Below are 115,343 nucleotides of genomic sequence, written 5' to 3' on the forward strand. Positions count from 1 at the left end.
GCCTGCCGAACAAGTTGGCAGCTACAAAAACCTAAATAAGGCAGCATACTGGCTGAGGTTCATAAGTAATCAGGAAGGATTAAAGACTAGCGCCGCGCGCAAAGGGGGAGGTCTTGAGTTTTATATTATCTCGTCCGCTTCACCCTTCACCCTTCACCCTTCACCCTTCACCCTTCACCCTTCACCCTTCACCCTTCACCCTTCTCACTCATCCCTCATAACCCGTATCATCATGAATGGCATCGGTTTCGGCCGCCACGCGAGCTAACACATCACAGCGTTCGTTTTCAGGATGACCTGAATGGCCTTTTACCCAATGCCAGCTCACCTCATGGCGTTGGCTAAGCTCATCGAGCCGTTTCCATAAATCCACGTTTTTAACCGGCTTTCTGGCAGCGGTTTGCCAGTTTTTTTGCTTCCAACCGTTAATCCACTGAGTGATGCCTTGGCGTACATATTGGCTATCTGTGGTTAAGTCCACCACGCAGCGATCGCTCAAGGCCGCTAACCCTTCAATGGCCGCCATCAGCTCCATGCGGTTATTGGTCGTTAATTTATAACCACCGCTCAGCTCTTTGCGGTGCGCCTTATAAATTAATACCGCGCCATATCCACCTGGACCCGGATTGCCTAAACAAGAGCCGTCAGTATAGAGTTCAATTTTTTTCATCATGCTTAACTTACGCTTTTATTATCAATACCGAAGAGGGCGGCAGTCTGCCACAGCAATCATTAAAAAACAGCCCACATCCGACACACAAAAATCGCCGCTTGGTAGCATAGCCGAGGGCAGTTACTTATACTGGCTCCCGTCTGGGTAAAGGAGACCACATCAATGGATCAGCAAACGCACTCGCGCCAAATTATATTAGATACCGAAACCACGGGTCTTAACATGGACTCAGGCCCTCATTACATGGGCCACAAAGTCATTGAAATTGGTGCGGTGGAAGTGGTGAACCGTCGCTTAACCGGACGTCATTATCATGTGTATCTCAAACCCAATCGCAAGATTGATGAAGAAGCCATTAAAGTTCACGGTATTACCGATGATTTCTTGGCCGATAAGCCGGTGTTTTCTACACAAGTGGATGAATTTTTGGACTTTATTCGCGGTGCTGAATTCGTAGCCCATAATGCGCCCTTTGACGTGGGCTTTTTAGATTACGAATTAAGCCTGATTGGTCGCAAAGAGCGCATTGCCGATCTGTGCAAGGTGACAGATACCTTAGCGTTGGCCCGTAAACTCTATCCGGGAAAACGAAATAACCTAGACGTACTTTGTACCCGCTATGGCATAGATAACAGCCACCGTACTTTGCACGGCGCGCTTTTGGATGCGGAGATCTTGGCCGACGTCTACCTGTTAATGACCGGCGGCCAAACCAAATTAAATTTACAAAGTGATAGCCAGCAGCAAGACGACAAAGGCGGCATCCGTCGTTTATCTGGCGAACGTGAGCCATTAAAAATTATCCGCGCCCAACCCCAAGAGCTACTCGATCATGAAGCGCGCTTAGACTTGGTCATGAACAAAGGAGGCAGTTGCGTATGGCGCGGCTAAGAAAGCGTAATCTACTGCAAGGTTATCATTTAGTCAGTCGTTGTGCAGTTAGCCTGTGCTTGCTCATCACAGCGCTGGGCACTCAGGCGTCTGAGCAGAGCGCGCGTTGGTTAAGTAACACTTTTCGCATCGATCCTTCTATTTCCTCGTTGACCTTGTTGATTGAGCGCGAGCCTAATAGCGCTCCGGTCGTGCTTATTCGCCCCGATGGCACCAAATATTATCAACAAGATCATCCTGAGCACATTAGTTGGGTTAATACCCCAGAACGCGATGTAATCACCCTCTGGCAGCCCGAACCCGGGCCTTGGCAGGCAACCGGAAAAGTTACCCCAAAGCGTGGCATCACCTTGGTCAGTGAATTTGAGCTGGCGTTGGGCCCTATGGCCGATCGTCTCTATCAGCAAGAAGTATTAAAACTGAATGCGGAGCTGCGCCACGGCGATACTCGGCTGGATGCTAACTATTATTTACAAGATTTAACCTTGCAGGCGCAGTTGATTAATTTACGCAAGGATCCCGAGGCCCAATTTGCCCCCGCACCGGTAATGGTTGGCGAATTTAAAGACGACGGTGTGGGGCTGGATGCTATTCCTAATGATGGCAAGCTCACAGCCGAAGTTATCTTGGATATTTTGCCCGGCGAGTACCTGTTTCAGACCCAAATTAGCAATCAAGTGCTGGCGCGCACCCAAGAACAAGAGGTAATGATATATCCCATGCCGCTGAAATTGAGCTTTTCTAAGCCCGATGCAGAAGGCAAATGGTATATGACGATAACCGCCGATCATGAATTGATTACTAACACTATTGTTATCTCGGGTGAGCTAGTGACCCCGTCGCAACAACGCATTCCCATTACCGGTACCGGCACGCACATTCAATTACCGGATGCCATAGAGCCAGGTAACTATTACTGGCAAGGGCGAGCCTTTGCCACGAACAAAAGTACCAGAGAAGTGCAGCTGGATTTGGTGGAGCAAGTGATCCGCGTTAGTCCTCCTATTGTGGTTGGAGAAGAGCCAGCCGCCGTTGAGAGTGGTAAGCCGCTGATTTATGGCATTGCCGGCATTATCTTGCTGTTATTGTTGGTATTAGTTGTTTGGATTTTAAGAAAACGCGTCGCTAAAAACCGAATAAAAGGCGAATGAAAAATAACTTAATTGTTTATTTTTACCATTGATGGCTAAAATTTAATCGAGTATCCCAAACTGGCATGTTTTGTGGTTGACCTATTATTCTCGTCGGTCTAGTATGGCACCCGTCTGCAGCACACTGCTGACGAGGAGTGGTAGTTCAGTTGGTTAGAATACCGGCCTGTCACGCCGGGGGTCGCGGGTTCGAGTCCCGTCCACTCCGCCATCATTCAAAAGGCCTGCTTTTATGAGCAGGCCTTTTATCATTCTGGCTCCGTGGACTTACTGTATGTGGTCGCTACGCTCTAACCTTCAAATGCTACGCATTTGCCACCCCGCCATTTTTAAAGAAGCCCTTAGCTATTGATAGCTAGGGCTGTTTGCTTTTCCATCCCCGCTAAAGCTCTTCATACCTACTTTGTAAAAACCTCCCCGTGACCAAACCGTGACCATTTGGTGACCAGGCACCTGTTTTGACCGGTATTCAACATTGCCTGTATCGCTAAGCTACGAATACGTTTGGCTCTCACTATGCCACTACAGATATCACTCTAGCTCAACTCAAATTATATTCTTAGTACTCGCGCACGGTTTAAGAGCGATGTTAGATGCTGCTCTTTGCCAAATAACGGCTAATCATGGGGCACACCATGGGGTTAGTGATGGTATCGTCTGCCTAATGAGACAAATTATGGGTAAACTGTTTCCTTTAGGCTGAATACTTTATTTATAGGGAAGATCTGTGATCACTCTACTTAGCGATGTAAATCTTAACGATATTCGGGGGGTGATCTTCGATCTCGATGGTACCTTAGCGCACTCAAATCCTGATTTTGTGGGGCTGCGGGCTGAGCTTGGTATGGCGCCGGGTGAAGATATTCTTGCGTACGTGGACAGCCTAGATGACGAAGCTGCGCGCAGTATCGCCACTGATATAGTGCACGACTATGAAATTCGCAGCTCGCGCACCGCCACTTGGGTGGACGGGGCGCAGGAGCTGATTGCCTGTTTACGCGCTAAGTCGCTGCCGTTAGCTATTTTAACGCGCAATATCCCCGAAGCGGCGCAAATGACCATTGATAGGCTGGGTATCGATATAGATCTGGTGTTAACCCGCCACGATGCCCAGCCTAAACCGCACCCCGAAGGCATACAGCTGATTTGTCAGCAGTGGCAGTTAGCACCCGCCGATATTTTATATGTAGGCGATTATCTGTTTGACTTACAAACCGCCCAAAATGCCGGCAGCCGCTGCGCGCTCTATTTCCCCGACGCGATTCCTGATTATGCCCAAGACGCAGATCTGCTAGTGAGCTGTTACCATAGCTTTATTCATGCTTGGCGTTAGAGTGAGTGACTATTTTTAATGGCCAAGGGTGAAGCATAAAAGTGAAGAGGGCAATCCACACTAAGGTTCTGTATGCGAGTGCCCCGTCTTTATGTAGGCAAACTCGTTTATTACCTGCGTCTGAGAGCTGCGTTTGTGACACAGATTGTGTGAGAAGAATTTACGAGGAAAACTGGCTGCGCTTTTTCGATAAATAGTAATCTAGACTCCATACTCCGCCATCAGCCAAACCGTGGAACCCATGTTAAGTTGTGATCGACTTCCCTCTAAAAATGAAAAGCACTTGTGCCGCATTAGGGTGATGGCACTATGGCTGCCAGCATGGCGTGCATCCTCTATTTTTCGCTGATTTAGATAAGTAGGTGAGGTTCAATGGCAAAATTTAGCGTTGATAAACTGAAAGCCTTTATCAATCCCAGTAAAAATCCTGATCTCACGTCGGCACAGGCTTTTCAGCGGCAAAATTTACCCACACTTTGGCTGCTGGGTAAAACCGGTGCCGGCAAGTCTTCTTTGCTGCAAGCCATCACAGGTAATTCTGCCATTGAAATTGGCAACGGTTTTCAGCCCTGCACCTTAACGGCCATGAGTTATGCCTTTCCTGAGGATTTACCCTTAATTCGTTTTCTCGATACTCGCGGTTTAGGCGAGGCGGATTATGATCCGAGCGCCGATTTAGCAGAGCTAGCCAAGGCCGGCCACGGCCTTGTGGTGATCATGAAAGTGGACGAACAAGAACAATCTGCGGTGGTCGCGGCATTAAAAAAGATCCGTAAAAAATCCCACATTAAACACTTGCTGCTTATTCATACCGCCGTATTAAGCCTTGAGGGTACAGAGCGCGAGCACGCCATTAACGCCAATCACCATAAAGTCGCCGAGAGTTGGGGAGAGGATTTTGCCTCGGTTTGCGTCGATTTTTTCGATGCCGACGGCGCCATTTATCAGTACGAACAGCTGTTATCGGCATTGGCTCGCTTGCTGCCTATGATTGGCTTAATCGCCGAAAGTAAGGGCCACGCCACGGTAGAAGAGCGCAATTTTCAGCGGGTAGAAAAGGAGGTGCTTTGGTATGCGGGCACGGCCTCGGCCAGTGATCTTATTCCTGTGATGGGCTTAATTTCGGTGCCAATGGTGCAAGCTAAAATGCTGCACAGCTTGGCCAATCAGTACGGTGTGGACTGGAATAAGAAAACCCTTAGCGAAATGCTTGGCACCTTAGGCAGCAGTTTTGCCCTGCAATATTCACTTAAATTAGCCAGCCGACAGGTCATAAAAATTATTCCCGGCTACGGCCAAACCGTGGGTGCGGTGGCGGCCGCCGCCATGAGCTTTGGCACTACCTATGGCTTAGGCCGCGCCGCCAGCTATTATTTTTATCGCAAGAGTAAAGGTGAGCCGGTGTCGGCTGAGAATATGCAGGCACTGTATAAAGAAGCATTAATGAAGGGCAAGCAGGCGACCGGTTATGATAAAGCTTAAAAATATATATCAGATGCTAGCTCGATTGTCGGGTGATCGCTGGACTGCCGTGGTGCTAGTGAGCATATTGCCGATGCTGATCCTGATGGGGTTTGGCATTGTGCTGGCCATTAAATATGGCTATTTGTTGGCCTTGTCGTTAGCCATTACCCTGAGTGTGACTGTGGTGTATGTCATCATCTCTGTCGCTCGAGTCTTGGCTGAAAAAACAAAAAAACAGCGTGTGCAGCAGCTTAATCGCTTAGATGACTCAGTGGATGATTCAGTGCATGGCTTGGCGGATGATTTAGTCTCGGCGTCGGCTGCTTGGTCTAAGCGTGAATTAGAAATCTGGCAGCAAGCGAAAGCTTATTCGAGAGCGTTACTGGTAAGCGACAGTGATTGGTCCGAGATGGATAAAAAGGTATTACTGGTTTTTGACTTGGTGGCAAAAGCCTATAACAAGCAGTCACTGGATTTTTCGATTAGCGAGGGATTAAAACTGATTGAAGAGATCAGTCGTCGTTATCGCTTGGTGTTAAAAGAGCATATTCCGGTAGTGGAGTTCTTAAACGTCTCGCGCCTTAAATCGGGTTATGAGCTTTATGATAAATATGGCGACTTTGGGCCGGTATTATTTAATGTATTAAAGGCATTAAATTATGCCAAAGACATAGTTATCAACCCCGCCAAAGCCGTGTCTGATTTTATTAAGCAGCAGTTTTCAGCAAATATGACCCAAGGCATAGTCGATGAGATGCAACTCAAGGCCAAAGCCGCGCTATTAGATGAAGTGGCTGCCGTGGCCATTAATCTTTACAGCAAACGCTTCAGTATTGAAGATGAAGATGTTAAAGCCTCGCAAACTATGGCCACGGATAGCGCGCATCTGGCACTTGAGTTGGAGCCAATCCGCATGGCCATTATCGGCCAAATAGGCGCCGGTAAGTCGTCTCTTACCAACCTATTAAAGGGTGAATTTGCGGTAGAGGTAGGTGCGCTTGCGACTACCTCGGGTATGACTGTGTGTGAAGCCCTGTTGGGTGATGTGGCGGTGAAGATTGTTGACCTGCCCGGCTTAGATGGTAATGAGGCGAGCGAGGCGTTAATGCTCGCCGAGTATGTAACCTCAGATCTAGTGCTGTGGTTGGTGAGGGCGAATCAGCCGGCCCGCGAGTTAGATAATAAATTTAAGCAAAAAATTAACCAGCATTATGCGAAAACTGCCAATATCTCCCGTAAGGAGCCGACGGTAATTTGTATCGTGAATCAGGTGGATAGGCTAGCACCGGCGAATGATTGGCAGCCGCCTTATGATGTCACTGATATGAGCAACCAAAAATCAAAAACCATTAGCCAAGCAATGGCGTATAACAAAGGCATATTAACGCCAGATTTTACGGTGGCGTTATCCATTAGCGATACTAAGCCGCACTTTGGGGTGGAAGATTTAAAGTTGTTGCTCAGCGAGCAATTATTAAACGCCTACAATGTGCAGCTTAATCGCCGCAACAAAGAAGCGGTGGACAGGGGCGTGGGGCTCGCCAAGCAAGTGCGGCGTGTGGGTAAATCAGGCAAAGCCATGGCGCTGGGGCTGTTTAAGTATGTAAAAACCAAATACAGCAATCCTCCGCAATAAGCCGCCGCACAGATCCTAAGCTGTTGAGGGCCGCGTTAACTTGCCATGCGCCTAGCTTAATGGGATCAAGCTAGGCGCATGGCGAAAACGACTCGTGCTCGTTATTCCTCCAGTGCGGTTAAGCCGCTGGCACGCTCCACTTGGCTTTGCAGCGCTTGGCTTAATACGGCGTCTTTACTGTGCACTAAGGTGAACTTTTCCTTAGAGCGGGTGATGCCGGTATAGATTAATTCCTTGGTTAATACCGGATTGCCGTAGTCGGGCAGCACTAGGGCGGTGTGGGTAAACTCAGAGCCTTGTGATTTATGCACCGTCATGGCAAATACCGTTTCTACGCCCTGCAAGCGGCTCGGTAATACCCAGCGAATACCTTGCTCGCCATCAGGAAATGCCACTCTTAGCCCCTGTCCTGGCCAGTGTAAACAGATGCCAATGTCACCATTCATCAGCTTTAGGCTGTAGTCATTACGGGTGACCAGCAAAGGGCGACCGGCATACCAGACCGGCTCGCCGTCGGTGAGTAACTTTTTCTTCTGTAAAGCCTTAAACACTAATTGGTTAAGATTTTCTACACCAAAGGTGCCTTGGCGCACCGCGGTCAGCAGTTGAAATTGATTATGGGCGGCAAACACAGCTAACGCCCAAGCACTGAGCTCCTCGGCGCTGGCCCCCACGCTTGGTTGCAGCTCGTTAAGGGTGATTAAGTAACCTTGATAGCCCGCCACCGCCAGCTTGGCCAAAGGAATGAGATCGGTAAAGTACTGATCTGGCGCGCTGCGTAGCGTTAGGCTCTGTAAGCTTTGCGGGTGTCGCGCAAAGATGGCCTTTAGGCTGCTTGGGGTGGCAAGGCCTGAGTTAACTTGGCTTGCCAGCTCGCCTATGCCCGGATGGGCGCTAAAGCGATAACTGTGGCGTAGCATACAGGTGGCTTGTTGTAAGGCGCGGCCTTGAGGGTAGATAAAAGCATCGGCCAAGGTTTCTTGGCTGAGTTGTTTAATCCACGCCTGCGTCTCGGGAGTATAGTGAGCGGCGTCGGCGGTTTGGCATAGGTCGCCCAAGATGGATCCGGCTTCAACTGAGGCGAGCTGGTCTTTATCGCCCAATAAAATAAGCCGAGCGTGACTGGGTAATGCCTCCAGTAGCCGCGCCATCATTTCCACGTCCATCATGGAAGCTTCATCTACCACTACTAAATCTGTGGGCAGCGGATTGGCGGCGTGATGGCGAAAGTTGCGGGTATTAGGCAAGCTACCGAGTAGGCGATGCAGGGTAGTCACCTCTTTAGGAATGCAACGTCTGAGTGGCTCGGCCAAGTCTTGGGGCAGCGGCAATTGTGCCACGCTGCCGGCTATGGACTCACTGAGCCGAGCGGCCGCCTTGCCGGTGGGGGCGGCGAGGTGAATTTGCAGCGGCGGCTCTTGGTTGGTTAAGCGCAGGCCCTGTAATAAGGCCAGCAGCTTTACCACTGTGGTGGTTTTGCCGGTGCCCGGGCCGCCGGTAATAATGGCAAAGTGGCTGCGGGCGGCCAATAAACAGGCCACCTTTTGCCAGTCGGTGCTTGAGGTCGAGCCCGAGCCCGCATTGACTGATGCCTGAGTGATTGGAAATAGGGTCGCTAATAAGCGTTGCGTGGCGACTTCTGGCAGGGGTTGTTGCACGCTCAAACGTTGACTCAGCGCGGCCTTAATTTTTTGCTCATACAGCCAATAGCGGCGTAAATACAATAAAGGGCGGGCTGGGCTACCGGCTAACACCAGTGGTGAGTTACCGCGCTCAAGGTCTTGGCTGGCGTGTAGATGAAGGCGGTTTTCAACCACGCTGCTGGCGCTCAGTTTTTCTAGCCAAGTGGTTAAGCTAAGTTGGCTTAAGCGTTCCGCCAATTGCTCGCGCGCCGGGTGTTCACTGCTGGCCTCGGGCTGCTGTTTTACGGCCGGTTTAACTGCAGATTGGTGTTTAACTGCAGAGAGCTTAACTGCAGAGAGCAATAATTTGGGTGCCGCCAAGGCGGCGCTTAAGTCCAGGCACACATGGCCATGACCATTGCGCTCACTGACTAATGCCACCGCCAGTAACGCCAATTCATCGGTGTCTGGCACCTGTTGTTGTATAAAGCGGGTGAGCGCCAAATCCAGACTGCGCAGCGCCCCCAGCTCTACCCAAGTGGCTAATTGACTCAGAAGTGAGGGGAGAGTGGTGGCCATAACGGGCGTGCTTGATGAGGTGTGGGAGATAGTCACAGGCTGACTCCTTCAATGGCGTGGCTAAAGAGCGTATCAAGCGCTTCAATTAAGGCCTTGGGTGGCTTGTGGTGAAATAAACCTTGGGTCTCGGCTTGCCAGCCCCGTAAAAACACATACAGGGCGCCGCCCACATGCAGATCGTAATCATAACCGGGTAAGCGCGCCGTGAGTTGGCGGTGCAGGGCCAAGATATAGAGCACGTATTGCAGATCATACCTGTGTTCATTAATGGCGGCTTGCATGCTGGCTTGGCTGTAATCTGCATCACTGGCACCCAGATAATTCGACTTCCAGTCAATGACGTAATAGCGACCGTCTTTTTCTGCCACCAAGTCGATAAAGCCTTTGAGCATGCCATTCAAGACGTTGTTCTTAGCTTGGGGCGCGGGTGTGTCTTGTAAGGTGTAGGGGCGCACTAAGCCGTCTAAGTCGAGGGCCCTCACCTGATGCACCTCAATTAAAAACTCTAACTCCACGGCGATATTGGCCGGTGTTAGATCTGTAAGGGCAAAGCCGGTGGTTTGCCAAGGTTGTTGAATAAAGTCGGTAAGCCAGAGGCTTAACGGCTCGACCAAGTGCTCGATGTTGCGCAGCTTGCAGCGACTGGCGAGCATGGCGTTACGGCCCGCCTCATCTTGAGCGGCGGCCATAAAGCCGCGTAAATGGCGGGTTTCGGGCGTACTGCCGCGGGCAACGGCGGCCCATTCCAGCAGACCATGGAGAAAGGTGCCCCACTTAGGGCCGCGAGGAAACAGATGCATAACGTCGTTGCTGGCGGGCAACAAGGTCACCGCGCGTTCCTGAGGGCTATAGGTCGCCAGACTGGCGGTGCTTGCCTCCTCAAGCTGTGTCTTACTCAGCTCCAGCAGCTGATCTTCTTGGGCGCTGGTGGGTTCATTGGGCTGAGGGCTGTGCCGTGTATCTGAGCCACCAAATTGCGCTTGGTTGCCAAACTGCAGGGCCGAATAGCTGGCTATCCACCAGTTGCTTAAATTGCCCAACTGAGGGGCAGGGCGCGCGGCTTCGAGGGCGGTTTCAGCCAGTTTAGGCGCTTGCACATCGTTGGCCTCGGGCGCGCTCACTAAGGTGATGCAGGGGTGTTGCGCCAAGGCCTCGGCGGCCTGCCACACGTCACCGGCATCTTTAAAAACCTTGCCGCCATTTAATACATAACCCAGCGCCGACTTTTCCAATTGGGGTTTATTGGCTCTGCCCGAGGCCAAAGGGGCGATGCCGAGCCAGAGCGCATGACTGGCGCGTGTGATGGCCACATACAAGAGGCGCAAGTCTTCTTTAATGCGCTCCTCATTGGCGGCGTGCCAAGCGGGTGGGAAAACTTTATCGCCCGCCACTTCGGTATAGGTACCGGCATCTAGCTGGTAGGACACCTGTTTTTGTCTGCCATTAATGTCGCGCCAGCCGCTGATAAAGGGCAGTAACACTAACGGAAACTCCAAGCCTTTAGACTTGTGAATGGTAATAATCTTCACTCGGCGGGCGTCACTTTCTAGGCGCAACAAATGTTGCTGATCGTCTTGGCCGAGGTGTTGGTGAAGGTGGCGGATCAAGGCTTGCTCACCGTCTATGTGGCTGGCACTTTGTTGTAACCATTCGCCAAGATGCAAGAGGTTGGTGAGGCTACGCTCGCCTTTAGCTTGAGCTAACAGCCGCGCCGGTAGCTGATAGTGGGCCATCAAGCGTTGCAACATTACTAAGATGCCTTGCTTGCGCCAAATAAAATGCAGTCGGCTAAATTGCTGCATCTCGGCTTCCCACGCCAGCTCATTTTCTTGCCACTTAGCCAATTGCGTTAACGCCAAGCCTAAGGTGCAGGTGCCTAAGGCCGCCTTTACCAAACGCTCATCACTGGGCTCGGCACAGGCTCGTAACCAATGCAGCAAGTCGGCGGCTTCTGGGCTGGCTAATAAGGCTTCCCGGTCTGATAAAAATACGCTGGGCACGCCGCGAGCACTAAGCGTATCGGCCATCAGACCGGCTTCTTTGCTGGTTCTGACCAAGATGGCAATGTCTGCCGGTTGTAAGGCCTGCTCCACATCGTTTTTACCAAAACCGGCAAGGCCTGCAGAGGCGGCGGTTAGCCATTCACTAATTTGGCTGGCGGCCACGGCCGCTGCCTGCTCACGAAATGCGCCCATGCTCAGGGGTTTCGCCGGTTCGTTGCCGGCAAAATACCAGAGCGTCATGGGATCCACGGCTTGGTTATGGAGATAAAGCTGTTCATCGCGCCCTTGGGCATCGACCGCAATAAAGGGAATGGGATTGTCTGGGCTCTCAGGTGCCTGGTAGCGAAAGGCCGCTTCGGGCTGTTGCTCCGCATAGGCAAAAAAGGCGTTGCAGGCATCCACCACCCCTTGGGTGGATCGGAAATTTTTCTTCAGGGTGTAGTGGCGGTCTTGGGTGGCGTTGCGCACCGCCAAATAGGTATGAATGTCGGCACCGCGAAAACTGTAGATCGACTGTTTAGGGTCGCCGATCATAAAAATACCCTGCTCTGGGCTATTTTCTGCCACCCGATAAATACGGTCGAAAATAGAAAATTGGATGGGGTCCGTGTCTTGAAACTCATCAATCATGGCGATGGGGAAATTGCGCCTTAAGGTGGCGGCCAAAGACTGGGCATGCTCAAAGGCGTGATCGGGATCCAATGCTTGTGCGAGTTGTACTAACAGATCGTCAAAGCCCATTTGCGCATGTTGTTGCATGCGTTTTTGAAACTCGGTTTTTACCCACAGCGCGGCCTCAGCCAACACGGCGGCATAAATGGGCAGGGCGGGTTGCTGATCTTCTGCGGTTAAGTCGTTGAGCTCTTTAACCAGCGCAAAGGCCTTTAACGGCAGTTCGGTCTTGATGGCGGCGGTTTTATTGATCTTAAAAGAGCCGGCGGCAAAGCGGCGTAGCTTATCGGGCTCGGGCCCCTCGCCGTTCAGCCAAGCGGCAATCTCATCCAGTAAAAGCGGAAATTTATCCGCAGGAAAGCTGGTTTTATTCAAGCCCGGTTGCAGCGCTAACAAGTGATCTTTTATCTCCTGCCAGTTATCCGCCCATTCGGTACGCACCTCCGCTCGTTTTTTATCGACTTGTGCCTGATAAGCGGCCCACTCGGCCAAGCCCTCGGTGAGCATATTAGGCGCTGCCACCAAGGGCTGGCCTATAAAGCTAATGCCTTCGCTGGTGGGCTTTATGACGTCACGCAATGCCGCCTCTAATTCGCCGGGAGATGCAAACGCACCGAGCACCTTGCTGGCTTCTGCCGTGCTGAGGCGGTAAAAATGTACCCGCCAATAATCTTGTACCACTTCACTTAATAGGTCACGGGTGTCGGTCACCAGCTCTCGGCTAAACAGGCCTCGGGTGTCGAAGGTGTGCTCTACCAACATGCGATTACACCAGCTATGAATGGTCGACACACTGGCTTCATCCATGCTTTCGGCGGCCATTTGTAAGCGCCAAGCACAGCGCGGCCATTCGTCAGCTGGGTAATCTTGGCGCAGCGTCACTAACAAACCATCATCGGCTTGAGTGGGGTCTTTAAAGTAGTCGGCCACTTCCACTAAGCGGGCGCGAATACGGTCACGCAGCTCGCCGGCGGCCAGCTCGGTAAAGGTCACCACTAAAATTTCTTTCGGTGTCAGCGGGCGTTGAAAGCCGCACCCATTAAGGCCTTGGCCTAAAATCAGCCGCACATATAATAAGGCCAAGGTAAAGGTTTTGCCGGTGCCGGCACTGGCTTCAATGAGGCGGCTGCCAAATAAGGGAAAGGTAAGCGGATCAAGCTGGGTGACTTGTGTTTTTGGCATAGGGGGCTGTGTTTGTACTGAGCTCATTGGGTCGCCTCCACTAAGGGCTGATAGAGTAAGGTGGCAAATTGCATAAAGCGGGCGTCTTGGGTGAGGCGGTCATAAGTGGGCCAAAACTGCTGTAAGGCCGGTAGCTCCGCCAGCTCCCCCTTGTTTTCATAGGCACCCACGCTATAGCCGCCTTCATAGGCTTCTTGGGCTTTGCCCGCGGCCGTTAGGGCGGAAAACGCCGTTTTACAGGGCAGGGGCAACAGCTGATCCATGCCTGCTTGATAGGCGGTGAGCATGTCTAACAGCCTTACTTTGGCCTCGTCGGCGGCCATGGCCGGCAATATAAGATGGGTGGCAGGGCCCAGTAGATGAGTGGCGGTGGGCTGGCGCAGTTGGGCAAGTAAGTGCCTCGGCCATTGGCGCACCACGTTATAATATTTGATGCTGTCACCGGAATGCAGATTGCTGGCTTGCACTATTACCCGCACATAATCGCCGCGCCCGTTATAGCGAATATCTGCTAAGCCGTCTTCTAGTCGCAGGCCTTCATTTTGCTGCAACCCTTCATCTAGCCGCAACTCTTCATCTAGCGCCAAGTGCTGTACCTCAATGGGCAGCAGTTGCGGATAAGCCGCCAACAGCTGCTGATATTCGGACAAGGGGGTTTCTAGCTCGGCGGCGAGCTTTTCTTGCACTAAGGTGGCAAACGGCGCCATGGGCAAGCTGCCTGCGCGCTGCAAACTGTCCAGCCCTTGGCTGATGCTGTCGCTCACGGACAGCTGCAGCTGCTGGGTAAGCTGCTGAGTCACCCGCTGGATCAGTTGATTACGCAGGCTCCAGCTGTCTAAGCCATTGAGATTAAAGGGCTCTATATCTGCCAGCTCTTGGTCCGCATCAAACCACTGTACCCCTAAGCGCTGCTGATAAAAATACTGCGCTGGATTGCGTAAAAAACGGCCTAAGTCGGCCAAGGTGATGGCCGCGCCGGGCTGCCAAGGCGCGAGTTGCTGGGTCTTGGCGTGAGCATCTTGTTCGGCATGCGTGGTGTCATGCAAATCTCGCCACTCGCTGGCATAGGTGAATAAGCGCGGGTCTCGGCCCACGGCAAAATAGCGCTGACTAAAAGGCTGCAAGGGATGCTCTGTGGTGAGCGCGCTCAATAAGTCTTGGTTGGGAGCGGTGGCGGCTTCGGGGGCGAGTTGCCAACCGGCGTTGAGGTGATCGCGCAATTGGCTGACGATTACCGACGGCGGACGCTCGGTATTATCGCGAATATCACGGCCTATCCAGCTCACCACTAAGCGCTGGCGTGTCGAGAGCAGGGCTTCTAAAAATAAGTAGCGGTCATCTTCGCGGCGCGAACGGTCGCCGGGGCGATAATCGAGGGCCATTAAATCAAAGTCGGCGGGGCGCACGTTGCGCGGGTAGTCGCCATCGTTCATGCCCAGCAGCCATAACTGCTGAAACGGAATGGCGCGCATCGGCATTAAGGTGGCGAAATTAATGGCACCGCCCAAAAATTTCTGGGTGAGGGTGGGTTGATCCAGACCCGCCAATAGCTCTTCGCGTACCACTTCAATGGGTAATAACTCCTCACTTAAGCCGCCGGCTTGCCACGCGGCTTGCAGGCTTTCTAGCTGCAGCTCTAAGTTAGTGAGTGCCCAGCTGTCGGGGGCACTGGTTTCCACAAAAAAGTCCGCCAATAAGCCTTCTATTATGCTCAGCCAGCTGGCTGGAGTGTGCGCGTGCAGCAGGTGTTGCTGAGCGCTTTGTAGGCTGTCTAACAACAAGGCCAAAGGCCCGATTAGCGCGGCCTCTAAGCCAGCCACTTCTTCATAGGGCTCTATGCCTTGCCAGCTGGCGTGATTGCCCACCGCAAAACCGAGTAACATGCGTTGCAAGCCAAACAGCCAAGTATTTTGTTCCAAGGCGGGCAGGTGCAACTGTTGACGTTGCGCACCATTTAAGCCCCAACGAATATTGGCGCCGTGGATCCACTGGCGCAAGGTGGGTAAGTCCGCCTCATTAATGCCAAAGCGCTCGCGCAGGGCCGGCGTGTCTAATAAGTCAGACAGCTCGCTCACGGTAAAGCGCGATTGAGGCAAGTGCAGTAATTTTTCTAGGGCAATGAGCAGCGTATTTTGGCTGCGCTGACTTTGGTCTGAAATATGAAACGGCAGATAGCGTTTATCTCGTGGCGAGTCTTTACTGTCGTCGCTCGACATATAACGACCAAACACCGCCTGAATATGCGGGGCATAGACGTTGATGTCGGGCACCATCACTAAAATATCGCGCGGATTTAACGGCGTGCCTTGGCGTTTGGCCTCGGCAAAGCTGGCCAAGAGTTGGTCGTGTAATATTTCTACTTCTCGCTGCGGGCTGTGGGCCACCATAAACTGCACGCTGTTGTCTGGTGCCGGATTAATGGTGCTGCCTTTGGCTTGACGCTCGGCCAGCGGGCTTAAATTCAGAATATCGGACTGCAATTGGTGTAACAGGCAGCCGTCACCGGGCTCGCTAAATAAGTCGATTTTTTGCTGATTAAACAACTGGCGATAATCATCGGGCTGGTCGTGCTCATCGAGCAGATGCAAAAAGTCTCGGCCTTGTTTACCCCAAGACGCTAGCAGCGGATGGCCATAGGCGTGCAAGTCTTCCAGATTTAAGTTAGCGGGGGTTTTGCGCTCGGCAATGCGCTTATATTCGCGCTTAAGCAGCGCCTTACCTTCAATTAAATCTCCCCAATAATGTTGACTGGGGTTAGTGGCAAAAATCATCACTTGAGTAAACTTGGCCAGCGCCTGTAAAAATTCCAGCGTTTGCCGAGGTAAAGAGGAAATACTGAATACGATCACGCGCCGCGGCAAGTCGGCAGGGCGCTGCTCTGGCGTGTATTGCTGGCACTCTTTAATGAATTGCTGATGCACGGCGGCGCGGCTGGCGGTGGCCCAAGCCGTGTCAGCCAAATGCGTAGCCGCGGTTAACTGCGCAGCATCGCTGTGAATATCCGCACTTAATGCTCGCCACAAGCAGGCTTGCCAGCGCTGCTCTGGCGGCAAAGGCTCAGCTTGGCCATTGGCTTTAATAATCAGGTCTTGGTTTGCCTCCCAAGCCGCTAACCAATCGGCACGGTACAGCTGATATTGGTCGTAGAGATCCGACAAATTGGCTGCCAGCTGATAACGCCGGCGCGGGTCTTGGTCTGCGGTTAAAAAGCCCGCTAATGGGCCCAGCGCCTCTGCTTGACTCCCAAGGCTTTCTTGCAGGCGCGGCCAGTCACCGAGCAGGCGATAAATACGCCAAGTGAGCGGCGTTTTATCAAACGGAGAGCTAGTGGGCAGGTCGGGAAACACCGAGCGATACGCCTGCCAAATAAAACGGCCCGGCAATTGCACATTAATCGCCGCCGCTATGCCTGTGCCCTGTGCATTGCTGGCTAAGGCCATTTTTAACCACTGGGCCATGCCATTGCTTTGCACCAAGATGCATTCATCTTCTAAGGGCCCCAGCGGATGCTGCGCCAGCCAATGCACGGCCACTTCACGCAAGTCTTCTAAGCGGTTGCCCTGCAGCACCATAAAGCCGGGAGATAAAGGCGCAAGCATAACGGATTCCTTTTTGGTTTTGTCAAAGCGGGGCTTTGTCAACGTGCGGATTGGGTTAATTTACGACCTAACAATATAGGTCTAAAAAATACTAATTTTTCTGTGGTTTAGCTCGCCAAGGCGTTATTGAGCGCCAAAACCCGGCGCCAGCACCATGGAGTCGAGGTCGACTAATTCATGGCGATTGGCCAGATACAGTTGGTGCTCTAACGGCGAGAGCGTGGCGTTAGCCGAGGCGTCCACCCGCAGCGAGCTCAGCAAGAAACCCACCAAGGCCTTACGCACCCTTAGGTTACACACCCGTTTATCGACTAAGCCTAAGTCGAGTTTTAGCGCCGCGGGATTAGGGTGTTTAGGGTGCGGCATTAAGGTCACGATAACCTGCTCTTGCCAATCGCTGTCGATAGGCACCGCTCTTTGTATTTTACTCTGCACTTCTTCAGCCTGTGCCGTGCGGGTTTGGCTCACGCTCAGCACTCTGCTAAAGCGAAATATCCGAAATTGCTCTTTATTAAAATCGTAGCCGCGAAAATACCATGCCTTGGCCGTTTCAAAGATGGCCAAGGGTTGCACCAACCGTTGTGCGCGCTGTGAACTCGCCGAATAGTAATCAAAGGTGATGGGCCTATTCAGGGCAAGGGCCATGGTGATGTGGCGAACGAGTGGCACGGACAAGCTGGCCGATAGCGTCGGCAAACGGGATAAGTCCGCCTCGGCCGCCTCACCTATAAAACGCTCGATTTTGCCATGGGCGATAAAATTTAATGCCTCTTGCGCTTGATGGGCGAAGGCCGGCTTAAAATCATCCGCCGCAAAATAAGTCTTCATGCTGGCATCATAATTCACGCGGTCGGGAAAGCGCTCTCGGTATTCAGACAGCGCCCGCGAGGTGGTGGCCACGCTGATTTCGCAGTGAGTCATTAAGTCTACGCGCTGCAGTCGGCCAAAAAAAGCCAGATGAAAGTCAATGATCTTCAGATGTTTTAAGTGGGTGCTGCTCAAGGGGCGCTGCTCTTCGTTATGCTGTGCAATTTGGCTAATCTAACATTAGTCGCGGGCAGCAATATATATCTAAAGATGCGTTTAATATTATCATTTACGCATCAAAAGATACTTGTCTCCAGTCACACGGTTAATAAAGCAAGAATACTTAAATATCAGATTCGCGCTTAAGTTCCCCTGCCTTGCTTGGTAATATGTTGTTTATCATCAGCTTGGTAGCGACTCAGCTTCTGTAGTTGAATATAATTGAACGACCTCATCACCAAGCCAACAGAGTATTGAAAGACTATGCAAGGCAAAATTTGTCAGTGGAAAGACGATAAGGGTTTTGGTTTTATTCAGCCTAATGATGGCTCTGAGCAGCTGTTTTTTCATATATCGAGTGTTAAAAACGCTTCGCAAAGGCCTACAGTGGGTGAGCCCGTTTTCTATGAGGCTAGCCGCGATGCACAGCATAGATTAAGAGCGACCAATGTTATTGTGGGTGAGCTGCAAAATGCGGCGGTCGCCACGACGCCGGGAGTGATTAAGACTGAGCCGCCACAAAAAAGCGCGCTTGATTATTTGTTAATACTCATGACTCTGGTCTCACTTGGGGTTGTCGGTTATCAATATTATCTTACGCAAGATATTGTCAGTATCTGGTATTTTGGTCTGCCAGCCGTCGTGGCTGTCTTGCTCTTGAATAGGCAGAAAAAACCGAAAGAACGACATTTTAATTGTCGGGGATGTCGAGCCGTGGCCGAGTATGATGCCAGAACGCTGGCGGCCTGGAAGTCAGGTTTTACACAGCTTTACTGCAAGGCTTGCCATAGTCAATGGTTGAGAAACAAGCCCAAAAGCGCCACCCAGCCAGAATCTAATAGTTCCATTAGTAAGACAAGTAATGGCTCTGGTTGTTTAGGTTTGCTGCTGGTACTGGTCTTTATGCCCATAGCTAGCAGTGTGGGCTTATACCACTGGCTTACCTAATCTGCCTTTAGCATTGGCACAAATAAGTACATTGTGCGCTGGTAAGCCAAGTGCCACTAAACTAAGCCTAAGCTGTGACAGTCTGTGGTAATACTGTGTGAGGTAAATGATGACTAAGTGGTTGAGGGTATGCGGCTTGTTGTGGTTGAGCGTGCTTGCCGTTCCTGCCCATGCACAAGCGGGAGTGAGCTGTCGAACGGATTCTTTGGGCGTGACGCGTTGCAGTGATGACTCTGTGTTTCGCACCGATTCTTTAGGCGTGACCCGAGATAATCAGGGTAACAGTTGGCGCACCGACTCGTTAGGGGTAACGCGGGGCAGCGATGGCTCTGTGTATCGCACAGACTCCTTAGGCGTAACCCGAGATAATAAGGGGAATAGCTGGCGCACCGACTCGTTAGGGGTAACACGAGGCAGTGATGGCAGTCGTTGTCAAACCGATGCCTTGGGTGTTAAGCGCTGTAAGTAAGATATTGAAAATATTGCGGCAAGCATATAGCCAGTCTACATAAGCTCCGTCACTGAGCGCTTACCTTGTAGTTTGATAATTGCGTGGCAAGATGGCTTAAATGTTATTTTTAACGCATATACAGGAGCAAGTATGAGCCACGAGTATTTACCACCTAAGGTCTGGCAATTACCCCCAGCGGATGAGGGAAAGTGGTCACAAATCAATAGACCCGTGTCCGGTGCGACCCACGAAAAAGTGCTACCTAAAGGCGAGCATCCACTGCAGCTTTATTCTCTGGGTACGCCTAATGGCCAAAAAGTCACCATAATGTTGGAAGAGCTGTTGGCATTAGGCGAGCGCGGTGCCGAGTACGACGCCCACTTGATCAATATTGGTGAGGGTGACCAATTCTCCAGCGGCTTTGTGGCCGTTAACCCTAACTCGAAAATTCCGGCGCTGCTGGACTGCTCACATGATGCGCCGCAGCGGATATTTGAGTCCGGTCATATTTTGCTTTACTTGGCGGAAAAATTTGGTCGACTCTTGCCTAAAGAGATAGCAGCGCGCACCGAAGTCTTAAATTGGCTGTTTTGGCTGCAGGGCTCGGCGCCGTATTTGGGTGGCGGCTTTGGTCATTTTTATGCTTATGCGCCGGTAAAAATAGAGTACGCCATTAATCGCTTCACCATGGAAGCCAAGCGTCAGCTTGATGTGCTGGATAAGCAGTTGGCTCAACATGCCTATATCGGCGGCAACGAATACAGCATCGCCGATATCGCCATTTGGCCTTGGTATGGCTGTTTGGTGTTGGGTGAAACCTATGATGCAGCTGAATTTCTTGATACAGACAGTTATGTGCATGTGCAGCGCTGGGCCAAAGACATAGCCGCACGCCCGGCTGTGCAAAGAGGGCGCATCGTTAATCGCACCTCGGCGCAGGCGGGGCTGGGTGTGAGTGAGCGCCACAGTGCGGCAGATATAGATGCGGTGCTTAACGGCAAAGGGTGATGGATAAAGGGGCTAGCAAATGCGAGGTTGCAGTTTTGTTGTAGCCGTATCCCGGATGCGCAGCAAGGTCTTGGTTTAGGCGGTTATCTCTTGCTGGCAGATTAAGCCGATAGCGAGTCTGGTCGTATTGAAGGAGGCAGAGCATGAACACTCAGCTAACGGCATATGTCACCACAGACCATATACGTGACCTGTTTTCCAGTGCCATGTCCGCCATGTATCAAGCGGAAGTGCCACAATACGCCACCTTGCTAAAGCTGGTGGCTGAGGTGAATCAGGCCACGCTTGCCAAGCAGCCCGCGTTGGCCGAGCAACTCAAGATGAATGGTGAATTGGCGCGCCTTAATGTGGAGCGCCATGGCGCTATTCGGCTGGGCACGGCGGCGGAGCTAGGTATGATGCGTCGCTTGTTTGCGGTGTTGGGCATGCAGGCGGTGGGTTATTACGACTTGGCGGTGGCGGGCGTACCTGTGCACTCCACGGCCTTTCGCCCGACAGAACCCTCGGCACTGGCACGTAATCCCTTTCGTATCTTTACCTCGCTGCTGCGCTTAGAGCTGATTGAAAACCTGGCTTTGCGTGAGCAAGCGGCCGCAAACTTAGCCAAGCGCGATATTTTTACCCCCAGATTGCGGGCGCTTATCCGTGATTTTGACCGCCAAGGCGGTTTAACTGAGCCACAAGCCCGCGAGTTTGTCATTGAAGCCCTAGAAACCTTTCGCTGGCATGCCACGGCTACTGTGGATTTAGCTACTTATCAGGAATTACACCAAGCTCATCCGTTAATCGCGGATGTGGTGTGTTTTAACGGCCCGCACATTAATCACTTAACGCCGCGTACCTTAGATATTGATGAGGCGCAATTGCGTATGCCACAAATGGGCATGGTTGCTAAAGCGCTGATCGAAGGGCCACCCCAGCGCCATTGCCCTATTTTATTACGCCAGACCAGCTTTAAGGCGCAAGTTGAGTCGATAGTGTTTGCCGATGGGCAAGTGGGCGCGCACAGCGCACGCTTTGGTGAAATTGAGCAACGTGGAGCGGCACTCACCGCTAAAGGCAGAGCGCTTTACGATGCGCTTCTGACCAAGGCAGATGAGTCTAAGGCCGAGCTTGATAATGTGGCGCGTCAGCGCCAATTGGCTGCCATTTTTAGTGCTTTTACGGATGATGAAGCCACACTGCGCCGCCAAGGGCTGGCTTTTTTTCATTATCAATTAACGTCTGCTGGGGAGGCGGCGCGTGGTCGTTATTTGGCCGAGACCTTGCCGGATAAAGAACAGCTGCTCGAACAAGGGCTATTGAGTGCTGCGCCACTGACCTATGAGGACTTTTTGCCGGTGAGTGCGGCGGGGATCTTTCAGTCTAATTTAGGTGCAAATAAACCTTCAGTGCCAACCGCAAAAGCAGATATTGCGCAAATTATGCCCTTCAATGGCCAAGAGGAGCCATCAAATAGCCAAATTCAGTTTGAACAAGCGCTTGGGTGTGCCGTCATCGATCCTTTTACCCTGTATGCACAGCAAGAGCGGCAGTCTTATGCACAAGCGATGCAGCTCTTACTAAAGGCTTAGGCGATGGCAGATAAGGCATATATTGGGTGATGCTAAATTTACATCCCAATGAGGCACTTAGACTATTCTAAGTACAGCAATCAGACTAATCAAAGTCGCTTTCTTGTTATGATCAGCTCTGCTTGAAAAGCAGTTACTAAATTTTTATGTGATTTTTTATGCTACATTAGAGCCAAATGTCGCTATTAAATGTGTAGCGACAACCAGAGTATTTTAAGCGCACAAGAGGTCTGACATGACAGATAAAGACAATAAAGATGTGATTGCACCGCAAGGTAAAGTGAATCCCATCGATACCGACTATCAGGTTGGACAAGATAATATAGCGCTACAGATAGGGCCGTTTGGGCTAGATATTCATAACCGAGTTTTTATGATCTCCGGTTTGGCGATTGTGGCTTTTGTGTTTCTTACCTTGGCTTTTCAGAACCAAGTTTCGCCTTTGTTTGTGGAGTTACGTGGCTGGCTAACGGCTAATCTAGATTGGTTCTTTTTAAGCGTGGGTAATATTTTTGTGTTGGTGTGCTTAGGGCTGATTGTTTCGCCCTTGGGCCGAGTACGCATTGGTGGCACTAAAGCGACGCCAGATTTTACCTATGTCGGTTGGTTTTCTATGTTGTTTGCCGCCGGTATGGGCATAGGCCTGATGTATTATGGGGTGTCTGAGCCGCTCTCTCATTTTGGTACCTCGTTTGCCGGCATTACAGTGGAAAACGGTGTGCGCACCGACTGGGCACCTTTAGGTGGCGCGGTAGGGGATATAGCAGCGTCCACCGACTTAGGCATGGCAGCCACTATTTTTCACTGGGGACTGCATCCGTGGGCTATTTATGCTGTGTTAGCACTGGGATTGGCGATATTTTCCTTTAACAAGGGATTGCCACTGACCATGCGTTCGGTGTTTTATCCGCTGCTGGGTGAGCGAGTGTGGGGCTGGCCTGGACATTTAATTGATACGCTGGCGGTTATTGCCACCATGTTTGGCCTAGCAACCTCACTGGGCTTTGGTGCGTCACAAGCCAGTGCGGGCTTGAATTACTTGTTCGATATTCCGTTGGGCACCACTACCGAAATTATATTGGTTATCTTGATCACCGGTATCGCGACTATTTCTGTGATGGCGGGGCTAGATGCCGGTGTCAAGCGCTTGTCTGAAATCAACATGGCGTTAGCGGCCTTATTGCTAATATTTGTGATCATTGTGGGCCCGACACTGCTGATATTGAGCGGCTTCTTCACTAATTTAGTGTCTTATTTTGAGCACCTACCGGCGCTTGCCATGCCCTTTGACCGCGAAGACGCCAACTTCACACAAGGGTGGACCGCCTTTTATTGGGCGTGGTGGATTTCTTGGTCCCCCTTTGTCGGCATGTTTATTGCGCGAGTATCCCGTGGCCGTACTGTGCGTGAATTCTTGGTGTCGGTACTGTTAGTGCCCTCTACTGCTTGTATCTTGTGGATGACGGCTTTTGGTAGCACAGCGATTAACCAGCTGGTGAATGAGGGTTATCAGGCGGCAGCGGATGCGGCTATGCCATTACAGTTATTTACTATGTTGGATGCCTTGCCATTGGCACAGATTACTTCCTTCATCGGTATTATTTTGGTGGTGGTGTTCTTTGTGACTTCATCTGATTCAGGCTCCTTGGTGATCGATACTATCGCCTCTGGCGGTAAGGTGAATTCACCTAAGCCACAGCGGGTATTCTGGTGTGGTTTTGAAGGCTTAGTGGCCATTGCACTTATGCTGGGGGGCGGCTTGGCTGCGCTACAAGCCATGGCGGTTTCAACCGGATTTCCGTTTGCCATAGTGTTAGTGGTGTCGTGTATTTCCTTGATTAAAGGGCTTATGTCAGAACCCAGATAAAGCGGACTGAATAAGAAAGGTAAAGGGTGAAGCGTAACGTGTGCAGGGTTAACCCTAACACCCTGCGCTTTGCCCTTTTTTGTCGAACTAGCGCCAGCGCTGTTTTTTGCCACGGAAAAAGTTCGGAACTCACGGACATAGTTCAGGTGCGACGAGCGACAAGTGATTTATAGGGTAAGGGCTCCCCTCGTTCAGGCTGGGGTGTTTGGCTCTTACCCATAAGATCACTTTCAGATTTGATCACTATTTTTCCGTGTTCTTCCGTGCGGTCCGTGGCAAAAATAGGGTTAGTGTCGTTCACTTCGCTCTTTCCCCTTCACTCTTTCTACCTTCAACAAGTGAGCAGTGCTATGCAGGCTGAACAGCTGGAAATATTAGGGTTTATTCGTCGTTTCCCACCTTTTAATTCTTTAGCAGATGAGGTGTTGGCGTCGATTGCTCAGCAGGTAGAGATTGCCTATTACCGAGCTGGCACAGTTATCTTAAATTACGGTGACTTAGTGCATGATTTGTACTTGATCCGCAGCGGTGCCGTGGAGATGCACAGGCGCAGTGGCGAGTTACATAATCGCTTGAGTGAGGGCAGTTTGTTCGGCCAAATGGGCCTGTTGATGAACAACAAGGTGCGCATGTCGGCCACAGCGCTCGAAGACACCTTGGTCTATTGCCTACCAGAAGCGGTGTTTAATGCGCTCTATGAAGGCCATGAGTCATTTGCCGATTATGTGGAAGTAGAAGACAAGGCCCGATTACGCCAAGCGGTCTCGCGCCAAGAGGGCGGTGATGAGCTATTAACCTCAACGGTGCGCGAGCTAATTTCGCGGGAACCCGTGACCATTGCCTTGTCGGCCACTGTGTTAGAGGCGGCGCAAAAAATGACTGCTGAGGGGGTGTCGTCTATTTTAGTGCTGTCGGACCCTGAGCAAAATGACAGCCTAGCGGGTATTTTAACGGATCGGGATTTACGGGCTCGAGTATTGGCTGTGGGTTTGTCTGCCGATACGGGGGTGGCCGAGGTGATGTCTGCAGATGTGCTGGCGCTAGAAAGTGGCCAGTTCGTGTTTGAGGCCATGCTGATGATGTTACGCTACAACCTGCATCATTTGCCGATTTTACATAAAGGTAAACCCCTGGGGGTGATTGCGCTGTCGGATGTGATGCGCCATGAGTCGCGCAATAATCTTTTTGTAGTACGCCATATTTTTAAGGCACAAAATACCGAGGAGCTGGCGGCCATCGCCGACGATGTTAAAGCCTGCTTCGTGCGTATGGTGAATGAAGATGCTAACTCTCAGATGATTGGCACCGCCATGGCGGGCATTGGTCGCAGCTTTAAGCAACGGCTGCTCGAGCTGGCCGAGCAAGAATTAGGGCCGCCACCTGTGCCTTATTGTTTCTTGGCACTGGGCTCTATGGCCCGTGACGAGCAGTTAATTGTGACCGATCAGGATAACGCTATTATTCTCGATAACCGTTATGACGCTGCCGCCCATGGCGCTTATTTTGCCGACTTGTCGAAGCGGGTGTGCGATGGCTTGGCGCTATGTGGTTATAGCTATTGCACCGGCGGCATTATGGCCACTAATGTGCAATGGCAAAAAACACGCAGCCAATGGGAGCAGTGTTTTAGCGATTGGATTGCCAACCCTAATCCTCAGTCGTTACTGAATAGCTCCATCTTTTTCGACCTCGATGGCGTCTATGGTGAAACCCAATGGGCCGATCAGCTTAATGCACTTATTTCACGCCAAGCACAGCGTAGCCCGCGATTTTTAGCCTGCATGGCGCGCAATGCTTTGGGCCGCACGCCGCCGCTGGGCTTTTTTAAAGAGTTTGTGATGGAGCAAGACGGCAAACACAATAACTCCATTAATCTGAAACGCCGTGGCACCGCTCCCTTGGCGGATCTTATTCGAGTGCATGCGCTAGCGGTGGGCTCTAAGGCACATAACTCATTCGATCGTTTAAATGATGTGATTGAGTCAAATATTTTACCCAAAGGCCGGGGGCCGGATTTACGCGATGCCATGGAATTTATTGCCACAGTGCGGATTCGCCATCAGGCGTTTGATCTAGAGGCGGGTAACGAGCCAGATAATAATATTGAGCCAGAAAACTTGTCAGACTTTGAACGGCGCAATCTGAAAGATGCCTTTCAAATTTTAAGTCATGCACAAAAGTTCATGAAGTTTCGTTATCAGCCCAATCGGAGCTAATCGCACCATGTTTTATCTGCGTCCCCAAGACATAGAGCGTCAAGACGAGCTGCCAGCATGGCCCGAGCTGTTTAACGAGCGCGCACGACAAGCGCGAGATTACCGGCTGGAGCGTTTTTATCGTGCCGGTACTATTAGCGCCAATACGCCACTGTCACAGGTACCCTTTGTGGCCATGGATTTTGAAACCACCGGCCTTAATTCGAAAAAAGATGCCATCGTGAGCATTGGTTTAGTACCCTTTGATGTGCAGCGAGTGCGCTGTAAAGACGCCAAACATTGGATTGTCAATCCGCATAAGCCGATGTCTGATGACGCGGTAGTGATCCACGGTATTACGCATTCCGAAGTGCAAACCGCACCGGATTTATTACTAGTACTGGATGAGTTATTGGCGGCATTAGCAGGCAGCGTGGTGGTGGTACATCATAAGGCGATAGAGCGCGGATTTTTAGCGGCGGCACTGCAGGCAAGATTAAACGAAGGTATTGTATTTCCGGTGGTCGATACCATGGAGCTAGAAGCTCGCCTGCACCGAAATAAGCCGCTAGGTCTGTTTGGGCTATTGAAACAGCTCGCACATTTTCGCCGGGCACAGCCTGCCTCTATACGCTTAGCCGACAGCCGAGACCGCTATCATCTGCCATTTTATCAGCCTCACCATGCGCTAACGGATGCCTTGGCCACCGCCGAGTTGCTGCAAGCGCAAATCGCCCATCATTATCAGCCAGACACGCAAATCAGTGAAATTTGGGGATAAATAAAAGATAAGCTAATGTTTATCGCTCCCCAAGCTCCGCTTAATCGTTAGCGGATAGTTTTATGACTGGCTCTTTGTCATCTTGTTCAAGCACACTGTTGTCGTCGATGACGCTGATCACCGGCTCTACGCGGCTAGACGCTGTCTTGTTGAGCACAGATGAATTGGCGGGAGCAGGGGCCTTGCAGGCCGTTAAAATATCTGCGCGCAAGGTGCTGACACTCGGCAAGGCTTTTGGTGATATTTCAACCATGGGCAAGCCTGCAGCTTGCAGCGCTTGCCACAATTGTTGCTGTTTGCGCAGCTCTTTTTTGCGCATGCTGTCGTCGCTTAACACAATGACAACGCGAATTTTCAAGTCTTGTGGAGAGCACAATATAAAATCCACGGTTTCACCGTATAACTGATGCAAGGCTTGCTCGCGTTGGGATTTTTGCAGCGACGGATTTAGCATCATAAACTCCGCTAAGCTGACGTTGGCGAACACGCGTAATTGGCTACCTACGGCCTCATCGATTAAGCGCAAGCCCTGGATGGCTTCTCGGCTAAATAAGAGTTTTTGTTGATAAAGGGGCTTAAGTGGTCCACGCCAGATGCGTTTTAATGCCGCTATGAGTATCAGAAATGAAACAGCGGCGACCACAATAACAATCAGCCAGTCGAGCATGGAAACGGGAGGGATCTTGATCATGGGAAGCCTGAATAAAAAAGAGGGATATAACGGCATTAGTGTAACAGAGACCGAGCGTAAAAATGAACTGCTAGCACTATGAGTACCGCCGTTAATTACGCGCTTTAGGGCGCGGATGCTGGCTTGTAGTGGCCTTGGCACTTATAATCGCGCCCAGTATTTGCGCCAAAGGGCGTAGGCTAAGACCAGAGGGCAGTTAACATCCTCAAGGCGAGCATAGGTTTGTGGTGATGAGTCAGGTATTAATTAATGGCGCTAATGACGCGCCAAATCGAGTGTTGTTCGCTCATGGCGCCGGTGCAGGCATGGATAATGCGGTGATGGCAAGCCTTGCGGTCGGGTTAGCCGACGCGCATATTCAGGTGATCCGCTTTGAATTTCCCTTTATGCAAAAGACGCGAGCTGATGGTCGACGTCGCCCTCCCGATCGCGCGCCGGCGTTAATCGCCTGTTGGCAAGAAATGATGCATGAGTTTGCCCATCCGCGCTTATTTTTAGCCGGTAAATCTCTGGGTGGACGCATGGCCTCCTTAGTCGTTAACGAGCGAGAGAATGAGCTGGAAACTGATGCCTTGAGTCCTGCGGGACTGATCATGCTGGGCTTTCCGTTTACGCCGCCGAATAAGCCGCAGCAATATAGGGGCGAACACTTAGCAACCTTAACCACGCCTAGTTTGCTGGTACAAGGAGAGCGAGATGCGTTTGGTAATAAAGAAACGGTATTAGGTTATGCGCTGTCACCCAAGATACAAACGATGTGGGTGACAGATGGCGATCACAGCTTTAGTCCACGCAAGGCGTCCGGCACCTCGCTGGATAATAATATTGCCGCCATAGTGGCCACCATAAGGAGTTTTATTCTTGCTCACTAAATTTGGCTTTTATGCGTCCGCCTTTTTCGGTCTCACCGCCACCGTTTTGGGCGCGTACGGTGCTCATGGTTTGGCGGCCACAGGTGTGGCGCCGACCTTAGTCGCGTCTTTTAATACCGGTGTGCAGTATCAATTTTTTCATGCCTTGGCACTGCTATTTTTAGTGCTGGCACTGCGGGTGAACCCCGTAAAAGCTCTGCAATGGGCGGTAATTTTCTTTACACTGGGCACGCTGTTATTTAGCGGCAGTATTTATGCTTTGGTGCTGTTGGGCACCAAGGGGATAGGTTTTATGACACCACTGGGTGGTGTTTGTTTTATGGCGGGATGGTTGAGCCTGTTGCTGGCCGGTCGCACTTGGTTGAGGTCTTGATGAAACAGTTATTAATATATTGTCGCCCTGGGTTTGAGAAAGAGGCGGCAGCGGAAATTCAGGACAAGGCAGGCGAGTTTGGCTGCCCCGGCTTTGCCCGTACCAAGGACGACAGTGGCTTTGTAATTTACGAATGCTTTGGCGAGGACGATGCGGACTTAATGGCACGTAAGCTGTCGTATCGTGAGCTGATTTTTGCCCGTCAAATGCTGGTGGTGCATGCCGAAGTCAAAGACTTGCCGTTGGACGATCGCATCTCGCCGTTGCTGGACGCGGCCGAAGGCATGGAGCTGTGCGGTGATATTCGCGTCGAAACCCCAGATACGAATGACGGTAAAGAGCTGTCTAAATTTTGCCGTAAATTTACCGTGCCGATGCGCCAAGCCCTACGCGGAAAAGGCTTGTTGACCCGTAACGAGATGACCAATAGACCGGTATTGCACCTGTTTTTTCTGGCCAATAACCATGCGCTGTTAGGCTATTCCTATTCGTTTAATAACTCGCCGTTTCACATGGGCATACCGCGCTTACGCTTTGCCTCGGACTCACCGAGTCGCTCCAGCTTAAAATTGGAAGAAGCCTTTCATGTGTTTATTCCGCGCCATGAGTGGGAGCTGCGCTTAACCTCTGGCATGCGCGCCGTGGACTTGTGTGCCGCTCCTGGCGGTTGGACCCATCAGTTAGTCTCTAGAGATATGATGGTGACCGCCATCGACAATAATCCCATGGATGCCAAACTGATGGATACGGGGCAGGTGAAGCATTATAAAGATGATGCGTTTAGCTGGCGCCCGGCGCGCCAAAATACCTATTGGTTGGTATCGGATATGGTGGAAAAGCCAGCGCGGGTGGTGTCCATCATGGCTGAGTGGTTGCTGGAAGAAAACTGCCAAGAGGCGATTTTTAACCTTAAATTGCCGATGAAAAAACGCTATGCCGAAGCCATACATAACCTGCAGCAGCTGCGAGCTAAGTTAGAAGCGCTAGGTGGCTTTCATATTCAAGCCAAGCAGCTATATCATGACCGTGAAGAAATTACCGTGCACGTGTATCGTCCCTATAAAGTGGCGAAATTAGTGCCAAAAGAATAGAAGATGTGCAGGGTGAGGCGTCAAGGGTGAAGTGTAAAATCCAGTTCTAACAGCCCAAAGCCAAGCTAAACTAAACATAAAAGCACCGAGTCGGTAATAGGCTCGGTGTTTTTTTATGGGGCTTATAGTTAGTTTGTGGTTATATTTTCCTCACGCCTCACGCCTCACGCCTCACGCCTCACGCCTCAAGCACCTCAATACCGATAGGTCAAATCCAACCGTGACTCGTCATCGGTGATTTTAACGTCTATCTCGAGTTGATTGCTGATGGCTGTGGGCCGAAAATTGAGTTTAATGCCATCACCGCGAAACTTCAGCTCGGTTTGCAGGCCGGGACGGTCGAACTTTAAGCGAGGGCTTAAGTTCTTGAGTGACAGTCCTAATGAGCTTTGGGGTGACAGCTGAAAGTTGGAGTAGGCACTGAGTCTGGGATTGCCGCTATTAGCGGGGCCGCTAGGAGTCAGTTCGATATGTATTTGATAACGGCTGGGCAGTAACGCAAATAAATCTGAGCGGTTTAATAACATTTGCTGGGGTGTGAATGATAGCGTATTCAGCCCAGTTAAACTGACGGGCGAGGCGAGAAACGATGCTGGGGCGGGCACTGATTCGGGTGTTGCTAGTTGGGTTACTGGCTTACTGGCCGGGAGTGGCGCTGGATTGGCATTAGCAGGGCCACTTAATCGCGATTGAAGCGCAAACTTGGTGAGGGGCGGCGCTTTGGTACGCGGAGCCTGTTCGTTATAGGCGAGGCAAGGCACCATGAACAACAGAAATAGTAGACAAAAAACGAGCGGCTGCGGTGCGAGTCGACTATCCATAGTCCTACCTCTCTTATGCAATTAACTCTTATGCAATTAACAATCTCCTACTCGTAACTAAGCATAGCCGTCGGGGGTTGCTATACGCGGATATTTATGAAATTTTTTTTAAGCAATAAAAAAAGGGCCGTTTGGCCCTTTTAATACATGATGGCGATGTTAACTTGGTGCGACACTTAGCGCCAATTACAAATTGCTAATAATAGCGTCGGTAAATTCGGTGGTGCTGGCGGAGCCGCCTAAATCACGAGTCAGGGTGTGGCCCTGTTTAATGGTGTTGCGCATGGCGTTGCGAATACGTTCGGCCTTCTCTTGCATGCTGTTATCTTGACCACTGAGGTGCTCTAGCATTTGAATGGACGCTAAAATTACCGAGCAAGGATTGGCAATATTTTGGCCTGCGATATCGGGCGCCGAGCCGTGTACCGCTTCAAAAATGGCCACATCTTTACCAATATTGGCGCCCGGTGCCATGCCTAAACCGCCCACTAAGCCGGCGCACAGATCTGAGATAATATCGCCAAATAAGTTGGTGGTCACTATTACATCGAAGCGCTCAGGGTACATGACCAAGTTCATGCATACCGCATCCACTATCATCTCGTTGGTTTCTATTTGCGGGTAGCGCTGTGCTACTTCGCGCGCCACGTCTAAAAATAAGCCGGAGGTGGATTTTAAGATGTTGGCCTTGTGTACTATGGTGACTTTTTTTCGACCTTCTTTAACCGCCAGTTGATAGGCAAATTCGCTAATGTGCTCGGCGCCGGCGCGGGTAATGACGCTAGTGGCTTCGCCACTGTTGTTATCACTGGCGCGGGTTTGGCCTATGCCCGAATACATGCCCTCGGTATTTTCGCGAATGGTAATAATGTCGATATTTTCATAACGGCTATGGGTGCCCTCAAACGACACTACGGGGCGTAAGTTGGCGTAAAGATTAAAGTATTTGCGCAGTGCTACATTGACCGAGCTAAAGCCGCCGCCAATGGGGGTGGTGAGCGGGCCTTTGAGGGCGATTTTGTTGTGGGCTATTGAGTCTAAAGTACCTTGAGGCAGCAGCTCGCCGTGTTTTTCTAGCGCCACCAAACCGGCGTCGGCGTAGTCATAACTAAAATTACAGCCTGCTGCGTCTAAAATACGGATGGCGGCCGCCACTATGCTGGGGCCAATACCGTCACCTGGGATCACGGTAATACTGCGTTGCGTCATGGGTTGGGTTCCGTCTGTGGAGAGTAACAATAAGCCGTTATAGCAGCTTAGCAAGGCACCAGCTATCCGCCCTTAGTCGAACTGTGATAGCGCAGTTGGCTAAGATTAAAACCCAGCTCGATATCATCAACTAGCTTGACTAATTGCCGAGCCAGCAGCGCTTGCTCTCTATGGGTGAGCACGGCGTTATCTTCTTTGGATAGCTCGTCGTCTGGCATATTTTGCGCCTCAGTCAGCAAGTTGTCTAGGTTATGCCAACGCGCAAGTAAGGCATGAGCGCGTTTTGGGCCTATGCCCGGCACACCTTTGATGCTGCTACCCGAGACGCCGGTGAGCGCCCAATAATCCACCAGTTGATGGATGCCTAACTGAAATTTTTGCTCGGCACCCGCTTGGGTAACGGCGGCTTGCTTGAAGTGATCCCACAGCTGAATATGCGGGTTAAGCAGTTGGCAGAAACCTTGATCGGTAGAGACGATGACACTGGATTTACCGTGGCGGCTGAGGGTGCGCGCCAAGGTGGCAATTAAGTCGTCCGCTTCATCTGTGTCGGAGAGCAGCGCATCTATGCCGATACCCCATAAGTCTTGTTGCAATTGGCCTAAGTAATCGGCCAAGGGCGCGGGCATGGGTTTGCGATTCGCTTTGTAAGCGGGATATAAATGATGGCGAAAACCCTGAGGCGCGCCATCAAATACCGCTACCACGTGACTGGGCTGAAATTGGCGCAGCAAGCGGGTAGCTGCATGAATGAGAGCCGCACTGGTGGCGGCCAGTGCGGCTTTACTGTCTTGATGTTGCAGCTCTTGTACCGCATAGAGGCGGCGGATCAAATTGAGCGCGTCAAGGATCAGCAGTTGCATATATTAACGGTTAATACGATAGCAAGGCACATAGGTGGTGCCTGGCAGTTTCATGCGTTCTTGTTCGACAAATTGCTGTAGTAGTTTATCCATCATCTGCATCATTTCAGGCTCACCATTGAGCAAGAAAGGGCCGAATTCTTCAATGGCTTTAATACCGCCTTCTTTCACGTTACCCGCCACTATGCCCGAGAAAGCTCGGCGCAGGTTAGCCGCCAGCTGTTGCGGCGGTTGATCGCGATTAAGATTTAGGCTGGCCATGTTTGCATGATCGGGTACAAACGGCTGTTGAAACTCAGGCTCTATGTGCAGCGACCAGTTAAAGGAGTAGGCATCCCCCACGGACTTGCGATAATCGCGTACTAACGGCATGGCATTTTTGACGCGGCGCGCCACTTCTGCCGGATTGTCGATGATGATTTGATACAGCGATTGGGCGTCTTTGCCCAAGGTGCTGCCAATAAATTCATCCATGCTACGAAAATAGTCGGCGCTTGCTTTGGGGCCGGTAAAAATAATCGGCATCGGCTGATTGCGGTTTTCAGGGTGCAACATTATGCCCAAAATGTATAAAATTTCTTCGGCGGTACCCACGCCACCCGGAAACACGATAATGCCGTGACCCACGCGTACGAAGGCTTCTAAACGTTTCTCGATATCGGGCAGGATCACCAGCTCGTTGACGATGGGATTTGGCGGCTCGGCGGCAATAATAGAGGGTTCAGTCAGGCCGATATAACGGCTACCAGACACTCTTTGTTTGGCATGCCCCACAGCTGCACCTTTCATCGGACCTTCCATGGCGCCGGGGCCACAGCCAGTACAGATGTTCATATCACGCAGCCCTAGCTCATTGCCCACTTCGCGGGTGTACTGATATTCCAAGGCTGAAATGGAGTGTCCGCCCCAGCACACGGCCAAGTTTGGTTCTTGGCCTGTGTGTACTGTGCCGGCATTGCGCAAAATTGAAAAGACTAAGTCTGTTAACTGTGCTGAGCTGAGGTTGCACTCTTCTGCAAATTGCAGTTTGCTGTTTACATAAATAATATCGCGCAGCACAGAGAACAAATGATCTTGAATGCCGCGAATAATCTCGCCATCCACGAAGGCGTGTATCGGCGGATTAAATAGCTCTAATTTTACGCCGCGCTCACGGCGGATCACGTTAATGTCAAAATCTTTATGACGGTCTAAAATTTCTTTCGAATTGTCGGTTTGGCTACCTGAATTAAGCACGGCCAAGGCGCAATTACGAAATAGCTGGTACAGGTTGCCGTGTGCTGATTTTTTTAGGTTGTCCACTTCAATTTGTGACAGCAAGTTCATGCTGCCCACTGGATTTATATGGGTGATCATTATCACTCCTTGAATATTGTTATGTGGTCAGTCGATGACTAGCTGATCACGGCCCGCGTGCTTAGCGCGATATAAGGCTTGATCGGCGCGCTCCAAGGCAGAATGTATAGTATCGCCCGCTTTAAATAGCGTCGCGCCTAAGGAAATTGTGATAGTCACCGGTTGGTCTTTAAAGCGAAAAGGAATCTTTTTCACTTGCTCACGCAGTTTTTGTAACGGTGTTTCTAGGTTATCTTGGCTGACATTATTGAGCAGTACCGTGAATTCCTCACCGCCAAAACGCGCGACAAAATCGCTTTCGCGCAATGATCTTTGTAAGGTTCTGGCAATCAGACGCAGCGCTTTATCGCCGGCGAGATGGCCATATTTATCATTAATTTCCTTGAAATAATCGATATCGAGCAAGGCAATACATAAGGGTTTATCATCACGTAACCATTGTCGATATTCTACTTCGAGCCGTTGATCCATGCCGGCTCGGTTATGAATTTGCGTTAAGCTGTCGACAAACAGCTTATCATTTTGCTTGCTGAGTTGTTGCTGGAAATGATCGGCTTCTTGTTTCAGAAAGCCAATCTGTTGTTCCATTTCTGTCATGCGGGTTAGTAAGGCTTGCTCGCGCGCTTGTAAACGCTCATTTTGCACTAAGATATGGTTAATGCTGCGCATGCGCACTTCAATATCGGCTTTGAGTTGGGCATTTTCTTGGCAAATTAAATGCTCGCTAATGGCTCTCAGCTCACCGGCAACATGCTGGTTATGATGACTGCGTGCGTCACACAATGATTGTTCTTCGCTGAGGGTGATAGCTGCGTATTGATGCACCTCTTCGAGATCTGTGTACAGCTTAGTTAAATATTGCTTGGCGTTGCTGCGCTCAAAGCGCACGCCTTCAATGGTGAGATCAATTAAGCGTAAGCACACCTCAGGTAATTCGGCGGGCGCTACGGGATTGAGCAATTGTCGACGGATCTTGGCCAGTTCGATGGCGACTGGACCAGAAAAATGTAGCTCTTCCACCAACTGCTGTAAACGCGAGCATAATTGATGCTGAAGGGCTTCATTTTGGCGCTCACGATCTAGCACGTCTTCGAGCGCTTGCTGGTAATAATCGAGTAGTTGCCACAGTTGTACTTGATGACTAGCATCACCGATACGCAATTGCGCCAGCAGTTCGTCGCCCTCAATGGGACTGGCGCCCGATTGCTGCAATAGAGTAGCGGCTGCGCTTAACTTCTGGCTGCCCAACTGCTGCAAGCGGGCGAGTTTAGTGTACCCGTTTTGTAAGCGCAGCAATTGCAGCTCAAGCTCGGCGGCCAGCACCTCAGCATTGAGCTGCGTACTCGACGCCTGAGGTTTGGTACCTGTCAATAATTTTTGCCACTGGCTAAATAATCGGGAGTTAGTGTCGTCGGGCTGTATGGCTAAACGTGACGCTGGGTGTTTTAAATCAGCGATGAGGTGTTCTAGCCGAGTGATCACCGCTGTTAGCTCTTGCAACATCAATTTATCGTTAAGATTATTCATGTGATACCTGCGAAGCCGCCCTTATCAATTAAATCGTCTTGGCTCGCTCAGGAGCTAAGGCTTGCCAATCAATATAATGTTTTTGATGGGAACAGTTTACTTTTACTAAGCCTTTGAGAATACCTTGAATGCAACAATGACGTATATCACCATTAAAAAAAGCCGCTTGCTGGCAATCCAGAGCCAATAATTCTACCCAAGCTCGCTCACCGGTTTCTTTACTCAGTTGGTGTGCGGCGGCCATGGCCAGATATAAAATATCACCCATGCGCATATCATCCAGTGCATGAGGGGCTTTTGGCAAGAACGGATGACCAATAATGCCAATCGCTAAACGCTTATCTAAGTTATAAACAGAGGGAAATTCCTCAAACATGCGCTCTAAATTGGTTAACGTTTCCTGCAATGAGCTTACTTGGCGTTGTGCAATAACATACATAAATTGCCCTTCGCGCAAGTCATACAGACGCGCCTCAGGATGGATACGTCCTTGCAGATAAGTGCCTAGCTGTTGTTGCAGCGCTCTGGCGGCCACTAACCCTAAGCGTTCACTCAAATCGACCATAAAGGGGACATGCAACAGCAGGTAGTAAATTTTATCATCAAATGGCTGAGCTTGAGCTTCATTTAAGTACCATTGCTCTGAGCTAAGCTGGCTCTTGGCCACTTCTTTGGGCAAGCGCAGCATGAGCTGGCGCCAATTAGGTAGGCCGGTACGCGATTCCACTAACAAAGAATGCGTTAAGACGGTATTTTGCTCATGCAAGCGCCGTCGAGACACCAGATTACGCCACACGGCATATAACAGTAACGCCGCACTCACGCTGAGTGCGATGACCAAGGATGAGAACAACTGTTTATCTTGCTGTAATTGCTTGCCTTGCAGGCGTAGGCTCGCCAACTCACGCTCTTGCTGCAACTGCTGGTCATTATCTTGCACTAAGCTTTGGGTCAATAAACGATTAAGCTGGCTGGCTTGGGCGAAATGGTCGTGATAGGCCTGATAATGAATTAAGGCTTGGCTGGGGTTATGATTGTGTTCAAATAACAGTGCCAATAAACGATGGCTCTCGATTAAACGCGGTACATTCTTGATGCGCTCGGCAAGTGTGAGTGCCTGCTCTAGCTGTAATAAGGCCAAGCCGTTTTCGTGCTGGCTCATATACAACTGGCCTAGTTGATGCAGTGTATCTATTAGTAGTAGTGGTTTTTGTTGCTGCGCTACCATCTTGTGCGCGCCAGCTGGCTTAATATCGTGATTACGCTCAAAGCTAGCGCGGGCTTGGTTCAAATAGGGGAGCGCTTCGCTTGGTTTATCTAACAGCCGATAGCTGTGGCCAATTTCTAAATACAATTGCGCTATTTGATTGTTGTCGACCAAGATTTTAGCCAAATCCAGCGCATTAAAAAAATAGACTAACGCCAAGCTGGCGTCTTGACTGCTGGTGCGCGTCACTCGACCTAAGTTAAGTAAGGAGCTAATTAATAAATTGGGATTGCCTAACGATTCAAACTCACTGGTTGCGAGATTGGCAAAATGAATGGCTTGTTCACTTTTGCCTAAGCTGGCATTAATCGCTGCGGCTTTTTCTGCGGCCTGCGCTTTTAAGTAATACTGGCGACGTTTGCCAAGCAGGCTGAGGGTTTCTACGTAGTGAGCTAGTGCTAATTCGTCTTGTTGTATGAGCTGATAATAATTAGCCAATAAGTAATTGGCCCACGCCTGCTGGGTATGCTGATTATCTTCTTGAGCTTGCAAGCGAACATGCTCAAACGCTAAGCGGGCCTCTTCCATTTTGTGTTGATAGAAGAGGGTGCTGGCTTGCAGCAGCGGCAGTGCTTGCTGTAAAGCGTCGGCACTCTCGGCATTAAGTAGGGTTTGGGCATGATTTAGCAGCTTGTTCGCTTGTGCGGCATCTTGTCTGGCCAGTGATAATTTAGCCTTGATCATTAAGCCCGCCGCGTGGCTGTCGGTTTGGCGATAGCGCTTAGCCAGCTTAATCGCCTGATTAATGCTGGCATCGGCTGGCAACAATAAGCCTTCGTTGGCTTGGCACAAGGCTTGAATTTGCCACGCTACTAGGCTTTGTTCTCGTGAGCGATAGTGCTGGCTCATGGCTTCTTGGTCAAAATCTTGTCGAGAGTTGACCAACTTTGCGGGATCAATTTCTTTACGCTGCAAAAATAATTGAGTGATGGCGACGCATTCGGCCGGACGGCTAAGCATTAGTTGCTGAGCCTGTTGCAGCTGCACAGGCTCAATTTGGTGATGCTGCAGTACGGGAGCACCAGCCAGATGGGAAACCAAAACGGCAACAGACAAGATCACAATAACAAACACCGATATGCATGCAAATAGCTATCCAGCTTACCATAAGTGCGAGCCGAGTGAAGACTCGCTTGTGCAGCCCTAAGCGTAAGCAGTCACTTATATATCAGCCGTCATAGGCCTGAGGTGTACGTCACACGTAAACTTCTGCGCTGTCTCTTGCCTGTGCTAATGTCGGGCCGTCTGTTAGGCAAAGAACACCTAGACTCCGTTTTATTTTTTAACAGACGGCTTAAGCTGACCGCTCCCCACTGGGCATTACTGGCGCTGCAAGCGCACGTTGGCGGCTTTGCCGGCTACGTTACTGCGATAGGGATTAATATCGAGTCCGCCACGGCGGGTGTAACGGGCATAGACAGTTAATTCTTTTGGCTTGGCGTGTTGCTGTAAGTCCATAAAAATGCGCTCGACGCATTGCTCATGAAATTCATTGTGTTGACGAAATGAGATCAGGTAGCGCAACAAGGCTTCGCGATTAATACGCGGGCCTTGGTAGCGGATCATAATACTGCCCCAATCGGGCTGACCGGTAACTAAGCAGTTTGATTTAAGCAGGTGTGAGTGCAGTGTTTCGTTGACCCATTCGTCATCCGTTATATTGTCTAATAGCGCCAAATCCGGCTGATACTGCTGCACCTCTATGTCCAGATGGTCGATACAATCGCCGGGCAAGATACCAAATTGGTTAGAGGCATTTTTTAGCTCATAGAGTTTTACTTTGACGACGGTTTGCGCACACAGGCTCAAGTCTCTCGTCATCACCTCTTCCACATCCTCTAAATGCTCGAAGTGGCTTTGATTTAAACTATTCAGATACAGCTTGAAGGATTTTGATTCAATAAGGTTGACGCTATTAATGGGCACGCGCACCTCGCCCATGGCTACCACAGGCTTACCTTTGCTATTCAGCCAAGACAGTTCATACAGGTTCCACACATCTTCACCGGCAAAGGGTAGGTTATCTGGAGTTAAGCCCAAATCATCGCGGTTTAAGCTGCGGGGCACGCCTTGTAACTGGCTGGCATCGTATTCACAGACGTAGCTGCTTTGTTTACCTAAGGCTAAGGCATCGAGTGCCAAGCTTGCCTGATATTTTTGCTCGGGTGTCATTTCAAAGTCCAATTGGTAGAATAAGATGCTCTGACCTTATTGTGAGTCTTTAGTATGCAAGATCAAGTGGTGAACGCGCTTTGCGAATTATTTGTCCGCCAGCGTCGGGTCGGCGGTATTCCCTTGGTGGCGCACGATGCGGATTTTCCTTCCCCTGCTGAGCTTTTGCCCGCCGTGGCGGGTCAGGTAGGTTGGCAGGCTTGGCTAAAGCCTGAGCCTAGCGCATTTTCCAATGTAGGCGAGGCGCTGGAAATAGCGGTGCACCCTGATGTGAGTGAATTTTTTGGCCACTATTACGCGGGCAATATCGAGGGCTGTTTTAAAGGCTTATTTTTTACCTTGTTACAGCCTTGGAATGAAGCGGATTTTGAACGGCTACAACAACATCAAATTGCCCATCAGTTGATGATGAGAAAGCTGAAATTGCCGGCCAGCTGGTTTTTAGCCAGCTGTGCTGATGAGCAAAAGTTGGTGACGCTTAATAATGCCAGCGGCGAAGTGCAATTAGAGCGCTTAGGTAAGGGCTGTATTGGTGTGTTGGCCCCAAATTTGGCGACGTTTTTACGCCAAGTAGAGCCTTGTTGATTAGCGCGTGAGGAATAAGGGGGAAGAGTGAAGGGGGCAAGCCAACAGCAGCGCCGATATCGGCATGCCGCAAGAATGTAGATGCGGCGACCGCCGAAATCCGCCTCAGTGCATTGCGAGCGAAGCAATCCATTCCATTCCATTTTTAGTCTTCTTGGCGCTGGGCGCTATGTTTTTCATTCAGCATTCAGCATTCAACACTAAAAACTCAACACTAAGCATGGATTGCCCCGTCGTTGCACTCCTCGCACAGACGAACGTGTGGTCTTTGCCGTCTTCCCGTCTTGCGAGCGCAGCCATCCATTTTTTAGTCTTAGCCTTTTTGGCGCTGGGCGCTTAGCGCTGTAGTTAGTCTTTAAAATCCCAAGATAAGTTTGAGACTAAACGGCAGGGCTCGCATTTGAAATCAAAAATATCGTGCAGCGGCTCGCTTAACTGCCAAGGCTGGCCACAGCTTGGGCAAGGGCGCGCTAACTCGGACGCTAAATTGTCGCCACCCACGCGATATAAGTAATAAAAAGTCGGTATTTTTGTGAGCGACTCTATTTGCTTACACAGTTTGATGCCGCGCTGACTTAAACGGCTGCTGGGCTCGCTGATCTCGCTGACCGCCCCGTGCTCTAAGACAGAACCGTTCATTTGCAGCTGGTCACAGGCTTCCCAATCTTCTTGCCATTTGATCACTTGTTTAGCATCGCCATTGGCCACCGCCGGTATTTTATACAAAGGGATGGGCGCCAAATGCTCGCCACAACGCAGCGGCGAACAAGAGTGTAAATAGGTGGTGTACAGCAGTTGCCACGGCCGCTCGCTGCAAGCATCTGTGGTGTCGGAATTGAGGTCTTGGCCTTTCATCGCCATCTTAGGGCTAGTGAGGCCTGCTTGGTGTAAACGGTCAATCGCCAGCTCTACTTGGCGGCTGTGATAGCGGGCATGCAGGCTATCTTGCTCGGGGCACACCACGCGCGTGGTGAGGCCGTCAGCATGCATGGCGGTCGGGAATTCCCGGCCGATAATTTGTCCGTTATAGCGCAGCGCATCAATAAACTGGCGAATAGCGGGCTCAGCCTCGGCTAATTCGGTTTCTTGGTAGCAATCAAAGTGCAGTTCACATACCCACATTACTCAGTCCTTCGGCGTACTAGTTGAGTTGACAATTTAGTTGAGGTGGCGATTAATCATTTTTTCCACCCAAGGTGGTCGCTAATAAATGTTCTAAACGTTCCAGTCTCAGCGCCTGTTCAGTGACGAGCTGCTCGAGAGCGAGCAGGCGTTCGCTTAGCTCAGATAGCTCAGACTCTGGTTGTGCATGTGTATTAGCGCCGTGCAAGCTGGCCGTCGTCAGCGGCGGCAAACTGTCCGGTGACTGTTTATAGCGACTCACCAGCGCCAATAGCTCGCTTAAGGGCACTGGCGTGGTAAGACGGGCGCGCACTGCCGCCGTGGTGATGGCTTTTTCTTCGACGGCGAGCTGGCGTATCACCGCCAGTATCTGTTGTTGAGGCATAATTTTTATTCAACTCTGCTTATGTAACGCTTTTTTTGTCGGCCTATCTAAAGCTAAGTAATGTCACATAACTCGTGTTGAGCCTGCAGCCAGCTTATCCCTTAGAGATTTAAAATATCGTCACCACGACTTTTCGCTGAAGAGACGGCTATCGACGAAAACCGCTGTTTTTATTGAGCTGACCGCTTACAGCTTCAAGCTGCCCGCAGGGCTTATCTAAGGCTGATATTGAGCTGGTCTATTACTTCGGCCCAGTCTGAGTCGGCTTGCCAGCCTTCTTTTAAGAAACTGGCTTGAGCTTTGCTCCAAAAGGGCGCGTCCACTAATTCCAAGTCGGCGGGCAATTGGTGACTTTTAATAAATTGCTCAATGCCATCATGGCTGGCATCTAACCCTAATTGCTCAAACAGAGCGCTAAATGGGTGATTAATTGATTCCATCATAAAATCTCCTTAATTTTCTACTCGTTAAGTTGAATATAGGGTTACATACGCCTCACGCTTAAAGCATAGGTGAATCTGTCTCGCGCAATACTGGCAAGTCTACATTGAGCACTGTGAGGTGATGCAGCCACAATACTCCCTCGTTCTGTTGCAGGCCATCGTGGCTGAACTCAAACCTAAACTGCGTTAGCAGTCTGCCTCGTTGCCATTTGAAGCGATACCGATACACGCTTAACAATTGAAAGCTCTGTTGGCGACAATAACGGGCCAGCCAAGCTTGTGCAAACTCACTTTGACGCCTGAGCTGCCAGTAGCCGGCGCCAAACAGTAAGATCGCCATTAAACTCAGTAACTCCGTCATGCTGATGCCGATGCGGTATACAAGGCGCCCAGTGCGTCTTTTAAGGCGGGCGCTAAGGCTGGGTTATGCAAGTTGCTCAAGATTAATGGCCGCAGCACGGGCAGCGACACCAGCTCGGAAAACACGGCATTAAAGAGTTCGCCGTGGCGCTCGGCCAGTTGGCTTAAATACGCCAGTAATAAGGCTTCATCGGCTAATTCTTGCCAAAGTCTGGCCACTAAACACAGCATTAAAGCCTGACTGGGCGCCACGCTGAGTAGGGTGGCGATTTTTTGCTGGCGACTAATAAACGCCGGACTGGCCGCCGTGGCCCGCAATAATAATGCGATGCGCTCATTATCAGGCGTGTGGCGCTCCAGCTCGTGACTCACCGCATCTAACAATAACTGATTCACCGAGTCTGACAGTGGTTGATGCTCACACTGCTGGCAGAGTGCGGTTTGCACCGGCTCAGGTAAGAGTGGCCATTGGCTTACTAATAGCTGACTTAACGGCGCATCGTTTTGCAAACGCGCCGCCACTTCTGCCAAGCCCTGCAAGCCTAATTGCTGCCAGTCATCTTGGGTGGGGGCGGCTAAATAATCGAGCGCACCTTGATAGAAATGAGAGGGCGGCGTGTGCAAAACTTGCCCTAAACGGGCATGAAAGGCGGCCAGTTTTTCGGGCGAGGGCGCAAAGGTAAAAGGCGTTTGCGCCAAATTTTGCTGTTGTTCATCGCTTAAGGGCGCGGTTAAATCTTGGCCTAATTGTTCGACTAAGGCCGCTAAAAAGTACTTAACCGCACCATTGTTGAGTAGGCCGCGCTCATCAAGCGGTAGCTTTAAAAACCAGATGTAAGGTTGATCGGCGCTGTGGGTTTTCCAATAGCAGACTGCCAGCCAAGCATGGCGCTGTAAGGGCCAAGGATAAGGGCGCTGATGGGTTTCAATAGCCACAAAATCAGCAGGCTCAATGGTCTGTAAACGACGACCCAGATCGAAGAGGCGAAACTCGGTGCCGGCCTGGGTTAAAAATTCACTCAAGGTATTTATTTGCATCGATTTCTCCTGTTGCACGGCCGTCGATTATAGGGAGTCTCAGGGCAAGATGGTATAGTGGCTGGGTGTTTAAAGAGGACTTGTATGATGTCAGTTGCGCCACAAAATTCGCTATGTACCCTAGCAAACCCGTTAGATGTCATAGAAAAAAAACTCGCCGCCATCGAAGCGGCACTTAAGGCGCTGTCTTGGTGGCAAGCGGCGGCGCCTCGTGATGAGGCGCTGGCCAGCACGCTGCCATTTTGTGTGGATACCTTGAGTTTGGCGCAGTGGCTACAGTTTGTGCTGTTGGCGCGGTTGCGAGCCATGCTCGCGGCCGGCGTGCCTTTGCCTACTGAGATCAGCGTCTACCCCATGGCACAACAGAGCTTCGCCGGTTTGAGTGAAGACACGCGAGACTTAACCGAGGCCATCGCTCAATTAGATGAAGCCTTGTCTGGCCAAGCTATTGAGCGTCAAGTATGAGCACCGACAGCAGACACACTGAAAGCGGCATAGCTGATCCCATAACGGACCGTATCGATAACGGCATCGCAATTATCTTTGAAGATGACCATTTAGTTGCCATTAATAAAGAGGCCGGCCTATTAGTGCATCGCAGTTGGCTTGATAAAGGCGAGACCCGTTTTGCCATGCAACTGACCCGTGATGCGGTGGGCTGCCATGTGTTTCCGGTGCATCGATTAGACAGGCCGACTTCGGGTGTGCTGTTATTTGCCAAAAGCTCTGCGGTGGCGCGCAGCCTTACCGAGGCGTTTACCGAGCACAGGGTGACCAAACAATATTTAGCCGTGGTGCGTGGCTTTATGCCCGAGCGGGGCACACTTGACTATGCGCTTAGCTTTCAGCCTGATGGCATTGCCGATAAGTTTGCGGATTTAGATAAGCCGCCCCAAGAGGCGGTGACCCATTGGCAGAGTCTGGCGCAAATAGAGCTGCCATATGCGGTGTCAAAAAAGCACGACACCAGCCGCTATAGCTTAGTGCGCTTAACGCCAGAAACCGGGCGAAAGCATCAGTTGCGTCGCCATATGGCGCATTTATTTCATCCGATCGTGGGCGACACCAGCCACGGCGATGGCCGGCATAATAAATTTTTTCGTACTCAATATAATTGCGCGCGCATGTTGTTGCATGCGCAAAGTTTAGCGCTTAGCCATCCGGTGACCGGCTTGCCTTTGCTACTGGAAGCGGGGCTCGATAGCCAATGGCAGCGGATCATGGCAGAGTTTGAGTGGTCAAGCTCAGTGAGTTTTGCTGCGGATAATCTTTAATCTTCATTTTTAGTTGGTGGTGTAATGTCCACCAAAGATCAAAGTATAAGGAATCATAATGGCGGCAGTAGATATCATAGTCGGCACCGTATATGGCTCGGCCATGTCGGTGGCAGAAAGCTTAGAAGAGGCATTAATTGCAGCGGGCCATGAGGCAGTGCTGCATGAAGAGGCCGCCTTGGCGGACTTAAATCCTGAGCATTTTTGGCTAGTGGTAACCTCTACTACTGGGCAGGGCGAATTGCCGGCAGACATCTTGCCGCTGTTTAGTGAGCTGCGCGATAACAGTGGCCCACTGCCACAATTGCGTTATGCCGTTGCAGCACTCGGCGACAGTAGCTATGAGCACTATTGTGGTGGCGGCCAGTTATTTAATGCTTTACTGCAAGAGTTGCAGGCCACAGCCGCGACCGAGATGCTTACCGTGGACGCCAGTGAAACGCTGGATCCCGAAGTGCCAGCACTCAAGTGGCTGCAAGGCTTTATGGCGAAAATTTAACGGTGCCCTTCGGGCAGCTTTAAGTCGTCAGCGGTAAGCGATCAGCTAAACGCCGGATCTCATGAACAAAAAATCTTAAAGCTCTTGCATAAAAAAGCCCCGCGCCTATTCAGGCGTGGGGCTTTTTATTGTTTTATCGTTAGCTGACAGCTTAACGCTGACGGCTTACCGCTTGCTTTAAAGCAATTCTTTACGCAGTTGCGCTGGGCTCTTGGGTGATAACAAGCCAGGTGCTACATCGAGTACGGTTTTCGCGCCGCACTCACCCGCTTGATGCATTTTATAGGTGGCGCGAGCGTAGGCCACTAACACGCTGGAGGTAAACTCAGGGTTGCTGCCAAGTGTTAATGAAAACTCCAATACTTGCTTGGTGTCGTCGATGCCGCTTACGCCGCTGCGAATGACGAAGCCGCCGTGAGGCATAGCACTGTGCTCATGCTCAAATGTCTGCTGATCGATAAAGTTCACTGTGGTGTCGTAGTCAGAGAAGTAATCGGGCATGCTTACAATGGTGTTACGCACGGCATCGCCATCGGCACCCTCTGCCAACACGATAAAGCATTCGCGGGTGTGCTTCTCACGCGTGGTGAGCGTGGGCTGCTCGCCGTTGCGCACGCGCGCCATCGCTGATTCTGAGGGAATGGTATATTGCACGCCCGATTTAACACCACTGACGCGACGTATCGCATCTGAGTGACCTTGGCTTAAGCCTTTACCCCAGAAAGTGTAGGTTTCGCCGACCGGTAAAATGGCTTCGCCATACAAGCGATTGATAGAAAATAAACCCGGATCCCAACCCACAGACAGCATGGCGACTTTGCCAGCGGCTTTAGCTGGCGCATCCAGTGCTGCAAAATACTCAGGAATTTTAGCGTGGGTATCGAAGCTATCGACGATATTAAATAAGCCGGCGAACGCAGGACCTTGCTCGGGCAAGTCAGACTTGGATCCACCGCATAAGATCAACACGTCTATTTCATCTTTATATTGTTCGATATCGTCCATGGCATACACGGGCACACTTTGGTCGATCAGGGTGACGGAGGCGGGATCTCGGCGGCTGAATACACAGACTAAACGCATGTCTGGACTTTGTTTGATGGCGGCTTGGGTGCCGCGGCCGAGGTTACCGTAGCCGGCGATGGCGACTCTGATTACTGGTGTCATTATGATTACCTTACGTTAGGTGTAACGGATAGTCAGTGTGCAGCGCCAGCGGCTGCGCTAAACAAGATACTGCAGATAGGATGCTAATTTAAGGTTTTTTTTACATTGCTCGCCAGATAGACATAGGCGAGCGGTGCCTGCTTAACGAGAATCTTTACTTAGCGGCGTTTTACTTAGTGCGGCGAATGCCGTCATTTTCGATGCTGATCTGGCCTTGCTTATACAAGCCGCCAATCGCTTTCTTAAAGGTGCCTTTACTGACGCCAAAGATGCGGAAAATGGTATCAGGGTCGGTTTTGTCGCTGACCTGCATGCTGCCACCGGCACGCTCTAGCTTGTCGAGAATAATGCTGGCCGCATCGTCTACCTTGCCAGGGCCTGGCTTAAACAAGCTGAGGTCGATTTTACCGTCGTCGCGCATCTGCTTTACGTAGCCTTTGGTGCTTAAGCCCACCGGCAAGCGGCCGGAAATATCTGAGCGAAACAATAAGCCGCCAAACTGATTATCCACTACGGCTTTAAAGCCTAACTGAGTCGGCTCGGCAATCAGCAAGTCCACTTCATCGCCCACCTGATAGGTAGGCAGCTCGCGGCTGTAGAAACGGTCTAGCTTACTGCTGGCGACCATGCGGCCTTCGTGATCCAAATAGATATAGACCACATAGTTACGGCCGGCTTCCATGGGTTGTACTTGATTGCGCTCGGGCACAAAAATATCTTTTTTCATGCCCCAATCGAGAAAGGCGCCGATGCGATTGCTGGACACGGCTTTAAGGGTGGCAAACTGCTCGACTTTGGCCTTGGGCTGATCCGTGGTGACCACAGGTTCAAGATCCGCATCCAAATAGATAAAAACGGCAATCTCATCACCAGGCTGGCAGTTGGCCGGCAATTGGCGCTTTGGGATAAAGGCTTCACCGTAGGGGTCGGCATCGAGCCAGCCGCCTTTATCATCTAAACGTATCAGAGGTAGGGTGTTGTTATCGCCAAGCTTGAGCATGCTAATTACCGTTTTTATAAAAAAGTGATTTTAGCCTGCCACGGCTTGAAAGACCACCATAGCTCATCAAGAGTCGTGCCTCTGGTGGCAAGCAAAGCTGCCAGAGGCGGTATGATTAGGCCTCGTCTCATTGGGCTAAAATGGGTGCTGGCTGTCTAGTTGCAAATGGAAATGTTAATTTATCCAACGATAAGTGTGAGGGCCATAGGATAAAGGCTACATTTGGGTATAAAAAGCCGTGCCAAGGTGTGATGCTGCAACTTACTATTGAAGGCTATTACCCGGCCCTTATTGTCCTTGGCTGCTGTCTTCTACAGTGAACGCCAAAAAGCAGGAGTAAGCTCCATGGATTCCGCTCAAATCACCATTTTGCTCATCTTATTGTGTACTGTATTGCTGTTTTTATGGGGCCGCTGGCGCCATGACATGGTGGCTTTGGCGGCCTTGTTGGCCTGTGTCTTTGCTGGTTTAGTGCCAGCCGAGTCGGCGTTTAACGGCATCAGCCATCCGGCGGTAATAAGCGTAGCCTGTGTGCTCATCCTCAGTAAAGGCTTGCAAAACTCAGGCGCGGTTGACGTGCTGACCCGCTGGTTATTGCCCTCCAATGCTGGCACTACCTTTTCCATTGCCGCCTTGACGGCCTTGGGCGCCTTTCTCTCGGCCTTTATGAATAACGTAGGTGCACTGGCGCTATTAATGCCGGTGGCGATGCAGATGGCCAAGCACCAGCAAATAGCCACAGGTAAGGTGCTGATGCCGCTGTCGTTTGGCACTATTCTAGGCGGCATGACCACCTTGATTGGTACGCCCCCTAACTTGATAGTGTCGGGTTTTCGCCAAGCAAACGGCGATGGCAACTTTGGCATGTTTGATTTTTCGCCCGTGGGCTTAGCGGTCGCTGGAGTGGGCGTGGTCTTCGTGGCGCTGATTGGTTGGCGCCTAGTGCCGGGTCGAAAGCAGGCGGGCGGCGACAGCTTTGACTCGGGCGCCTACATTACCGAGGCCCGAGTGCCGGCGGGCAGCAAAGCCGAGGGCATGACCTTAAACGAAATAGAGCAGGCGTTATCAGGGGCGGATGCGCAAGTGTTAGGCTTAGTGCGTAACGAAGTGCGGGTGACGCCGCCTAGCCCGCGGCGCCGTACGCGAGCGGGTGATATTTTATTACTGGAAGCTGAAGCCGAAACGCTGTCCAGTGCCTTGTCCAGCCTAGGGCTAAAGCTGGAAGAAGCCAAAGCGACCCGAGATGAACGGGAAAAAGAAAAACAAGCCAAAGAAAAAGCCAGCGAGGCCAATGCCAAGAGCCCTGAACTTAAGCCACCAGCGGCCAAAGCACAAACGACGTTGCGTGAAGTTTTGCCGGAGCCATTGTCAGAGCCATCTGTTGAAATGAAAGCGGAGTCTGTTAAAGAAATCACAGTAACGGAAGCTAATACTGATTTTGATGATGTGATTTTAAGTGAGCTGGTGGTGCTACCTAGCTCCAGCTTACTGGGGCGCACGGCGGCGGGCATTCAAATTCGTACCCGCTTTGGCGTAAATCTGTTGGCCATTTCGCGCCAAGGTAATAGGTCTATAAAACGCCTGCGTGCCCAACCTTTTAGGGCCGGTGATTTATTGATGGTACAAGGTGCGCCTGAGGCGATATCTGAGTTTGCAGGCAGCTTAGGCTGTGTGCCGTTAGCAGAGCGCGAGCTGCGCATACCTAACAAACGCATGGCCCTTATGGCCACGGCTATCATGATGGGCGCGGTAATAATAGCGGCGCTGGGTATTTTACCGACGGCGGTGGCCTTTGCCGCCGGTGTGCTGGTCTCCATGATAGTGCGCACTGTACCAGCGCGTTCCGTGTATAACGCCATCGATTGGCCGGTCATTATCCTGCTTGGTGCCTTAATACCGGTGGCCGAAGCCATGGAAAGCAGTGGCACCGCCGGCTTAATTGCTAATGTGTTGCTTAATCAACTGGCGCAAGGCCATACGGTAGTGGCTTTAGCGCTGATCTTAATCGTGACCATGAACTTATCAGATTTGATGAATAACGCCGCCACGGCTGCGGTGATGTGCCCGATTGCCATTGGTACCGCCAATCAGCTTGGGGTGAGTGTGGATCCGTTTTTAATGGCGGTGGCGGTAGGTGCTTCTTGTGCCTTCTTAACACCTATCGGGCATCAAAATAACACCCTAATATTAGGGCCCGGTGGCTTTAAATTTGGTGACTACTGGCGCTTAGGCCTGCCGCTGGATCTCTTGGTTATACTGGTATCAGTCCCTATGATACTGTGGGTGTGGCCTTTGTAAGCGACCGCAATATCGCAGTAAGCCTTACGTCTCTTGCGCGATAGGTAGCAAACAAGCAGCTATGTGTTTGTTACCTGACTTATGGGCGTAAAGCGTAAAATTTGAGGAGTCAGGCATGCAAAATGAATTGAATAATAAAGTCGTACTGGAAGTGTTCGATAAAATTCGCAATTTCGGTGAGCCCTATGAAGATGGGCACATGCTGGAAGGTATCATCGCCAGCAGTGACTTTGAAGGCTACAGCGTCTTGTTATCGGGCAGTGGCGTGACCTTGCAGCTTAACTTTCATCAAAGTTATAAGTTTGATTACGAGAGTGAAAAGCTAAAGAGCCAGTTTATGGACAAGATTGACTACATTCATCGCCATTACAATAACCGCCACGCCGCAGACAGCGCTAGCACTTAACGCGTTACACCAATGCCGTCGGCAATAAAAAAAGCACCGCGTTGATAAGACGCGGTGCTTTTTTGTTTTTGCTGGGCGTTCGGCGCTATTTTTGCCTCACGCCTCACAGCGAACAGTTAGATCTGACGCACTTTCACGATTCGACCTTTGATCTTGCCTTGCTGCAAATGCTTAAGCGCTTGCTTGACCACGTCTTTGTGCACGGCCACGTAAGACTGCATTTCTGAGATATTAATCTTGCCCACTTGGTCGCCTGCAATACCGGCTTCACCGGTTAAGGCTCCCAAAATATCGCCGGCACGGATTTTACTCTTACGACCACCGGCAATATTTAAGGTCACCATATCAGGCACCAGCGGCGGGGTATTGCTATTCAACTCGGCCAGTGAACCCTGCACGATACGCGCATTTTGATATTCTTCTATCAAATGGATGCGGTAGGCTTCTTGTGGACTGTAGAGGCTTAACGCCAAGCCTTGCTGACCCGCACGCCCGGTTCGGCCCACGCGGTGCACGTGCACTTCGGGGTCTTGGGTAATGTCGTAGTTGATGACGGCCGCCAGCTCTTTGATGTCTAGCCCGCGGGCGGCGACGTCGGTAGCCACCAGAATATTGGCGCTGCCATTGGTAAAGCGGATCAGCACCTGATCGCGCTCTCTTTGCTCGAGGTCACCATTGAGCGCGAGTGCAGAAAAGCCTAATTCAGTTAAGTGATCCGCCACTTCTTGGCAGGCGCGTTTGGTGTTACAAAATACCACGGCAGAGCGGGGCGCATAGTGCGCCAATAAGGTGGCCAATGCTTGCTTTCGCAAATGGGGTGACACCTCAAACAGCAATTGCACTATGGTGTCGGCGCGATTTTCATCGGCGACCGATACTCGTTCAGGGTTTTGCTGTAAGCCGCGGCTTAATTCGGCAATACCATTCGGGTAGGTGGCCGAAAACAGCAGGGTTTGGCGCTGTTTTGGTGCATAAGCCACCACTTGCTCAATGTCGTAGGCAAAACCCATGTCTAACATGCGGTCTGCTTCATCCAGTACCAAGGTATTAAGATGATCTAAATGCAAAGTGCCTTGCTCAAGATGCTTGAGCATACGGCCCGGTGTGCCGACCACGATGTGCGCGCCAAACTCCAAGGTCGCACTTTGTGCCGAGGTGGGCGAGCCACCGCATAACACCACCAACTTAACGTTGGGCATGGCGCGCGCCAAACGACGCAACTCTTGAGCGACCTGATCGGCCAGCTCGCGCGTTGGACAAATCACCATGGTTTGCACGGCCAGATGATTGATGTTTAGGCGCGCCAATAAGGCCAAGCCAAAGGCCACGGTTTTACCGCTACCCGTGCTGGCCTGAGCGATCACGTCTTTGCCATTTAACATCAGTGGCAAACTTTGCGCCTGAATTGGCGTCATGCGCGTGTATTCGAGGCTAGTGAGGTTGTCGATGAGGGCGGGGTCCAGCGACAGGGTAGAAAATTCGGTTTGGTTCACAGGAAGCTCTTAATATAGAAAAATAAACACAGAAAACTGAGGGCGCGCTAAGGCGGGAGCTCATAATAACAGAAATCCCACCAAGGCGCTGTTTTATACAGCGAGAGCAGCGGCAAGCTTAACCGTCTTGTGTTTGGCTAAGCTCCGCGATGATTTTGTGCCTGAGCGCGGCTTGTTCTTCCGTCGTTAAGGGCAGATGGTCGGCATTGGTGAGGCTAAAAAAATCTTCTACCCGCTCGCCTATGGTGGTGATTTTGGCCGCATGTAAGTTTATCCCAAGCTGGCTAAAGACATTACCAATGCGCGCCAGTAGCCCAGGCGTGTCGAGGGCGATCAGCTCCATTAGGCTGCGTTTATGCGTGCGTTTAGAATGTAAAAAATTCACTTCGGTGGCGACCATGAATTCCCGATGACGGCGCGACGGAGGCCGAATGCGCACTCGCGGTGTGCGTAGGCTATCTAGGGTATCCGTTAAGCGCTGGCATAATTCTGAAAGTCGGTCGCCACTGACCGGCTGGCCGTCTGGCTCCAGCACAATAAAGGTGTCCAGCGCATAGCCGTCTTTGGAGGTCATTATTTGCGCGTCATGGATGTTGAGGTTTTTTTGATCTAGTGCCGCCGCCACTCGACCAAATAAATTGGGAGAGTCTTGGCAATAAATAAACAGCTCGCTGCCGCCGCGCCCCGGTTGCTGGCTGATTTGCACTAAGGGGGTGTGGTTATCGCCGTGGGCCAAAATATGGCGGCTGTGCCAAGCAATTTGTTCTGGGGTGTGCCGTAAAAAATAATCGGCGGTAAAGCGCGCCCATAAAGGTTTGATTTGCGCTTCTGTGGTGTCCAGTTGCAGTAATATTTGCCGCGCTTGGCGCTGATTCTCGCGAATGGTTAAGCGCAGATCCGGTGGGTTTTCTAAGCCTTGGCGCAAGGCCTTTTGGGTCGCAAAATACAGCTCGCGCAACAGGCTGCCTTTCCAGTCATTCCATAAGTTATCGTTGGTAGCACAAATGTCCGCCACCGTTAGTACATATAAATAATCGAGCCGAATTTCATCGCCTACCTGATTGGCAAATTCGCTGATCACCTCAACATCGTAAATATCACGACGCTGAGCGGTAACCGACATTAATAGATGCTGGCGCACCAGCCACACCACTAAACGGCTATCTGCTGCGCTCAGTTGGTGTAGCTCACAAAACGCCTCTGCATCAAGGGCACCCAGCTCGGAGTGGTCACCGCCACGGCCCTTGGCAATATCGTGAAAAAGAGCGGCTATGTTGAGTAGCTCAGGTCTGCGCATCCGGTTACAAATATCAAAACACAAGGGATGGTCACGCTTGCCCTCGCCGTGGTGAAAGCGATAAATATTTTTTAATAAGCGGTGAGTATGTTCATCCACCGGATAGGCATGAAACATATCAAATTGCATTTGCCCGACAATCTTTTGCCACTGCGGCAGATAGGCGGCCAAGATACCGTAGCGATGCATTAAGGTGAGCGCCAAGCCACAGCCTTGGTGATGGCGCATCAGCATCATAAAAAAGCGTCGGCATTCGGCCTCTTCACACAAGAAGCCTGGCAAGTCTCGCCGCGCATCCCTGAGCAAGCGTAGTGTGCTGGAATAAATACCGGTTACCTGTGGATGCAGGGCGATATGATAAAACAGCCGTAAAATGGCCGCTGGTTTCTTAATAAAAAGCTCAGGCTCTATCACATCTAGCAAGGTGCCGCGCAGGCGAAATTCAGAGGTGAGATTGCGTACGTCCATGGCTATGTGACCAAGAATGGCTTCATCAAACAGCTGTAACAGCATTTCATTAAGCTCTTGGACGTGGCGTACCGTTTGATAAAATCGCTTCATCATCTGCTCTATCGGTGCATTGCCTTCACCGGCAAAGCCTAAGGCGGTGGCCACGGCACGCTGCCTATCAAACAACAAGCGGTTGTCGGCTCTGTGGCTGGTGATGTGCAGGGCAAAGCGCAGCTTCCACAAGAAATTCTGGCAATCGAGTAGCTCTACATACTCGTCTTGACTTAAAAAGTCGTGGCTGACCATTTCATGCAAGGTGGTGGCGCCAAAATGGCGACGAGTGACCCAGCTGATGGTTTGAATATCACGTAAGCCCCCAGGGCTGTACTTAATGTCAGGCTCGAGCTTATAACTGGTATCTTGATATTGCTGATGGCGGGCAATTTGCTCTTGGCGTTTGGCTTCAAAAAAAGCTTGGCTGGACCAGAACTTATCCGGCTCGGTAGCGGCGGTTAATTGGGCAAAGGTGTGATAACAGCCACTAATAAGACGCGCTTCAATTAGGTTGGTGGCTATGGTGAGATCGCGCTCGCCTTGGCTAATACATTCCGCCACCGAACGTACGCTGTGGCCCACCTCGAGCCGCAAGTCCCACAATATGGTAATAAAGCGTCCGATCCGCTCATTAACCGCCGCATTGGCGCCATCTTCACATAAGATCAATAAGTCGATATCAGAAAAGGGGTGCAGCTCACCGCGGCCATAACCGCCCACGGCCACGAGCGCCAGATCTGAGTCTTTATCTAGGCCTAACTGTCGCCACAGACCGGTCAGCAATTGGTCCATGTGCTGGGATCGTGTCACCACCAGTTCGAAGATGTCGTCACCGGCGTTAAAGCGTTGTTCTAGCCATTGCTGTAGCTCATGGAGGATGTCTTTGCACTTAGGTAGTGTGAGCGCGGCGGGGTCAAACATAGCGGGCGCTAACAATGAAGGTGTGCTCACGGCGATCTCCTTGATAAAACGGGCGCTAAAAACCATCAAGGCGCCGTAGCGCCTTGATGGTTAGATAATGAATATCCGTGCTTATTATTCGCCCGCGGATTTAATGCTAACAGCATGATTTCCTTTGGGGCCTTTTTCAATTTTATATTGTACCAACTGGCCCGCTTTGAGGGTTCTATATCCATCCATTTCAATGGTGGAGAAATGTGCGAACACATCATCACCGCCGTCCTGTGGGCAGATAAAGCCAAATCCCTTAGCATTATTAAACCACTTCACCGTACCGGTTGTCATACTTTCGTCCCTTTTATCCAAACATCCTAAACAATGTGGTTCATTGGTTAGTGCCTAGGCCTAACTCACTATCATTACAGGCGATTCTTCGCCGGATGTGTCATTGATATCAAGTGCAAGCGGCTCCTAATAAATCAAGACTCAAGTCCACTTTAATCAAACGCTTAAGCGAGTCAAGCCTTTGTTTAGTGCTTCACAATGCTAAGCGAAGACAGTTGACAGCCTGACCATAAGCGCTAGTGTGAAGGAAAGACACTCCAAACAGTTCCTGATATCCTGAGTGTACAATACGAGCCTAGGCCGTTGATTTAAAGGGCGAGACATTGGCTTATCTGACCCTGTCAGTATGTCGCGCAATCAGGAACTGTGATTTAGAGTGAAAATTCGAGTAATGATATGAGCAGGAGTACGCATCAGACAGATGGTGACCTATTAAAAGAGAAGGAAGCGGAAGAAATTGCGCTGCAACCCCCTCCTATGTACAAGGTCATCTTGAATAACGACGATTACACGCCCATGGATTTTGTAGTGGAGGTGTTGCAACGGTTTTTCGCTATGGACGAAGACAAAGCCACGCAAGTGATGATGGCGGTTCACTACCAAGGAAAAGGAGTATGCGGGCGGTTTACAGCCGAGATAGCAGAAACTAAAGTTGCACAAGTTAATCGATACGCTCGGCTACACGAACATCCGTTGTTGTGCAGCATGGAGCAAGAATAAGTCAATACCCGCCGCAACGGGACACCGAAGTTTTTAGGGGAGGTGCCTATGTTGAACAAAGATCTTGAGAGCACACTGAACGATGCGTTCAATGACGCACGTCGTGCTCGCCACGAGTTCATGACGGTGGAGCACCTGCTACTCGCGTTGTTGAATAATCCAGCTGCCAAAGAGGCTCTAGTGGCCTGTGGCGCCGATCTTGAGCTGCTGCGTCGCGAAACTCAGCTGTTTATCGAGCAAACCACGCCTTTATTACCGGTGGGCGATGTGGAAATTGAAACCCAGCCAACCTTGGGTTTTCAGCGTGTTTTGCAACGCGCCGTGTTTCATGTGCAGTCGTCAGGTAATGCCGAAGTCACAGGTGCCAACGTGTTAGTGGCTATGTTTAGTGAGCAAGAGTCACAAGCGGCCTACTTACTAAAGAAAATTCAGGTCAGCCGCTTAGACGTGGTCAACTTCTTATCCCACGGTGTGCGCAAAGACGAGCAACCAGAAGATAATTCAGCCGCTGCTAGAGAAGAGGGTGCCGAGGAAGCGGCTAGCAACCAAACCGACGGCTTCGTCAATAACCTCAACCAGTGGGTAAAAGACGGACGCATCGATCCCTTAATTGGCCGTGATCAAGAGGTGAGTCGTGCCATTCAGGTGTTGTGTCGTCGCCGCAAGAATAACCCACTGTTAGTGGGTGAAGCTGGCGTCGGTAAAACCGCTATCGCCGAAGGCCTCGCCTATCGTATCGTGCATGGCGATGTGCCAGAAATCATGGCCGACAATATTATTTATTCCCTCGACATGGGCGCGCTGTTGGCCGGTACCAAGTACCGTGGCGATTTCGAAAAGCGCTTTAAGGCTCTGCTCAGGCAGTTTGAGAAGCAGAAAGGCGCGATTTTGTTTATTGACGAAATCCACACCATTATCGGTGCCGGTGCCGCCTCGGGTGGTCAGCTGGATGCGGCCAATCTTCTGAAGCCCATGCTATCTAGCGGCCAAATTCGCTGTATGGGGTCGACTACCTATCAGGAATACAGTCAGATTTTTGAGAAAGATCGCGCCCTGGCTCGTCGCTTTCAGAAAATAGACATTCTTGAGCCGTCGGTAGAAGACACCACCAAGATCTTAATGGGCTTGAAAAGCCGTTATGAAGCTCATCACGATGTGCGTTACACCCAAGCGGCCATTAAGGCGGCGGCTGAGCTGTCGGCTAAATATATCAATGACCGTCAGCTCCCTGATAAGGCGATTGATGTCATCGATGAGGCGGGGGCTAGAATTCGCATGCTGCCGCCCTCTAAGCGTAAGAAGACCATAGGCGTGAGCGATATTGAGGCCATAGTGGCCAAGATTGCGCGCATTCCAGAAAAGTCGGTGTCTAGCTCCGATAAAGAGGCGCTGAAGACGCTAGAGTCTAAGCTAAAGATGGTGGTATTCGGCCAAGACAATGCCATTGAAGTGCTGACCGACGCCATTCGTTTGAGTCGTTCAGGTCTGGGTAATGAGAGGCGTCCCATTGGCTCCTTCTTGTTTGCGGGACCCACGGGCGTGGGTAAAACCGAGGTCACTCAGCAGCTGGCGCGCGTACTCGGCATCGAGCTGGTACGCTTTGATATGTCTGAATACATGGAAGCTCATACTGTGTCGCGCCTGATTGGTGCGCCGCCGGGCTATGTCGGCTTTGAGCAGGGTGGTCTGTTGACCGATGCGGTGATCAAGCACCCGCACGCTGTGTTATTGCTCGATGAAATTGAAAAAGCACACGCAGATGTGTTTAACCTGCTATTACAGGTGATGGATAACGGTACCTTAACCGACAACAGTGGTCGCAAAGCGGATTTTCGCAATGTGATTTTAGTGATGACCACCAACGCCGGTGTGCAAGAAACCGTGCGCCAATCGATTGGCTTCCAGGAACAAGACAACAGCCCTGATGCCATGATTGAAATCAATCGCACGTTTGCGCCCGAGTTCCGTAACCGACTCGACCACATTATCTGGTTTAATCACTTGGATATGGCGGTTATTTATCAGGTGGTGGATAAGTTTATTGTGGAGCTGCAAGCCCAATTAGATGCTAAGGGTGTGTCTATGGAGGTGAGTGAGCCAGCTCGCGCTTGGTTAGCAGAGCAGGGCTATGATAAGGCGATGGGCGCGAGACCCATGGGGCGGGTGATTCAACAACAGCTGAAAAAGCCGCTGGCCAACGAGTTGCTGTTTGGCGAACTGGTCGGTGGCGGCTCGGTTAAGGTCACCTTAACAGACAACAAACTGCATTTTGATTATCAGTCGGAGGCTTCTTTGGCTCATTAACGCCACTGTTAGTGCTACATGCCTCTTAATGCCAATAGGCCCGCCACCTTAAATAGGGGCGGGCCTTTTTATTCAAGAGGCGCAGGCCTAACAGAACAGACGAGAACAAAGCACCCAAATGTTAACCAACAGGCGTCGAGTTAAACGCCTTTAATATTTGGGTGTCACCACAGGCGAACGGATTAACGAGCGCGGAAAACGATGCGTCCTTTTGACAGATCGTATGGGGTCAGCTGCACGGTCACCTTGTCACCGGTCAGAATACGAATATAGTTTTTGCGCATCTTGCCGGAGATGTGAGCAGTAACCACGTGGCCATTTTCTAGCTCAACGCGAAACATAGTGTTCGGCAGGGTGTCCAAAATGGTCCCTTGCATTTCAATACTGTCTTCTTTAGCCATTGAGTCCTCTTGTTAACGCAGGCAATAAAAGCGGACGAAATCATGGCAGATTTCGCCCTCACTGTAAAGTTTCCGCTCAGTCTTTCATCCCGTGCCAGATTCCGGCAATGAGTCGCTGATGGGGGCGGAACTGTTGTTTATAATTCATTTTCGCACATTCATCCACTTGATACCCGAGATAAAGCCAGTGTTTATCGACCTCCTTGGCCAACTTGATCTGAGTTAAGATAGCAAAGGTACCTAATGAACGGTGTGCAGCCTCAGGCGCAAAAAAGGTATACATGGCGCTCATCGACTGACTTAAGGAATCGGTGACCGCCACCGCAATTAGTTGTTCTGCCAATCTAAATTCGATAAAAGTGGGGGCCAGCCAGTCACACAGTACGAAGCTGTCATACTGCTTACGACTGGCCGGATACATAGGGCCATCAGTATGGCGCTGGTCAATATAACGGCGATACAAGTCAAAGTAAGCGGGCTGGTCGGCGTAGCTGACGGTGATGACAAGATCGCGATTCAGCCGAGTAATCCGCTTTTGACTGCGGCTAGGAACAAAACTCTCCACACCAATGCGCAGCGATTGGCAGGCAGAGCAGCTTTGGCAATGGGGCCGATAAATACCACTGCCACTGCGGCGAAAGCCGGCACTAAGCAGTTGCTCATAGCCTAATGGGCTGAGTCTGTCTTTATCTAATAATACTAATAATTGCTCTTGCTGCTGGGGCAAGTAGCTGCAGGCATGAGGCGGTGTCAGCCCTACCTTAAGATTGACTTCTTTCATAATGTTAATTCCCCCGGTTGCCAACAGCCCTCGCGCAGCGCTAAGCCTTGCAGCTTATGCAGCGTCGTTAAAAAACCGGCTCGGTTGCAGGTGCCCACGCCTAGGCTTATCAGGTGTGGATTAGGCAGCTGGCAATCAATTAAGGTGCCGCCGTAGCGACTAAAGTGGCGGCACAAGGCGAGCATGGCCAATTTTGAGCCATTATCGACACGATGAAACATGGACTCACCACAAAATAATTGGCCAAGATTAATACCATAGAGGCCGGCGACTAACTCCGCGCCTTGCCAGACTTCGATAGAGTGGGCATGGCCTTGGCTATGCAATTGGCAATAGGCGGCTTCAATATCTTGGGTGATCCAGGTGCCTTCTTTGTGTTCACGCAACTGGCGACACTGGCGGATCACTTGGGCGAAGGCGGTGTTGATGGTGAGGCGATAGGGCGCACGTTTGGCGAGCTTTGCCAGACTGCGACTCACGTGTAAGTCAGCTGGGGCAATGATGGCTCGGGGATCCGGTGACCACCAGAGCAAAGGCTGGTCTTCTTCAAACCAGGGGAAAATGCCCATGCTATAGGCCAGCAGTAGCCGGTCTGGGCTTAAGTCGCCGCCAATGGCCAATAAGCCATTAGGGTCTTGCAGCGCTTGGTTGGGGTGGGGAAACCACAACTTATTATCCAATAATGTCAGCATGCAATTAACCGTTACTCTTTATAAATGCTCTTGTTTAAGTACATTAGTTTAAGTGTTAGCCAGTCTGCCCCATTTTTATGTCAGATGTTCACAACTAAACTGATGTACTTTGGGTGAGCGTGAGTGCATCGCGTATCAAACCGAGCCTTATATTACCATTGAATGAATAATGAATAAGCATATACTCTAAATGATAACCTTATAATTAATGCGTGTTTAGGAGAGGGGATGGCGCACCGAGCACATTTATTTTCGTTACAAATTGGCCATGCGCTACGCGAAAGCTGTTGGCATGAACCCTATGGCCGTCAACGCTTCCTCAAAGATCTGCTAGCCGGCATTACGGTTGGCATTATTGCTATTCCACTGGCAATGGCGCTGGCTATTGCCAGTGGCGTGGCGCCGCAATATGGGCTTTATACCGCCATTATCGGCGGTTTTATTATTGCCCTGACTGGCGGATCGCGCTTGAGTATTTCTGGGCCCACCGCCGCCTTTGTGGTGATTTTATATCCAATAGCCCAGCAATACGGCTTAGGGGGCTTATTACTGGCCACCGTCATGTCGGGTTTGATCCTAATTGGCTTGGCATTGGTGCGGCTGGGGCGGTTAATTGAGTATATTCCGGCCTCGGCCACCTTAGGTTTTACCGGCGGCATAGGGGTGGTGATTGCCACCTTGCAGTTGAAGGACTTCTTAGGCCTGACCGAGCTCAAGATGCCTGAGCATTATCTGGATAAGGTGTCGGCTTTAGTCCAAGCCGCCCCCGATTTTTACGGGCCCAGCGTGATGATAGCGCTGCTAACGCTGGCCATTATGTTGCTCTGGCCCAGGCTAAAAATAGGCGTGCCGGCGCATTTACCAGCCGTGATAGTGGCCAGCGTGCTCACTTGGCTGCTCAATAACCAAGGGCTAGAGATTGCTACCATTAGCAGCCAGTTTAGCTATGTGCTGGCTGATGGCAGTACCGGCCAAGGCATACCGCCCGTGTTGCCACAGTTTATGTGGCCTTGGTTGCAACCCGGACCTGAGGGCGGCGTGTTAACGCTGGACTGGAGCTTGCTGCAGGCCTTATTGCCCGCAGCCTTTGCCATTGCCATGTTGGGTGCGATTGAGTCTCTGTTGTGTGCGGTCGTGTTGGATGGCATGACAGGTAAACGCCACAGCGCCAACAGCGAGTTATTGGGTCAAGGCATCGGTAATATAGTGGCGCCGTTTTTTGGTGGCATTACCGCCACCGCCGCCATTGCACGCTCGGCGGCGAACTTTAAAGCAGGCGGCCAAACACCGGTATCGGGCATGGTGCACGCACTGGTGGTATTGGCGGCCTTGGTCTTGCTGGCACCCATGTTGGCGTACGTGCCGATGCCGGCCATGGCGGCGCTACTTATGGTAGTGGCGTGGAACATGAGTGAAGCGCACAAAGCGGTGCGACTACTTAAAACCGCCCCCTTGGGGGATGTGTGGGTATTTTTAACTTGTTTTTCGCTGACCATTTTGCTCGACATGGTGATCGCCATTACGGCGGGTATTCTGGTTGCGGCCGTGCTGTTTATGCGTGATATCGCCGAAATGACGCAAGTGAGTGATATTTCAACTAGTCGTCGCTTCGACGCCACGCCACTGCCCACAGGCTGGTCGGTGTATAAAGTCAATGGCCCCTTGTTTTTTGCCGCCGCCGATAGGGTGTTTAGCGAGTTAGCCGGGTTATGCCGAACGCAAAAAGGCGTGATTTTGTATTTGGATGCGGTGTCTATTGTTGATGCCGGCGGTCAAGCCGCCTTGAGTGGTTTTGTAAGGCACTGCCAGCGACAAAACATTGAGGTCATAGTGGCAGATCTGCAATTTCAACCGTTGAAAACCTTGGCCAGAGCGGGCGTGCAACCTATTCCAAGGGTGTTATCTTTTTATCCTACCTTGCAAGAAGCGCTAGCGCAGGTGAGTGCGAGGACGTGAGGAGTGAACAGAGAGATGGGAGGAATAAAAATACAGCGCCCAACTAAAAGCTGAGACTCAATATTTTTTCGCAACGGAACCCACTGAAACCGCGGAAAAATAGTGCTTAAAACTGAAAGAGTTTAATGGGTAAGATCGATTAACAAACCATCCTGCTCTGCAGGACTTAACGCTCAAAGCGGCTTTAGGCTTGCTCTTACTAATTAAGTTTTTTGGCATTTTCGTACTTATCCCATCTTAATTTTTCCGTGGATTTCGTTGCAGAAGGCCTTTTAGTGGGGGGGTGAAATAAAAACGGCGCCGTATATACGGCGCCGTTTTACTTTTAGCTTCTAGCTTACTTCAGACCATCTAAGTAGCGCTCGGCATCTAAGGCTGCCATGCAGCCGGTGCCAGCTGATGTTATGGCTTGGCGATAGGTATGATCCATCACATCACCGGCGGCAAATACGCCCTCTATACTCGTTTGCGTGGCATTACCCTGTAAGCCGGATTGTACCTTAAGGTAGCCGTTTGCCATGTCCAGCTGATCAACAAACAGGCTGGTATTAGGCTGATGGCCGATGGCGATGAATACTCCTGCCAGCGCTAATTCTTCTTCTTTATCCGTTTGCGTATTTTTTAAACGCAGGCCGGTCACGCCCATGTTGTCGCCCAACACTTCTTCTAGCGTGCTGTTGGTGTGCAGAATAATATTGCCGTTATTCACCTTATCCATTAGGCGATCAATCAAGATTTTCTCGGAGCGAAACTCGTCACGGCGATGCACTAAGTGTACTTCAGCGGCAATATTTGACAGATAGAGCGCTTCTTCCACTGCAGTATTACCGCCGCCAATTACGGCTACTTTTTGGTTACGATAAAAGAATCCATCGCAAGTGGCGCAGGCAGAGACGCCGCGGCCTTGAAAGGCTTCTTCAGAGGGTAAACCTAAGTACTTAGCCGAGGCGCCGGTAGCAATAATCAGGGCGTCACAGCTATAGGTGACACTGTCGCCTTTTAGTTGAAAAGGGCGCTGGCTTAAGTCCACACTGTTGATGTGATCAAGCAGTATTTCGGTTTCAAAGCGCTCTGCATGAGCTTTCATGCGTTCCATTAAGGCGGGGCCGGTTAAGCCTTCAGGGTCGCCAGGCCAGTTTTCCACGTCTGTAGTGGTGGTCAGTTGTCCGCCTTGTTGAATACCGGTGACTAACACGGGATTAAGGTTGGCGCGCGCCGCGTATACGGCGGCGGTATATCCTGCAGGACCCGATCCTAAGATCAGCAGTTTTGCATGTTTTGCTTGGCTCATTTGTTTCTCCAACCTGAGTAGGCAGATAATTGTGGCCCGATTGTAGGGGATAGCTGAAAGGGAATAAAGTAGCAAAGCCACAGCCATACGGCAGCGAACGCGTGTTTAAGGCACAGCTTGATGGTTAAGCCGCAGGTTACGCTAGTTGACTCAGTGATCACTAGCAAGTTGGAGTTAGAACGAATGGTTATTTTATATAGCTAAAGGTGCGTGATTGTTAAGGCTCGCTTGAATATGCTCGTTATTCGCTGTGTGAGATAGAGCTTAGCCGCGTGACTCATTCATGCTGCGAGGCATAGGTGTAATCAATAACCCTGTTATTTATCTGGTCATGGTGATTTATATGCATTAGGGTTCTTTTTTTGAACTAATGTCCCGTAGGAAATCTGCACTGCTCGCTGCCAGTAAAACAGAATGGAAATGATTTTTTCAGTTGTAAAACAAACGTATCTGCTACCTGTTTGGCATCTACCATGTTAAGATGCCAAAAGATATGCTGTAATAGATAATCGCTTATTTTATGTATTTATCTGTTTTCTAAATTGCGAGATGGCGACGGCGCCTGCCAAAGTGAGCTTTTTATACCAGGCCAAGCGTTGAGTGCTGCCTAATGCAGACTAACTCGGGTGTTGAGCTGCCGTTTTGTGCCAAATAGTCTACCTATTCACAGTGGAATATATCGATAATGAGTCAAAGGATGGATGAAGTGCTAGATTTGAACAGTAGACCAGCCAAAGATCTCGACCGTATAGATCGCAATATTTTAAACGAGCTGCAACAAGACGGCCGTATTTCTAACGTTGAGTTGTCCAAGCGTGTGGGTTTGAGTCCAACGCCTTGTTTAGAGCGAGTGCGTCGTTTAGAACGCCATGGCTATATTGAAGGCTATACGGCAATTTTGAATCCGCAGTTTCTGGATGCCTCTTTGCTGGTATTTGTCGAAATTACGCTCAATCGTGGCACGCCGGACGTATTTGATGAGTTTAATGATGCAGTCCAAAGACTCGAAGAAATTCAAGAGTGTCATTTGGTTTCGGGTGATTTTGACTACCTGCTGAAAACGCGAGTGGCGGATATGTCGGCCTACCGAAAGTTGCTGGGCGAAACCTTGTTACGCTTACCCGGCGTGAACGACACCCGCACCTATGTGGTGATGGAAGAGGTTAAGCAAAGTAATCGTCTGGTGATAAATACCCGTTAAGCTGTGCTAATGGGCTCGGCTCTGGTATTTTTATCGCGAGCGAGCTGACCCAAAACTCAGACTCTGCGAGCGGCCTTGGCCGCTCGTTTGTCGTTTAGGTCTCTGGCGACTTGTTTTGTCGCAAGCCGACCATTAATTTTATGAATAACCTTAAAAGTGAAGGAGCAGGCGTTTGGCGCAGAAAAAGCTGTTTACTCCCATGTCTGGTTTACAGCGTCTATTTGAAGCCGGATTGATCACCATTATTTTATTGGCGATCTTCATGATGTTGTCCTTGGTGTCTTATCACCCCTCGGATCCGGGCTGGTCACAAACTGCGTGGGGCGGAGAAATTCGTAATGCCGCAGGTCCAGCGGGTGCCTGGTTGGCTGACATATTGCTGTTTTCCTTTGGCTTCTCCGCCTATGTGGTGCCGCTATTTATGGTCCTGATCGGCTGGCTTACCCTATGGCGCCCGAGAGCGTTAAGTGACATTTGTTACTTAACCTTAAGTCTACGTATTATTGGCTTTTTAATGCTGCTGCTGAGTGCCTTAACCTTGGCCAGCATGAACTTAGGTAATATTTATTATTTTTCTTCCGGTGGCTTAATTGGTGACATGCTGGCTTCGGCCATTGCCCCTGTGTTTGGAACTCTCGGCACCACTTTATTATTGCTGTGTGGTTTTGCCACTGGCGTGACCTTTTTTACCGGCTGGTCTTGGTTGCTGATTGTGGAGCGCTTAGGATCCTGTGTGGTTAATGCTCCGCAATTATTAAGCCAACTACCGCAGCGTATTGTCGACTGGCAGAGTCATTTGCGCGGTGACAGCGTGACAGAGCCCTTATCTGCAAATAGTGGCGCGCAAGGATCGACTAAAACCAGTATGACCGACTCAGTGCCTGCCATAGCAAGCAGTGAGGAGGCGAGTGCGGGGTTTGTCAGCTGGCGTCGCTTTAAAGAACGTTTAAATGGCACAAGCGAAGAGACTGAAAACGCGAGCTATGAGTCAAATCAAGATGATCCTCTGATGGCACCATTGCCAGCCATGCCTAAACGCCCCTTACTGCAAAAAAAGGCGCCGCCTGTGGCGCGTAAAGAGCCGGTATTTAACGAGCCAGTGTCCGGTGGTTGCCATGATCCCGAGTTGGCGACCGCGAGCTTTATGGATAAAGATGATTTTGCAGCGTCGGATAATGTTGTGGGTGCCGATGATTTCTTGGATGCTTTTGATTTCTTAGACGAAGCAGATGTTGATGAGCCGGTTCGTGCGCCGCAACGATCTGCTGTACCACCAGCGACTGCAGCGCAAGCGACAGTACCTTCTGCAAAAGTAGCACCGGCAACAGTACCACCGGCACCAGTGCAGCAAGCAGCTAAGCCACAAGCGCCAAGTGACATGGTGACCTTGGCCCAAGCCAACGGCTGGGATGACGACGATGCAGACGAAGAGTTGGACTTGCCTTGGCTAAAAGACGAGGCCCCCGCTCCGCACGCGGTTATGGTGCGAGCATCGCAGGCTCCAAAGCCACAAAGAAGCGTGACTACTTTACCTTCGTTTGAGCTGTTGGATTTACCTAAACCGCGCCAACATACGGTGAGCGAGTCGGAATTAGAGCGCATTGCGCGCTTAGTTGAGGCAAAACTTGCCGACTATAATGTGCAAGCCAATGTCGTCGGCGTTTATCCGGGGCCTGTGATCACCCGTTTTGAGTTGGACTTAGCGCCGGGCATTAAGGTCAGCAAAATTGCCAGCCTAGATCGCGACTTGGCTCGTTCGCTGTCGGCCATTAGCGTGCGGGTGGTTGAAGTGATCCCAGGTAAACCTTATATCGGTTTGGAATTGCCTAATACCCGTCGCGAGACCGTATATTTGCGGGAAGTGATCGACAGCGAGGCCTTTAGAAATAGCCAACATCCGCTGACTATGGTGCTGGGCCAAGACATTGCCGGCGAGCCGGTAGTGGTGAATTTGGCGAAAATGCCCCACGTATTGGTGGCGGGGACCACAGGCTCGGGTAAGTCTGTGGGGGTAAACGTGATGATCTTGTCGATGTTGTATAAAGCCACGCCGGAAGAAGTGCGCTTTATCATGATAGACCCCAAGATGTTGGAGCTGTCCGTTTACGAAGGGATCCCGCATCTGCTGACCGAGGTGGTTACCGACATGAAAGATGCGGCTAATGCGCTGCGTTGGTGTGTGGGAGAGATGGAACGTCGTTATAAGCTGCTATCGTCGGTGGGTGTGCGTAATTTGCAGGGCTATAACACTAAGGTACAAGACGCGATTGATGCCGGTGAGCCAATCCGTGATCCACTGTGGGATCCAAGGCAGTCGATGGATACGTATCCGCCCGCATTGGAAAAATTGCCGCATATAGTGGTGGTGATCGATGAATTTGCTGACATGATGATGATAGTGGGCAAGAAGGTCGAAGAGTTGATTGCGCGAATTGCGCAAAAAGCCCGTGCCGCCGGTATTCATTTGATTTTAGCTACCCAGCGCCCGTCGGTAGACGTGATCACAGGTCTTATCAAAGCGAACATTCCGACGCGCATGTCGTTTCAGGTATCGAGCAAGATAGACTCGCGCACCATTCTTGATCAACAAGGGGCAGAGTCCTTGTTGGGTATGGGTGACATGCTTTACTTGCCTGCTGGCGATAGTACGCCGACACGGGTACACGGTGCCTTCGTTGACGATCATGAAGTGCACAAAGTGGTCGCCGCGTGGAAAGAGCGCGGCGAGCCTAATTATATCGAAGACATATTAAGTGGTGATGTGGGCCCAGAAGGCCTACTGCCAGGAGAGGTGGCAGAAGACGACGACGATGCACCGGATCCGGTATTTGATGCTGCGGTAGCTTATGTCGTAGAGACGCGCCGCGGCTCTATCTCTGGGGTGCAACGTCAGTTTAAGATAGGTTACAACCGCGCCGCTCGTTTAATAGAACGAATGGAGCAACATGGCATAGTGAGTGCGCCCATGGGCAGCGGTCAACGTGAAGTATTGGCACCTCCGCCAGTTAGGGAGCGCAATTAAATGAAGAAGTTAGCGACGTTAGGATTGTTAATTTGGTCGGTGAGTGCGGTAGCACTGGCCGATGCGAGATCTGATTTGCAACAAAAATTGGCCAGTTTTGACCAGTTTACTGCGGATTTTAGTCAGCAGGTGTTTGATGAACAAGGCCAGCCGATGCAAACTGCCAAAGGCACCATGCAGCTGGCGCGCCCGGATCAGTTTCGCTGGCACACAGTATCACCTGACGAAAGTTTGATTGTCTCTAATGGCAAGAGCGTGTGGATGTACGATCCCTTCGTTGAGCAGGTGTCCATAGCGCCCTTGGAGCAAGCAATTAAAAATACGCCATTTTTATTGATTGCGGGTCGCGATGGCAAACGCTGGCAAGACTATACCGTCACCCGTAAAGGTGCAGACTTTATCGTAGCCAGTAAAGACGCCAGCGAGTTAATCAGTCAGTTTAGCCTGCGCTTTGACGCGAAAAATCGTATCGAGCGCTTCAGTGTGTTGGAGTCGGGCGGGCAACGCAGTGACTTCACCTTACAAAATGTGAATACCCAGCCCAAGGTAAGCAAAACCAGCTTTACCTTTACGCCGCCCAAGGGCGTGATGGTTGATGATCAACGTTAAACATTAAGCCATAAGCGTTACATGGTCAGAAAAATACCGAGCTCAACAGGCTCGGTATTTTTTTGTCGTTACTTTATTTACAATAACTACGCGGCTCTGCTTGCTGTCAGTGAGGGAATAAATAATATGAGCACCTTGAGTCTGGATTTTGAACAAGATGACTTTCGCCCGTTAGCTGCTCGCATGCGCCCGCAACGGCTAGAACACTATTTGGGGCAAGACCATATTTTAGGACCCGATAAACCGCTGCGCCGCGCATTAGAAGCAGGGCTTTGTCATTCCATGATCTTATGGGGTCCGCCTGGCACAGGTAAAACTACGCTGGCCGAGCTGATTGCTCGTTATTGTGATGCAGAAGTGGAGCGAGTCTCGGCGGTGACCTCGGGGGTAAAAGAAATTCGTGCCGCCATCGAGCGTGCTCGTGAACATAAATCAGCCGGTCGGCGCACCATATTGTTTGTCGATGAAGTGCATCGCTTTAATAAGTCTCAGCAAGATGCATTTTTACCCCACATCGAAGATGGCACAGTCACCTTTATTGGCGCCACCACCGAAAACCCTTCGTTTGAACTCAATAACGCCTTGTTATCTCGCGCCCGAGTCTATTTATTAAAGCGCCTTGAGCCTGTGGCCATCGAACAAATGATCGCGCAGGCGTTAACTGAAGATGCGGTTCTGGCAAAGCGTAATATCGTGCTCAGTGAGGACGTACAAAGCGCCTTGGCGCAACTGGTGGACGGCGATGGGCGCAAGGCCTTGAACTATCTTGAATTATTAGCAGATATGGCGGTATCCGTAGACGGGCAATGCCCTATCGACTTGAGCCTATTGGCCGAGGTCACAGGGGAGCGCTTGGCACGCTTCGATAATCAAGGCGATCTGTACTACGACCTGATTTCGGCCATTCATAAGTCGATTCGCGGCTCAAATCCAGATGCGGGTCTATATTGGTATGCGCGAATGGTTAGCGCCGGTTGCGATCCTCTGTACATTGCGCGTCGTTTACTGGCTATCGCATCAGAAGATATTGGCCTTGCCGACCCAAAAGCCATGGGCGTGGCTCTGGCGGCGTGGGATTGTTTTACCCGCGTGGGGCCGGCAGAAGGGGAGCGCGCGATTGCGCAAGCCATCATTTATTTAGCCTGTGCGCCCAAGAGTAATGCCGTGTATACAGCCTGGAATCAGGCGTTAAAAGATGCGAAAGAATTACCCGATTATGAGGTGCCCATGCATTTACGTAACGCGCCGACTAAGTTGATGAAAGAGCTAGGACACGGTGCTGAATATCGTTATGCCCACCATGAGCCGGGTGCCTATGCGGCGGGTGCCACTTATTTACCAGATGCGATTGCTGGTCGGCACTATTATCAGCCCAATGAGCGGGGATTTGAGCAAAAAATCAAAGCCAAGCTCGATTATTTAAAAAACCTTGACCAAGCTGCAGAGGGCGAAAAATGAAAGATCAAGCCCACCTAGTTGGCTCACAGGCGGCTGACTGTTAAACTTATCGTCACTTTGAATAACTTAATTTTCCGTGTTTAAGACGCCTTGAGCCTAGTCTCGATCGCGCTTGTACACCTTAGCATTTAATAAGGTAACTCATGCTGGATTCCAAATACCTGCGCGGCGACATCGCCGACACGGCAGCGCGGCTGGCAAGCCGTGGCTTTACGCTCGACATTTCAGTGTTTAATGCCCTTGAAGAAAAGCGCAAGTCCTTGCAGTCCCGCACCCAAGAGTTACAAGCCGATCGTAACGCGCGCTCCAAAGCCATTGGCTTGGCGGCGCGTAACGGCGAAGACATAGCCCCGTTAAAAGCGGCAGTATCCAACATTAATGATGAGCTTGATGGGTGTAAGGTCGAGCTGGATCAATTGCTCAACGATATCGAAGCTTTTAGTGCCGCCATTCCTAACTTGCCTCATGAGTCGGTACCGGTCGGTAAAAATGAAGACCAGAACGTAGAAGTGCGCCTGTGGGGCGAGTTACCTAGCTTTGATTTTGAACCAAAAGATCACGTGGCGCTGGGCGAAGCTCTGGCCGGCTTGGATTTTAAAGGCGCGGTAAAAGTGTCCGGCTCACGCTTTGTGATCATGCAAGGCCAGATTGCCCGTATGCACCGTGCATTGGCACAATATATGTTGGACTTGCACACCCAAGAGCACGGCTATACCGAATGCTATGTGCCGTATTTGGTGAACAGTGATAGCTTGTTTGGTACCGGCCAGTTGCCTAAATTTTCAGCCGACTTATTCCACACCGCCATCGAAGGCGAGGGTGATGAAGAAGGCAAGGTGCGTCGTTTCTCACTGATCCCCACTTCTGAAGTGCCGCTCACCAACATAGGTCGCGATGAAATCTTTGAGGCCAATGAACTACCGCTGAAATTGACCGCCCACTCGCCGTGTTTTCGCTCTGAGGCCGGCTCTTATGGTCGCGACACCCGGGGCTTGGTGCGGATGCACCAGTTCGACAAAGTAGAAATGGTGCAACTGGTACACCCAGATACCTCGTGGGACACCCTAGAAGACATGGTCAATCATGCGGAAAAAGTACTGCAAGGCTTAAAACTGCCCTATCGGGTAATGGCATTATGCACCGGCGACATGGGCTTTAGTGCCACTAAAACCTACGACTTGGAAGTTTGGCTACCGGCACAAGATACCTATCGCGAAATTTCTTCAGTGTCTAACTGCGGCGATTTTCAAGCCCGTCGTATGCAAGCCCGAGTGCGCGGTGCCGACGGCAAGCCGCAATTATTACACACCCTAAACGGCTCAGGTCTCGCTGTAGGCCGCACGCTGGTGGCAGTATTAGAGAATTATCAACAGGCCGATGGTCGTGTTGCGGTACCGGAAATCTTGCAGCCTTATATGGGCGGCTTACAGTTTATTGGTTAAGTGAGCAGCCAAAATCAGTAGCACACTAGCGCCAGTGAGGACCTTAGGCCTTGACTGGCGTTTTTTGTGCTGGGCTCTTGAAGCGTGTATGTCAGCCACCGGCTGTTACACTGGCGAGATAGGCAAGTTAGTCCTGCTAGATAGTTTCAGATTGAATGAACTTAATCGGTTTTTATTTCGCTATTTGTGTTTCTACTTTGGTAGAATACAGCACCTTAACGAGGTCCTCGGCAACAGATGATGGTTTGGATAGACTTTGTAATTCTGGGTATTATTGCCCTGTCAGCGGTCGTAAGTTTAGTCAGAGGATTCGTCAAAGAAGCCATGTCTCTGGCCACTTGGTTGGCGGCATTCTTCATTGCCAGTAACTTCTACGCTGATCTCAGCGCCCTGCTTGATATCACAGATCCCTTAATCCGCAACGGCACCGCCATTGCCATTCTATTTGTATTAACCCTCATCCTAGGCGCACTCATCAATTATATTGTGAGTCAGCTGGTCGATAAAACTGGACTGTCTGGCACAGATCGTGTGTTAGGCGTCTGTTTTGGTGCCGTACGCGGTGTCTTGATAGTGGCCGCGTTATTGTTTTTCATCGATACCATGACCGGCTTTAAAGAGTCGCTGTGGTGGCAGCAATCTGTGTTAATTCCAGAATTTGGTATCGTTATCCAGTGGTTCTTCAGCCTGGTGCAAAATTCATCCAGCTTTTTACCCCCCAAGCCATAATGAATTGAGGAAGTGAATACATGTGTGGGATTGTCGGTATTCAAGGTACGACTCCAGTAAATCAGGCGCTTTATGATGCCTTAACCGTGTTGCAACACCGAGGCCAAGATGCCGCTGGTATAGTGACCATCGATGGTGAAACACTGCGCCAGCGCAAAGCCAATGGCTTGGTGCGTGAAGTGTTTGAAGATCGTCATATGCAGCGCTTAATCGGTAACGTGGGCATAGGTCACGTACGTTATCCGACCGCAGGTAGCAGCAGCGTGGCGCAAGCCCAGCCATTTTATGTCAACTCCCCGTTTGGCATTACTTTGGCGCACAATGGCAACTTAACCAATACCAGTGAATTAAAAGCAGAGCTGCTTGTGGCTCGCCGCCACATTAATACCAGCTCAGACTCTGAAGTCTTGCTTAATGTCCTCGCTCATGAGCTCGACCAACAAACACAAAATCTCCACCTCGAACCGGAACATGTGTTTGCCGCCGTGAGCGCCGTACATAAAAAAGTACGCGGTGCCTATGCGGTAGTGGCGGCCATTATTGGCCACGGCATGCTGGCATTTCGTGACCCTAATGGTATTCGACCGCTGGCACTGGGCAAACGCGACTGCGAGCAAGGTGGGGTTGAGTATATGGTGGCCTCAGAAAGTGTGGCGCTCAATGCGGTAGGCTTCCATCTTATCCGCGATGTGGCACCCGGTGAAGCCATCTATATCACTCAACAAGGGGAGCTGTTTACTCAGCAATGTGCCGACGAACCTCAGCATCAGCCTTGTATTTTTGAGTACGTATACTTTGCTCGCCCCGACTCCTTTATTGATAAAGTGTCCGTGTATGCGGTGAGAGCACGCATGGGACAGAAACTTGGCGAAAAAATTGCTCGAGAGTGGGAAGACTTCGATATCGATGTGGTGATCCCCATTCCAGAAACGTCTTGCGATATTGCGCTGGAAATCGCACATAATCTGGACCTGCCTTATCGCCAAGGCTTCGTGAAGAATCGTTATATTGGCCGCACTTTTATTATGCCCGGCCAACTACAACGTCAGCAATCTGTGCGTCGTAAACTCAATGCCATACATTCTGAGTTTGCGGGTAAAAACGTGCTGTTAGTCGATGACTCCATAGTGCGCGGCACTACCTCTGAGCAGATTATTAAAATGGCTCGTGAAGCCGGGGCTAAAAAAGTGTACTTTGCCTCTGCCGCACCGGAAATTCGCTTCCCAAATGTCTACGGTATCGACATGCCGTCAGTGAATGAACTGATAGCTTACGGCCGTGAAGTGGACGAAATTTGCCAATTGATAGGCGCCGATGGGCTAATTTTTCAAGAGCTAGAAGACCTTGAAGATGCGGTACGCCACTTTAATCCAGAATTGCGTCATTTTGAGACCTCGGTATTTACCGGTGAGTATGTGACGCAAGACGTGGATCAAGCGTATTTAGATGAGCAAAATGCACTGCGCAACGACAACGTTAAACAGGCTGAATGCCAAGATGACGCGCATCTGGCTATGTATAACGAAGGCGAAGCCTAATTTATCATTGGGTTAGCTAACAGAAAGGGGCCTTTTTAAGGCCCCTTTTTTATTAATGCTAACAGTCCGTTAGTTCATATACATAGGGCCAAAGCCCCAACTCCAAAGCAATACGGTGGCTGTCATCAAGCAGACTAACAGCACGAGTGCCGCTGTGATCACCGAGCTTGCATAAATAAAGCCGCGTTCTTCAGGGATGCGCATTACGATAGGGATCCCTGTATACAAAAGGTAAACCGAGTAGGTAACGCCCGCTAAGCCCACGAGCATTATTACTATGGGTTCAGGGTAAAATAAGGAAAAGCCGGCCATAAATAAGGGCGTGGCAGTATAGGCGGCAAGCTCTAGGCTATTTGCAAAGCTTGGGGTGGCACCAAAGGTACCCGCCATCCAAAAAATAAGGTAGGCGAGGGCGAAGACGCCGAAAATTAACCCCACATACATACTCATCGCCATGGCTAAAGCGCTTCTGGGGGTGAGCATAAAAGTGCTGTTGGTAGTGCTACCAAAGTTCCAACCAATCATAGTCGTCGAAAGATAGGCGCTGATAGTGGGTATCAGTGCTATCAAGGCTAGGTGGATTAAGCTGTAGCGTAAACTCTCATGTTGGCGGTCTACTCTGTGCCACTGTACTTTAGGCTGTGTGTACAAGCCCCAAATTCGATTCAAAAACATGGCCTTCCCCTTATCTATGCTAATTACTCTGTGGACTAGCAGCGAAACAGCGTATGTATTCCTAGTAGCAGCTGTAAGTTTAGTCAGATACGTATAACTAGGCACAAGCTCAAACTAAGTATAAACCACATTTTATGCACTGCTCGGTAAGACGGCCTTGATAGGTGTATTGAGTCAGTGTTGGCTTTGTGTGCCGAGAGGCGAGGGGAAACGAAAAAATACTATGTTAACTGCAACAAATTAGCTGCCATCTGGCGTAGACAGGACGAAATAACAGCCGTTAATACATAATTAAAAAACGGAATGATTCAGTTTAATGTTACATCTGGATATAAGAGTTACGGCAGTGGTAGAATGGAATCAGTGTTTATATGGTTAATTTTTTAATCATTTTGATATTTTACTCACTCCTAAGGAGTGATAAACAGGTAGCCGATTATTTATGTTGATATCGATTGTTGAGCAGGCGATGTTGATCCTCGCATCCGGCTGGCTATTAACCATGAACATGCGAAAAATGCAGGCTTATCCGCGATTATTACCACTTACTGTGGGAGTCTGGTTTGGCATTCTTACTATCGCTTGTATGTCTATGCCATTTAGTATCGGTCCTGGGGTATTTCTGGATGTTGGCGATGCGATCATTTTTGTTGCTGGCCTCTTTGGTGGCCTGTTATCCGGTGGTTTGGCTCTGGTGCTCGCCGGTACGTTTAAACTCTGGTTTAACGACTCTGATAGCTTAATTGCCGTACTAACCATGTCGATGGCGTTGTTTCTGGGATTAATAGCTAAGCGCGCCCTAGTGAAAACTCGCTTCTCGCTGACTTTAGGTTACCTGTTGCCGGTTAGTTTACTTTTAAACGGTATGAGCATTACCCTGATATATCTTAATGTTGAGCCGCAATTACAAGCACATGTGTTGTCCATGAGCGGGCCCTTTTTAGTGGTCGCTGTTCCCTTGACCCTGATGCTTATTTATATTCTCAAAGATACCTTGCATCGTCAGCAAGAGCAGCAAGCCCTCCGTGACAGTCAAGCGCGTTTGCTGGCGATTACCCGCGCCTTGCCAGATATGATGAGTGTCATAGATGAAAACGGCTTTTATTTAGAAATAATGGCTGACAATATTATTTTTTCAGGGAGTAAAGAACCCAGGGCCGTGGGGAAGAATATCCGCGATATATTTCCAAAACAGTATGCCCTTCGCCTACAAGCTTTTATTAACCATACCCTTTCACAGCAAAAGGTTGCGCATTTATTGTTCGAGATGGAAGTGGATGAAAGTTGGCGTACCTTTGAAAGCGTCGCACAAGCACTCGACACCGAAGTTGGTGAAGCAAAGGCAGTGGTGGTGCTTACCCGAGATATTAGTGAGCGGGTAAAAGGGGAAACGGATTTACGTATCGCCGCCGTGGCTTTTGATAGTTTTCAAGGCATGTTGGTGACCGATAAGCATAATCGTATTTTGCGCGTTAACCGCGCCTTTACCGATGTGACCGGTTATAGCCAAAGCGAATTATTAGGTAAAACACCCAGTGTATTTAGTTCTGGTCATCATGACAGTGCTTTTTATCAAGATATGTGGCACGACATTAATAGCCTGGGTCATTGGCAGGGCGAGATTTATGATAAGCGTAAATCGGGGCAAATTTATCCACAATTTTTGTCAATCAGTGCCGTTAAAGATGAACAAGATCAGGTCAGTCATTATGTGGCCAGCATTACCGACATCAGCATGGAAAAAGAGAATGCAAAAAAAATCCATGACTTGGCCTATTACGATAGTTTGACCGGTCTGCCTAATCGGCGTTTGTTACTGACCAGCATTAGACAAATTCAAAGAGAGAGTGCCAGCGAAAATAAGCTGGGTGCCGTGATTTTTATCGACTTAGATCAATTTAAAAATATTAATGATCTCTGGGGACATGAAGTAGGCGATAAATTATTACTGCATGTCGCTAATCAGTTGCGCAAAGTGCTCAGCAAACAAGATAGCTTAGCGCGCTTAGGCAGTGATCAATTCGTGTTGGTACTGAGCGCCCACGCTGACAATTATAGCCAGCTCATAAGCCGTTTAGAGCAGCATAATAAAATGCTGCTGAGCATGTTGGAGCAGCCCTATGTTCACGGTGAGCAGAAGCTGCGTAGCAGTGCATGCATTGGTGTGGTCGCGTTAGATGGCTTTAATGAAACAGCAGAAGAGTTGGTACGTAAAGCTGAGCTGGCCATGTATGCGGCGAAAGACACAGGTAAGGGTGAACATCGCTTCTTTGATCCGCAAATGCAAGAAGTGATATCGCAGCGCCTATTATTAGAAGAAGACATTATTCGAGGTCTAGAAGCTCAAGAGTTTTGTGTGTATTTTCAAGCGCAATTTAATAGTGATGAACAGTTAGTGGGTGTGGAGTCTTTGGTGCGTTGGCGCCACCCAGAGCGGGGACTCTTGTCACCCATTGCTTTTCTTCAGGTGGCAGAAGCCGCGGGCATCATGAGCCAAATCGATAAGGTGGTACTACTGCGCGCCTGTGAGCAAATGGCTCATTGGAAGCGCTTACCCGCCTTTAGGGATATTACGGTGTCGGTGAATATCAGCCCTGCTCAATTGTATCAGCATGACTTCGTTGCACAAGTGCTGAAGGTGGTCAAGGAGACGGGCGCGGATCCACAACGGCTCAAGCTCGAGCTAACGGAGTCTATGCTGGTGACAGACATGAAACAGGCGATTGCACGCATGCGCCAACTGAAACAAGCCGGCATTCGCTTTTCTATTGATGATTTTGGTACCGGTTATTCATCACTGCAGTATTTACAACAACTGCCGCTAGACCAACTAAAAATTGACCAATCTTTTGTGCGAGGTTTGCCAGAAGATACCAGTAGTTTGGCGATCATTAGAGCCGTGATCGCCATGGCTAATAGCTTAGGGCTAGAAGTGATAGCGGAAGGGGTTGAAACTGAAGTGCAGCGGGACATACTGCTGGCCAATGGTTGCCCTTTATATCAAGGCTATCTGTATGCTAAACCTTTACCTGCAGAGCAAGTCGAGCGACTAGAGATGATTGAACAATCCCACCATATCAAGTTACTCGTCGGCAACTAGTTGCCTGAACTAATCGTTAATCGTTAAACGTTAAATACCTAAGCAGTATTTACTACTAGTACATAAGCCGAATACCCCATAACCTGAGGACTTCGGCTCAGTGTAGATAGTACTAGCCCGTTCATAAGCAAACGGTACGGTTACGACCTTGCTGCTTGGCTTTATACAAGGCCTGATCTGCCAGCTTTAAGGTATCATCTATGCTTCTGGGCGAGTCTAATGCTGCCCAATACGTTACCCCGAAAGACACGGTAATGTAACCCACAGGGGGGATCTCGGTTTGGGCGATTAACTCTCGTAGACGCTCGGCCACGGTAAACGCCGTCTCAGGTAAGATATTAGGTAAGAAAATTATAAACTCTTCACCGCCACAACGACATAACTGGTCTTCTTTGCGAGCCTGAGTCCGCATCAATTGCGCGAGTTTTTTTATTACTTCATCACCTACGTCATGCCCATAGGTGTCATTTACTCGCTTAAAGAAGTCAATGTCCAAGGCGATGACGGAAAAAACGGTACGCTCTGCTTGGTAGTTATCTAACACCGAGGCCATGCCACGACGATTTAATAAGCCTGTCATGGCATCGGTATGGCTATCGTTATGTAATTGGCTAATTTTATCGTTCAACTGCCCCATGCTTTTAACGATGGCACGTTTGAGCTGTGCGGCTTCAAAGTACCAAGAGTTAATGTGAGAGATATTATCTTGGGCAGTTTTATTTTCAATCAAGCGGGTATCGCGCGCTAGCAACCACAGCGGCCGAGAGATCAGCATAGCCGACAACCAGATACCAAATAACGTGAGTAGTACCAAAGGCAAACTTCTAATAAACACGTTTGTAATATGGCTATCTAATTCAGCCAACGTTATATGTTTAGGCCTTTGTGCCACAATCCCCCATCCTGCATTCGCAATAGGGGCAAAGCCGGCAAGCATTTCTATACCTTTAGAGTTAGTAACGGCATAAGCACCTTCTTGACCTGCAACCACGGCATCAATAGCTGGATTTTGTTCAATATTTTCGCCAACACGCACGTTATCAGGGTGATAAATTAACGTCTTATGGCGATCTACTACATACAGATAAGAACCATCTTGATAATAATGCTTGCCTAAAAATTGGTTCAAAATATTCTTTTTCTGTAAATAAATGGTGCCTGTGATGTAGCCTAAGTAATTACCACCCTTTGCGAAAATGGGGTGTGACACACTAATTAAATAATTACCGGCTTCAGATATAAATGGGTCTGAGATCATCGGCATTTTTCGAGCGATAGACTGCTGTGCTTGTACTGACTTCAGTTTTATTCCACGGATCCCTAATGCTTCTGGAGACGCGGCCAACACTCTCGCATTCACATCAACCACAGCGACTGAGTTAAAGATCTCCGTGGATTGCTGTAAGCGCACCACTTCGTCGTCTAAACGAGAGGCATCTTTCATGTGCTCGCCGAGCATGTTCGCGCTATACGCCAGTCTGTCTTGTGCCATATCCAGAAAGACGGCGGTAACTTCTGCCAGCTTAGCCGCATACACACGGTTCGCTTCGAGGGCATTATTTATCAGTAATGAGCGTTGTGCTTCATAGGTGGCGTAAAAGCTATTACCTAAGGTTATCAAGACGCTGCATAACGCAAGCCCCAATATTAGGCCACGCAGTTTAAACCGAGGAAGGGGTTTGTTTTGCATTAGGTGAGGGTACCCACAGATGATCAGCCAAGGTGCTGATGAAATGACTTTAAGCGATTCTAATGGAACTGATTTATGAAAGCCATTCCATTCACTCGCCCCAAATTATGCTTTATAGCGGTGAATATGGGAATTATGGTTTAACTATTGGCTAAATATTGCCTAGCAAGCAGCCATAAAAAAAGGCCCAATTAAGGGCCTTTCCAATCGATTGGTGGAGCTGGCGGGATTTGAACCCGCGTCCGAAAAACCTACATCGTCGGTACTACATGCGTAGTCAGTCATTACATTCGCCATCTGCTGCGGACAGACACGCCACAGAATAACTAGCCTAAATTAGTTTTAATGCTTCCACCGTCAGGCACGATTTCCACACGATTCTGTGAGATATGACCTTCCAATTCCCTAAGTCACAGACAAGCTAGGGTAGAAGGGCTCTAACAGGTTATTAAGCTGCTAGTGCGTAGTTTTCGTCGTTTGCGACTATTTTTTTGCGATTTTTTAACGAGGCCTATCGCACCTCGGCATGCACCTAGGAGTTCGAGAATCTCGTCGAATCCAGAATCAGCCCCAAGTTCACTTATGGTATGGCAATTTTTACCGAATCACAAGTATTAACGATTTTTATGTTTCATCATGCGGTCTTTTTCGCGCTTCCAGTCCCGCTCTTTCACGTCTTGGCGCTTGTCGTGATCTTTTTTACCTTTCACCAAGCCAATTTCAATTTTTACCCAAGACTGAGACCAATACAGTGCCAAGGGCACCAAGGTATAACCGTCGCGGTCAAGCAGGCTGGCTAATCTGTCCAGCTCGCGCCGTTTAAGTAACAGTTTGCGCGAGCGCATGGGATCGCACACTACGTGAGTAGAGGCCATGTTAAGGGGAGTAATGGTCGCGGCGAACAAGAAGGCTTCGCCATTACGTATGAACACGTAAGAGTCGGCGATGTTGGCTTTTCCCGCCCGCATCGCTTTTACTTCCCATCCTTGTAGCTCCAGCCCGGCTTCATATTTTTCTTCGATATAATATTCGTGCCTTGCCTTCTTATTGAGGGCAATGGTGCTGGAACCGACTTTTTTCTTAGCTTTGTTTTTTGTCATAGTAGCGCCATTATACGGGGCCAATGATGGCTTGGGAATTGCTGATACAGCAACTGCGTGTTTTTCATACGTATTTCGTGATAATGCTGCAGTTATGTCAGCCTAATTGTCTTGATTCGACAGCCGTGAGTCCAACAAAGATTAGTGTTAAAATCGAGTCGATTTGCTGTCAGGAGAGATTATGCCGAGTATTACTCGCAGTGCATTAGTGATGTTTAGTGCACAACAAATGTATGAGTTGGTCAATGATATTGACGCTTATCCGCAGTTTTTACCAGGTTGTGTGGCAAGCCGTGTGGTCTCGCAGTCCGATAATACCATTACTGCGGCCTTGGATGTATCTAAGGCGGGCATTCGTAAAACTTTTACCACGCGTAATGTATTAACGCCTTATCAGCATATTCGTGTTGAGTTAGTCGATGGGCCTTTTAAAGCACTCAATGGTGGCTGGACCTTTACGCCGTTAGATGAAGACGCCTGTAAAGTTGAGCTGGAATTGTATTTTGAGTTTACGTCTCGCTTAGTGGAATTTGCTTTTGGCGGCATCTTTAAAGAGCTAGCCAATGCCATGGTGCATTCCTTTAGTGAGCGAGCCAGAGAGGTATATGGCCATGAGTCTTATTCAGGTTGAAGTTGTGTATGCGCTGCCTTATAAGCAAGTAGTGCTAAGCCTGAACGTCGCCGCCAGTAGTGACGTGCAGCAGGTGATCGCCCAGTCTGGCATCTTGCAGCAGTTTCCTGAGATTGACTTAGATACCAACATGGTCGGTGTGTTTGGGCGTCAGGTTAAACTAAATAGCCCACTGCGAGCCGGAGACAGAGTCGAAATTTATCGGCCTTTATTAGCGGATCCCAAAGATATTCGTCGCCGCCGTGCCGAGCAAGCCAAAGAAGAAGGGCGTGCTGACAAGGTGACGGGTGGACGACCTAACTCTGGGCGAGCTGATGTGAGGGATAGAGAAAATAAAGGCCAGCAAGCAGAAGATGAGACACAAGACTCATGAAAGTATTCAGCACATCGAGTGAACACTCGGTGTGCTGAAGCGACTAAATGTTTAGCCTAACTTATGCCAGATAGCGTTATGCCAAATAGAGTTATGCCAAATAGAGCCTATATGGGTGCCTGGGAGAGTCTGATAGGCAAATAGTGAGCGTGAAAGTTATAAACCCTGATCAAAATTGACCGGTGCCGCAAAGTCTCCGCTTACCGTCAGCAAGGCATCATTACTAAATTCCAGCACTAGCTGCTTTTGTTCGACGGCACCGCGCCCAGGTTTGAAGTAGAACATATAAACCCAGCGGTCATGATTGAAGCTGTCCAAGCTCATGGGGTTGCCCAGTAAGAAACGGACCTGTTCTTGCGTCATACCGCGGCGCAGTTGATCTACTTGCTTGGCTTCTATGTAGTTGCCTTGCGGGATATCTATTTTATATACCAGACCGCAGCCCATTAGGGGCAGGGTTAACATTATCGGTAAAATCAAGGTTTTGAGTTGCATATGGCACTATATCCTGTGTGACTTCTGGCCATGATAGCGGCTGTAGCTGACCTTGTAAAAGCCGAAGCGATACTTATGTTTTAGCGACTGAGTTAACTCGGCTTAGTTCTTTGTTTTAATGCAGGTGCCACTCAGGTGGTGAGTGCGCTAAGCTGCATTAATTTAATGAGTAAGTGACCATTATGACAAAACATGTTTTTCACTTAGGGATCACGGCTGACGACTTAAAGGGCGCGCGTTTGGCTATTTTGCCTGGCGATCCAGCGCGGGTTGCTCGCATTGCCAGCCAATTAGAGGGGGCGCGTCCCTTAGCCAGCCATCGAGAGTTTAGTTCTTGGCTGGGTGAATTAGCGGGCAAGTCGGTGGTGGTGTGCTCTACCGGTATTGGTGGCCCTTCTACGTCTATCGCGTTGGAAGAACTGGCGCAACTGGGTGTCACTACCTTCTTGCGCATCGGCACTACGGGTGCCATTCAGCCACACATTCAAGTAGGCGACATGATAATCACCAATGGTGCGGTACGCTTAGATGGCGCTAGCCGCCATTTTGCTCCTTTAGCTTTTCCTGCGGTAGCGGATTTTGACTGCAGCTGCGCTTTAGTAGATGCGGCGCGCGAATTAGGCTTGAGCCCACATGTGGGTATTACTGCGTCGTCTGATACTTTTTATCCGGGTCAGGAGCGTTACGATACCTATTCAGGTCGTGTGATCCGAGAGCTTCAAGGCAGCCTTAACGAATGGCAAGCCATGGGTGTGCTCAATTATGAGATGGAGTCGGCAACCTTATTTACCTTCTGTGCCAGTCAGGGCTTAAAGGCGGGGTGCGTTGCCGGAGTGATTGTCAATCGCACCGAACAAGAGACGCCAGATCCTGTGCAAGTACAAACCGCCGAGCAACAGGCCATTGATATTGTGCTGGGCGCCGCCCGCCGTTTGGCTTAACGCTTGGTGTTAATTTAACGTTTAAGGTCGGCCATTAAAAAAGCCCCGAGTCGTTACGATTCGGGGCTTTTAGTTAATGCTGGCCTCACGTTCTTAGCTGACCAATAACTCCTGAGCATTGGCTAAGGTGTTGGCTGTAATTTTGTCTCCGCCAAGCAAGCGCGCCAGCTCTTGTAAGCGACTGTTAGTGTCCAGCTCTTGCATGCGGGTTTGGGTTTCGTGCTTATCGCTGTCCTTGCTGACAAAGTAATGCTGATGACCATTGCCTGCCACTTGCGGCAGGTGGGTGATCACCAACACTTGGGTGGACTCACCGAGCTGGCGCAATAACTTGCCCACCACAGCGGCCGTTGGCCCGCTGACGCCCACATCCACTTCATCAAAAATAAGGGTTGGGGTTGCTACTTTTTGCGCGGTAATCACCTGAATGGCCAAACTGATGCGCGATAGCTCGCCGCCAGAAGCCACTTTCGCCAAGGGGCTCATAGGCTGACCTGGGTTTGTGCTCACCAAGAAGTCGACTTTATCTATGCCTAAGGGCGAGAAACCGGCATTGTCATCGGCGGTCACGGTAATTTCAAAGCGGCCGTGCTCCATGCTCAGCTGATGTAGGCTTTGGGTAATCTGGTTATTTAACGACTGAGCGTAGCGTTGGCGGCTGTGACTGAGTCGCTCGGCGGCTTGTAAAAACTGCACTTTAGCCTGAATAACCTCTTCATCAAGCTCTTGTAATCTGTGGTTGTTGGTATCCATCTCCGCCAGTTGGCTTTTAATTTGCAGGTGGAACTGCGATAACGCCACTGGCTGCACATGGTGTTTACGAGCCAGCTCCATCACTTTGGTCATGCGGGCTTCAACTTCATGCAAGCGTTCTGGATCCAGCTCTAAGCGATCTAAATAGCGGCTCAGCTCTATGTGGCCTTCTTCTAATTGAATAAGACTGCTTTCTATCATTTCTTGCACTGGGCTTAGCAGCGCATCCATTTGGCACAAGTCAGTGACAACTTTTAAACCTTGGCGCAATTGCTGTAGGGCATTGCTGTCATCACCGTCGCCCAAGATATTTAACGCCAGCTGACAATCGTTTAATAGCTCAGCCCCATTGGCTAGACGTGCATGCTCTGCTTCCAACTCAGGGAACTCATCCGTGTTTAAGGCTAACTCGTCAAGCTCCGCCACTTGGTATTCGAGCAATTGGCGCTGTGCTTGCCACTGGGCTTGCTCGAGTTTCAGTTGTTTACGCTCATTACTCAGCTGGCGCCATAATTGATAATGCTTACTGGATTTTTGTAGTAGCTGGTGATGGCCTGCATAGGCATCAAGCAAGGTGCGTTGATAGTCTGATTTTTGTAGGGCTTGATGGGCATGTTGACCATGGATATTGATAAGCAAGGCGCCCAATGCTTTCAATTGAGCTAAAGGCACCGGCATGCCATTAATGTAGCCTCGAGAACGGCCCTCTGGCGTTAAGGTGCGGCGCAGTATGCATTCATCTTGTTCATCCAGCTCTTGCTCATTCAGCCAAGCTTTCACGCGGGGGAGTTTATCGATACGAAAACGGGCGCTAATGTCGGCTTTATCGGCACCGGGTCTTACCGAGTCGGAGTCACCGCGCTCACCTAGCGCTAACGCTAATGCATCTATGGCGATCGACTTACCGGCACCGGTTTCACCTGTGATGCTGGTCATGCCGGCACGCAAGTCCAGCTCAAGAAAGGAAACGATGGCAAAATTACTGATGGTGAGCTGAAGTAACATGATAAATCCCCTGCACAAAGTATACTGTTTATATAAACAGTATACTGTTGTTTTGTACAGTAGCAAGGGTAAGATGCAGCTGCAAGCGCCGAGCGCCCCACACCAAGCTAAAAACAGTTAACTGAGATCATGACTGGCCTCAGAAAGACGGCTAACGCTTAACGCTGTGGCTATTTTTTGTTTAGCTCGGCGCCGAGCGCCTGGCGCTGCCTTAAAACAACTTGCTACCCCAACCCAGTTTGCTACGCAAGACTTCAAAGTAGTTATGCCCTCTAGGGTGTAAGAGTTTCAGCTTGTGCGGGCTTTTATTGATGTGAATTTCATCTCCGGGTTGCACGGCCAGCGAGACATGGCCATCGCAACTGATTAACATTTGGCTGGTCTTGCTGTTTTGTGAGATCACTAATTTCACTTGCGAGTCGGCGTCGATCACTATGGGTCGGCAACTTAAGGTATGTGGAAACATGGGAACCAGTGTGATGGCATTGAGGTTAGGCGTGACTATGGGGCCTCCCGCAGACAGCGAGTAGGCGGTTGAGCCTGTGGGGGTGGCCACTATCATGCCATCTGCGCGCTGACTGTACATAAAGACGCCATTGATATAGACCTCAAATTCTATCATGTGCGCAATTTTACCTGGATGTAATACCGCCTCATTCATTGCGGTATTGCTGGCCTTAAGTTGGCCGTGACGATGTACTTGCGTTTCCAGTAAAAAGCGCTGCTCGGCTTGATAGTCCCCGGCTAATAATCGCTCTAACGGTTGCTCAAAGCTGTCGGGTGATAAATCCGTTAAGAAGCCTAGATTGCCGCGGTTTACACCGACCACTGCCACATCAAAACGTGCTAACACGCGCGCTGCACCCAGCATGTTGCCGTCGCCGCCAACCACTATGGCCAAGTCAGCACGCTCGCCCAGCTCCACCATTTCTAACAGTTCAACATTCTCTAACCCTAACTGCTCACCCACGCGGCGCTCGATCACCACATTTAAACCTAAGCCAGCAATGTGTTGATAGAGTGCAACCAAGGTTTGGTTGGCACCTTCGTGATCGGGTTTGCCAATGAGCGCTATGGTATTAAATTCAGTTTCCATTGATATAACCCAGCATAAATGATGAATTGAGCAAGGTGGCCAGCAAAATAAAGGGCCGCATAAGCTTCATTCTAAATAACCCCATCGGTTAGTGCTACCTATGAAAGGTAATGATAAAAATATTCTCTTGAATTTTGCCATGGGCTCCCCCATATAACAGGCAAGCAAGAATGTTGACCAGAATATTGAGATGGAGACGAGATGAGCGATAACAAATATCAGCCTGAAGCAGAGCAGGGCGTAGAGCAAGAGCCATTAACCCCAGATACCGCAGCGCTTGAGCCAGAGGTTGTTGAGTCGGCCAGTGACGCTATTGTTGCAGAGCTTGAACTTCAGCTCTCTGCCGCTAATGAGCTCGCCCAAAGCGAGAAAGACAATGCTTTGCGCGCCTTGGCGGAAATGGAAAATTTACGTCGTCGCGCGGCACAAGATGTCGAAAAAGCGCAAAAGTTTGCCTTAGAAAAATTCGCCACTGACTTATTGCCTGTGATCGACAGTTTAGAGCGCGCTTTGGAGCACACAGATAAAGAGAATGATGGCTTTAAGGCTGTGTATGAGGGCGTTGAGCTAACGCTGAAGTCGTTGTTAGATACGGTCGAAAAATTTGGGGTGTTACAGATTGACCCTCAAGGTACACCGTTTGATCCCAACAAACATCAAGCCATGAGCATGGTAGAAAGTGCCGAGGTCGCGCCGAATTCTGTGGTAGCTGTGATGATGAAAGGCTATGAACTGAATGGCCGCGTATTGCGCCCCGCCATGGTGATGGTAGCTAAAGGGCCGGCGATCAATACGCAAGCCTAAGCCATAGCAAAGCCTAGATAATCGGCTTAATCGCACTATTTATTTAAAAAGTGTGAGCTGCGCCTTGAAACTTAAGTCAAGCAGCCACATATACAATGTAAATCGCAAACAACTTTGCTTACGTTAAATTCAAGATATTGAGAGAGGATTTTATGGGTAGAATCATCGGCATAGATTTGGGTACCACTAACTCATGTGTGGCTATTTTAGACGGAGATAATCCGCGCGTCATCGAAAACGCCGAGGGTACCCGTACTACTCCTTCCATCATCGCCTATGCCGATGATGGCGAAACCTTGGTTGGCCAGCCAGCTAAGCGTCAGGCAGTAACTAACCCTGAAAATACCCTGTTTGCGATCAAGCGTTTGATTGGTCGTCGTTTTGAAGATGAAGAAGTGCAGCGTGACATTAAGCTGATGCCCTTCAAAATTGTAAAAGCCGACAACGGTGATGCTTGGGTTGAAGCCAAAGGCAGAAAAATGGCGCCGCCACAGGTGTCTGCCGAAGTGTTGAAAAAGATGAAGAAAACCGCCGAAGATTATCTGGGCGAAGCGGTAACCGAAGCCGTCATTACGGTGCCGGCTTACTTTAACGACGCTCAGCGTCAAGCAACCAAAGATGCAGGCCGTATCGCGGGCCTAGATGTTAAGCGCATCATCAACGAGCCCACTGCGGCGGCATTTGCCTATGGCGTAAATAAGACCAAGGGCGATCGTAAGGTTGCCGTATACGACTTGGGCGGTGGTACTTTCGATATTTCCATCATTGAAATCGATGAGATGGACGGTGAGAAAACTTTCGAAGTATTAGCGACCAACGGTGATACCCACTTGGGTGGTGAAGACTTTGATAACCGCTTAATCAACTATTTAGTTGCAGAATTTAAGCGCGAGCAAGGTTTTGATTTGATGAATGACATGTTGGCACTGCAACGCTTGAAAGAAGCGGCAGAAAAAGCCAAGTGTGAGCTGTCTTCTGCGCAACAAACTGACGTTAACTTGCCTTATATTACCGCCGATGCTTCAGGTCCTAAGCACTTGAACATTAAGCTGACGCGCGCCAAGTTAGAGTCACTGGTAGAAGACATGGTCACCAAGTCTTTGGAGCCCGTTAAAACTGCATTGAAAGACGCCGGCTTGTCCGTGACTGACATCGATGACGTGATTTTGGTAGGCGGTCAAACCCGTATGCCATTAGTACAAAAAGCGGTAACCGATTTCTTCGGTCAAGAGCCACGTAAAGACGTGAACCCTGATGAAGCCGTAGCCGTGGGCGCAGCCATTCAAGGTGCCGTATTGTCTGGTGATAAAACTGACGTGTTATTGCTAGACGTAACCCCGCTGTCTTTGGGTATTGAAACCATGGGCGGCGTGATGACGGCCGTGATTGAGAAGAACACCACCATTCCGACTAAGAAGTCTCAGGTGTTCTCTACCGCCGACGACAACCAAGCCGCCGTGACTATTCATGTGCTGCAAGGTGAGCGTAAGCGCTCCAGCGATAACAAATCTCTAGGTCAGTTTAACCTGGAAGGTATTCGCCCAGCACCGCGTGGTTTGCCACAAGTGGAAGTGACCTTTGATATCGATGCGGATGGTATCTTGCACGTGTCTGCGAAAGACAAAGACACTAACAAAGAACAGAAAATTACCATCCAAGCCTCTTCTGGTTTAACTGAAGAAGAAATCGATGCCATGGTGCGCTCGGCTGAAGCTAACGCCGAAGAAGATAAGAAGTTTGCCGAGCTGGTAGCTACGCGTAACCAAGCTGATGGTCTGGTACACGCCACTCGTAAGCAATTGGAAGAAGCGGGTGATGCTTTGGCCGCCGATGACAAGAGCGCTATCGAGTCTGCACTGAGCGAGCTTGAAACAGCTCTGCGCGGTGAAGATAAAGCCGATATCGAAGCTAAGCAGCAAGTCTTGCTTGAAGCCTCACAAAAGCTGGCAGAAGTGGCACAGGCGAAAGCGCAAGCGGATGCCGGTCAAACGGGTGAGCCACAAGATGGTGCAAACAACGTAGATGACGATGTGGTCGACGCCGAGTTTGAAGAAGTTAAAGACGATAAAAAGTAAGTTAACCCCAGCGTATTAGCGCGCTTAGAGCGGGCGTTGGGATGCCAACGCCCGCCTTTGTTTTAACAGGACTCAGGTAAGTTTCAGCCTATGTCAAAACGAGATTATTATGAAGTGCTCGGCGTCAGCAAAGACGCAGACGAGCGCGAGATAAAAAAAGCCTATAAGCGGATGGCGATGAAATATCATCCCGACCGTAATAAAACTGATGCCGATGCCATTGATAAGTTCAAGGAAGCGTCAGAGGCCAATGAAGTACTGACGGATCCGCAAAAGCGCGCCGCTTACGATCAGTTTGGTCATGCCGGTGTTAATGGTCAGCAAGGCGGCCAAGGTTATGGCGGTGGCGGTGACTTTGGCGACATTTTTGGCGATGTGTTCGGTGATATCTTCGGTGGCGGTCAGCGCCGTCAGCAGCGTGCGTCCCGCGGCTCAGATTTGCGCTACAACATGGAGCTGACGCTTGAAGAAGCCGTGCGGGGCGTGACCAAAGAGATCAAGGTCCCCACGCTCGTCGGCTGTGATGTGTGCGATGGCAGTGGCGCTAAGGCCGGTACTCAAGCTAAGACTTGCTCTACCTGTCATGGTCATGGTCAGGTACAAATGCGCCAAGGCTTCTTTACCGTGCAGCAGCCTTGTCCGCATTGCCGAGGTAAGGGAAAAGTTATCACAGACCCTTGCCACAAGTGCCACGGTGAGGGGCGCTATCAAAAGACCAAGACCTTGTCGGTGAAAATACCGGCGGGCGTGGATACCGGCGATCGCATTCGTTTATCTGGTGAAGGTGAAGCGGGTGAGTCAGGTGCACCGGCAGGTGATTTGTATGTGCAAATGCATGTCCGCGATCATGAGATATTTGTGCGTGATGGCAATAACCTGTACTGCGAAGTGCCGATTAGTTTCACGGCTGCAGCTTTAGGTGGCGAAGTAGAAGTGCCTACCTTAGACGGACGAGTTAATCTGAAAATTCCGGCTGAAACGCAAACCGGTCGTAGCTTTCGGTTAAAAGGAAAAGGCGTGCGTTCCGCGAGAAATGGCCAAATGGGCGATCTGGTGTGTAAGGTGTATATCGAAACGCCGGTGAGCTTAACCGAAGAGCAAAAAAATCTATTACAACAATTAGAAGACTCTTACGTTGGGGTGGCTGCCAATAAGCACCAGCCTAAAACGGAAGGCTTTCTAAAAGGCGTGAAGCGTTTTTTTGACGATTTGACCCGCTAAGCAGCCTGTATTACTCTGGGTTGTGCTTTAACCCATAAGCTCACGAATAACTTATAATTTGAGTCCCCTGACGATTGTCGGCAGGGGATTTTGTTTTATTGTCTGAAAGGGACTGGTTTTTCATTATGATACAAACTCCAATGACAGTGCGTGGAGCACAAAAATTGCGTGAAGAGCTGGATTACCTCAAATCAGAGCTGCGCCCTAGGATCATTGCCGATATTGCTTCTGCCCGTGAACACGGCGATTTAAAAGAAAACGCCGAGTACCATGCTGCGCGTGAAGAACAAGGGTTTTGTGAAGGCCGCATTCAAGAGATTGAGGGTAAGCTGTCTAACGCACAAGTTATCGATATCACCAAATTACCTAATAGCGGCAAGGTTATCTTTGGTACCACAGTGGATTTATTTAAAGTCGATGAAGAGAGAGAAATTACTTATCAAATCGTCGGCGATGATGAGTCTGATATCAAAGCGAACCGAATTTCGGTTAACTCGCCCATTGCGCGTGCCTTAATCGGTAAAGAAGTAGACGACGTAGCCGTGGTGAAAACCCCGGGTGGTGAGGTAGAGTACGAAATCCTCAAGGTACAATATCTTTAATCTGAAGCTCGATTATCTTATCAACAGGCGCCTAGGGCGCCTGTTTTTTTTCAATTTGTGCTAAAAACCCCTTAAATACAAAATCAGATAAGGTTCGCTGATCAGCACTACTGAGTTGAAACTGCACGGCAGTGACCCAAAAAGCGGGTCCCTTATGCTCTCGTACTAAGGTGACCACCAGACGAAGCGTCTCTTGGCCTACCACCATTAACAATGTTCGCATCTGAGGGCGTTTCTTAATCGCACCTTGAGCGAACAAGGAGCGACGAGATAACAGCCGCATACCATTGGTGGATAAATCCCGTATTTCGGCCGCCAGAGGTTTGCCATCGGCGCGTTTCAATTGAATGTGTTGGGGGCTAGGGAGGCGCCAGGAGCGAGGGTGACCGCCATTACTAATGATGTTGGGTACACTAAGCTCAGCGTGTTCTTGGGGCGCCATGTGGGGGGAGAGGGTCACGGGAAAACTAAGCATGACCTCACCGAGCTCCAACTTTAGCTCTAAGCGAGAAGCTTGCTCTAATAAGGGCGCCACCTGTTTATCCAGCAATAACGACAAGGTTAGACAGCTCTGATCTGAGTCTGCTTGGTATAACTCGCTAAGCAGAGCAATTTCTTCCTCAGACAGGTAAGGATGGAATGGCACAGGTCACACCTTAATTAAGTCTCAACAGTTAGTGTGAGCTTATGACGTGAGCAGGGGAAATGTAAAGATAAGGGAAAAACGATAAAAAAGACTGGGGCAGCCTGAGTACAGCGGCCCCTTATATCAGTCAGGCCGTTTAGCCAATTGGCTTATTTAGCGCGAGGTAAACTGATTTTTTTCTCTTCACTGGCACGGTACAGCGTCAATACGTGACCGATGTTTTGTACTTTAATGGCCTTGGTTTCACGGACGATGGCATCTATGATCAGAGCCTTGGTGTCGCGGTCTTCAGAGGCTACCTTCACTTTGATCAGTTCATGAAAATTCAGTGCCAAATCGATTTCGGCGAGCACGCCTTCGGTAAGGCCATGTTGGCCGAGCAATACCACTGGCTTTAGGCTGTGAGCCAAGCCTTTTAAGTATTGTTTTTGCTTATTAGTCAGGGTCATTGCAAAATGCTTCAGTTAATAGGTTGAAAGGGGACTATTGTACCCCCATCTTAGCTTCAATGGTAATAGCAGAGCGATAATTTAATGGCGAATAAAAAACGCTCAGGCAGCTCAACGCGCTGGCTTCAAGAGCATTTCAACGATAAGTATGTACAAGAAGCGCATAAAAGAGGCTTACGCTCTCGGGCTGTGTTTAAACTTGAAGAACTTCAAGGGCGCGATCGCTTGTTCAGACCAGGCATGACAGTTGTGGACTTAGGCGCAGCACCTGGCGGTTGGAGTCAATTTTCGGTGGAGCAGGTGGGATCAAAAGGACAAGTCATTGCCTGCGACCTGTTGCCGATGGACGCGATTGCTGGCGTGAGCTTCTTGCAGGGCGATTTTAGAGACGAAGCGGTACTGAATGCCTTGCTCGAGCGAGTAGGGCAAGATAAGGTCGACGTCTTGCTTTCTGATATGGCACCTAATATGAGCGGCACACGAGAAGTCGATCAGCCAAAGTCTATGTATTTGGTCGAATTAGCTCTGGATATGTGTCGCCAAGTATTGGCGCCAAACGGTAGCTTTGTAGTGAAAGTGTTCCAAGGGGCCGGTTTTGATGAATTCTTATTGGAAGTTCGTCGGTCTTTTAGTTCAGTTAGAGTAAGAAAACCCGATTCATCGCGACCGCGATCGCGAGAAGTGTACATTGTGGCTACAGGTTTTAAACTGTAGTACTCTGTAAAAGTCATAAACTGTCAGCCGGTGAGGTTAGTAATTTGAGTGACATGGCGAAAAATTTGATCCTGTGGTTGGTCATAGCCGTGGTGTTAATGTCGGTATTCCAGAGCTTTAGCCCAAGCGAGCCGAGTGGACGCCAACTGGACTACACCACCTTTGTACAGGAAGTATCTCAAGGACAAATCCGCGAAGTCCGCATGGACGGTAGAACCGTACAGGGCGTTAAGCGCAGTGGTGATCGATTCACGACTATTCTGCCTGCGCAGGACCCTCAACTTCTGAACGATTTGTTAAATAATAATGTCCGTGTGGTTGGTGAAAAGCCGGAAGAGCCTAGCCTGCTGACGTCTATCTTTATTTCTTGGTTCCCCATGCTGCTGTTGATCGGCGTTTGGGTATTCTTTATGCGCCAAATGCAAGGCGGTGGCGGCGGTAAGGGTGCCATGAGCTTTGGTAAGAGCAAGGCGCGTTTGATGGGTGAAGACCAAATCAAGACCACCTTTGCCGATGTTGCCGGCTGTGATGAAGCCAAAGAAGACGTGGCCGAATTGGTTGATTACTTGCGTGATCCTAGCCACTTTCAAAAGCTTGGTGGTCGCATTCCAACCGGTATTTTGTTGGTGGGTCCGCCGGGTACCGGTAAAACGCTGTTGGCGAAAGCCATCGCCGGTGAAGCTAAAGTGCCTTTCTTTACCATTTCAGGTTCTGATTTTGTGGAAATGTTTGTCGGTGTGGGTGCATCACGGGTGCGCGACATGTTTGAACAAGCCAAAAAGTCTGCACCTTGCATCATCTTTATCGATGAAATCGACGCCGTTGGTCGCCAACGTGGCGCAGGCATGGGTGGTGGTCACGATGAGCGAGAGCAAACCCTAAACCAGATGCTGGTTGAGATGGACGGCTTTGAAGGTAACGAAGGTGTGATAGTGGTTGCGGCCACTAACCGTCCCGACGTACTTGATCCCGCCTTATTGCGCCCTGGCCGTTTTGACCGTCAGGTAGTTGTAGGTCTGCCGGATGTGCGTGGTCGTGAACAAATTCTTAAAGTCCATATGCGCCGCGTGCCGTTAGGTGATGATGTGCAGGCGAGTGTGATTGCTCGCGGTACGCCAGGCTTTAGTGGCGCAGACTTGGCGAACTTGGTCAACGAAGCCGCCTTGTTTGCGGCGCGCTCTTCTCGCCGTGTCGTGTCCATGGACGAGTTTGAAAAAGCCAAAGACAAAATCATGATGGGCGCCGAACGCCGTTCTATGGTGATGTCTGAGAAAGAAAAAGCCATGACCGCTTACCATGAAGCGGGCCACGCGATAGTAGGACGTTTAGTGCCAGAGCACGATCCTGTGTATAAAGTGTCTATTATTCCTCGTGGCCGCGCCTTGGGTGTCACTATGTATTTGCCTGAGCAAGACAGATACAGCTACAGCAAACAGCATCTAGAGTCGATGATCTCTAGCTTGTATGGCGGTCGCTTAGCAGAAGAGATCATTTACGGCTTTGAAAAAGTGACCACAGGTGCCTCAAACGACATAGAGCGTGCTACCGATTTAGCCCAAAAAATGGTTACTCAATGGGGCTTGTCGGAAAAAATGGGTCCTTTGCTGTACGCCGAAGAAGAAGGCGAGGTCTTTATGGGCCGCTCTTCTGCCAAGGTGAAGCATATGTCCGATGACACCGCGCGAGCGATAGATGCCGAAGTGAAAGAGCTGATTAATCGTAACTACGACAGATCCAAGAAAATCTTACTGGATAACATCGATATACTGCATGCCATGAAAGATTGCTTGATGATGTATGAGACGATTGATGCCAAACAGATTGACGACTTAATGGCCCGTCGCGCAGTACGTGCGCCAGCCGATTGGGTGGAAGATTCTAATGATAAGCCACAAGGACCCACTGCCGGCGCTGATGATAAAGAGTCAGCTCCAGCAGAGCAGCCTAAGACTGGCGCACCGGATCTAAATAAGCCCAGTGATATCACCAGTTAATTCATTTTTATGCTAAATTAAGCCCCGAACATGCCCTGTTCGGGGCTTTTTTATTTGCTTAACATCCTTAATCGAGAGCATTCTTATGCTGTTATCAAGCACCTCTAAAAGCTTGGATTTATCTCGTCCTCAAATTATGGGCATCCTCAACTTAACGCCTGACTCTTTTTCAGACGGTGGCCGCTTTAGCGCACCTATTGCCGCGCTCGCCCATGCCAAACAGATGTTGGCAGACGGTGCCACTATCATAGATATTGGCGGCGAATCCACACGCCCTGGGGCAGATGCGGTGGCGGAGCAGCAAGAGTTAGACCGGGTTATTCCTGTAATAGAGTTATTACGCGAGGAGCTTGAGTGTTGGGTTTCAATTGATACCAGTAAAGCCGTGGTGATGAAAGAGGCGGTGAGCGCGGGCGCGGATCTTATCAATGATATTCGTGCACTGCGTGAGCCTAATGCCTTGCAAGTAGCGGCTGACAGCGGTGCCGCTATTTGCCTGATGCATATGCAAGGGCTGCCGCGAACCATGCAGCAAGCGCCAGATTATGCAGACGTGACTGCAGAGGTAATGACGTTTTTAGCCGACAGAGTACAAGCCTGTCGAGCGGCGGGTATCAGCCCAGAGCGGTTATGCTTAGACCCAGGCTATGGTTTTGGTAAAGGCTTAGCGCACAATTATGAATTACTGGCCAAACTTGGAAACTTGCATCAGCTAGGCTTGCCCTTGCTGGTTGGCATGTCACGTAAGTCCATGCTCGGCCAATTGCTCGGGCGTGATGTTGATCAGCGCCTAGCCGCTAGCTTGGCTGCTCACTTATTTGCGGTGCATCAAGGTGCTCATATTTTACGGGTGCATGATGTCAAAGAAATGGCAGACGCGCTGCGCGTTTGGCAACATGCAGCACAGTATCTGAGTTAAAAGTCGGGTATAAAAAATTCGGAATAAAAATCAGCACCAAGAATTAGGGATAAAAAATGAGTAGAAAGTATTTTGGTACCGACGGCATCCGTGGCCACGTAGGCGAGTATCCGATCACACCTGAGTTTGTGATGAAGCTTGGCTGGGCTGCCGGTAAAGTATTATCACAAACCGGCACTAAGAAAGTGTTAATTGGTAAAGACACTCGTATTTCTGGTTACATGCTGGAGTCTGCCCTCGAAGCGGGATTATCCGCAGCCGGTCTGCAGGCGGCCTTATTAGGCCCTATGCCAACGCCAGCTATCGCCTATTTGACCCGTACTTTTAGGGCGGAAGCCGGCATAGTGATCAGCGCCTCTCATAATCCGTATTATGATAACGGCATTAAGTTTTTCTCTCATGATGGTACAAAACTCCCCGATGACGTTGAGCTGGCTATTGAAGCCATGCTGGATCAGCCTATGGACTGTGTGGCATCTGAACAGCTAGGCAAGGCTCGTCGTATTATTGATGCAGCAGGGCGCTACATAGAGTTTTGCAAGAGTACTTTTCCCTCAGAAATGCACTTAGATGGCCTCACCATAGTGCTCGATTGCGCCCATGGCGCTACTTATCATATAGCGCCATCTGTGTTTGAAGAGCTAGGTGCGAAAGTGATCCGCATGGGCTGTGAGCCCAATGGCATTAATATTAATGATAAGGTCGGTTCCACCGCACCTGAGTCCTTAATGGCGGCAGTACTAGAGCATGGCGCGGATCTCGGTATCGCCTTCGATGGCGATGGTGATCGCTTAGCCATGGTCGATCATACGGGTACCTTGCTCGATGGCGACCAAGTGCTTTATATCATTGTGAACAATGCCGTTAGTCGAGGCACGCTAGTCGGCGGTGTAGTGGGCACCTTAATGACCAATATGGCTTTTGAGTTGGCGTTGGCGAAGCAAGATATTCCCTTTGTACGGGCTAACGTAGGGGATCGCTACGTCTTAGAGCAGCTTAAACAGCGCGGCTGGAAGCTGGGCGGGGAAAACTCAGGGCATATTATCAGCCTTGATCACAACAGTACCGGTGACGGTATAGTGGCCGCCTTGCAAGTATTACGTGCCATGGTGTGCAACAAGCAAAACTTACAGAGCTTAGGTCAAAGCTTAGTGCTATATCCGCAAGTGCTGAATAACGTACGCTTTAGTGCGGGCACAGATCCTCTTAACGACGCCGAAGTGAAAGTGCGGGTGGCTCAGGCGGAAGCCGAGTTAGCCGGCGCTGGTCGCGTACTGCTCAGAAAGTCAGGTACTGAACCTTTAATTCGGGTGATGGTCGAGGGTGCTGAGTTAGAACAAGTGAGTCGGTTGGCACAGTTTATTGGTGATGCGGTCAAATAACGGCAGGTAAATCTCAGAGGGAGCGAAAGCCAAGCAATCATATATATTCTTGACCCACATTTTCCCTTAATACGGCCGTTTTATTGACCTTTGAATGGTCTTGTTGCTGAATTTTCATGCAGTCACACGTTATTTGTAAAATTGGGCTTGTAACCCGTTAAACCTATGGCTAGTATTAGCCCCGCTCCGGACAGTAGTCTGATGCGGGGCTCAGACGTCAAGCAAAGGTGTAGCTGATGTACGAAATTCTTTTAGTGGTGTATCTGCTTATCTCACTAACCTTAATCGGTTTAGTGCTGATCCAGCAAGGTAAGGGTGCCGACATGGGCGCTTCCTTCGGTGCAGGTGCCTCCAATACTGTTTTTGGCTCCAGTGGTTCAGGAAACTTTTTAACTAAAGCGACCACACTGCTGGCAGCAGGCTTCTTTATTGTCAGTCTGGCGCTGGGTAACTTATCCAGTAACAGTACGCAAAAAGTAAGCGAATGGGATGATCTTTCTGTACCTGCGGTACAACAAGAAAGTATTCCTGCAGGCGATGTACCTGCTGTTAACAGCAGCGACGTGCCTGAATAATAGTTTTGCCGTGGTGGTGGAATTGGTAGACACGCTATCTTGAGGGGGTAGTGCCTGTATGGGCGTGCGGGTTCAATTCCCGCTCACGGCACCAATTATTGTTAGCTTGAGTTTCTTACTCAGAATAACTATAATTTCACGTAGTTTTTAACTATGTAATTTTTCGGACGCGGGATGGAGCAGTCTGGTAGCTCGTCGGGCTCATAACCCGAAGGTCGTCGGTTCAAATCCGGCTCCCGCAACCAATTCCTCACACTTATTGCAGCTGTTTTAAACAAATGTGATAGGTGGTTGTCGTAAGACAACAGTCAGGGTCCAGGTGAATAGCCCCGATTTGAAGATCGGGGCTTTTTGTTATCTGCACGTTAGCACCTATTTAGGGTGCACATTCACTGGGCTGCGAGCCCTTTTTTTGTTTTCGGAGGGGTAGCTTTGGCTACATTGGAACAACGATTAACCGAAATGCTGACCGAGCCCGTTGAGGCTTTGGGTTTTGAATTGCTAGGGCTCGAATTTGTTCGTGCCGGACGTCATTCGACCTTACGTTTGTATATCGACCATGAAGACGGTATTCAAGTCACCGACTGCGCCGAGGTCAGCCGGCAGGTGAGCGCCGTAATGGACGTAGAAGATCCCATAACTACCGAATATGATCTGGAAGTGTCTTCTCCGGGTATGGCTCGCCCTCTATTCAAACCTGCTCATTATCAAGCCATTATTGGCGAACAGGTTGAATTGTCCCTGCGTATGGCGGTGAATAATCGTCGTAAGTTGAACGGACTTGTGGTGGCGGTGGATGACACACTGATCAGACTGGAGGTAGACGGAACTGAGTTCCCGATTGCTTTCGCTAATATCCAAAAAGCACATCTGGTTCCGAACTTTGACTAACGAGGCAGTCGGACATGAATAAAGAAATATTGCTGGTGGTAGATGCGGTTTCTAACGAAAAAGCATTGCCTCGCGAAAAGATTTTTGAAGCCTTAGAAACGGCCTTGGCCACGGCGACAAAAAAGAAATATGACGGTGACATCCTAGTCCGCGTCGAGATTGATCGTAAAAGTGGTGACTTCGAAACTTTCCGTCGTTGGCAGGTAGTGGAAAGTCAGGACACCCTGACCAACCCTTATGCTGAAATCACCTTGGAAGCGGCGCAAATTGATGAGCCAGAAATCCAAATTGGTGACTTCGTCGAAGACGACATCGATTCTGTGACCTTTGACCGCATCACCACCCAAACTGCTAAGCAGGTTATCGTACAAAAAGTACGCGAAGCCGAGCGTATGCAAGTGGTTGAGCAGTTTAAAGATCAAGAAGGTGAGATCATCAGCGGCGTAGTGAAAAAAGCGACCCGTGAAAACGTGATCTTGGATCTAGGCAACAACGCCGAAGCGGTGATTTTCCGCGAAGACATGCTACCGCGCGAAACATTTCGCAGCGGCGACCGGGTACGTGGCTTATTATATGCCGTGCGTCCAGAAGCACGTGGTGCCCAGTTATTTATTAGCCGCAGCAACCCTGACTTCTTAAAAGAGTTATTTCGCATTGAGGTGCCAGAGATTGGTGAAGAGGTTATCGATATTATGGGCGCCGCGCGCGACCCAGGTAGCCGCGCCAAGATAGCCGTCAAGACCAACGACCGCCGTATCGATCCCATCGGTGCTTGTGTGGGCATGCGTGGCGCTCGTGTACAAGCGGTTTCCAGCGAGCTTAACGGTGAGCGGGTTGATATCGTGCTGTGGGATGATAATCCGGCGCAGTTCGTTATCAACGCCATGGCCCCTGCCGACGTGTCATCCATTATCGTGGACGAAGACGCGCACTCCATGGATATCGCCGTGGAGTCTGGCAACTTGGCGCAAGCCATAGGTCGTAACGGTCAAAACGTGCGCTTGGCCGCTCAGCTTACCGGCTGGGAGCTAAACGTGATGACGGTTGAAGATTTGCAAAGCAAGCATCAGGTTGAAAGCGACAAGATTATTAACCTCTTCATTCAGCACTTGGATGTAGATGATGATTTTGCCAGCCTCTTGATGGAAGAAGGCTTTTCCTCATTGGAAGAAATTGCCTATGTGCCAGTCAGCGAGCTGTTAAGCGTTGAAGGCCTAGATGAAGATATGGTGGAGGAGCTGCGTAATCGTGCCAAAGCCGCCCTGACGACTCGGGCGCTTGCGCAAGAAGAATCATTCGAAGGGGTGGAGCCGGCAGAAGATCTGCTCGCATTGCCCTCCATGACCCGGGAGCTGGCCTATGCGCTTGCCGCCCGTGGTGTTTCGAGTCTGGAACAACTAGCAGAGCAGGGCATAGACGATCTTGAAGGAATTGAAGATCTGAGTGAAACCCTAGCTGGGGAGCTGATTATGGCGGCCCGTAACATCTGTTGGTTTGGGGATCAGACCGAAGAATAAGATTAGCGGAGGTTAATTAATGGCAGAAGTTACATTATCGCAGCTCGCCAGCGACATAGACACATCAGTAGACCGTCTTGTGCAGCAGTTTAGCGAAGCCGGTATGGAAAAAAAGATCGGTGATTCCGTTTCGGAAACCGAAAAAGCCGATTTACTGACGTTTTTAAAGAAACAGCATGGCGGCGCGGCCGATGAGCCGAAGCGCATGACGTTACAGCGTAAAACCATGAGCACTTTAAACGTGCCCGTGGTCGGTGGTAAGAGTAAAGAAGTGCAGGTTGAAGTACGCAAGAAGCGTACTTACGTAAGACGCGACACGGCTGAAGAGCTACAGCGTCAGCAAGAAACCGAAGAGCAGGCGCGTCTGGAAACAGAAGCGCAGGCTCAACAGCAAGCAGAAGAGCAAGCTAAACGTGATGCAGAAGCTACGGCCAAACGCGAAGCGCAAGAGAAAGCCAAGCGTGACGCGGAAGATAAAGCCCGCCAGGCTCAGCCGCAAGCTCAGAACACCAAAGAGCAGGGGAAAGTAAAACCCCAAAGCAAAGAGCCGAAAAAGGTGGACGATATGGCCAAGAGCGAAGCAGAAAAGTTGAAGCAGCAGCGTGAGCAAGAAATCTTACGCAAGGCCGAGCTGGATGCACAACAAAAAGCAGAAGAAGTACGTAAGCTGGCTGAAGTAAACGAAAAGCGTTGGGCTGAAGAAGCTGCCGCTGCCAAGAAGCCAGAAGACGCAGACTACCATGTGATGACCAACGCATCTGCCAAGGCCGCAGAAGACGAAGCGGATAAGTCTGAAGAAAATAAAGCCCGTCGTAGCACGGGTGGCAAGAAGCGCAGTGGCGGTAAATCGAAAGAAGACCGTCTTGAGCGTGAAAACCGTAACGAGCGTCTGCGTAAAGGCAAGCGCGCCAAGGTGATGATGCCTAACTCCATGAAGCACGACTTCCAAAAACCGGCGCAAGCCGTGAATCGTGACGTGGAAATTGGCGAAACCATTACCGTGGCTGAGCTGGCAAACAAGATGGCCGTTAAAGGCGTCGCCGTCATCAAGGTGATGATGAAGATGGGCGCCATGGCCACCATTAACCAAGTGATCGACCAAGAAACTGCGCAATTAGTGGCAGAAGAAATGGGCCACAAGGTGACCTTACGCCGCGAAAATGAATTAGAAGAACGCGTATTGCAAGATCGTGATACCGATGCAGCACGTGAAACTCGCGCACCCGTAGTGACTATCATGGGTCACGTTGACCACGGTAAGACCTCAACGCTTGACTACATCCGTCGCGCCAAAGTGGCCTCGGGTGAAGCGGGTGGTATTACCCAGCACATTGGTGCTTACCACGTAGAAACTGAGAATGGTTCTATCACCTTCTTGGATACCCCAGGCCACGCGGCGTTTACGTCAATGCGTGCTCGTGGTGCCAGCGCCACCGATATCGTCGTGTTAGTCGTCGCCGCAGACGATGGTGTTATGCCACAGACAGTTGAAGCTATTCAGCACGCGAAAGCGGCCGGTGTACCTTTGATTGTGGCTGTTAACAAGATGGATAAGCCGGACGCGGATCTCGATCGTGTGCGCAGCGAATTGTCTCAGCATGGCGTGATGTCAGAAGACTGGGGTGGCGAAAACATCTTTACCTATATCTCAGCTAAAACCGGTGAAGGTATTGATGACTTGTTAGAAGCCATCTTGCTGCAGTCTGAAGTATTGGAATTGAATGCCGTTATCGATGGCATGGCATCCGGTGTGGTCATCGAATCACGTCTTGATAAAGGTCGTGGTCCTGTTGCGACCGTACTAGTACAAGAAGGTACGCTGAACCAAGGCGATATCGTATTGTGCGGACTCGAGTATGGCCGTGTTCGTGCCATGCGCGATGAATTAGGTCGTGACATTAAGTCAGCTGGTCCGTCTATGCCGGTGGAAATCTTAGGTCTGTCTGGTGTGCCAGCAGCCGGTGATGAAGCTACAGTAGTGCGTGACGAGAAGAAAGCCCGTGAAGTGGCACTCTATCGTCAAGGCAAGTTCCGTGATGTGAAGCTGGCTCGCCAGCATACCGCTAAGCTCGAAAACATGTTTGCTAACATGGAAGATGGCGAAGTGGCAGAAGTGAACTTGGTACTGAAAGCAGACGTACAAGGTTCTATCCAAGCCATTGCCGACTCACTTCAGCAGCTGTCTACGGACGAAGTGAAAGTGAAGATTATCGGTTCTGGTGTAGGTGGTATTACTGAAACTGACGCCAGCTTAGCCGCCGCTTCTAACGCCATTATCTTAGGTTTTAACGTACGTGCCGATGCCTCTGCGCGTAAGATGATTGAAGCCGAAAACATCGACTTGCGTTACTACAGCGTGATTTATGAGCTGATCGACGAAGTTAAGCAGGCCATGACTGGCATGTTGGCTCCTGAGTTTAAGCAAGAAATCATCGGTCTGGCTGAAGTACGTGATGTGTTCCGTTCGCCTAAGTTTGGTGCGGTAGCCGGTTGTATGGTGACCGAAGGTAACGTTAAGCGTAATAATCCAATCCGAGTATTGCGTGATAACGTAGTGATTTACGAAGGCGAGCTGGAATCTCTGCGCCGCTTTAAAGACGATGTGCAAGAAGTGCGTAATGGCATGGAATGTGGTATCGCGGTGAAGAACTACAATGACGTTCGTCCTGGCGACCAGATTGAAGTTTTCCAAATCGTAGAAGTACAGCGTACCCTGTAAAGGCACGCCGGCCTGCAGTATTAAAGGTCGCAAGAGTGAGCCCTTTGCCTCGGGCTGAGGGCTACTCTACAGTTAACTTAATCAATATAAAGGGGCCTAAAGGCTCCTTTTTTAATGGGATGAGCACATCATGGCCAGAGAATTTAGCCGTTCACGTCGAGTGGGCCAAGAATTACAGCGCGAAATCGCACTGATCTTACAACGCGAAATTAAAGACGACCGCTTAAGACTGATCACCGTCTCCGGTGTTGAGCTGTCGAAAGACTTAAGCTCAGCCAAGGTGTTTGTGACGTTTTTGGATAATGATCCTGAGAACATAGTTCAAGGCATGAGAGTATTAAAAGACGCTAGCGGATTTATTCGCAGTCAAGTGGGCAAGGCCATGCGCCTGCGTATCACCCCTGATTTGCGTTTTACTTATGATCAAAGCTTGGTTGAAGGCATGCGTATTTCTACCTTAGTCTCGAGCACCATTGCCGAAGATGAGCGTCGTAGCCAAGAATTCGGTAGCGACCAGCCTGCGGCCGATGCTGATCAAAACGACGATCAAGACCAAGATCAAGCAGCAGAAAAGAAGGATTAATCATGGGGCGTCAGCGTCAATTTCGTGGCCGTGCAGTAGACGGCATACTGCTGCTAGACAAGCCAGCAGGCATTACTTCTAACGATGCATTGCAACAAGTGAAGCGTATTTATGCCGCGGCGAAAGCCGGACACACAGGGGCGCTGGATCCCTTGGCCACAGGTATGCTGCCCATTTGCTTGGGCGAAGCCACTAAGTTTTCTCAGTTTCTGCTGGAAGCCGATAAGCGCTATCGTGTGGTGGCAAAACTTGGTCTGCGTACCGATACCAGCGATGCGGATGGCGAAGTGGTAGAGACGCGCTCGGTTAATGTGACAGACGACGCCTTGGCGGTCGCCTTGGACAGTTTTCGCGGCACCACGCAGCAAATTCCATCCATGTATTCGGCGCTAAAGTATCAGGGTAAACCCTTATATCATTACGCACGGGAAGGCATAGAGGTGCCAAGAGAGTCACGCCCCATTACCGTATTCGAGTTGATACTGGTACGTTTTGAAGGTGATGAGCTGGAGTTAGAAATTCACTGCAGCAAGGGCACCTATATTCGCACCATAGTCGATGACTTAGGTGAAATGCTCGGTTGTGGAGCGCACGTAGCGGTATTGCGTCGCTTGGCGGTGGCTGGCTATCCGAGCGAGCGCATGGTTACCCTAGAACAATTGGCCACTATACTCGAAGACTGCCGCGCGCAAGAGACATTACCGCGCTTGGAGTTGGATCCGCTGTTGCTACCCATGGACACGGCCGTGGCCGGTCTTCCGGAAGTCAACATGTCTGAGCTGGTGGCCGGTTACATTAACCAAGGCCAAGCGGTGCAGGTGTCCGGTGCACCAAGCAGTGGTCAAGTGCGCATGACAGTGGGCGAGCAACGCCTTTTTATCGGTGTTGGCGAGATTGACGACGACGGTAAAGTGGCACCTAAGCGGTTAGTACGTTAATTGGGTGATCGTGAGGCGTAAGAGGTGAAGAGTGAGGTGTTAGGGCCAACTCCTCACGCCTTACTCATATCGCCTCACTCGCTAAACTATAACCACTCATTTATTAGCAAGCTAATTTTGGACTTGCGCAGCCGTACTTTACTGGTAGAATGCGCAGCTTACTTTCCAGCTGAATTAGTGATCGGCTGGAGAACACATTCATTTTTTTGGAGTACACAAGATGTCACTAAATGCAGAAATTAAAGCGCAAATCGTTGCTGACAACGCCCGTGGCGAAGGCGATACCGGTTCACCTGAAGTGCAAGTTGCTTTGTTGAGCGCGCAAATCAACCACCTGCAAGGTCACTTCAAACAGCACATCCACGATCATCACAGCCGTCGTGGTCTGTTGCGCATGGTATCTCAGCGTCGTAGCTTGCTAGACTACCTGAAGCGTAAAGACGTAGCGCGTTACACTGCACTGATCGCTAAATTGGGTCTGCGTCGTTAATCGACACACTCAGTTTAATAAAAAGGGGCTTAGGCCCCTTTTTTGTTGCCTGATTTTCACCGTCAAGGGTAAAGCGTGAGGCGTGAGGGGTAAGTGAGTAAAAAAGCATCGAACCTAAGAGCAGGCTAGCTCCCGACGCCTTGCTCACAACCCGCATTCGCTGTGCTTTAGCCCATAATCACGTATACTGTGGCGGTATATTAAAAGACTAAAAACATATATTAAGGAATCTAAAACGTGAATCCTATCGTAAAAACCTTCCAGTATGGCCAACATACCGTCACCCTAGAAACGGGCGTCATGGCTCGTCAGGCAAGTGGTGCCGTTATGGCCAGCATCGATGATACCGCCGTGCTCGTCACAGTGGTGGGCAAACGTGATGCGGATGAAAGCAAAGACTTTTTCCCGCTGACCGTTAACTATCAAGAGCGCACCTATGCAGCAGGCCGTATTCCTGGCAGCTTTTTTAAACGAGAAGGCCGCCCATCAGAAGGCGAAACGCTGACCTCACGTTTGATTGACCGCCCAATCCGTCCGTTATTCCCCGCCGGCTTTAAAAATGAAGTGCAGGTGATTGCCACAGTGGTGTCTGTAAATCCTGAAATTTCACCGGACATTATTGCGCTGCTGGGTACGTCTGCGGCCTTAGCCATCTCTGGACTGCCGTTTGCTGGTCCTATTGGTGCGGCTCGTGTGGGTTACATCAATGGCGAGTACGTATTAAACCCAACCGTGACTGAGCTGGCTAACAGTGAGCTGGATTTAGTAGTGGCCGGTACCGCCAATGCGGTATTAATGGTTGAGTCTGAAGCCAACATCTTGCCAGAAGACGTCATGTTGGGTGCCGTGGTTTATGGCCATGAGCAACTGAACGCTGCCGTCACTGCGATTAAAGAATTTGCCGCCGAAGTGGGCACTCAGCCTTGGAATTGGCAGCCAAAAGCCGAAAACGTAAGCCTAAAAGCGCAAGTGGCCGAACTGGCAACGGAACAAGTTGGCGAAGCCTATCGTATTACCGATAAAACCGCTCGCCGCGCTGCCCTGAGCATCATCAAAGCTAAAGTATTAGCCGCAGTATTAGCCAGCAACCCTGAGCAAAACAGCAAAGAAGTCGCTGAGCAATTTTCTGCCCTTGAGAAGCACATAGTACGTGGTCGTATCGTGCGCGGTGAGCCCCGTATCGATGGTCGCGAACCGGACATGATACGTGCGCTGGATGTAGCCACTGGCTTATTGCCGCGCACTCATGGCTCTGCCTTGTTCACCCGTGGTGAAACTCAAGCCTTAGTGGTTGCGACGCTTGGCACCCAACGTGATGCACAGTTAATTGATGAGCTGACGGGTACTCGTACCGACAACTTTATGCTGCATTATAACTTCCCTCCCTTTTGCGTCGGCGAAACCGGCATGGTGGGTAGCCCTAAGCGTCGTGAAATCGGCCACGGTCGTTTGGCCAAGCGTGGCGTAGCCGCAGTTATGCCAAGCGTGGATGTGTTCCCATACACGGTACGCGTCGTGTCAGAAATTACCGAATCGAATGGCTCTTCTTCCATGGCCTCGGTGTGCGGTACTTCATTGGCACTGATGGACGCCGGCGTGCCCATCAAAGCGTCTGTAGCCGGTATTGCCATGGGCTTAGTTAAAGAAGATGAAAACTACGTAGTGCTGTCAGATATCTTGGGTGATGAAGATCACTTGGGCGACATGGACTTTAAAGTGGCCGGTACTACCCAAGGTATTACCGCACTGCAAATGGACATCAAAATCGAAGGCATTACTAAAGAGATCATGGCCGCGGCACTTAAGCAGGCTCGCAACGCCCGTTTGCACATCCTGAAAGTGATGGACCAAGCCATGCAAGCGCCGCGCGAAGAGATTTCTGACTTTGCCCCGCGTATTCACATCATCAAGATCAATCCAGAGAAGATCCGCGATGTGATCGGTAAAGGCGGCGCCACTATCCGTGCGCTGACCGAAGAAACCGGTACTACTATTGAGCTTGACGATAACGGCACAGTGAAAATTGCCGCCGTGGATGGCGAGGCAGCCAAACTGGCCATTAGCCGCATTCAGCAGCTGACCGCCGAAGTGGAGCCGGGCACTATTTATCAGGGGCAGGTAGTACGTTTAGCTGACTTTGGTGCCTTCGTGAATATTTTGCCAGGCAAAGACGGCTTAGTGCATATCTCACAGATCACCGAAGAGCGCGTGAAAAACGTCTCGGACCATTTGACCGTAGGTGAAACGGTTGCCGTTAAGGTATTGGAAGTAGACCGCCAAGGCCGTATTCGCTTATCCATTAAAGAAGCGAAAGAGCCAAGCGAAGCAGCTGTTGCCGAAGCTGTTATGGTCGAAGCAAACGTTACCGAAGTCACTGCCGCAGATGCCACCGCAGTGGTAGACACCGCAGCGCCTGCTGAAGCCGCAGCCGAGCGCCTTGCTGAAACAGCAACGCCCGTGCAAACTCAAACTGCAGCACCAGCACCAGCACCAGCACCAGCAGATGAAGCAGCACCTGCTAATCATGATGAGAAACGAGCTGAGTAATTAGCCAGCCTCATCAAAATAGCCAACAAAAAGCCGAGACAGTGTCTCGGCTTTTTTATTTAGAGAATATAGTGAGGCGTAAATGGTGAGGCGTGAGGTGGAAAATCAGGCTTCTCTGCTTAGCTTGGCGTTATTCTTCATACTTCACAGCCCTTATAGATGACGCAATAAAATCGCAAAATCGGCATCTATATCTTGAGCCAGTGGAATAAACACCACATGGCCGCTGCCGGGCGCTACGTCTACCAACTCATTCTTGCGGTTTTTAATCTGCTCTAGAGTGAAGCTAATATTGCCGGCCGGCGTCATTAGCTCTAACTGGTCGCCGACGCTGAATTTATTCTTCACTTCCACTTCTACCCAGTCGCCGTCGCGCCGCGTTACGTCACCCACAAATTGCTGTTGAGTCGACACCGAGTGGCCGGTCTCATAGTTCTGATAATCGCTGTGGGCGTGACGCTTAAGAAAGCCTTCGGTGTAACCGCGATGAGCGAGGTTTTCCAAGGTGCTCATCAAGCTCACATCAAAGGGCTTGCCAGCTACTGCATCGTCGATGGCCTTGCGATACACCTGAGCGGTACGTGCTACGTAATAAAAGGACTTAGTACGGCCCTCAATTTTTAAGGAGTGCACGCCCATCTGGGTTAAGCGCTCCACATACTGCACGGCGCGCAAGTCTTTGGAGTTCATGATGTAGGTGCCATGCTCGTCTTCATAAGCGGCCATGTATTCGCCGGGTCTGTTACTTTCCTCTAATAGCACCGGATGCTCGTAAGGCGCACCCGCACCTAGCGTGGGAGCTGGGCGTTGAGACAAGGCTTCTTCGGCAGGATTGATTTTTTGCACCACAATCGGTTCTTGGCGGTGCACAATTTGGCCGGCGTCGTCTTCTTTGGCGTCATGGACCTTGTATTCCCAACGACAGGCATTGGTACAAGTGCCCTGATTGGGGTCGCGCTTATTGATGTAGCCGGACAATAAACAGCGGCCCGAATACGCCATGCACAGCGCGCCGTGTACAAACACTTCCAGCTCTACTTTCGGGCACTGGGCGTGAATTTCTTCAATTTCTTCCAGCGATAATTCCCGCGATAAAATAACGCGCTCTATGCCGTAGTCTTGCCAAAATTTTACCGACGCCCAGTTCACGGCATTGGCTTGCACCGACAGGTGAATGGTCACCTCGGGGAAGTGCTGGCGTACCAACATGATCAAACCCGGATCCGACATAATTAAGGCATCGGGTCCCATGTCGATTACCGGCTGCATATCGCGAATAAAGGTTTTTAGCTTGGCGTTATGGGGCTGAATGTTCACGACGACATAGAACTTTTTGCCTAAAGCATGGGCTTCATCTATGCCAATTTTTAGATTTTCGTGATTAAACTCGTTATTGCGCACTCGCAATGAATAACGAGGCTGGCCTGCATACACGGCATCGGCACCGTAGGCGAAGGCATAACGCATATTTTTTAAGGTGCCAGCAGGAGAAAGCAACTCGGGAACGAAAGGAACAGTAACGGAAGTAGGTAGGGCGTTAGACATTAAATTTATCTCTGATATCAAGTCAGCAGGCGGTCTTGGAAGACGGCCGAATCCGGCATTTTACTATGCCAAGTGCTCAATATCGAGGTTATGCCGCCCGCATCTTAAGGTGATTTGATCTTGGTCAAGGATGTGGGCGGCTGATAACGGGTTAACGAGCCAGCTCTAGGTGCTCTACTTCAAGCTCATTGCCGTTATCTTCTTCTTCCAATTGTCCCCAAATGGTTAATTTGGTCCGCGAAGAGGCGCGCATGTTACGCCATTTATCTTCATCAATTTCCACCACTATGGTGCCGGTGCCATCTTCAAACAGGTATTTTTCTTTACCGATTTGCTCGACCACGTAGCCGGTGAGGCGAATATCATGGTCATCGTCCATTTGCAGCGCTTGTGCCACCGACACCCAAGGTTGGTCATAGGAAAAATTAGAGCCGGCCACCGCAGCGCCAGCTGTCAGGGTTAAGCCCAAAGTCGCGCTAAGCAGAGTTTTCTTCATAATGAGCCCTTGATTATGGTTTATAGAATCACTTTTGGCGCAGCATAGCCCCAAGTCTGGGCAGTGACTAGCGGTTAAGGCGTCAATCGGACAAGTTTGGACCTAAGGAATAGCGCCGAGCTCTGAGCCTGTCTCTTAGTCACAAGTATGTAAGGCATGAAGAGACGGTAGGCTTGCCTCCGTCAACGTGCTAAAGGTTAATGACACTCATCATTTCAGCCTACTGCGAACATTCACTGGATGTTCGGCTAGGCTGAAATGATTCGTCACGGCGAGGCAAGCTCGCCCCATACGCGCTCGGAAAATGCCGTTGAGCGCCATGGACGGCGCGAGTGTCAACATTGCAGGAGCCTTTGTTGACCATGGCATTTGACGGTTGACTCCGACAATGCCCACGGCCTCTTCCGATGATAGGTCGCCTATTAATAATGCCGACCACCCACTCTGGTGCCGACGGGAAGGCAGAGGGCGCCAGCTCAGCCGACCATCTGCGCCAAGGATGGCGCAGTTGAGCCCCCAGGGATGGGTTTACGGCGTGTCGGAGGAGCGGTGCGCTCCGCCTGATATCACCATTAAAAACAACAAAAAGATGTGACTAAGAGACAGGCTCTGAGCGTCTAGCTCTAAGTAGAATTCGAGGTAAGCATAAGCTTACGGGGTTGATAATGGATAAACAGCAGGCCCAAAAAAGCCCCCGTTATTTGTTAAACGGAGGCCAGATACTTTAGTGCTATTAATAACTCACTTAGACTTATTTTGAAATATATGAAATTAAGTCCAAGGTCTTGTGGGAATAGCCCATTTCGTTGTCATACCAGGCGACCAATTTTACAAAATTGTCGTTCAGTGCGATACCGGCGCCGGCATCAAACACACAGGTGTGGGTGTCGCTCATAAAGTCAGTAGAGACCACGGCATCTTCTGTATAGGCCATTATACCCTTGAGACTACCGGCTGCGGCGGCCTTAATAACGTCACAAATCTGTGCATAACTGGCCGATTTTTCGATGCGCACCGTGAGATCTACCACGGACACGTTTGGCGTGGGCACGCGAAATGACATGCCGGTTAGCTTGCCGTTCAGCTCAGGGATCACCTTACCCACGGCCTTAGCGGCACCGGTGGAGGAGGGGATAATATTCTGGCTGGCACCACGGCCACCGCGCCAGTCTTTTTTAGACGGACCATCGACGGTATTTTGGGTGGCTGTCATGGCGTGCACTGTGGTCATCAAGCCTTCGACTATGCCAAAGTTATCGTTGACAACTTTCGCCAGCGGTGCCAAACAGTTAGTGGTGCAAGAAGCATTGGAGACGATATCTTGGCCTGCGTATTTTTCTTGGTTCACCCCCATCACGAACATAGGGGTGTCATCTTTTGACGGACCCGTGAGCACCACTTTTTTGGCACCGGCGTGAATGTGCGCGCGGGCCTTTTCATCCGTCATAAAGATGCCGGTGGCCTCGGCGACTACGTCGACATCTAACTCGCCCCAGTTTAAATCGGCAGGGTTGCGCTCGGCTGTAACGCGTACAGGTTTGCCATTAACGATTAATCTGTCACCTTCAATTTGCACATCGCCTTGAAAACGCCCGTGAGTGGAGTCGTATTTCAGCATGTAGGCCATGTACTCTAAGTCTTGCAAGTCGTTGATGGCGACGACTTCCATATCTGTACGCTCACAAGCCGCGCGAAACATCAGGCGACCGATACGACCAAAACCATTAATAGCTAGCTTAATTGTCATTTTGTTACTCTGTGCTATGGAGAGATAATGTAGGGGCTACGCTGACAAAAATAACCGTCAGCGTCAATCGCGTTATAAGCTGAGCCTAGCTGCGGCTCTTATTACTGCTTATTTATTGCCTATGTTTTGTTGTTTATGTTGAGTTATTTATGCTGCGTTATTTAATTAAAGCGCCAGCATTATATGGGGCTGGGTGCGCGATACGTACCTTGTTTGAGCTGTTCTAAAATATCCTCGACGCGTTGCTGCATTTGTTGCTGCTCGCCGTCACTAAAGCGTGCATAGGTCTCCATGCGACCCTCGTCTATGTTTTGCTCATAGTCCAAGTTACTCAAGACCCGTGTCCACACCCAAGCGTCTTGATAGCGCTTTTGGCGAACCGCAAGCGTCAGTAAGTTCGCAATAATATCACTATTAATGACATCACTTTTGTTATAAAGACTCAGCGCTGTGTGCAAGGCATGCGCGGCGCGAGCGTGATCGCGCAGCATCAGCAATTCGGCCAGCGAATTTTGTAAGTCAGGTACTTGCATCTCGGGGCGGTCGGCTAATTTAATAAAGCGCGCCTTGGCCTGTTGGCTGCCTTCATGCTGCCAATGCCACAGCAACAATGGCGGATAATCCGAGTCTTTAGTGTCGGCGGCCAGTTGATTCATGGTTTCTTTGGCATGATAAACCGCATCTACTTTGTCGGTTTTACGTTCTTTACGGCGGGTATACTCGATGGCAAGTAGCGGGTCTAAACAGTCGTGATAAGCGCTGACTTTAAGCAATAAGTCATAGTCATTGGCATCACTGATGAGGGTGGCCTGCTGTTTACGAGCACGAATAAGGGCGGTACGTTCGAACTTACACCAACCGTCGGAGTGCAAATCAACACAAAATTGTGGTGTGCCTTCACAAATATTGGGAATGCGATCTCGGTCACAAGCTGCTAAAAACAAGGGGGTTGCCAGCAGCAAGAACATCTGTTTTTTCTTCATGTGAGTATGCGCCCAGCTGTGCTTAGTCTGGTAATCATACCCCCTATCTACTAAAATGGTCGCACTTAAATAGAGCTGACGGGCGGACTTTGTCTGCTACATCAATCCTCATGGCAATTACCTCATGATGACCACCTCATCCATGATAATTACCTAATGCAAGTTACCTGATAAAAGGACTCGGTCAATGACCCACGAGAGTTACCTGTCTGCTTGGCAGCAAAGCCAAGAGTTGGCGGAATCTATGCAGCCCCTGATCGGCAAATTGTACCGTGATCAGGGCGTAGAAATTAGCGTGCATGCGCGCCCCTTGCTCAATGCGTCAACCATTGAGATCATCAAGGCGCACCGTGTGGTGAGTCGCCATGAAGGCGAAGCCCTGCTGGTCAGCCAAAGCTACCCTATTTTAAAAGCCTTGGGCGAGTTGGACTTAGCACCTGCCAGCATCGACTTAGGCAAATTGGCCGTTAGCTACTGGCAGACTCATAACGATGAGTCAGGCTTAGCGGCGTTTTTGCAACAGCAGCTGGCGCCCGCTCTTAATCAGGCACACGCCAACCAGTCCACCGATGTGGTGCTGTATGGTTTTGGTCGTATTGGTCGCTTGGTGGCGCGGTTATTGATTGAGCGCTCTGGCGGTAACCACGGTCTGCGTTTACGCGCGATTGTGGTACGCGGCTCGGCAGACGATCTGGAAAAGCGCGCCAGCTTATTGCGTCGCGACTCGGTACACGGTCCTTTTAACGGCTCCATTGAAGTGGACATGGAAAAGCATGCCATTATCGCCAACGGCACCTACATTCAGGTGATTTACGCCAATGGCCCAGCAGAAATCGATTACACCCAATACGGTATTAATGACGCCTTAATCGTCGATAACACAGGTATTTGGCGCGATGAAGAAGGCCTAGGCCAGCATCTTAAAGCCAAGGGCGCGGCGCGTGTATTGCTGACCGCTCCGGGCAAGGGCGACATTAAAAATATCGTGTTTGGCGTGAACGACAACATGATATTGCCGACCGACAGCATAGTGTCGGCGGCTTCTTGTACCACTAACGCCATCACGCCGGTATTGAAAGCGGTAAGCGATAAGTACGGCATCAAAAACGGCCACGTTGAAACCGTACACTCCTATACCAACGACCAAAACCTGATTGATAACTTCCACAAGGGTGATCGTCGTGGCCGCAGTGCGGCATTAAACATGGTATTAACCAGCACGGGTGCCGCTTCGGCTGTGGCCAAGGCCTTGCCTGAGCTAAAAGGCAAGTTGACCGGTAACGCCATTCGCGTACCCACGCCAAACGTATCGATGGCGGTGATCAACCTGAACTTGAATAAGCCCACTAACGCGGTCGAGCTTAACGAGTACTTATTAGCCATGTCACTGGACTCACCTTTGCATCAGCAAATTGATTTCAGCACCAGCAGCGAATTAGTGTCCACCGACATGGTGGGCTCGCGCTTCGCTGGCATCGTCGACTCTTTGGCGACCATTGCCGAAGACGACCGCGCCGTGTTGTATGTTTGGTATGACAACGAATTTGGTTACAGCTGTCAGGTAGTCCGCGTTATGCAAAAAATGGCGGGTATCGTGCTAATGGACTTGCCGCGCTAACTTGATTGATGCGCACAGCGGTATTTAATGCCGAGTGAGTAAAGGGCGGCTTAGGCTGCCCTTTTTTATTGGTACTTTTTATTCACCTTGTATGTACCCCAGTAATAGGAGCAATGCATGTCATCTTTTGAGCAAGTGATCGCCAATATGCCGGAAGAGGTGTTTCAGCGTTTAAAAACCGCGGTCGAGATCGGCAAATGGCCCGATGGCATTGTCTTAACCGCCGAACAAAAGGAAAGCAGCTTGCAGGCGGTGTTAATGTGGCAAGCGCTGCATGTGGATAATCCTGAGCACATGTCAGTGGGCAAGGGCGGTGATATCATGATGAAAAGCAAAGCCGAATTGCTGCGCCAATACAGTGATGAAATAGAAATCGCCCGCCAAAAGGTGGATTAGCTTAATCGTGAAGACGGGAGGTGTAAGGTGTGAGGAGAACAAGCCTGATACCTTCTGTTCATCATTTATCTAAGAAAGCATTAAGTACTCGCTTAGTGCTTTTTCAATTTAATCATTGATAAATATCATCACGACGGCTCATAAGGCCGATTTATGCTTGTCGAGATACGGGGTTGCTGTTTTCCTTTCACGCCTCACGCCTCACGCCTCACGCCTCACGCCTCACGCTAAATTATTTTTCTTATACAAGCTTGATCTTCTTGTACAACAACAGCTATCTTACATACATAGTTGTACAACAAGGTGAGATATGTACAAGTTTGACCCCAAAATAATTCGTGTCGGCATCAGTGGCTGCTTAATCGGCCAAAAGGTGCGCTTTGACGGTGGCCATAAGCGTTCGGACTTTTGTACCGACCAGTTAGCCAACCATGTGGAATTTGTGCCTTTTTGCCCAGAAATGGCCATCGGCCTTGGCACGCCTAGACCCAGCATTCGCTTGATCAGTACCCGCTCAAACCCAAATGCCGGCGACAGCAATATTATTGCCCAAACCGCAAAGGGGGATGATGTGACCGAGGCACTGCGCGATTATGGGCGCACCATGGCGGCACAGTTTGGCGGCTTAAGCGGCTATGTATTGTGTGCCAAATCTCCGAGCTGTGGCATGGAGCGAGTGCGGGTGTACCATGAAAGTGGCCAAGGTAGCGTCAAAGACGGCATCGGCATTTATGCCGCCGAGCTAATGCGTGCTCAGCCGTTACTGCCGCTGGAAGAAGACGGGCGTTTAAGCGATCCGGGTTTGCGCGAAAACTTCGTTACCCGCGTGTTTGCGCTGCACGACTGGCAATGCTTGTGCCATGAAGGCATTACCGCCGCCGGTCTGATTGCTTTTCACAGCCGCTATAAATACCTTTTGATGGCGCACCATCGCGAGAGCTATCTGCAATTAGGCAAGCTGTTATCTGACTTATCTAAGAACGTAGAAGCCATAGCCGACACCTACATTAGCCAGTTAATGCAGGCCCTAAGCCTGCCGGTAACGCGCAATAATCACACCAATGTGCTACAGCATTTGCAGGGTTACTTTAAGCGCGAGCTCAACAGTAGCCAGCGCGAAGAGCTCGCAGACACCATTAGCCAATATCATCAAGGTATTTTGCCGCTGTTTGCGCCCATTACCTTGTTTCGTCATTATCTAAAAGCCTTCCCGAATGACTATCTGCGCCAGCAGGTTTATTTAAATCCTCATCCGGAGGCATTGCGACTGCGCTATGGCATCTGAAGCTAACGCTATTCCAACCTACCCGATTCGGGATGTGGCGCGCCTCACCGGCATCAATCCGGTGACCTTGCGTGCGTGGCAGCGCCGTTACGGTCTTTTGAAACCGGCACGCACCGAAAAAGGCCACCGGCTGTACAGCGAAGACGACATCAGCACCATTCGCTATATTCTGCATTGGCTGGAGCAGGGCGTGAGCATAGGGCAGGTGAAAAGCCTGCTCGATACGCCAACACCAGAGGTGAGCGGCTCGAACTGGCAACAAGCTCAAGCGCAGCTGTTGGACTCGGCAATGGCCCTTAACTTGGGCCGCTTAGAGGCTGAGGTATTAGAGCTGGCGAGTCTGTATCCGGCAGAGCTGGTGCTGCGTAAGGTGATTGAGCCTTGGCTGCTGGCCTTGGCGCAATTACACAGGCCCGATGCGCAACTGATCGAACAAAGTGCGCGTGCCTTATTAATGCGCTTATTGCAGCAAATGCTCACCATTAAAAGTGGGCCTGTGTTGGCGGTGGCGCGCGTGGGGCAGGTGCTGGCGCAACACGCCTTATTAACCCAGTTTGAATTGCAGGGGTTGGAGTGTCGCAGCCTAGATTTAGGGGTACTGGACCCGCATACCTTGCCGCTGGCGGTGGGGCGCCTGAAATTTGATGCCTTGGTGATAGTGTTGGGCGCGGGCTTGAGTCAGAGCTGGTTTTTAGACGCCGATGCCGTACTGCCCGAGCGCTGCTTTTACGTCGGCGAGCTGGGCACGCTTTATCAACAACAAGGCTGGTTGAATCGCCCATTTTCGGTGTGCGTCAGCGACATTAAGAGGGAGCATGATGCGTCATTTAGTCTGGTTTAGATCTGATCTACGCGTCGCGGATAATCCGGCCTTATCCGCCGCCGCCGATGGCGCTCAAGTCAGCGCCATTTACATCGACTGTTTGCCCCAGTGGCAGCAGCATGGTCGCTCAGCCATACAGCGGGATTTTTTAAGCCGTCATCTGCAGACCTTAAATGAGCAATTGGCAGACTTGGGCATAGCATTCACAGTGCTCAGTGCCGATAGTTTTGCCGAGGTGCCCGAGTTATTGGCTAACTGGCTGGCAGAGCATCCCCATGATGCCTTATACGCCAACCGTGAAATCGCCATTGATGAGCGCCGTCGCGATAAAGCGGTGCAGCAGCGTCTAAAAGACGTGCTTGAAATCCGCGTGTTTAATGGCGACTGCGTGTTTAATCACGCCAGTCTCACCACCCAAAGTGGCGCCATGTATAAGGTGTTTACGCCGTTTGCTAAAAGCTGGTTAGCGCAGTTGCGCCAAAACGGTTATCAATTGCATGCGGTGCCAAAGGCACAAGGCAAAACGGTACAGGCCAGTGCCATCGAGCTTCTGGGTGAGCGAGTCAGTAGTGCCGCTTGGCCGGTGGGCGAGCAAGAGGCCCTCGAGCGCTTACGCTTATTCTGTGAGTCGGGTTTATATGATTATGGCGAGCGGCGTGATTTTCCGGCCATTATTGGCACCAGCAGCTTATCGCCTTATTTAGCGCTGGGCGTTATTTCTCCTCAACAATGTTTAGCCGCCATCGAGCAACAACTTGGGCACTTGCCGTTAAGCCGAGGTGAGCAAGGCTTCGTGTGGTTAAACGAGCTCATTTGGCGGGAGTTTTATCGTCATTTGCTGGTGGCTTTTCCACATCTGTCCATGAACCGCGCCTTTAAACCCGAGACCGAAGCCCTGCAATGGAGCCAAGATAGTACCGACTTTGAGGCTTGGTGCTGCGGGCAAACCGGTTATCCCATCGTGGATGCGGCAATGCGGTGTTTGAATACCACAGGTTGGATGCACAATCGGCTGCGCATGATAGTGGCCAGCTTCTTAACCAAAGATCTGCACCTGAGCTGGCGCCAAGGGGAAGACTATTTTATGTCGCGCCTGATCGATGGCGAGCTGGCGGCCAACAACGGCGGCTGGCAATGGGCGGCAGGTACGGGCGCAGATGCCGCCCCTTATTTTCGAGTGTTTAATCCCACTACCCAAGGCGAGCGCTTCGATACCAAGGGCGATTTTATTCGCCAATGGGTGCCCGAGCTAAAAGCGGTGCCGGCTAAGCACATTCATACTCCCCATGAATGGTTAACTTGTCATCAACGGGGGCACGGTTACCCTAAACCGATTGTGGATCACAAGCGAGCGCGCATTCACGCCAT

Annotated in this window: 95 protein-coding genes, 3 tRNA genes and 1 other RNA gene (1 of these 99 running past the window's edge); 59 read left to right on the plus strand and 40 right to left on the minus strand. The window is 50.3% G+C overall.

What is annotated here, in order from left to right; all coding sequences use genetic code 11:
- Nucleotides 1-208 precede the first annotated feature (208 nt).
- On the minus strand, nt 209-673 hold the full coding sequence (gene rnhA / locus ACEN2G_RS01355) for a ribonuclease HI (RefSeq protein WP_442019669.1): 465 nt from the start codon (nt 671-673) through the stop codon (nt 209-211).
- Nucleotides 674-835: 162 nt separating this feature from the next.
- Between rnhA and dnaQ the strand changes: the two genes are divergently transcribed.
- From dnaQ to ACEN2G_RS01385, 6 genes are all read left to right on the plus strand, one after another.
- Nucleotides 836-1,564 (plus strand): DNA polymerase III subunit epsilon, encoded by a 729-nt coding sequence (gene dnaQ / locus ACEN2G_RS01360; RefSeq protein WP_442019670.1) that lies wholly within the window; start codon nt 836-838, stop codon nt 1,562-1,564.
- Complete coding sequence (locus tag ACEN2G_RS01365; protein WP_442019671.1) at nt 1,552-2,715, plus strand: hypothetical protein; 1,164 nt, start codon at nt 1,552-1,554, stop codon at nt 2,713-2,715. The genes dnaQ and ACEN2G_RS01365 overlap by 13 nt, the downstream gene beginning before the upstream one ends.
- A gap of 134 nt (nt 2,716-2,849) precedes the next feature.
- Nucleotides 2,850-2,926 (plus strand) — tRNA-Asp (locus ACEN2G_RS01370).
- 516 nt (nt 2,927-3,442) lie between these two features.
- The gene (locus tag ACEN2G_RS01375) at nt 3,443-4,048 is read left to right on the plus strand and encodes an HAD family hydrolase (RefSeq protein WP_442019672.1); all 606 of its coding nucleotides are present in this window, start codon (nt 3,443-3,445) and stop codon (nt 4,046-4,048) included.
- 372 nt (nt 4,049-4,420) lie between these two features.
- Nucleotides 4,421-5,530, plus strand: coding sequence for a YcjF family protein (locus ACEN2G_RS01380; RefSeq protein WP_442019673.1), 1,110 nt, complete (start codon nt 4,421-4,423; stop codon nt 5,528-5,530).
- Nucleotides 5,517-7,148, plus strand: coding sequence for a GTPase family protein (locus ACEN2G_RS01385; protein WP_442019674.1), 1,632 nt, complete (start codon nt 5,517-5,519; stop codon nt 7,146-7,148). The genes ACEN2G_RS01380 and ACEN2G_RS01385 overlap by 14 nt, the downstream gene beginning before the upstream one ends.
- A gap of 101 nt (nt 7,149-7,249) precedes the next feature.
- Here ACEN2G_RS01385 and recD read toward each other — a convergent pair whose 3' ends face one another.
- The 4 genes from recD to ACEN2G_RS01405 all read right to left on the minus strand — a co-directional run bounded on the left by recD (nt 7,250) and on the right by ACEN2G_RS01405 (nt 17,807).
- Nucleotides 7,250-9,385, minus strand: a complete 2,136-nt coding sequence (gene recD / locus ACEN2G_RS01390; protein ID WP_442019675.1) for an exodeoxyribonuclease V subunit alpha — start codon at nt 9,383-9,385, stop codon at nt 7,250-7,252.
- The gene (gene recB, locus ACEN2G_RS01395) at nt 9,382-13,233 is read right to left on the minus strand and encodes an exodeoxyribonuclease V subunit beta (protein ID WP_442019676.1); all 3,852 of its coding nucleotides are present in this window, start codon (nt 13,231-13,233) and stop codon (nt 9,382-9,384) included. Before recB ends, recD begins: the two co-directional genes overlap by 4 nt.
- Nucleotides 13,230-16,805, minus strand: a complete 3,576-nt coding sequence (recC, locus tag ACEN2G_RS01400; protein ID WP_442019677.1) for an exodeoxyribonuclease V subunit gamma — start codon at nt 16,803-16,805, stop codon at nt 13,230-13,232. The genes recB and recC overlap by 4 nt, the downstream gene beginning before the upstream one ends.
- 123 nt (nt 16,806-16,928) lie before the next feature.
- Nucleotides 16,929-17,807 (minus strand): helix-turn-helix transcriptional regulator, encoded by an 879-nt coding sequence (locus tag ACEN2G_RS01405; protein ID WP_442019678.1) that lies wholly within the window; start codon nt 17,805-17,807, stop codon nt 16,929-16,931.
- Between the two features lie 288 nt (nt 17,808-18,095).
- Here ACEN2G_RS01405 and ACEN2G_RS01410 point away from each other — a divergent pair, with 288 nt between their 5' ends.
- From ACEN2G_RS01410 to ACEN2G_RS01440, 7 genes are all read left to right on the plus strand, one after another.
- A complete protein-coding gene (locus tag ACEN2G_RS01410; protein WP_442019679.1) occupies nt 18,096-18,779 on the plus strand; it encodes a cold shock domain-containing protein in 684 nt (227 codons plus the stop codon).
- A 109-nt stretch (nt 18,780-18,888) separates the two neighbouring features.
- Complete coding sequence (locus ACEN2G_RS01415) at nt 18,889-19,248, plus strand: hypothetical protein (protein WP_442019680.1); 360 nt, start codon at nt 18,889-18,891, stop codon at nt 19,246-19,248.
- 132 nt (nt 19,249-19,380) lie between these two features.
- Entirely contained in the window at nt 19,381-20,238 is an 858-nt protein-coding gene (yghU, locus tag ACEN2G_RS01420) for a glutathione-dependent disulfide-bond oxidoreductase (protein ID WP_442019681.1), read from the plus strand.
- Nucleotides 20,239-20,381: 143 nt separating this feature from the next.
- Entirely contained in the window at nt 20,382-21,812 is a 1,431-nt protein-coding gene (hglS, locus tag ACEN2G_RS01425) for a 2-oxoadipate dioxygenase/decarboxylase HglS (RefSeq protein ID WP_442019682.1), read from the plus strand.
- A 235-nt stretch (nt 21,813-22,047) separates the two neighbouring features.
- Entirely contained in the window at nt 22,048-23,679 is a 1,632-nt protein-coding gene (locus ACEN2G_RS01430; RefSeq protein ID WP_442019683.1) for a BCCT family transporter, read from the plus strand.
- A gap of 350 nt (nt 23,680-24,029) precedes the next feature.
- The gene (locus ACEN2G_RS01435; protein WP_442019684.1) at nt 24,030-25,895 is read left to right on the plus strand and encodes a DUF294 nucleotidyltransferase-like domain-containing protein; all 1,866 of its coding nucleotides are present in this window, start codon (nt 24,030-24,032) and stop codon (nt 25,893-25,895) included.
- Nucleotides 25,896-25,902: 7 nt separating this feature from the next.
- Complete coding sequence (locus tag ACEN2G_RS01440) at nt 25,903-26,655, plus strand: 3'-5' exonuclease (RefSeq protein ID WP_442019685.1); 753 nt, start codon at nt 25,903-25,905, stop codon at nt 26,653-26,655.
- Nucleotides 26,656-26,695: 40 nt separating this feature from the next.
- On the opposite strand, the gene ACEN2G_RS01445 is transcribed toward ACEN2G_RS01440, so the two are convergent.
- Nucleotides 26,696-27,346, minus strand: a complete 651-nt coding sequence (locus tag ACEN2G_RS01445; RefSeq protein ID WP_442019686.1) for a DUF2726 domain-containing protein — start codon at nt 27,344-27,346, stop codon at nt 26,696-26,698.
- Between the two features lie 230 nt (nt 27,347-27,576).
- On the opposite strand from ACEN2G_RS01445, the gene ACEN2G_RS01450 reads away from it, so the two are divergent.
- Genes ACEN2G_RS01450 through rlmM form a run of 3 tightly spaced genes read left to right on the plus strand, consistent with a single transcriptional unit; the run spans nt 27,577 to nt 29,682 of the window.
- Entirely contained in the window at nt 27,577-28,218 is a 642-nt protein-coding gene (locus ACEN2G_RS01450; protein ID WP_442019687.1) for an alpha/beta family hydrolase, read from the plus strand.
- The gene (locus ACEN2G_RS01455) at nt 28,208-28,591 is read left to right on the plus strand and encodes a DUF423 domain-containing protein (RefSeq protein WP_442019688.1); all 384 of its coding nucleotides are present in this window, start codon (nt 28,208-28,210) and stop codon (nt 28,589-28,591) included. The genes ACEN2G_RS01450 and ACEN2G_RS01455 overlap by 11 nt, the downstream gene beginning before the upstream one ends.
- Nucleotides 28,591-29,682 carry a 23S rRNA (cytidine(2498)-2'-O)-methyltransferase RlmM gene (gene rlmM, locus ACEN2G_RS01460; protein WP_442019689.1) on the plus strand — a complete coding sequence of 364 codons (1,092 nt, stop codon included), beginning with the start codon at nt 28,591-28,593 and terminating at the stop codon, nt 29,680-29,682. The genes ACEN2G_RS01455 and rlmM overlap by 1 nt, the downstream gene beginning before the upstream one ends.
- 194 nt (nt 29,683-29,876) lie before the next feature.
- On the opposite strand, the gene ACEN2G_RS01465 is transcribed toward rlmM, so the two are convergent.
- The 7 genes from ACEN2G_RS01465 to queF form a co-directional block, all read right to left on the minus strand.
- On the minus strand, nt 29,877-30,503 hold the full coding sequence (locus ACEN2G_RS01465) for a hypothetical protein (RefSeq protein WP_442019690.1): 627 nt from the start codon (nt 30,501-30,503) through the stop codon (nt 29,877-29,879).
- A 186-nt stretch (nt 30,504-30,689) separates the two neighbouring features.
- Nucleotides 30,690-31,712 carry an isocitrate dehydrogenase gene (locus tag ACEN2G_RS01470; RefSeq protein ID WP_442019691.1) on the minus strand — a complete coding sequence of 341 codons (1,023 nt, stop codon included), beginning with the start codon at nt 31,710-31,712 and terminating at the stop codon, nt 30,690-30,692.
- A 62-nt stretch (nt 31,713-31,774) separates the two neighbouring features.
- Entirely contained in the window at nt 31,775-32,575 is an 801-nt protein-coding gene (gene xni, locus ACEN2G_RS01475; RefSeq protein WP_442019692.1) for a flap endonuclease Xni, read from the minus strand.
- Nucleotides 32,576-32,578: 3 nt separating this feature from the next.
- Nucleotides 32,579-33,931 (minus strand): nucleotide 5'-monophosphate nucleosidase PpnN, encoded by a 1,353-nt coding sequence (ppnN, locus tag ACEN2G_RS01480; RefSeq protein ID WP_442019693.1) that lies wholly within the window; start codon nt 33,929-33,931, stop codon nt 32,579-32,581.
- A 27-nt stretch (nt 33,932-33,958) separates the two neighbouring features.
- Entirely contained in the window at nt 33,959-35,458 is a 1,500-nt protein-coding gene (locus ACEN2G_RS01485) for a diguanylate cyclase domain-containing protein (RefSeq protein ID WP_442019694.1), read from the minus strand.
- A gap of 28 nt (nt 35,459-35,486) precedes the next feature.
- A complete protein-coding gene (locus ACEN2G_RS01490) occupies nt 35,487-37,787 on the minus strand; it encodes a tetratricopeptide repeat protein (RefSeq protein ID WP_442019695.1) in 2,301 nt (766 codons plus the stop codon).
- A gap of 258 nt (nt 37,788-38,045) precedes the next feature.
- Complete coding sequence (queF, locus tag ACEN2G_RS01495; protein WP_442019696.1) at nt 38,046-38,897, minus strand: NADPH-dependent 7-cyano-7-deazaguanine reductase QueF; 852 nt, start codon at nt 38,895-38,897, stop codon at nt 38,046-38,048.
- Between the two features lie 54 nt (nt 38,898-38,951).
- On the opposite strand from queF, the gene ACEN2G_RS01500 reads away from it, so the two are divergent.
- Entirely contained in the window at nt 38,952-39,482 is a 531-nt protein-coding gene (locus ACEN2G_RS01500; protein WP_442019697.1) for a SecY-interacting protein Syd, read from the plus strand.
- A gap of 348 nt (nt 39,483-39,830) precedes the next feature.
- On the opposite strand, the gene ACEN2G_RS01505 is transcribed toward ACEN2G_RS01500, so the two are convergent.
- The 5 genes from ACEN2G_RS01505 to ACEN2G_RS01525 form a co-directional block, all read right to left on the minus strand.
- A complete protein-coding gene (locus tag ACEN2G_RS01505; protein ID WP_442019698.1) occupies nt 39,831-40,604 on the minus strand; it encodes a Zn-ribbon-containing protein in 774 nt (257 codons plus the stop codon).
- 52 nt (nt 40,605-40,656) lie between these two features.
- Nucleotides 40,657-40,989 (minus strand): hypothetical protein, encoded by a 333-nt coding sequence (locus ACEN2G_RS01510; protein ID WP_442019699.1) that lies wholly within the window; start codon nt 40,987-40,989, stop codon nt 40,657-40,659.
- A 212-nt stretch (nt 40,990-41,201) separates the two neighbouring features.
- Nucleotides 41,202-41,432 carry a DUF2789 domain-containing protein gene (locus ACEN2G_RS01515; RefSeq protein WP_442019700.1) on the minus strand — a complete coding sequence of 77 codons (231 nt, stop codon included), beginning with the start codon at nt 41,430-41,432 and terminating at the stop codon, nt 41,202-41,204.
- A 58-nt stretch (nt 41,433-41,490) separates the two neighbouring features.
- Nucleotides 41,491-41,793 (minus strand): DUF3301 domain-containing protein, encoded by a 303-nt coding sequence (locus tag ACEN2G_RS01520; protein ID WP_442019701.1) that lies wholly within the window; start codon nt 41,791-41,793, stop codon nt 41,491-41,493.
- A complete protein-coding gene (locus ACEN2G_RS01525) occupies nt 41,790-42,830 on the minus strand; it encodes a DUF3549 family protein (RefSeq protein WP_442019702.1) in 1,041 nt (346 codons plus the stop codon). Before ACEN2G_RS01525 ends, ACEN2G_RS01520 begins: the two co-directional genes overlap by 4 nt.
- A gap of 84 nt (nt 42,831-42,914) precedes the next feature.
- Between ACEN2G_RS01525 and ACEN2G_RS01530 the strand changes: the two genes are divergently transcribed.
- From ACEN2G_RS01530 to ACEN2G_RS01540, 3 genes are read left to right on the plus strand one after another with little or no spacing between them, the layout of a single operon-like run.
- Nucleotides 42,915-43,295, plus strand: a complete 381-nt coding sequence (locus ACEN2G_RS01530) for a YqcC family protein (RefSeq protein WP_442019703.1) — start codon at nt 42,915-42,917, stop codon at nt 43,293-43,295.
- On the plus strand, nt 43,292-44,104 hold the full coding sequence (gene truC / locus ACEN2G_RS01535; RefSeq protein ID WP_442019704.1) for a tRNA pseudouridine(65) synthase TruC: 813 nt from the start codon (nt 43,292-43,294) through the stop codon (nt 44,102-44,104). Before ACEN2G_RS01530 ends, truC begins: the two co-directional genes overlap by 4 nt.
- Nucleotides 44,105-44,162: 58 nt before the next feature.
- Nucleotides 44,163-44,603, plus strand: a complete 441-nt coding sequence (locus tag ACEN2G_RS01540) for a flavodoxin (RefSeq protein WP_442019705.1) — start codon at nt 44,163-44,165, stop codon at nt 44,601-44,603.
- Nucleotides 44,604-44,780: 177 nt separating this feature from the next.
- On the opposite strand, the gene ACEN2G_RS01545 is transcribed toward ACEN2G_RS01540, so the two are convergent.
- Both ACEN2G_RS01545 and ACEN2G_RS01550 read right to left on the minus strand, forming a co-directional pair.
- Nucleotides 44,781-45,770 (minus strand): diaminopimelate dehydrogenase, encoded by a 990-nt coding sequence (locus tag ACEN2G_RS01545; RefSeq protein WP_442019706.1) that lies wholly within the window; start codon nt 45,768-45,770, stop codon nt 44,781-44,783.
- Between the two features lie 169 nt (nt 45,771-45,939).
- Complete coding sequence (locus tag ACEN2G_RS01550) at nt 45,940-46,770, minus strand: CvfB family protein (RefSeq protein WP_442019707.1); 831 nt, start codon at nt 46,768-46,770, stop codon at nt 45,940-45,942.
- A 345-nt stretch (nt 46,771-47,115) separates the two neighbouring features.
- On the opposite strand from ACEN2G_RS01550, the gene ACEN2G_RS01555 reads away from it, so the two are divergent.
- Both ACEN2G_RS01555 and ACEN2G_RS01560 read left to right on the plus strand, forming a co-directional pair.
- A complete protein-coding gene (locus ACEN2G_RS01555) occupies nt 47,116-49,068 on the plus strand; it encodes an SLC13 family permease (protein ID WP_442019708.1) in 1,953 nt (650 codons plus the stop codon).
- Between the two features lie 115 nt (nt 49,069-49,183).
- The gene (locus ACEN2G_RS01560; protein ID WP_442019709.1) at nt 49,184-49,474 is read left to right on the plus strand and encodes a DUF3081 domain-containing protein; all 291 of its coding nucleotides are present in this window, start codon (nt 49,184-49,186) and stop codon (nt 49,472-49,474) included.
- 116 nt (nt 49,475-49,590) lie between these two features.
- Here the strand turns inward: ACEN2G_RS01560 and dbpA are convergent, their stop codons facing one another.
- The 3 genes from dbpA to cspD form a co-directional block, all read right to left on the minus strand.
- Complete coding sequence (gene dbpA / locus ACEN2G_RS01565; protein ID WP_442019710.1) at nt 49,591-50,967, minus strand: ATP-dependent RNA helicase DbpA; 1,377 nt, start codon at nt 50,965-50,967, stop codon at nt 49,591-49,593.
- Nucleotides 50,968-51,085: 118 nt separating this feature from the next.
- The gene (gene glnD, locus ACEN2G_RS01570; protein WP_442019711.1) at nt 51,086-53,719 is read right to left on the minus strand and encodes a bifunctional uridylyltransferase/uridylyl-removing protein GlnD; all 2,634 of its coding nucleotides are present in this window, start codon (nt 53,717-53,719) and stop codon (nt 51,086-51,088) included.
- Between the two features lie 84 nt (nt 53,720-53,803).
- Nucleotides 53,804-54,013, minus strand: a complete 210-nt coding sequence (gene cspD, locus ACEN2G_RS01575; protein ID WP_442019712.1) for a cold shock domain-containing protein CspD — start codon at nt 54,011-54,013, stop codon at nt 53,804-53,806.
- A 396-nt stretch (nt 54,014-54,409) separates the two neighbouring features.
- Between cspD and clpS the strand changes: the two genes are divergently transcribed.
- Both clpS and clpA read left to right on the plus strand, forming a co-directional pair.
- Nucleotides 54,410-54,733, plus strand: a complete 324-nt coding sequence (gene clpS, locus ACEN2G_RS01580; protein ID WP_442019713.1) for an ATP-dependent Clp protease adapter ClpS — start codon at nt 54,410-54,412, stop codon at nt 54,731-54,733.
- Between the two features lie 48 nt (nt 54,734-54,781).
- Nucleotides 54,782-57,037 carry an ATP-dependent Clp protease ATP-binding subunit ClpA gene (gene clpA, locus ACEN2G_RS01585; protein ID WP_442019714.1) on the plus strand — a complete coding sequence of 752 codons (2,256 nt, stop codon included), beginning with the start codon at nt 54,782-54,784 and terminating at the stop codon, nt 57,035-57,037.
- A gap of 182 nt (nt 57,038-57,219) precedes the next feature.
- Here clpA and infA read toward each other — a convergent pair whose 3' ends face one another.
- The 3 genes from infA to aat all read right to left on the minus strand — a co-directional run bounded on the left by infA (nt 57,220) and on the right by aat (nt 58,911).
- A complete protein-coding gene (gene infA / locus ACEN2G_RS01590) occupies nt 57,220-57,438 on the minus strand; it encodes a translation initiation factor IF-1 (RefSeq protein WP_007419779.1) in 219 nt (72 codons plus the stop codon).
- Nucleotides 57,439-57,514: 76 nt separating this feature from the next.
- Nucleotides 57,515-58,219: an arginyltransferase gene (locus ACEN2G_RS01595; protein WP_442019715.1), complete on the minus strand. Its 705-nt coding sequence runs from the start codon at nt 58,217-58,219 to the stop codon at nt 57,515-57,517.
- Complete coding sequence (gene aat / locus ACEN2G_RS01600) at nt 58,216-58,911, minus strand: leucyl/phenylalanyl-tRNA--protein transferase (RefSeq protein ID WP_442019716.1); 696 nt, start codon at nt 58,909-58,911, stop codon at nt 58,216-58,218. The genes ACEN2G_RS01595 and aat overlap by 4 nt, the downstream gene beginning before the upstream one ends.
- 228 nt (nt 58,912-59,139) lie before the next feature.
- Here aat and dauA point away from each other — a divergent pair, with 228 nt between their 5' ends.
- Entirely contained in the window at nt 59,140-60,867 is a 1,728-nt protein-coding gene (dauA, locus tag ACEN2G_RS01605; RefSeq protein ID WP_442019717.1) for a C4-dicarboxylic acid transporter DauA, read from the plus strand.
- Nucleotides 60,868-61,204: 337 nt separating this feature from the next.
- Here dauA and trxB read toward each other — a convergent pair whose 3' ends face one another.
- On the minus strand, nt 61,205-62,158 hold the full coding sequence (gene trxB / locus ACEN2G_RS01610) for a thioredoxin-disulfide reductase (RefSeq protein WP_442019718.1): 954 nt from the start codon (nt 62,156-62,158) through the stop codon (nt 61,205-61,207).
- Nucleotides 62,159-62,843: 685 nt separating this feature from the next.
- On the opposite strand from trxB, the gene lrp reads away from it, so the two are divergent.
- The 7 genes from lrp to purF all read left to right on the plus strand — a co-directional run bounded on the left by lrp (nt 62,844) and on the right by purF (nt 72,157).
- On the plus strand, nt 62,844-63,359 hold the full coding sequence (lrp, locus tag ACEN2G_RS01615) for a leucine-responsive transcriptional regulator Lrp (RefSeq protein ID WP_442019719.1): 516 nt from the start codon (nt 62,844-62,846) through the stop codon (nt 63,357-63,359).
- Nucleotides 63,360-63,531: 172 nt separating this feature from the next.
- On the plus strand, nt 63,532-66,381 hold the full coding sequence (locus ACEN2G_RS01620; RefSeq protein WP_442019720.1) for a DNA translocase FtsK 4TM domain-containing protein: 2,850 nt from the start codon (nt 63,532-63,534) through the stop codon (nt 66,379-66,381).
- Nucleotides 66,382-66,990, plus strand: coding sequence for an outer membrane lipoprotein chaperone LolA (lolA, locus tag ACEN2G_RS01625; protein WP_442019721.1), 609 nt, complete (start codon nt 66,382-66,384; stop codon nt 66,988-66,990).
- Nucleotides 66,991-67,116: 126 nt separating this feature from the next.
- Nucleotides 67,117-68,448: a replication-associated recombination protein A gene (locus tag ACEN2G_RS01630; RefSeq protein WP_442019722.1), complete on the plus strand. Its 1,332-nt coding sequence runs from the start codon at nt 67,117-67,119 to the stop codon at nt 68,446-68,448.
- A gap of 143 nt (nt 68,449-68,591) precedes the next feature.
- Nucleotides 68,592-69,890 carry a serine--tRNA ligase gene (gene serS / locus ACEN2G_RS01635; protein ID WP_442019723.1) on the plus strand — a complete coding sequence of 433 codons (1,299 nt, stop codon included), beginning with the start codon at nt 68,592-68,594 and terminating at the stop codon, nt 69,888-69,890.
- A 240-nt stretch (nt 69,891-70,130) separates the two neighbouring features.
- Nucleotides 70,131-70,619 (plus strand): CvpA family protein, encoded by a 489-nt coding sequence (locus ACEN2G_RS01640; protein WP_442019893.1) that lies wholly within the window; start codon nt 70,131-70,133, stop codon nt 70,617-70,619.
- Between the two features lie 20 nt (nt 70,620-70,639).
- A complete protein-coding gene (purF, locus tag ACEN2G_RS01645) occupies nt 70,640-72,157 on the plus strand; it encodes an amidophosphoribosyltransferase (RefSeq protein ID WP_442019724.1) in 1,518 nt (505 codons plus the stop codon).
- Between the two features lie 69 nt (nt 72,158-72,226).
- On the opposite strand, the gene ACEN2G_RS01650 is transcribed toward purF, so the two are convergent.
- On the minus strand, nt 72,227-72,832 hold the full coding sequence (locus ACEN2G_RS01650; protein WP_442019725.1) for a Yip1 family protein: 606 nt from the start codon (nt 72,830-72,832) through the stop codon (nt 72,227-72,229).
- A gap of 442 nt (nt 72,833-73,274) precedes the next feature.
- Between ACEN2G_RS01650 and ACEN2G_RS01655 the strand changes: the two genes are divergently transcribed.
- A complete protein-coding gene (locus tag ACEN2G_RS01655; RefSeq protein WP_442019726.1) occupies nt 73,275-75,932 on the plus strand; it encodes a putative bifunctional diguanylate cyclase/phosphodiesterase in 2,658 nt (885 codons plus the stop codon).
- A gap of 121 nt (nt 75,933-76,053) precedes the next feature.
- On the opposite strand, the gene ACEN2G_RS01660 is transcribed toward ACEN2G_RS01655, so the two are convergent.
- The 3 genes from ACEN2G_RS01660 to smpB form a co-directional block, all read right to left on the minus strand.
- Nucleotides 76,054-77,622 (minus strand): sensor domain-containing diguanylate cyclase, encoded by a 1,569-nt coding sequence (locus tag ACEN2G_RS01660; RefSeq protein ID WP_442019727.1) that lies wholly within the window; start codon nt 77,620-77,622, stop codon nt 76,054-76,056.
- A 212-nt stretch (nt 77,623-77,834) separates the two neighbouring features.
- Nucleotides 77,835-78,194: a transfer-messenger RNA gene (ssrA, locus tag ACEN2G_RS01665) on the minus strand.
- A gap of 42 nt (nt 78,195-78,236) precedes the next feature.
- Nucleotides 78,237-78,722, minus strand: coding sequence for an SsrA-binding protein SmpB (smpB, locus tag ACEN2G_RS01670; protein WP_442019728.1), 486 nt, complete (start codon nt 78,720-78,722; stop codon nt 78,237-78,239).
- A 181-nt stretch (nt 78,723-78,903) separates the two neighbouring features.
- On the opposite strand from smpB, the gene ACEN2G_RS01675 reads away from it, so the two are divergent.
- Complete coding sequence (locus ACEN2G_RS01675) at nt 78,904-79,353, plus strand: SRPBCC family protein (protein ID WP_442019729.1); 450 nt, start codon at nt 78,904-78,906, stop codon at nt 79,351-79,353.
- Nucleotides 79,334-79,726, plus strand: coding sequence for an RnfH family protein (locus ACEN2G_RS01680; RefSeq protein WP_442019730.1), 393 nt, complete (start codon nt 79,334-79,336; stop codon nt 79,724-79,726). The genes ACEN2G_RS01675 and ACEN2G_RS01680 overlap by 20 nt, the downstream gene beginning before the upstream one ends.
- A 156-nt stretch (nt 79,727-79,882) precedes the next feature.
- On the opposite strand, the gene ACEN2G_RS01685 is transcribed toward ACEN2G_RS01680, so the two are convergent.
- On the minus strand, nt 79,883-80,221 hold the full coding sequence (locus ACEN2G_RS01685) for an outer membrane protein assembly factor BamE (protein ID WP_442019731.1): 339 nt from the start codon (nt 80,219-80,221) through the stop codon (nt 79,883-79,885).
- Nucleotides 80,222-80,403: 182 nt separating this feature from the next.
- Between ACEN2G_RS01685 and udp the strand changes: the two genes are divergently transcribed.
- Nucleotides 80,404-81,162, plus strand: a complete 759-nt coding sequence (gene udp, locus ACEN2G_RS01690) for a uridine phosphorylase (RefSeq protein WP_442019732.1) — start codon at nt 80,404-80,406, stop codon at nt 81,160-81,162.
- Between the two features lie 93 nt (nt 81,163-81,255).
- Here the strand turns inward: udp and recN are convergent, their stop codons facing one another.
- Together recN and nadK are read right to left on the minus strand one after the other, a co-directional pair.
- On the minus strand, nt 81,256-82,920 hold the full coding sequence (recN, locus tag ACEN2G_RS01695; RefSeq protein WP_442019733.1) for a DNA repair protein RecN: 1,665 nt from the start codon (nt 82,918-82,920) through the stop codon (nt 81,256-81,258).
- Between the two features lie 211 nt (nt 82,921-83,131).
- Entirely contained in the window at nt 83,132-84,016 is an 885-nt protein-coding gene (gene nadK, locus ACEN2G_RS01700; RefSeq protein WP_442019734.1) for an NAD(+) kinase, read from the minus strand.
- Nucleotides 84,017-84,217: 201 nt separating this feature from the next.
- On the opposite strand from nadK, the gene grpE reads away from it, so the two are divergent.
- The 4 genes from grpE (at nt 84,218) to greA (ending at nt 88,718) form a co-directional block, all read left to right on the plus strand.
- Entirely contained in the window at nt 84,218-84,820 is a 603-nt protein-coding gene (grpE, locus tag ACEN2G_RS01705) for a nucleotide exchange factor GrpE (protein WP_442019735.1), read from the plus strand.
- A gap of 152 nt (nt 84,821-84,972) precedes the next feature.
- Nucleotides 84,973-86,895 (plus strand): molecular chaperone DnaK, encoded by a 1,923-nt coding sequence (gene dnaK / locus ACEN2G_RS01710; protein ID WP_442019736.1) that lies wholly within the window; start codon nt 84,973-84,975, stop codon nt 86,893-86,895.
- A 90-nt stretch (nt 86,896-86,985) separates the two neighbouring features.
- Complete coding sequence (gene dnaJ / locus ACEN2G_RS01715) at nt 86,986-88,116, plus strand: molecular chaperone DnaJ (protein WP_442019737.1); 1,131 nt, start codon at nt 86,986-86,988, stop codon at nt 88,114-88,116.
- Between the two features lie 125 nt (nt 88,117-88,241).
- The gene (greA, locus tag ACEN2G_RS01720) at nt 88,242-88,718 is read left to right on the plus strand and encodes a transcription elongation factor GreA (RefSeq protein WP_442019738.1); all 477 of its coding nucleotides are present in this window, start codon (nt 88,242-88,244) and stop codon (nt 88,716-88,718) included.
- Between the two features lie 31 nt (nt 88,719-88,749).
- Here the strand turns inward: greA and ACEN2G_RS01725 are convergent, their stop codons facing one another.
- Together ACEN2G_RS01725 and yhbY are read right to left on the minus strand one after the other, a co-directional pair.
- Nucleotides 88,750-89,364: a PilZ domain-containing protein gene (locus ACEN2G_RS01725; protein ID WP_442019739.1), complete on the minus strand. Its 615-nt coding sequence runs from the start codon at nt 89,362-89,364 to the stop codon at nt 88,750-88,752.
- Nucleotides 89,365-89,513: 149 nt separating this feature from the next.
- Nucleotides 89,514-89,813: a ribosome assembly RNA-binding protein YhbY gene (gene yhbY / locus ACEN2G_RS01730; protein WP_442019740.1), complete on the minus strand. Its 300-nt coding sequence runs from the start codon at nt 89,811-89,813 to the stop codon at nt 89,514-89,516.
- An 84-nt stretch (nt 89,814-89,897) separates the two neighbouring features.
- Between yhbY and rlmE the strand changes: the two genes are divergently transcribed.
- The 14 genes from rlmE (at nt 89,898) to pnp (ending at nt 105,082) form a co-directional block, all read left to right on the plus strand.
- On the plus strand, nt 89,898-90,527 hold the full coding sequence (rlmE, locus tag ACEN2G_RS01735) for a 23S rRNA (uridine(2552)-2'-O)-methyltransferase RlmE (protein ID WP_442019741.1): 630 nt from the start codon (nt 89,898-89,900) through the stop codon (nt 90,525-90,527).
- A 44-nt stretch (nt 90,528-90,571) separates the two neighbouring features.
- Nucleotides 90,572-92,521, plus strand: a complete 1,950-nt coding sequence (gene ftsH, locus ACEN2G_RS01740) for an ATP-dependent zinc metalloprotease FtsH (protein ID WP_442019742.1) — start codon at nt 90,572-90,574, stop codon at nt 92,519-92,521.
- Between the two features lie 85 nt (nt 92,522-92,606).
- A complete protein-coding gene (gene folP, locus ACEN2G_RS01745) occupies nt 92,607-93,440 on the plus strand; it encodes a dihydropteroate synthase (RefSeq protein ID WP_442019743.1) in 834 nt (277 codons plus the stop codon).
- Nucleotides 93,441-93,496: 56 nt separating this feature from the next.
- The gene (gene glmM / locus ACEN2G_RS01750; protein ID WP_442019744.1) at nt 93,497-94,822 is read left to right on the plus strand and encodes a phosphoglucosamine mutase; all 1,326 of its coding nucleotides are present in this window, start codon (nt 93,497-93,499) and stop codon (nt 94,820-94,822) included.
- Between the two features lie 236 nt (nt 94,823-95,058).
- Nucleotides 95,059-95,397 carry a preprotein translocase subunit SecG gene (gene secG, locus ACEN2G_RS01755; RefSeq protein ID WP_442019745.1) on the plus strand — a complete coding sequence of 113 codons (339 nt, stop codon included), beginning with the start codon at nt 95,059-95,061 and terminating at the stop codon, nt 95,395-95,397.
- Nucleotides 95,398-95,404: 7 nt separating this feature from the next.
- Nucleotides 95,405-95,491, plus strand: a tRNA-Leu gene (locus ACEN2G_RS01760).
- Between the two features lie 74 nt (nt 95,492-95,565).
- Nucleotides 95,566-95,642, plus strand: a tRNA-Met gene (locus tag ACEN2G_RS01765).
- 187 nt (nt 95,643-95,829) lie between these two features.
- Nucleotides 95,830-96,288, plus strand: coding sequence for a ribosome maturation factor RimP (gene rimP / locus ACEN2G_RS01770; protein WP_442019746.1), 459 nt, complete (start codon nt 95,830-95,832; stop codon nt 96,286-96,288).
- 14 nt (nt 96,289-96,302) lie between these two features.
- Nucleotides 96,303-97,805, plus strand: a complete 1,503-nt coding sequence (nusA, locus tag ACEN2G_RS01775; RefSeq protein ID WP_442019747.1) for a transcription termination factor NusA — start codon at nt 96,303-96,305, stop codon at nt 97,803-97,805.
- 19 nt (nt 97,806-97,824) lie between these two features.
- Nucleotides 97,825-100,524 (plus strand): translation initiation factor IF-2, encoded by a 2,700-nt coding sequence (gene infB / locus ACEN2G_RS01780; protein WP_442019748.1) that lies wholly within the window; start codon nt 97,825-97,827, stop codon nt 100,522-100,524.
- A 130-nt stretch (nt 100,525-100,654) separates the two neighbouring features.
- Complete coding sequence (gene rbfA, locus ACEN2G_RS01785; RefSeq protein WP_442019749.1) at nt 100,655-101,107, plus strand: 30S ribosome-binding factor RbfA; 453 nt, start codon at nt 100,655-100,657, stop codon at nt 101,105-101,107.
- 2 nt (nt 101,108-101,109) lie between these two features.
- Entirely contained in the window at nt 101,110-102,045 is a 936-nt protein-coding gene (gene truB, locus ACEN2G_RS01790) for a tRNA pseudouridine(55) synthase TruB (protein ID WP_442019750.1), read from the plus strand.
- 220 nt (nt 102,046-102,265) lie between these two features.
- Nucleotides 102,266-102,535, plus strand: a complete 270-nt coding sequence (gene rpsO, locus ACEN2G_RS01795) for a 30S ribosomal protein S15 (protein WP_442019751.1) — start codon at nt 102,266-102,268, stop codon at nt 102,533-102,535.
- A 237-nt stretch (nt 102,536-102,772) separates the two neighbouring features.
- Nucleotides 102,773-105,082: a polyribonucleotide nucleotidyltransferase gene (pnp, locus tag ACEN2G_RS01800; RefSeq protein WP_442019752.1), complete on the plus strand. Its 2,310-nt coding sequence runs from the start codon at nt 102,773-102,775 to the stop codon at nt 105,080-105,082.
- Between the two features lie 153 nt (nt 105,083-105,235).
- Here the strand turns inward: pnp and trhP are convergent, their stop codons facing one another.
- The 4 genes from trhP to ACEN2G_RS01820 all read right to left on the minus strand — a co-directional run bounded on the left by trhP (nt 105,236) and on the right by ACEN2G_RS01820 (nt 109,853).
- Complete coding sequence (gene trhP / locus ACEN2G_RS01805; protein ID WP_442019753.1) at nt 105,236-106,627, minus strand: prephenate-dependent tRNA uridine(34) hydroxylase TrhP; 1,392 nt, start codon at nt 106,625-106,627, stop codon at nt 105,236-105,238.
- A gap of 151 nt (nt 106,628-106,778) precedes the next feature.
- Nucleotides 106,779-107,123: a YgiW/YdeI family stress tolerance OB fold protein gene (locus ACEN2G_RS01810; RefSeq protein ID WP_442019754.1), complete on the minus strand. Its 345-nt coding sequence runs from the start codon at nt 107,121-107,123 to the stop codon at nt 106,779-106,781.
- 751 nt (nt 107,124-107,874) lie between these two features.
- On the minus strand, nt 107,875-108,870 hold the full coding sequence (gene gap, locus ACEN2G_RS01815) for a type I glyceraldehyde-3-phosphate dehydrogenase (protein WP_442019755.1): 996 nt from the start codon (nt 108,868-108,870) through the stop codon (nt 107,875-107,877).
- Between the two features lie 179 nt (nt 108,871-109,049).
- Nucleotides 109,050-109,853: a DUF2989 domain-containing protein gene (locus ACEN2G_RS01820; RefSeq protein ID WP_442019756.1), complete on the minus strand. Its 804-nt coding sequence runs from the start codon at nt 109,851-109,853 to the stop codon at nt 109,050-109,052.
- Between the two features lie 187 nt (nt 109,854-110,040).
- On the opposite strand from ACEN2G_RS01820, the gene ACEN2G_RS01825 reads away from it, so the two are divergent.
- The 5 genes from ACEN2G_RS01825 to phrB form a co-directional block, all read left to right on the plus strand.
- Nucleotides 110,041-111,471, plus strand: coding sequence for a glyceraldehyde-3-phosphate dehydrogenase (locus ACEN2G_RS01825; RefSeq protein WP_442019757.1), 1,431 nt, complete (start codon nt 110,041-110,043; stop codon nt 111,469-111,471).
- 117 nt (nt 111,472-111,588) lie between these two features.
- Nucleotides 111,589-111,867, plus strand: coding sequence for a YeaC family protein (locus tag ACEN2G_RS01830; RefSeq protein ID WP_442019758.1), 279 nt, complete (start codon nt 111,589-111,591; stop codon nt 111,865-111,867).
- A gap of 310 nt (nt 111,868-112,177) precedes the next feature.
- The gene (locus tag ACEN2G_RS01835; protein ID WP_442019759.1) at nt 112,178-113,152 is read left to right on the plus strand and encodes a YbgA family protein; all 975 of its coding nucleotides are present in this window, start codon (nt 112,178-112,180) and stop codon (nt 113,150-113,152) included.
- Complete coding sequence (locus ACEN2G_RS01840; RefSeq protein WP_442019760.1) at nt 113,142-113,993, plus strand: MerR family transcriptional regulator; 852 nt, start codon at nt 113,142-113,144, stop codon at nt 113,991-113,993. Before ACEN2G_RS01835 ends, ACEN2G_RS01840 begins: the two co-directional genes overlap by 11 nt.
- Nucleotides 113,971-115,343, plus strand: the 5' portion of a protein-coding gene (gene phrB, locus ACEN2G_RS01845; protein ID WP_442019894.1) for a deoxyribodipyrimidine photo-lyase. Its footprint extends 124 nt past the window's final position; the window shows 1,373 of its 1,497 coding nt (coding positions 1-1,373); it begins with the start codon at nt 113,971-113,973; the stop codon falls past the right edge of the window. Before ACEN2G_RS01840 ends, phrB begins: the two co-directional genes overlap by 23 nt.

The organism is Oceanisphaera sp. W20_SRM_FM3 (assembly GCF_052119705.1).
Lineage (GTDB): Bacteria > Pseudomonadota > Gammaproteobacteria > Enterobacterales > Aeromonadaceae > Oceanimonas.

Coding starts and splice junctions, on each gene's coding strand:
- rnhA (WP_442019669.1), bottom strand. CDS start 673: ATGATGAAAAAAATTGAACTCTATACTGACGGCTCTTGTTTAGGCAAT.
- dnaQ (WP_442019670.1), top strand. CDS start 836: ATGGATCAGCAAACGCACTCGCGCCAAATTATATTAGATACCGAAACC.
- ACEN2G_RS01365 (WP_442019671.1), top strand. CDS start 1,552: ATGGCGCGGCTAAGAAAGCGTAATCTACTGCAAGGTTATCATTTAGTC.
- ACEN2G_RS01380 (WP_442019673.1), top strand. CDS start 4,421: ATGGCAAAATTTAGCGTTGATAAACTGAAAGCCTTTATCAATCCCAGT.
- ACEN2G_RS01385 (WP_442019674.1), top strand. CDS start 5,517: ATGATAAAGCTTAAAAATATATATCAGATGCTAGCTCGATTGTCGGGT.
- recB (WP_442019676.1), bottom strand. CDS start 13,233: ATGAGCTCAGTACAAACACAGCCCCCTATGCCAAAAACACAAGTCACC.
- recC (WP_442019677.1), bottom strand. CDS start 16,805: ATGCTTGCGCCTTTATCTCCCGGCTTTATGGTGCTGCAGGGCAACCGC.
- ACEN2G_RS01410 (WP_442019679.1), top strand. CDS start 18,096: ATGCAAGGCAAAATTTGTCAGTGGAAAGACGATAAGGGTTTTGGTTTT.
- ACEN2G_RS01415 (WP_442019680.1), top strand. CDS start 18,889: ATGACTAAGTGGTTGAGGGTATGCGGCTTGTTGTGGTTGAGCGTGCTT.
- yghU (WP_442019681.1), top strand. CDS start 19,381: ATGAGCCACGAGTATTTACCACCTAAGGTCTGGCAATTACCCCCAGCG.
- hglS (WP_442019682.1), top strand. CDS start 20,382: ATGAACACTCAGCTAACGGCATATGTCACCACAGACCATATACGTGAC.
- ACEN2G_RS01430 (WP_442019683.1), top strand. CDS start 22,048: ATGACAGATAAAGACAATAAAGATGTGATTGCACCGCAAGGTAAAGTG.
- ACEN2G_RS01435 (WP_442019684.1), top strand. CDS start 24,030: ATGCAGGCTGAACAGCTGGAAATATTAGGGTTTATTCGTCGTTTCCCA.
- ACEN2G_RS01440 (WP_442019685.1), top strand. CDS start 25,903: ATGTTTTATCTGCGTCCCCAAGACATAGAGCGTCAAGACGAGCTGCCA.
- ACEN2G_RS01445 (WP_442019686.1), bottom strand. CDS start 27,346: ATGATCAAGATCCCTCCCGTTTCCATGCTCGACTGGCTGATTGTTATT.
- ACEN2G_RS01450 (WP_442019687.1), top strand. CDS start 27,577: ATGAGTCAGGTATTAATTAATGGCGCTAATGACGCGCCAAATCGAGTG.
- rlmM (WP_442019689.1), top strand. CDS start 28,591: ATGAAACAGTTATTAATATATTGTCGCCCTGGGTTTGAGAAAGAGGCG.
- ACEN2G_RS01465 (WP_442019690.1), bottom strand. CDS start 30,503: ATGGATAGTCGACTCGCACCGCAGCCGCTCGTTTTTTGTCTACTATTT.
- ACEN2G_RS01470 (WP_442019691.1), bottom strand. CDS start 31,712: ATGACGCAACGCAGTATTACCGTGATCCCAGGTGACGGTATTGGCCCC.
- xni (WP_442019692.1), bottom strand. CDS start 32,575: ATGCAACTGCTGATCCTTGACGCGCTCAATTTGATCCGCCGCCTCTAT.
- ppnN (WP_442019693.1), bottom strand. CDS start 33,931: ATGATCACCCATATAAATCCAGTGGGCAGCATGAACTTGCTGTCACAA.
- ACEN2G_RS01485 (WP_442019694.1), bottom strand. CDS start 35,458: ATGAATAATCTTAACGATAAATTGATGTTGCAAGAGCTAACAGCGGTG.
- queF (WP_442019696.1), bottom strand. CDS start 38,897: ATGACACCCGAGCAAAAATATCAGGCAAGCTTGGCACTCGATGCCTTA.
- ACEN2G_RS01500 (WP_442019697.1), top strand. CDS start 38,952: ATGCAAGATCAAGTGGTGAACGCGCTTTGCGAATTATTTGTCCGCCAG.
- ACEN2G_RS01505 (WP_442019698.1), bottom strand. CDS start 40,604: ATGTGGGTATGTGAACTGCACTTTGATTGCTACCAAGAAACCGAATTA.
- ACEN2G_RS01510 (WP_442019699.1), bottom strand. CDS start 40,989: ATGCCTCAACAACAGATACTGGCGGTGATACGCCAGCTCGCCGTCGAA.
- ACEN2G_RS01515 (WP_442019700.1), bottom strand. CDS start 41,432: ATGATGGAATCAATTAATCACCCATTTAGCGCTCTGTTTGAGCAATTA.
- ACEN2G_RS01520 (WP_442019701.1), bottom strand. CDS start 41,793: ATGACGGAGTTACTGAGTTTAATGGCGATCTTACTGTTTGGCGCCGGC.
- ACEN2G_RS01525 (WP_442019702.1), bottom strand. CDS start 42,830: ATGCAAATAAATACCTTGAGTGAATTTTTAACCCAGGCCGGCACCGAG.
- ACEN2G_RS01530 (WP_442019703.1), top strand. CDS start 42,915: ATGATGTCAGTTGCGCCACAAAATTCGCTATGTACCCTAGCAAACCCG.
- truC (WP_442019704.1), top strand. CDS start 43,292: ATGAGCACCGACAGCAGACACACTGAAAGCGGCATAGCTGATCCCATA.
- ACEN2G_RS01540 (WP_442019705.1), top strand. CDS start 44,163: ATGGCGGCAGTAGATATCATAGTCGGCACCGTATATGGCTCGGCCATG.
- ACEN2G_RS01545 (WP_442019706.1), bottom strand. CDS start 45,770: ATGACACCAGTAATCAGAGTCGCCATCGCCGGCTACGGTAACCTCGGC.
- ACEN2G_RS01550 (WP_442019707.1), bottom strand. CDS start 46,770: ATGCTCAAGCTTGGCGATAACAACACCCTACCTCTGATACGTTTAGAT.
- ACEN2G_RS01555 (WP_442019708.1), top strand. CDS start 47,116: ATGGATTCCGCTCAAATCACCATTTTGCTCATCTTATTGTGTACTGTA.
- ACEN2G_RS01560 (WP_442019709.1), top strand. CDS start 49,184: ATGCAAAATGAATTGAATAATAAAGTCGTACTGGAAGTGTTCGATAAA.
- cspD (WP_442019712.1), bottom strand. CDS start 54,013: ATGACAACCGGTACGGTGAAGTGGTTTAATAATGCTAAGGGATTTGGC.
- clpS (WP_442019713.1), top strand. CDS start 54,410: ATGAGCAGGAGTACGCATCAGACAGATGGTGACCTATTAAAAGAGAAG.
- clpA (WP_442019714.1), top strand. CDS start 54,782: ATGTTGAACAAAGATCTTGAGAGCACACTGAACGATGCGTTCAATGAC.
- infA (WP_007419779.1), bottom strand. CDS start 57,438: ATGGCTAAAGAAGACAGTATTGAAATGCAAGGGACCATTTTGGACACC.
- ACEN2G_RS01595 (WP_442019715.1), bottom strand. CDS start 58,219: ATGAAAGAAGTCAATCTTAAGGTAGGGCTGACACCGCCTCATGCCTGC.
- aat (WP_442019716.1), bottom strand. CDS start 58,911: ATGCTGACATTATTGGATAATAAGTTGTGGTTTCCCCACCCCAACCAA.
- dauA (WP_442019717.1), top strand. CDS start 59,140: ATGGCGCACCGAGCACATTTATTTTCGTTACAAATTGGCCATGCGCTA.
- trxB (WP_442019718.1), bottom strand. CDS start 62,158: ATGAGCCAAGCAAAACATGCAAAACTGCTGATCTTAGGATCGGGTCCT.
- lrp (WP_442019719.1), top strand. CDS start 62,844: ATGAGTCAAAGGATGGATGAAGTGCTAGATTTGAACAGTAGACCAGCC.
- lolA (WP_442019721.1), top strand. CDS start 66,382: ATGAAGAAGTTAGCGACGTTAGGATTGTTAATTTGGTCGGTGAGTGCG.
- ACEN2G_RS01630 (WP_442019722.1), top strand. CDS start 67,117: ATGAGCACCTTGAGTCTGGATTTTGAACAAGATGACTTTCGCCCGTTA.
- serS (WP_442019723.1), top strand. CDS start 68,592: ATGCTGGATTCCAAATACCTGCGCGGCGACATCGCCGACACGGCAGCG.
- ACEN2G_RS01640 (WP_442019893.1), top strand. CDS start 70,131: ATGGTTTGGATAGACTTTGTAATTCTGGGTATTATTGCCCTGTCAGCG.
- purF (WP_442019724.1), top strand. CDS start 70,640: ATGTGTGGGATTGTCGGTATTCAAGGTACGACTCCAGTAAATCAGGCG.
- ACEN2G_RS01650 (WP_442019725.1), bottom strand. CDS start 72,832: ATGTTTTTGAATCGAATTTGGGGCTTGTACACACAGCCTAAAGTACAG.
- ACEN2G_RS01655 (WP_442019726.1), top strand. CDS start 73,275: ATGTTGATATCGATTGTTGAGCAGGCGATGTTGATCCTCGCATCCGGC.
- ACEN2G_RS01660 (WP_442019727.1), bottom strand. CDS start 77,622: ATGCAAAACAAACCCCTTCCTCGGTTTAAACTGCGTGGCCTAATATTG.
- smpB (WP_442019728.1), bottom strand. CDS start 78,722: ATGACAAAAAACAAAGCTAAGAAAAAAGTCGGTTCCAGCACCATTGCC.
- ACEN2G_RS01675 (WP_442019729.1), top strand. CDS start 78,904: ATGCCGAGTATTACTCGCAGTGCATTAGTGATGTTTAGTGCACAACAA.
- ACEN2G_RS01680 (WP_442019730.1), top strand. CDS start 79,334: ATGAGTCTTATTCAGGTTGAAGTTGTGTATGCGCTGCCTTATAAGCAA.
- ACEN2G_RS01685 (WP_442019731.1), bottom strand. CDS start 80,221: ATGCAACTCAAAACCTTGATTTTACCGATAATGTTAACCCTGCCCCTA.
- udp (WP_442019732.1), top strand. CDS start 80,404: ATGACAAAACATGTTTTTCACTTAGGGATCACGGCTGACGACTTAAAG.
- recN (WP_442019733.1), bottom strand. CDS start 82,920: ATGTTACTTCAGCTCACCATCAGTAATTTTGCCATCGTTTCCTTTCTT.
- nadK (WP_442019734.1), bottom strand. CDS start 84,016: ATGGAAACTGAATTTAATACCATAGCGCTCATTGGCAAACCCGATCAC.
- grpE (WP_442019735.1), top strand. CDS start 84,218: ATGAGCGATAACAAATATCAGCCTGAAGCAGAGCAGGGCGTAGAGCAA.
- dnaK (WP_442019736.1), top strand. CDS start 84,973: ATGGGTAGAATCATCGGCATAGATTTGGGTACCACTAACTCATGTGTG.
- dnaJ (WP_442019737.1), top strand. CDS start 86,986: ATGTCAAAACGAGATTATTATGAAGTGCTCGGCGTCAGCAAAGACGCA.
- greA (WP_442019738.1), top strand. CDS start 88,242: ATGATACAAACTCCAATGACAGTGCGTGGAGCACAAAAATTGCGTGAA.
- yhbY (WP_442019740.1), bottom strand. CDS start 89,813: ATGACCCTGACTAATAAGCAAAAACAATACTTAAAAGGCTTGGCTCAC.
- rlmE (WP_442019741.1), top strand. CDS start 89,898: ATGGCGAATAAAAAACGCTCAGGCAGCTCAACGCGCTGGCTTCAAGAG.
- folP (WP_442019743.1), top strand. CDS start 92,607: ATGCTGTTATCAAGCACCTCTAAAAGCTTGGATTTATCTCGTCCTCAA.
- glmM (WP_442019744.1), top strand. CDS start 93,497: ATGAGTAGAAAGTATTTTGGTACCGACGGCATCCGTGGCCACGTAGGC.
- secG (WP_442019745.1), top strand. CDS start 95,059: ATGTACGAAATTCTTTTAGTGGTGTATCTGCTTATCTCACTAACCTTA.
- nusA (WP_442019747.1), top strand. CDS start 96,303: ATGAATAAAGAAATATTGCTGGTGGTAGATGCGGTTTCTAACGAAAAA.
- infB (WP_442019748.1), top strand. CDS start 97,825: ATGGCAGAAGTTACATTATCGCAGCTCGCCAGCGACATAGACACATCA.
- rbfA (WP_442019749.1), top strand. CDS start 100,655: ATGGCCAGAGAATTTAGCCGTTCACGTCGAGTGGGCCAAGAATTACAG.
- truB (WP_442019750.1), top strand. CDS start 101,110: ATGGGGCGTCAGCGTCAATTTCGTGGCCGTGCAGTAGACGGCATACTG.
- rpsO (WP_442019751.1), top strand. CDS start 102,266: ATGTCACTAAATGCAGAAATTAAAGCGCAAATCGTTGCTGACAACGCC.
- trhP (WP_442019753.1), bottom strand. CDS start 106,627: ATGTCTAACGCCCTACCTACTTCCGTTACTGTTCCTTTCGTTCCCGAG.
- ACEN2G_RS01810 (WP_442019754.1), bottom strand. CDS start 107,123: ATGAAGAAAACTCTGCTTAGCGCGACTTTGGGCTTAACCCTGACAGCT.
- gap (WP_442019755.1), bottom strand. CDS start 108,870: ATGACAATTAAGCTAGCTATTAATGGTTTTGGTCGTATCGGTCGCCTG.
- ACEN2G_RS01820 (WP_442019756.1), bottom strand. CDS start 109,853: ATGAAGAAAAAACAGATGTTCTTGCTGCTGGCAACCCCCTTGTTTTTA.
- ACEN2G_RS01825 (WP_442019757.1), top strand. CDS start 110,041: ATGACCCACGAGAGTTACCTGTCTGCTTGGCAGCAAAGCCAAGAGTTG.
- ACEN2G_RS01830 (WP_442019758.1), top strand. CDS start 111,589: ATGTCATCTTTTGAGCAAGTGATCGCCAATATGCCGGAAGAGGTGTTT.
- ACEN2G_RS01835 (WP_442019759.1), top strand. CDS start 112,178: ATGTACAAGTTTGACCCCAAAATAATTCGTGTCGGCATCAGTGGCTGC.
- ACEN2G_RS01840 (WP_442019760.1), top strand. CDS start 113,142: ATGGCATCTGAAGCTAACGCTATTCCAACCTACCCGATTCGGGATGTG.